104 protein-coding genes, 1 tRNA gene and 1 pseudogene (1 of these 106 running past the window's edge) are annotated in these 115,343 nt (G+C 44.2%); 88 read left to right on the forward strand and 18 right to left on the reverse strand.

Annotated features, from left to right (window positions below):
• Positions 1–164 precede the first annotated feature (164 nt).
• Positions 165–1,187 carry a low specificity L-threonine aldolase gene (locus AB5026_RS01505; RefSeq protein ID WP_022426165.1) on the forward strand — a complete coding sequence of 341 codons (1,023 nt, stop codon included), beginning with the start codon at positions 165–167 and terminating at the stop codon, positions 1,185–1,187.
• A 90-nt stretch (positions 1,188–1,277) separates the two neighbouring features.
• On the opposite strand, the gene proC is transcribed toward AB5026_RS01505, so the two are convergent.
• The 3 genes from proC to AB5026_RS01520 all read right to left on the reverse strand — a co-directional run bounded on the left by proC (position 1,278) and on the right by AB5026_RS01520 (position 2,734).
• Positions 1,278–2,072, reverse strand: a complete 795-nt coding sequence (gene proC, locus AB5026_RS01510; RefSeq protein ID WP_114002234.1) for a pyrroline-5-carboxylate reductase — start codon at positions 2,070–2,072, stop codon at positions 1,278–1,280.
• Between the two features lie 68 nt (positions 2,073–2,140).
• Positions 2,141–2,211: transfer RNA gene (locus tag AB5026_RS01515), tRNA-Gly, on the reverse strand.
• 58 nt (positions 2,212–2,269) lie between these two features.
• Positions 2,270–2,734 (reverse strand): CYTH domain-containing protein, encoded by a 465-nt coding sequence (locus AB5026_RS01520; protein WP_118753033.1) that lies wholly within the window; start codon positions 2,732–2,734, stop codon positions 2,270–2,272.
• A 182-nt stretch (positions 2,735–2,916) separates the two neighbouring features.
• Between AB5026_RS01520 and AB5026_RS01525 the strand changes: the two genes are divergently transcribed.
• The 32 genes from AB5026_RS01525 to galE all read left to right on the forward strand — a co-directional run bounded on the left by AB5026_RS01525 (position 2,917) and on the right by galE (position 38,592).
• On the forward strand, positions 2,917–3,474 hold the full coding sequence (locus AB5026_RS01525) for a DJ-1 family glyoxalase III (protein WP_118753074.1): 558 nt from the start codon (positions 2,917–2,919) through the stop codon (positions 3,472–3,474).
• Positions 3,471–4,751, forward strand: coding sequence for an InlB B-repeat-containing protein (locus tag AB5026_RS01530; protein WP_118753034.1), 1,281 nt, complete (start codon positions 3,471–3,473; stop codon positions 4,749–4,751). Before AB5026_RS01525 ends, AB5026_RS01530 begins: the two co-directional genes overlap by 4 nt.
• A 156-nt stretch (positions 4,752–4,907) precedes the next feature.
• The gene (gene tig / locus AB5026_RS01535) at positions 4,908–6,194 is read left to right on the forward strand and encodes a trigger factor (RefSeq protein WP_015527366.1); all 1,287 of its coding nucleotides are present in this window, start codon (positions 4,908–4,910) and stop codon (positions 6,192–6,194) included.
• 24 nt (positions 6,195–6,218) lie between these two features.
• A complete protein-coding gene (gene clpP, locus AB5026_RS01540; protein ID WP_015527365.1) occupies positions 6,219–6,800 on the forward strand; it encodes an ATP-dependent Clp endopeptidase proteolytic subunit ClpP in 582 nt (193 codons plus the stop codon).
• A gap of 111 nt (positions 6,801–6,911) precedes the next feature.
• A complete protein-coding gene (gene clpX / locus AB5026_RS01545) occupies positions 6,912–8,225 on the forward strand; it encodes an ATP-dependent Clp protease ATP-binding subunit ClpX (protein ID WP_022426169.1) in 1,314 nt (437 codons plus the stop codon).
• Between the two features lie 17 nt (positions 8,226–8,242).
• Positions 8,243–10,555 (forward strand): endopeptidase La, encoded by a 2,313-nt coding sequence (gene lon, locus AB5026_RS01550; RefSeq protein ID WP_022426170.1) that lies wholly within the window; start codon positions 8,243–8,245, stop codon positions 10,553–10,555.
• A gap of 69 nt (positions 10,556–10,624) precedes the next feature.
• Complete coding sequence (gene yihA / locus AB5026_RS01555) at positions 10,625–11,236, forward strand: ribosome biogenesis GTP-binding protein YihA/YsxC (RefSeq protein WP_015527362.1); 612 nt, start codon at positions 10,625–10,627, stop codon at positions 11,234–11,236.
• A 14-nt stretch (positions 11,237–11,250) separates the two neighbouring features.
• Positions 11,251–12,102 (forward strand): energy-coupling factor transporter ATPase, encoded by an 852-nt coding sequence (locus AB5026_RS01560; protein WP_059086107.1) that lies wholly within the window; start codon positions 11,251–11,253, stop codon positions 12,100–12,102.
• Positions 12,087–12,974, forward strand: a complete 888-nt coding sequence (locus AB5026_RS01565; protein WP_015527360.1) for an energy-coupling factor transporter ATPase — start codon at positions 12,087–12,089, stop codon at positions 12,972–12,974. Before AB5026_RS01560 ends, AB5026_RS01565 begins: the two co-directional genes overlap by 16 nt.
• Positions 12,971–13,774 carry an energy-coupling factor transporter transmembrane protein EcfT gene (locus AB5026_RS01570; protein WP_015527359.1) on the forward strand — a complete coding sequence of 268 codons (804 nt, stop codon included), beginning with the start codon at positions 12,971–12,973 and terminating at the stop codon, positions 13,772–13,774. Before AB5026_RS01565 ends, AB5026_RS01570 begins: the two co-directional genes overlap by 4 nt.
• Positions 13,775–13,931: 157 nt before the next feature.
• Positions 13,932–14,669 (forward strand): tRNA pseudouridine(38-40) synthase TruA, encoded by a 738-nt coding sequence (gene truA / locus AB5026_RS01575; RefSeq protein WP_368212620.1) that lies wholly within the window; start codon positions 13,932–13,934, stop codon positions 14,667–14,669.
• Between the two features lie 243 nt (positions 14,670–14,912).
• Positions 14,913–15,341, forward strand: coding sequence for a 50S ribosomal protein L13 (gene rplM / locus AB5026_RS01580; RefSeq protein WP_021650595.1), 429 nt, complete (start codon positions 14,913–14,915; stop codon positions 15,339–15,341).
• A gap of 16 nt (positions 15,342–15,357) precedes the next feature.
• Positions 15,358–15,750 carry a 30S ribosomal protein S9 gene (gene rpsI / locus AB5026_RS01585; protein WP_059086106.1) on the forward strand — a complete coding sequence of 131 codons (393 nt, stop codon included), beginning with the start codon at positions 15,358–15,360 and terminating at the stop codon, positions 15,748–15,750.
• Positions 15,751–16,364: 614 nt separating this feature from the next.
• Positions 16,365–17,381 (forward strand): O-acetyl-ADP-ribose deacetylase, encoded by a 1,017-nt coding sequence (locus AB5026_RS01590; protein WP_015527355.1) that lies wholly within the window; start codon positions 16,365–16,367, stop codon positions 17,379–17,381.
• Positions 17,382–17,437: 56 nt separating this feature from the next.
• Positions 17,438–17,899 carry a hypothetical protein gene (locus AB5026_RS01595; protein WP_021650598.1) on the forward strand — a complete coding sequence of 154 codons (462 nt, stop codon included), beginning with the start codon at positions 17,438–17,440 and terminating at the stop codon, positions 17,897–17,899.
• Positions 17,900–17,984: 85 nt separating this feature from the next.
• Positions 17,985–18,932, forward strand: a complete 948-nt coding sequence (locus tag AB5026_RS01600; RefSeq protein WP_021650599.1) for a DUF4868 domain-containing protein — start codon at positions 17,985–17,987, stop codon at positions 18,930–18,932.
• A 961-nt stretch (positions 18,933–19,893) separates the two neighbouring features.
• On the forward strand, positions 19,894–20,271 hold the full coding sequence (locus tag AB5026_RS01605) for a helix-turn-helix domain-containing protein (RefSeq protein WP_015527351.1): 378 nt from the start codon (positions 19,894–19,896) through the stop codon (positions 20,269–20,271).
• The gene (locus AB5026_RS01610) at positions 20,271–21,089 is read left to right on the forward strand and encodes an ImmA/IrrE family metallo-endopeptidase (protein ID WP_021652250.1); all 819 of its coding nucleotides are present in this window, start codon (positions 20,271–20,273) and stop codon (positions 21,087–21,089) included. The genes AB5026_RS01605 and AB5026_RS01610 overlap by 1 nt, the downstream gene beginning before the upstream one ends.
• A 16-nt stretch (positions 21,090–21,105) precedes the next feature.
• The gene (locus AB5026_RS01615) at positions 21,106–21,909 is read left to right on the forward strand and encodes a hypothetical protein (protein WP_021652251.1); all 804 of its coding nucleotides are present in this window, start codon (positions 21,106–21,108) and stop codon (positions 21,907–21,909) included.
• A gap of 398 nt (positions 21,910–22,307) precedes the next feature.
• Positions 22,308–23,864: a cardiolipin synthase gene (cls, locus tag AB5026_RS01620; RefSeq protein WP_368212621.1), complete on the forward strand. Its 1,557-nt coding sequence runs from the start codon at positions 22,308–22,310 to the stop codon at positions 23,862–23,864.
• Positions 23,865–23,881: 17 nt separating this feature from the next.
• Positions 23,882–24,871: a choloylglycine hydrolase gene (gene bsh / locus AB5026_RS01625; protein ID WP_021652254.1), complete on the forward strand. Its 990-nt coding sequence runs from the start codon at positions 23,882–23,884 to the stop codon at positions 24,869–24,871.
• Positions 24,872–25,094: 223 nt separating this feature from the next.
• Complete coding sequence (locus AB5026_RS01630; protein ID WP_021652255.1) at positions 25,095–26,651, forward strand: ABC-F family ATP-binding cassette domain-containing protein; 1,557 nt, start codon at positions 25,095–25,097, stop codon at positions 26,649–26,651.
• Positions 26,652–26,772: 121 nt separating this feature from the next.
• Entirely contained in the window at positions 26,773–27,642 is an 870-nt protein-coding gene (locus AB5026_RS01635; protein ID WP_349073085.1) for a patatin family protein, read from the forward strand.
• 84 nt (positions 27,643–27,726) lie between these two features.
• Positions 27,727–30,741, forward strand: coding sequence for an NYN domain-containing protein (locus AB5026_RS01640; RefSeq protein ID WP_368212622.1), 3,015 nt, complete (start codon positions 27,727–27,729; stop codon positions 30,739–30,741).
• A gap of 216 nt (positions 30,742–30,957) precedes the next feature.
• Positions 30,958–31,491: a CarD family transcriptional regulator gene (locus AB5026_RS01645; protein ID WP_110102861.1), complete on the forward strand. Its 534-nt coding sequence runs from the start codon at positions 30,958–30,960 to the stop codon at positions 31,489–31,491.
• Positions 31,479–31,631, forward strand: a complete 153-nt coding sequence (locus AB5026_RS01650; protein ID WP_368212623.1) for a hypothetical protein — start codon at positions 31,479–31,481, stop codon at positions 31,629–31,631. Before AB5026_RS01645 ends, AB5026_RS01650 begins: the two co-directional genes overlap by 13 nt.
• Positions 31,628–32,128, forward strand: a complete 501-nt coding sequence (gene greA, locus AB5026_RS01655) for a transcription elongation factor GreA (protein ID WP_015527340.1) — start codon at positions 31,628–31,630, stop codon at positions 32,126–32,128. The genes AB5026_RS01650 and greA overlap by 4 nt, the downstream gene beginning before the upstream one ends.
• A gap of 286 nt (positions 32,129–32,414) precedes the next feature.
• Positions 32,415–34,235, forward strand: coding sequence for a Na/Pi cotransporter family protein (locus tag AB5026_RS01660; protein ID WP_022427064.1), 1,821 nt, complete (start codon positions 32,415–32,417; stop codon positions 34,233–34,235).
• Positions 34,236–34,389: 154 nt separating this feature from the next.
• Positions 34,390–35,064 (forward strand): winged helix-turn-helix domain-containing protein, encoded by a 675-nt coding sequence (locus AB5026_RS01665; RefSeq protein WP_022427063.1) that lies wholly within the window; start codon positions 34,390–34,392, stop codon positions 35,062–35,064.
• Complete coding sequence (locus tag AB5026_RS01670; protein WP_368212624.1) at positions 35,061–36,416, forward strand: ATP-binding protein; 1,356 nt, start codon at positions 35,061–35,063, stop codon at positions 36,414–36,416. The genes AB5026_RS01665 and AB5026_RS01670 overlap by 4 nt, the downstream gene beginning before the upstream one ends.
• 143 nt (positions 36,417–36,559) lie before the next feature.
• Entirely contained in the window at positions 36,560–37,483 is a 924-nt protein-coding gene (locus tag AB5026_RS01675; protein WP_021652265.1) for a sugar phosphate nucleotidyltransferase, read from the forward strand.
• A 92-nt stretch (positions 37,484–37,575) separates the two neighbouring features.
• Complete coding sequence (galE, locus tag AB5026_RS01680; protein ID WP_015527335.1) at positions 37,576–38,592, forward strand: UDP-glucose 4-epimerase GalE; 1,017 nt, start codon at positions 37,576–37,578, stop codon at positions 38,590–38,592.
• A gap of 188 nt (positions 38,593–38,780) precedes the next feature.
• Here the strand turns inward: galE and AB5026_RS01685 are convergent, their stop codons facing one another.
• Positions 38,781–39,890 carry a site-specific integrase gene (locus tag AB5026_RS01685; RefSeq protein ID WP_288245289.1) on the reverse strand — a complete coding sequence of 370 codons (1,110 nt, stop codon included), beginning with the start codon at positions 39,888–39,890 and terminating at the stop codon, positions 38,781–38,783.
• 311 nt (positions 39,891–40,201) lie between these two features.
• On the opposite strand from AB5026_RS01685, the gene AB5026_RS01690 reads away from it, so the two are divergent.
• The 13 genes and pseudogenes from AB5026_RS01690 to AB5026_RS01750 all read left to right on the forward strand — a co-directional run.
• A complete protein-coding gene (locus tag AB5026_RS01690) occupies positions 40,202–41,437 on the forward strand; it encodes a transposase (RefSeq protein ID WP_288245288.1) in 1,236 nt (411 codons plus the stop codon).
• Between the two features lie 580 nt (positions 41,438–42,017).
• Entirely contained in the window at positions 42,018–42,851 is an 834-nt protein-coding gene (locus AB5026_RS01695) for a phosphorylcholine transferase LicD (RefSeq protein WP_288245287.1), read from the forward strand.
• Positions 42,848–43,738, forward strand: a complete 891-nt coding sequence (locus AB5026_RS01700) for a phosphorylcholine transferase LicD (protein WP_288245286.1) — start codon at positions 42,848–42,850, stop codon at positions 43,736–43,738. Before AB5026_RS01695 ends, AB5026_RS01700 begins: the two co-directional genes overlap by 4 nt.
• Positions 43,739–43,741: 3 nt before the next feature.
• Positions 43,742–44,815: an alanine--glyoxylate aminotransferase family protein gene (locus tag AB5026_RS01705; RefSeq protein WP_288245285.1), complete on the forward strand. Its 1,074-nt coding sequence runs from the start codon at positions 43,742–43,744 to the stop codon at positions 44,813–44,815.
• Positions 44,816–44,836: 21 nt separating this feature from the next.
• Positions 44,837–46,165: an adenylyltransferase/cytidyltransferase family protein gene (locus AB5026_RS01710; protein WP_288245284.1), complete on the forward strand. Its 1,329-nt coding sequence runs from the start codon at positions 44,837–44,839 to the stop codon at positions 46,163–46,165.
• Between the two features lie 18 nt (positions 46,166–46,183).
• Positions 46,184–47,221, forward strand: coding sequence for a glycosyltransferase family 2 protein (locus AB5026_RS01715; protein WP_288245283.1), 1,038 nt, complete (start codon positions 46,184–46,186; stop codon positions 47,219–47,221).
• A gap of 199 nt (positions 47,222–47,420) precedes the next feature.
• Positions 47,421–48,767: an O-antigen ligase gene (locus tag AB5026_RS01720; protein WP_288245282.1), complete on the forward strand. Its 1,347-nt coding sequence runs from the start codon at positions 47,421–47,423 to the stop codon at positions 48,765–48,767.
• Positions 48,736–49,821, forward strand: a complete 1,086-nt coding sequence (locus tag AB5026_RS01725) for a polysaccharide pyruvyl transferase family protein (RefSeq protein ID WP_288245281.1) — start codon at positions 48,736–48,738, stop codon at positions 49,819–49,821. Before AB5026_RS01720 ends, AB5026_RS01725 begins: the two co-directional genes overlap by 32 nt.
• Positions 49,822–49,872: 51 nt before the next feature.
• A complete protein-coding gene (locus AB5026_RS01730) occupies positions 49,873–51,315 on the forward strand; it encodes a lipopolysaccharide biosynthesis protein (RefSeq protein ID WP_288245280.1) in 1,443 nt (480 codons plus the stop codon).
• Positions 51,296–52,285 (forward strand): acyltransferase, encoded by a 990-nt coding sequence (locus tag AB5026_RS01735; RefSeq protein ID WP_288245279.1) that lies wholly within the window; start codon positions 51,296–51,298, stop codon positions 52,283–52,285. The genes AB5026_RS01730 and AB5026_RS01735 overlap by 20 nt, the downstream gene beginning before the upstream one ends.
• Before the next feature lie 20 nt (positions 52,286–52,305).
• Complete coding sequence (locus tag AB5026_RS01740) at positions 52,306–53,262, forward strand: Coenzyme F420 hydrogenase/dehydrogenase, beta subunit C-terminal domain (RefSeq protein WP_288245278.1); 957 nt, start codon at positions 52,306–52,308, stop codon at positions 53,260–53,262.
• Between the two features lie 177 nt (positions 53,263–53,439).
• Positions 53,440–53,634, forward strand: coding sequence for a 4Fe-4S binding protein (locus AB5026_RS01745; protein ID WP_288245277.1), 195 nt, complete (start codon positions 53,440–53,442; stop codon positions 53,632–53,634).
• A gap of 31 nt (positions 53,635–53,665) precedes the next feature.
• Positions 53,666–53,785 (forward strand): annotated as a pseudogene (locus AB5026_RS01750) (nucleotidyltransferase); the annotation flags it as partial.
• A gap of 165 nt (positions 53,786–53,950) precedes the next feature.
• On the opposite strand, the gene AB5026_RS01755 reads toward AB5026_RS01750, so the two are convergent.
• Positions 53,951–54,889 (reverse strand): Rpn family recombination-promoting nuclease/putative transposase, encoded by a 939-nt coding sequence (locus AB5026_RS01755; protein ID WP_368212625.1) that lies wholly within the window; start codon positions 54,887–54,889, stop codon positions 53,951–53,953.
• A gap of 196 nt (positions 54,890–55,085) precedes the next feature.
• On the opposite strand from AB5026_RS01755, the gene glf reads away from it, so the two are divergent.
• The 3 genes from glf to AB5026_RS01770 all read left to right on the forward strand — a co-directional run bounded on the left by glf (position 55,086) and on the right by AB5026_RS01770 (position 60,160).
• The gene (gene glf, locus AB5026_RS01760) at positions 55,086–56,201 is read left to right on the forward strand and encodes a UDP-galactopyranose mutase (RefSeq protein WP_059086081.1); all 1,116 of its coding nucleotides are present in this window, start codon (positions 55,086–55,088) and stop codon (positions 56,199–56,201) included.
• 122 nt (positions 56,202–56,323) lie between these two features.
• Positions 56,324–57,196, forward strand: a complete 873-nt coding sequence (locus AB5026_RS01765; RefSeq protein WP_022427204.1) for a hypothetical protein — start codon at positions 56,324–56,326, stop codon at positions 57,194–57,196.
• A gap of 39 nt (positions 57,197–57,235) precedes the next feature.
• Entirely contained in the window at positions 57,236–60,160 is a 2,925-nt protein-coding gene (locus AB5026_RS01770) for a C1 family peptidase (protein WP_368212626.1), read from the forward strand.
• A gap of 117 nt (positions 60,161–60,277) precedes the next feature.
• On the opposite strand, the gene AB5026_RS01775 is transcribed toward AB5026_RS01770, so the two are convergent.
• Complete coding sequence (locus AB5026_RS01775) at positions 60,278–60,724, reverse strand: RbsD/FucU family protein (protein WP_015527311.1); 447 nt, start codon at positions 60,722–60,724, stop codon at positions 60,278–60,280.
• A gap of 347 nt (positions 60,725–61,071) precedes the next feature.
• Here AB5026_RS01775 and AB5026_RS01780 point away from each other — a divergent pair, with 347 nt between their 5' ends.
• The 16 genes from AB5026_RS01780 (at position 61,072) to AB5026_RS01855 (ending at position 79,348) form a co-directional block, all read left to right on the forward strand.
• A complete protein-coding gene (locus AB5026_RS01780; RefSeq protein WP_015527310.1) occupies positions 61,072–61,923 on the forward strand; it encodes a class II fructose-bisphosphate aldolase in 852 nt (283 codons plus the stop codon).
• A gap of 34 nt (positions 61,924–61,957) precedes the next feature.
• The gene (locus tag AB5026_RS01785; RefSeq protein WP_147602915.1) at positions 61,958–62,983 is read left to right on the forward strand and encodes a LacI family DNA-binding transcriptional regulator; all 1,026 of its coding nucleotides are present in this window, start codon (positions 61,958–61,960) and stop codon (positions 62,981–62,983) included.
• Positions 62,983–64,500 carry a xylulokinase gene (gene xylB, locus AB5026_RS01790; RefSeq protein ID WP_265190744.1) on the forward strand — a complete coding sequence of 506 codons (1,518 nt, stop codon included), beginning with the start codon at positions 62,983–62,985 and terminating at the stop codon, positions 64,498–64,500. The genes AB5026_RS01785 and xylB overlap by 1 nt, the downstream gene beginning before the upstream one ends.
• Before the next feature lie 2 nt (positions 64,501–64,502).
• A complete protein-coding gene (locus tag AB5026_RS01795) occupies positions 64,503–65,555 on the forward strand; it encodes a galactitol-1-phosphate 5-dehydrogenase (RefSeq protein ID WP_015527307.1) in 1,053 nt (350 codons plus the stop codon).
• A gap of 1 nt (position 65,556) precedes the next feature.
• The gene (gene pfkB, locus AB5026_RS01800) at positions 65,557–66,486 is read left to right on the forward strand and encodes a 1-phosphofructokinase (RefSeq protein WP_368212627.1); all 930 of its coding nucleotides are present in this window, start codon (positions 65,557–65,559) and stop codon (positions 66,484–66,486) included.
• Positions 66,487–66,532: 46 nt separating this feature from the next.
• Positions 66,533–67,534 (forward strand): aldo/keto reductase, encoded by a 1,002-nt coding sequence (locus AB5026_RS01805; protein WP_147602919.1) that lies wholly within the window; start codon positions 66,533–66,535, stop codon positions 67,532–67,534.
• Positions 67,535–67,782: 248 nt separating this feature from the next.
• Positions 67,783–69,399 carry a response regulator gene (locus AB5026_RS01810; protein ID WP_368212628.1) on the forward strand — a complete coding sequence of 539 codons (1,617 nt, stop codon included), beginning with the start codon at positions 67,783–67,785 and terminating at the stop codon, positions 69,397–69,399.
• Entirely contained in the window at positions 69,396–71,183 is a 1,788-nt protein-coding gene (locus tag AB5026_RS01815) for a sensor histidine kinase (RefSeq protein ID WP_368212629.1), read from the forward strand. The genes AB5026_RS01810 and AB5026_RS01815 overlap by 4 nt, the downstream gene beginning before the upstream one ends.
• A complete protein-coding gene (locus AB5026_RS01820) occupies positions 71,180–72,187 on the forward strand; it encodes a substrate-binding domain-containing protein (RefSeq protein ID WP_195656874.1) in 1,008 nt (335 codons plus the stop codon). Before AB5026_RS01815 ends, AB5026_RS01820 begins: the two co-directional genes overlap by 4 nt.
• 157 nt (positions 72,188–72,344) lie before the next feature.
• Complete coding sequence (locus tag AB5026_RS01825) at positions 72,345–73,319, forward strand: ABC transporter permease (RefSeq protein WP_195656873.1); 975 nt, start codon at positions 72,345–72,347, stop codon at positions 73,317–73,319.
• Between the two features lie 21 nt (positions 73,320–73,340).
• Positions 73,341–74,852 (forward strand): sugar ABC transporter ATP-binding protein, encoded by a 1,512-nt coding sequence (locus AB5026_RS01830; protein ID WP_118608416.1) that lies wholly within the window; start codon positions 73,341–73,343, stop codon positions 74,850–74,852.
• Between the two features lie 11 nt (positions 74,853–74,863).
• Positions 74,864–75,841, forward strand: coding sequence for an ABC transporter permease (locus tag AB5026_RS01835; RefSeq protein WP_118608415.1), 978 nt, complete (start codon positions 74,864–74,866; stop codon positions 75,839–75,841).
• A gap of 145 nt (positions 75,842–75,986) precedes the next feature.
• Entirely contained in the window at positions 75,987–77,156 is a 1,170-nt protein-coding gene (locus AB5026_RS01840; protein WP_022427194.1) for a substrate-binding domain-containing protein, read from the forward strand.
• A gap of 271 nt (positions 77,157–77,427) precedes the next feature.
• Positions 77,428–78,831: a rhamnulokinase gene (gene rhaB, locus AB5026_RS01845; RefSeq protein WP_015527297.1), complete on the forward strand. Its 1,404-nt coding sequence runs from the start codon at positions 77,428–77,430 to the stop codon at positions 78,829–78,831.
• 68 nt (positions 78,832–78,899) lie between these two features.
• Positions 78,900–79,058 (forward strand): hypothetical protein, encoded by a 159-nt coding sequence (locus AB5026_RS01850; protein ID WP_015527296.1) that lies wholly within the window; start codon positions 78,900–78,902, stop codon positions 79,056–79,058.
• 26 nt (positions 79,059–79,084) lie between these two features.
• On the forward strand, positions 79,085–79,348 hold the full coding sequence (locus AB5026_RS01855) for a hypothetical protein (RefSeq protein ID WP_237971862.1): 264 nt from the start codon (positions 79,085–79,087) through the stop codon (positions 79,346–79,348).
• Positions 79,349–79,488: 140 nt separating this feature from the next.
• Here the strand turns inward: AB5026_RS01855 and AB5026_RS01860 are convergent, their stop codons facing one another.
• A complete protein-coding gene (locus AB5026_RS01860; RefSeq protein ID WP_368212630.1) occupies positions 79,489–79,872 on the reverse strand; it encodes a DUF3783 domain-containing protein in 384 nt (127 codons plus the stop codon).
• 47 nt (positions 79,873–79,919) lie between these two features.
• The gene (locus AB5026_RS01865) at positions 79,920–80,270 is read right to left on the reverse strand and encodes a sensor histidine kinase (RefSeq protein ID WP_368212631.1); all 351 of its coding nucleotides are present in this window, start codon (positions 80,268–80,270) and stop codon (positions 79,920–79,922) included.
• Positions 80,271–80,294: 24 nt separating this feature from the next.
• Between AB5026_RS01865 and AB5026_RS01870 the strand changes: the two genes are divergently transcribed.
• Positions 80,295–80,522, forward strand: a complete 228-nt coding sequence (locus AB5026_RS01870; protein ID WP_368212632.1) for a helix-turn-helix domain-containing protein — start codon at positions 80,295–80,297, stop codon at positions 80,520–80,522.
• A gap of 16 nt (positions 80,523–80,538) precedes the next feature.
• Here the strand turns inward: AB5026_RS01870 and AB5026_RS01875 are convergent, their stop codons facing one another.
• Entirely contained in the window at positions 80,539–81,216 is a 678-nt protein-coding gene (locus AB5026_RS01875; protein WP_022427020.1) for a GTP pyrophosphokinase family protein, read from the reverse strand.
• Positions 81,217–81,738: 522 nt separating this feature from the next.
• On the opposite strand from AB5026_RS01875, the gene trpE reads away from it, so the two are divergent.
• The 8 genes from trpE (at position 81,739) to AB5026_RS01915 (ending at position 90,782) form a co-directional block, all read left to right on the forward strand.
• Positions 81,739–83,226 (forward strand): anthranilate synthase component I, encoded by a 1,488-nt coding sequence (trpE, locus tag AB5026_RS01880; RefSeq protein ID WP_368212633.1) that lies wholly within the window; start codon positions 81,739–81,741, stop codon positions 83,224–83,226.
• Positions 83,223–83,801, forward strand: a complete 579-nt coding sequence (locus AB5026_RS01885) for an aminodeoxychorismate/anthranilate synthase component II (RefSeq protein WP_368212634.1) — start codon at positions 83,223–83,225, stop codon at positions 83,799–83,801. Before trpE ends, AB5026_RS01885 begins: the two co-directional genes overlap by 4 nt.
• A 57-nt stretch (positions 83,802–83,858) precedes the next feature.
• The gene (gene trpD, locus AB5026_RS01890) at positions 83,859–84,872 is read left to right on the forward strand and encodes an anthranilate phosphoribosyltransferase (protein WP_237971876.1); all 1,014 of its coding nucleotides are present in this window, start codon (positions 83,859–83,861) and stop codon (positions 84,870–84,872) included.
• A gap of 129 nt (positions 84,873–85,001) precedes the next feature.
• Complete coding sequence (trpC, locus tag AB5026_RS01895) at positions 85,002–85,796, forward strand: indole-3-glycerol phosphate synthase TrpC (protein WP_368212635.1); 795 nt, start codon at positions 85,002–85,004, stop codon at positions 85,794–85,796.
• 107 nt (positions 85,797–85,903) lie between these two features.
• Complete coding sequence (locus AB5026_RS01900; protein WP_368212636.1) at positions 85,904–86,551, forward strand: phosphoribosylanthranilate isomerase; 648 nt, start codon at positions 85,904–85,906, stop codon at positions 86,549–86,551.
• A 1-nt stretch (position 86,552) separates the two neighbouring features.
• Positions 86,553–87,737 (forward strand): tryptophan synthase subunit beta, encoded by a 1,185-nt coding sequence (gene trpB, locus AB5026_RS01905; RefSeq protein ID WP_368212637.1) that lies wholly within the window; start codon positions 86,553–86,555, stop codon positions 87,735–87,737.
• Positions 87,730–88,503, forward strand: coding sequence for a tryptophan synthase subunit alpha (gene trpA / locus AB5026_RS01910; protein WP_059086055.1), 774 nt, complete (start codon positions 87,730–87,732; stop codon positions 88,501–88,503). Before trpB ends, trpA begins: the two co-directional genes overlap by 8 nt.
• A gap of 185 nt (positions 88,504–88,688) precedes the next feature.
• Positions 88,689–90,782, forward strand: coding sequence for a glycoside hydrolase family 3 C-terminal domain-containing protein (locus AB5026_RS01915; RefSeq protein ID WP_368212639.1), 2,094 nt, complete (start codon positions 88,689–88,691; stop codon positions 90,780–90,782).
• A 57-nt stretch (positions 90,783–90,839) separates the two neighbouring features.
• Here AB5026_RS01915 and AB5026_RS01920 read toward each other — a convergent pair whose 3' ends face one another.
• Both AB5026_RS01920 and AB5026_RS01925 read right to left on the reverse strand, forming a co-directional pair.
• Positions 90,840–92,219, reverse strand: coding sequence for an aldehyde dehydrogenase (locus AB5026_RS01920; protein WP_110102901.1), 1,380 nt, complete (start codon positions 92,217–92,219; stop codon positions 90,840–90,842).
• A 70-nt stretch (positions 92,220–92,289) separates the two neighbouring features.
• Positions 92,290–93,504: an iron-containing alcohol dehydrogenase gene (locus AB5026_RS01925; RefSeq protein WP_092068531.1), complete on the reverse strand. Its 1,215-nt coding sequence runs from the start codon at positions 93,502–93,504 to the stop codon at positions 92,290–92,292.
• 284 nt (positions 93,505–93,788) lie between these two features.
• Here AB5026_RS01925 and AB5026_RS01930 point away from each other — a divergent pair, with 284 nt between their 5' ends.
• Positions 93,789–94,706 (forward strand): AraC family transcriptional regulator, encoded by a 918-nt coding sequence (locus AB5026_RS01930; protein ID WP_015527280.1) that lies wholly within the window; start codon positions 93,789–93,791, stop codon positions 94,704–94,706.
• A 214-nt stretch (positions 94,707–94,920) separates the two neighbouring features.
• The gene (locus AB5026_RS01935; protein ID WP_288245271.1) at positions 94,921–97,188 is read left to right on the forward strand and encodes a glycogen/starch/alpha-glucan family phosphorylase; all 2,268 of its coding nucleotides are present in this window, start codon (positions 94,921–94,923) and stop codon (positions 97,186–97,188) included.
• Between the two features lie 204 nt (positions 97,189–97,392).
• On the opposite strand, the gene nudC is transcribed toward AB5026_RS01935, so the two are convergent.
• Complete coding sequence (gene nudC, locus AB5026_RS01940) at positions 97,393–98,229, reverse strand: NAD(+) diphosphatase (protein WP_227588598.1); 837 nt, start codon at positions 98,227–98,229, stop codon at positions 97,393–97,395.
• 227 nt (positions 98,230–98,456) lie between these two features.
• Here nudC and AB5026_RS01945 point away from each other — a divergent pair, with 227 nt between their 5' ends.
• From AB5026_RS01945 to AB5026_RS01960, 4 genes are all read left to right on the forward strand, one after another.
• Complete coding sequence (locus tag AB5026_RS01945; RefSeq protein WP_227588599.1) at positions 98,457–99,182, forward strand: TraX family protein; 726 nt, start codon at positions 98,457–98,459, stop codon at positions 99,180–99,182.
• A 234-nt stretch (positions 99,183–99,416) separates the two neighbouring features.
• Positions 99,417–100,655 (forward strand): ammonium transporter, encoded by a 1,239-nt coding sequence (locus AB5026_RS01950; protein ID WP_092068756.1) that lies wholly within the window; start codon positions 99,417–99,419, stop codon positions 100,653–100,655.
• 54 nt (positions 100,656–100,709) lie between these two features.
• Positions 100,710–101,069 (forward strand): P-II family nitrogen regulator, encoded by a 360-nt coding sequence (locus AB5026_RS01955; protein WP_015527276.1) that lies wholly within the window; start codon positions 100,710–100,712, stop codon positions 101,067–101,069.
• Between the two features lie 185 nt (positions 101,070–101,254).
• Complete coding sequence (locus AB5026_RS01960; RefSeq protein WP_195274263.1) at positions 101,255–101,956, forward strand: GTP pyrophosphokinase family protein; 702 nt, start codon at positions 101,255–101,257, stop codon at positions 101,954–101,956.
• A gap of 288 nt (positions 101,957–102,244) precedes the next feature.
• Here the strand turns inward: AB5026_RS01960 and sdaAA are convergent, their stop codons facing one another.
• Genes sdaAA through AB5026_RS01975 form a run of 3 tightly spaced genes read right to left on the reverse strand, consistent with a single transcriptional unit; the run spans position 102,245 to position 105,029 of the window.
• Positions 102,245–103,114 (reverse strand): L-serine ammonia-lyase, iron-sulfur-dependent, subunit alpha, encoded by an 870-nt coding sequence (sdaAA, locus tag AB5026_RS01965; protein ID WP_118608404.1) that lies wholly within the window; start codon positions 103,112–103,114, stop codon positions 102,245–102,247.
• 20 nt (positions 103,115–103,134) lie between these two features.
• Entirely contained in the window at positions 103,135–103,803 is a 669-nt protein-coding gene (sdaAB, locus tag AB5026_RS01970) for an L-serine ammonia-lyase, iron-sulfur-dependent subunit beta (RefSeq protein WP_015527273.1), read from the reverse strand.
• Positions 103,804–103,808: 5 nt separating this feature from the next.
• On the reverse strand, positions 103,809–105,029 hold the full coding sequence (locus tag AB5026_RS01975; RefSeq protein ID WP_118608403.1) for a dicarboxylate/amino acid:cation symporter: 1,221 nt from the start codon (positions 105,027–105,029) through the stop codon (positions 103,809–103,811).
• A gap of 155 nt (positions 105,030–105,184) precedes the next feature.
• Here AB5026_RS01975 and AB5026_RS01980 point away from each other — a divergent pair, with 155 nt between their 5' ends.
• From AB5026_RS01980 to AB5026_RS01995, 4 genes are all read left to right on the forward strand, one after another.
• A complete protein-coding gene (locus tag AB5026_RS01980) occupies positions 105,185–106,057 on the forward strand; it encodes a LysR family transcriptional regulator (protein ID WP_144092498.1) in 873 nt (290 codons plus the stop codon).
• Positions 106,058–106,123: 66 nt separating this feature from the next.
• Positions 106,124–106,591: a DUF2284 domain-containing protein gene (locus tag AB5026_RS01985; protein ID WP_015527271.1), complete on the forward strand. Its 468-nt coding sequence runs from the start codon at positions 106,124–106,126 to the stop codon at positions 106,589–106,591.
• Between the two features lie 140 nt (positions 106,592–106,731).
• Positions 106,732–107,856 carry a DUF362 domain-containing protein gene (locus AB5026_RS01990; protein ID WP_368212642.1) on the forward strand — a complete coding sequence of 375 codons (1,125 nt, stop codon included), beginning with the start codon at positions 106,732–106,734 and terminating at the stop codon, positions 107,854–107,856.
• Positions 107,857–108,058: 202 nt separating this feature from the next.
• Complete coding sequence (locus tag AB5026_RS01995; RefSeq protein WP_368212644.1) at positions 108,059–109,189, forward strand: MFS transporter; 1,131 nt, start codon at positions 108,059–108,061, stop codon at positions 109,187–109,189.
• Between the two features lie 259 nt (positions 109,190–109,448).
• Here AB5026_RS01995 and AB5026_RS02000 read toward each other — a convergent pair whose 3' ends face one another.
• On the reverse strand, positions 109,449–110,615 hold the full coding sequence (locus AB5026_RS02000; protein WP_368212646.1) for a sensor histidine kinase: 1,167 nt from the start codon (positions 110,613–110,615) through the stop codon (positions 109,449–109,451).
• Entirely contained in the window at positions 110,612–111,289 is a 678-nt protein-coding gene (locus AB5026_RS02005) for a response regulator transcription factor (RefSeq protein ID WP_015527267.1), read from the reverse strand. Before AB5026_RS02005 ends, AB5026_RS02000 begins: the two co-directional genes overlap by 4 nt.
• 225 nt (positions 111,290–111,514) lie before the next feature.
• Between AB5026_RS02005 and AB5026_RS02010 the strand changes: the two genes are divergently transcribed.
• From AB5026_RS02010 to AB5026_RS02020, 3 genes are read left to right on the forward strand one after another with little or no spacing between them, the layout of a single operon-like run.
• Positions 111,515–112,663 (forward strand): TlpA disulfide reductase family protein, encoded by a 1,149-nt coding sequence (locus tag AB5026_RS02010; RefSeq protein ID WP_173740955.1) that lies wholly within the window; start codon positions 111,515–111,517, stop codon positions 112,661–112,663.
• Between the two features lie 27 nt (positions 112,664–112,690).
• Positions 112,691–112,843 (forward strand): CD1871A family CXXC motif-containing protein, encoded by a 153-nt coding sequence (locus AB5026_RS02015; protein ID WP_092068499.1) that lies wholly within the window; start codon positions 112,691–112,693, stop codon positions 112,841–112,843.
• Positions 112,844–112,850: 7 nt separating this feature from the next.
• Positions 112,851–113,699, forward strand: coding sequence for a 4Fe-4S binding protein (locus AB5026_RS02020; RefSeq protein WP_118753032.1), 849 nt, complete (start codon positions 112,851–112,853; stop codon positions 113,697–113,699).
• Between the two features lie 63 nt (positions 113,700–113,762).
• On the opposite strand, the gene AB5026_RS02025 is transcribed toward AB5026_RS02020, so the two are convergent.
• Entirely contained in the window at positions 113,763–114,491 is a 729-nt protein-coding gene (locus AB5026_RS02025; RefSeq protein ID WP_021652982.1) for a helix-turn-helix domain-containing protein, read from the reverse strand.
• Positions 114,492–114,712: 221 nt separating this feature from the next.
• On the opposite strand from AB5026_RS02025, the gene AB5026_RS02030 reads away from it, so the two are divergent.
• On the forward strand, positions 114,713–115,343 hold the 5' end (the start) of the coding sequence (locus AB5026_RS02030; protein WP_021652983.1) for a sodium-dependent transporter. It continues 770 nt past the right edge of the window; 631 of the gene's 1,401 nt are visible here — the first part of the coding sequence; it begins with the start codon at positions 114,713–114,715; the stop codon falls past the right edge of the window.

Raw genomic sequence — 115,343 nt, forward strand, 5'->3', positions numbered from 1 at the left:
GTGTAAGACATTGCAGTACCGTAAGGTGTTTGCCAATGCAGTAGTGGGAGAAGCAAGAATCCCCCTGCTTTAGCTGTTGGGAGTGTCAAATCGTTTTCCACATGTAAGATCATTCCGGGGAAGACGGTCAAATAAAATGAAAATACAGATGAGGAGAAAATAAAATGTTATTTTTTGTAAATGATTACTGCGAGGGAGCGCATCCGGCGATCCTCCAGAAGCTTCTGGAAACCAATATGGAGAAGCTTTCCGGCTATGGCACAGACAAATACTGTGATTCTGCAAAGGAGAAGATCCGTAAAGCCTGTGGCTGTCCGGATGCAGATGTGTTTTTCCTGGTGGGAGGAACTCAGACCAATGCCACGATCATAGGTTCTGTCCTGAACCGTTATGAAGGTGTTCTTGCGGCGCAGACCGGACACGTAAGCTGTCATGAGGCCGGAGCAATCGAGTATACAGGACATAAGGTACTGACACTTCCGGCAGAAAACGGAAAGATCAAAGCAGAAAGTATCACAGATTATGTGGAAACTTTTTATGGGGATGAAAGTCACGACCATATGGTATTTCCGGGAATGGTTTATATTTCCCATCCGACAGAGTACGGAACACTTTATACGAAGAAAGAGCTGGAGGAAATTTCCGAGGTATGCCATAAATACGAGCTTCCTCTGTTTTTGGACGGAGCAAGACTTGGCTACGGTCTGGTAAGTCCGGAAGCAGATGTGACACTTGAGGATATCGCCAGATGTACAGATGTGTTCTACATCGGCGGAACCAAGGTAGGAGCACTCTGCGGTGAGGCAGTGGTCTTTACGAAAAAAGCTCCGAAGCACTTTATGACTATGGTGAAGCAGCAGGGAGCCCTTCTGGCAAAAGGCCGTCTTCTGGGAATCCAGTTTGACACACTGTTTACCGATGATCTGTATACAAGAATCAGCAAAAATGCTATTGAAACAGCTATGAAGCTGAAAAGAGCCCTTCAGGAAAAAGGATATCAGCTTTTTCTGGATTCTCCCACGAACCAGCAGTTTGTAGTTTTGGAAAATAAAAAGAAAGAAGAACTGGGCAAAGAAGTTCAGTTTGATTTCTGGGAAAAATATGATGAAGATCATACAGTGATCCGTTTTGCCACAAGCTGGGGAACAAAAATGGAAGATATTGACGCGCTGATCGAGTTGCTGTAGGGCGGTCGGCAGACGATAAAAGAGATGAGATGGAAAAACTCCGTGAGGTCCGGGTGAATGCAGACCTCACGGAGTTTTTGTTTTCGAAAATTATAACTTCTTACCCTTCTCAGCAGCTGCGGTAAGCGCTTCGAATACGGCACTGCGGAAGCCGCTCTTTTCCAGGGTGCGGACACCTTCAATGGTAGTTCCTGCCGGTGAGCAGACCATGTCTTTCAGGTCTCCCGGGTGTCTGCCGGTTTCCAGAACCATTTTTGCGCTGCCGAGAACAGTCTGGGAAGCAAATTTATAAGCCTGCTTACGAGGCATTCCCTGGCTGACAGCGGCATCTGCCATGGCTTCGATAAACATAAACACATAAGCCGGTGAACAGCCGCCTACAGCGCCTGCGGCGTCCATCAGACGCTCCGGTATCACTTCGGTACAGCCAAAGCTGTCTGTGATCTTAAGGATTTCTGCCAGTTCGTCTTCCGAAACCCGGTCATTGGTACATACAGCAGTCATTCCGGCCCCAACCTGTGCAGGAGTATTAGGCATAAAACGGACAACTTTCAGAGGAAGACCGGCTTTTTCTTCCAGCCATGCAAGAGTCTTGCCGGGAGCGATTCCGATGATGGTGTGCTCTGTCGTGAGACTGTCGTGGACCTCTGTGAGAACTTCCTCATAAAACTGCGGCTTTACTGCAAGAACGACAGTTTTTGCAGATCGGACGATTTCATTGTTATCCAGAGTGGTGACAACACCAAGAGTTTTTTCACTGCGCGCTCTGCCTTCTTCTGTAAGGTTGGAAACAATGATCTCGTCCTTTGAAAAGATCCCCTGACGGAGAATACCGCCGATCATGGCAGAGGCCATATTTCCACATCCGATAAATCCAATCTTCATAAACAAAAATCCTCCTTGAAATTTATAAAAAAGGACACGCCTGACTGCGTGCCCTCTTTGGCAATGAAAGCAGATAACGGGAATCGAACCCGCCTCCTCAGCTTGGGAAGCTGATGTTCTACCGATGAACTATATCTGCCTGCATTACTAATTATAGCACCTGAAATAAGAAATACAAGTGCGATTTACGATACCAGTCAGTGATCGCTCTGCCAGCCCTGGCTCATGGTACTGTTATGATATCTGGTGGAATAAGTTACATCTTCTCCGAACCAGTCCGGCGCAGTGTAGGCATTGGCGGCTTCCTCTGTAGGAAATTCCACCTCAGCCAGAAGAACTCCCTCGTATTCTCCGTGGAACACATCCAGTTCAATAAAAAGTCCGTCTTTTTCCGGGATCACATAGCGGTCCTTGGTAATGAGGATACCGTCTGCTTTAGGCTTCAGATGCTCATAGGCTTCAGCGGTGAGCGGAAGATTATATTCTTCACGGCTCATGAGACCCTTGGATTTGTAAGTAAGAAAATAGTCATCATCCTGCCGGCGGATGCGGACGACAGGGGAAGTGCAAAGATACCCCTGCTCGATTCTGTGGCAAGGATAAGAAACCAGATCCTGCGGAAGGTCATCCTTCCGGATCAGAAATTTACGTTCGATCTCCATATAAAAAACCTCCGGGTTTGTGAAATGAAAAGATATTATGTTCAGTCTACAGGAAAAAAACAGGATTTGCAATGGCATATCTGTTGAAATTTCTTGACATTTTCAGATGGAAAAAGCATTATGGAAGGGAATGGGGAATACAGAAAATATTTATGGATTTTATAAAAGAAAGGATGAACAGGATCATGAGTAAAGTATATATTTTTTTCGCAGATGGTTTTGAAGATATTGAAGGACTGACCGTGGTAGATCTGATGAGAAGAGCCGGGATCGACATCCAGACAGTATCTATCAAAGAGACAAAAGAGATCAGAACCTCTCATGGAATCGATCTTCTTACAGACCGTACCTTTGGAGAATGTGATTTTTCCGATGCGGATATGCTTGTAATTCCGGGAGGAATGCCGGGAACAAAATATCTGGAGGAATATAAACCGCTGACTGAGCTTCTGACAGATTTCTATCAGAATGGCGGCAAGGTAGCAGCTATCTGTGCGGCACCAGGTGTATTCGAGAGACTTGGATTCCTGAAAGGCAGAAATGCTACATCGTACCCATCTGTTATGGAACAGCTTAAAAGTGCCAGAACATCTCTGGAGCCTGTAGTGGTAGATGGAAATGTAACTACCAGCAGAGGCCTTGGAACAGCCATCGATTTCAGCCTTTCCCTGATCGGACAGCTGGAGGGAAGCGCAAAGGCAGAAGAGATCGCTGAATCGGTGGTGTATGTAAGAGCATGAAAAAAGAGATGAAACAGGTCCTGTGGGTAGTGGCGCTTCTTGTTATACTGATGACAGCCACAGGAAATTTGGTGTCAGCTGCCGGCTTTGACTGGTCGGATGATACATTCGGGAATGCTTGCAAAAAAGTGTATTCCGTATCTTTCAGGTCAGGCGGAGGAGCCTCCTCTGCTATATATAAAAAATTGGAAAAGAAACAGAAATATGGTTCCATGATCACGATTCCCAAAGTGCCGCAGGTCCCAGCAGGATATCAGGCAGAAGGATGGTCTCTGAAAAAAGGAGGAGCGGAGGCAAGATATAAGCCGGGAAAAAAATATTTTGTAAAAAGAAATGTAACGTTTTATGCAGTGATAAAAAAGAAGAACAATCCCAAACTGATCCTGCACAGGAATGACGGAGATATCTACAAGATCATCCAGGCTCCAAGCGGAAAACTGAAACTACCGGTGATGGCCAATGAAGAGAATTATACATTCCTTGGATGGTCTACCAGGGCAGGTCAGAAGACCGCACCAAGGTATGAAGCCGGACAGGTGATCACAGTCAGTGGAACCATGCATCTCTATGCGGTGAGATTCTGGCGGTATCAGGAACCGAATTTGGTCAGGAACAGCTTTCATTATCCTGAGAATTACGAAAGGATCATCTTTGTGGGAGATTCCAGGACATATGGTCTTCAGAAGGTATTGTACGAACAGTTTGGAAAGGAGTATGTGGACAGCCATGTCAGCTTTGTATGCCGTTCTAATACGGAACTGGGCTGGCTGAAGTCAACGGGCGCACAGGCTCTTTTGAAAGAAATAGAAAAATATCGTAAAAATGAAAAATACGCAAAGATCGCAGTGGTGTTTAATCATGGTATCAATGATCTCAGAGATATTAACGGAAAACAGGATCTGAATGATAGACTCTCACAGTACGTGTCTTATATGAAAAAGCTGGGAACAAAGCTTTCCATGAAAAACTGCAGTCTGTATTATATGTCTGTGAATCCGATCAATGGAGGGGAAAAGGGAAGTACCAAGAATCGTAAATGTGAGGATGTCCGGACTTTTAACAGCGGTCTTGCCGGTGAGCTTGGAAGTCAGTACCACTATATTGATGTTTACAGTTATCTGATGCGGACCGGATATGGTACTGTATCCAATACGGGAGACGGTACAGACGATGGTGTTCATTATACGCCTAAAACTTATAAAAGGATTTTTACATTTTGTCTTAACAACATAAGAAAGACAGAAAATTACTTTAACATTGAGGACGTGGGCAGCTGAGAAATGCCCTGTGGGGGCATATGGAAAACTGAAAAAAATACTGGCGTTTTTACAGTGGTTATGCTATACTACAGAAATGACTGTAAATATATAATGCGAGTGTTAACTATTTTATATAAGGTATTTACTCGATATGATTAAGGAGGAACAAGAAACATGAGTTTACAGGTGGAGAAAATGGAGAAAAACATGGCGAAACTTACAATCGAGGTTTCCGCCGAGGATCTTGACAAAGCAATGCAGAATGCATATCAGAAAGCAAAAGGCAGAATTTCTATTCCGGGATTCCGTAAAGGAAAAGCTCCAAGAAAAATGATCGAGCAGATGTACGGAAAGGGAGTATTCCTTGAGGACGCTGCAAACGCTCTGATCCCTGAGCATTACAGCAAAGCACTTGCTGAGTGTGATCTTGAGATCGTTTCCCAGCCTAAGATCGATGTAACACAGGTTGAGCCTGGCAAACCATTTATCTTTACAGCAGAAGTAGCTACTAAACCAGAGGTAACTCTTGGTGACTATAAAGGACTTGAGGTTCCGAAGTCTGAGACAGAGGTAACAGACGAGGAAGTTGAGGCTGAGCTTAAGAAAGAGCAGGAGAAAAACTCCAGAACCATCACAGTTGAGGATCGTGCAGCACAGAACGGCGATACAGCAACTATCGATTTCGAGGGCTTCGTAGATGGTGAGGCATTCGAGGGCGGTAAAGGAACAGACTATCCGCTGACACTTGGATCCAACACCTTCATCCCGGGATTCGAGGAGCAGCTTGTTGGTGCTAACACAGGTGATCACGTAGAAGTTAAGGTTACATTCCCGGAGGAGTATCAGGCAAAAGAGCTGGCTGGCAAAGAAGCTGTATTCCAGTGCGACGTTAAGAAGATCGAAGCAAAAGAGCTTCCGGAGCTTGACGATGACTTCGCTAAGGATGTATCTGAGTTTGATACACTTGCTGAGTACAAGGAAGACGTTAAGAAGAACCTGACAGAGAAGAAAGCAGAAGATGCACGTCGTGCAAAAGAAGATGCAGCAGTAGATAAAGTGATCGAGAATGCACAGATGGATATTCCGGAGGCAATGATCGAGACACAGACACGTCAGATGCTTGACGATTTCGCAAGAAGAATGCAGTCCCAGGGTCTTTCCATGGAGCAGTACTTCCAGTTCACAGGCCAGAGCGTTGACAAGATGATGGAAGACATGAAGCCACAGGCTCTTAAGAGAATCCAGACAAGACTTGTTCTTGAGAAGATCGCTGAGGTAGAGAACATCCAGCCAACAGAGGAAGAAGTTAACGAAGAGATCTCCAAGATGGCAGAGATGTACAAGATGGAAGCAGACAAATTAAAAGATCTCATCGGTGAGAACGAGATGGAGCAGATGAAGAAAGATATGGCTGTTCAGAAAGCTGTTACATTAGTTGCCGATGCAGCTGTAGAGGCGTAATAAACCTCGGAAATGGAGGGCAAAATGAGTTTAGTACCTTACGTCATTGAGCAGACCAGCAGAGGAGAAAGAAGTTATGATATCTATTCAAGACTTCTTAAGGACCGAATCATTTTCCTTGGAGAAGAGGTAAACGATGTCAGTGCAAACCTGATCGTTGCGCAGCTTCTCTTCCTGGAAGCAGAAGATCCTTCCAAGGATATCCAGCTTTATATTAACAGCCCGGGTGGTTCTGTAACTGCCGGAATGGCAATTTATGATACAATGCAGTATATCAAGTGCGATGTATCTACGATCTGCCTTGGAATGGCAGCCAGCATGGGAGCTTTCCTCCTGTCCTCCGGTGCCAAAGGCAAGAGATATGCACTGCCGAATTCGACGATCATGATCCATCAGCCATCAGGCGGTGCACAGGGGCAGGCTACAGAGATCCAGATCGTAGCTGACCAGATCGCAAAAACCAAAAAGAAGCTGAACGAGATTCTTTCTGCGAATACCGGACAGCCTCTTGAGATTGTGGAAAAAGATACTGACCGTGACAACTATATGACAGCGGAAGAAGCTAAGGCATACGGCCTGATCGACGGTGTTGTGATCCACAAATAATGCGTAAGAAAAGACTCCTGTAAAGACACAGGAGTCTTATCTTGCTTTAAAAAGGAATTTTAAATGTCTGCGAGAGACGGACATTTACGCTTAGAAAGGAAACAAAAAGATATGGCAGATAAAGTAAAAGAAGGAAAGGTAAGATGCTCCTTTTGCCATAAGACTGAAGATCAGGTACGCAAGCTGATCGCAGGTCCGGATGGAGCATATATTTGTGATGAATGTATCGGGATCTGCTCCGAGATCATGGAAGAAGAATTCAGTATGTATGATCATGAGGCAGATTATGAAACAGGGATCAACCTTCTGAAACCGGAAGAGATCCACAGTATCCTGGATGAGTATGTGATCGGACAGGATGATGCCAAGAAGGCACTTTCCGTAGCTGTTTACAATCATTACAAGAGGATTCTTGCTTCAAGAAACCTGGACGTGGAGCTGCAGAAGAGTAATATCCTGATGCTTGGTCCGACCGGTTCCGGTAAGACACTTCTTGCACAGACACTGGCAAGACTGCTGAATGTTCCTTTTGCCATCGCAGATGCCACTACTCTCACAGAGGCAGGTTATGTTGGCGAGGATGTTGAGAACATTCTTCTGAAGATCATTCAGGCAGCCGATTATGATATTGAGCGTGCCCAGTACGGAATCATCTATATCGATGAGATCGATAAGATCACAAGAAAATCCGAGAATACCTCCATCACCAGAGATGTGTCCGGTGAGGGCGTACAGCAGGCACTTCTGAAAATTCTGGAAGGAACCGTTGCAAGCGTACCTCCTCAGGGAGGAAGAAAGCATCCTCATCAGGAATTTATCCAGATCGATACTACAAACATCCTGTTCATTTGCGGTGGTGCTTTTGACGGACTGGAGAAGATCATCGAGGCAAGACAGGATACCAAATCCATTGGTTTCGGAGCAGAGGTTTCCGAGAAGGAAGACCGCAATGTGGGCGAAGTTCTGAAGGAGGTTATGCCGGAGGACTTTATTAAATTCGGTCTGATCCCGGAGTTTATCGGACGAGTTCCGGTCGTGGTAACCTTGGATTCTCTGGATGAAGAAGCACTGATCCGTATTCTGAAGGAGCCTAAGAATTCCCTCACAAAACAGTACGACAAGCTTTTTGAGCTGGATGGCGTGCAGCTTGAGTTCCAGGATGAAGCACTTGAGACAGTTGCCCGGAAATCTCTTGAGAGAAAAACAGGTGCCAGAGGACTTCGTGCCATCATGGAGCATACCCTGATGGATCTGATGTACAAGACACCATCGGACGACACCATCCGTAAGTGTATCGTCACAAAAGAGGCAGTGGAGGGAACCGGAGAGCCGGAGATCATCCACGGGGAGGCCAAGGCTCCTGCAAAAAAAGCAGGACGCAAAACATCCCGTTCGAGAAAGAAAGGCAAGCCGGAAACAGCTTGATGAAGGGAATGACATAAATGACAAATCAGGTCAATATATTGCCAATGATCGCTCTCCGTGGGACTACAGTCCTTCCGGATATGATCGTACACTTTGATGTGAGCAGGGAGAAATCTATCCGTGCCGTGGAAGCAGCCATGCTCCATGACCAGAAGATCTTTCTGCTGACACAGAAGGATCCTGAGGTGGAAATACCGGAACTTACGGATCTGTATCAGGTAGGAACCGTCGCTTATATCAAGCAGGTGGTGAAGCTTCCGCAGGATCTTTACCGGGTTCTGGTAGAGGGACTGGACAGGGCAGAGGTTCTGGGCCTGGAGCAGGAGGAACCATATCTGAAGGCGGAATGCGAGATCGTTACGGCACAGGAAGAGGATTACCCGGAACCGGTAAAGGACGCCATGCTTCGCAGCATCCGGGAGCTTTTTCAGAGATATTGCAGAGAAAGCGGAAAAGTAAGCAAGGATCTGGTAACCCAGATCATGAACATCGAAGATGTGCAGGAAACCATCGACCAGATCGCAGTAAATCTTCCGATGGCGTATCAGAACAAGCAGAAGCTTCTGGAAGCAGTGTCTTTGAATGACCGTTATGAGATCCTTGGAGCGCTTCTTGGCAGCGAGATCGAGGTGATCCATATCACCAAAGATCTTCAGCGCAAGGTGAAATCCCATATCGACAAGAATCAGAGAGAGTATATCCTCCGGGAACAGCTGAAAACCATCCGTGAGGAGCTGGGCGAGGAGAATACTGCTGATGATATCGATGAATTTAAAAAACAGCTGAAGGAGCTGGATGCATCTGATGAAGTAAAAGAGAAGATTTCCAAGGAGATAAGCCGTTTTAAAGGAATGGCAGCCAGTGCTGCAGAGGCAACGGTGCAGAGAGGCTATCTGGAAACCGTTCTTGCACTTCCGTGGAATAAGAAATCCGAGGATTCCGAGGATCTTGAGAACGCATGGAAGGTTTTGGAAGAGGGTCATTACGGACTGAAAGAGGTCAAAGAGCGTATCATGGAATTTCTTGCTGTACGTAAGCTGACCCACAAGGGAAAGAGTCCGATCCTCTGTCTGGTGGGACCTCCGGGAACCGGAAAAACTTCCATTGCACGTTCTGTGGCAGAGGCCATGAACAAGAAATACGTCCGCATCTGTCTTGGAGGTGTCCGTGATGAGGCTGAGATCCGTGGCCACAGAAAAACTTACGTCGGTGCCATGCCAGGAAGGATCACAGTCGCACTGAAGGAAGCCGGAGTCAGCAACCCGCTGATGCTTCTTGATGAGATCGACAAGACCAGCAGCGATTATAAAGGAGATACCTCCGCAGCACTTCTGGAGGTTCTGGATCCGGAGCAGAACAGTAAGTTCAATGATCACTATGTGGAGATTCCCCAGGATCTTTCCGAGGTACTGTTTATTGCCACTGCAAATGATGTTCAGGGAATCCCGAGACCTCTTCTTGACCGTATGGAGCTGATGGAAATCCCGGGATATACGGAAAATGAGAAGGAACATATCGCAAGGGAACATCTGATCCCGAAGCAGATGGAGATCAACGGTATTCCGGAAGGCAAGCTGGTGATCCAGCCGGCAGCTCTTGGCAAGCTGATCAATAATTATACCAAGGAAGCAGGAGTCCGTTCTCTGGAGAGAAGTATCGGACGTATCTGCAGAAAAACTGCACGTGCTATCATGGAAGAGGGTAAGGATAAGGTAGTTGTCACATCCAGAAATATTTCCAGATTCCTTGGCAAAGAACGATATAACTATCTGATGGCAAATGAGAAGGATGAGATCGGGATCGCCCGCGGTCTTGCATGGACACAGGTAGGCGGTGATACCCTGCAGATCGAAGTCAATATCATGCCCGGAAAAGGCGAGCTGCTTCTTACCGGACAGCTTGGAGATGTGATGAAGGAATCTGCACAGGCAGGTATCAGCTATATCCGTTCAGTTTCTGACCAATATGAGATCGATCCGGAATTTTTCCAGAAGCATGATATGCATGTACATATCCCGGAGGGTGCCGTTCCGAAGGATGGCCCGTCTGCCGGTATTACAATGGCAACTGCCATGCTGTCTGCAATTATCGAAAAACCGGTACGTGCGGATCTTGCCATGACCGGTGAGATCACCTTAAGAGGCCGTGTGCTTCCGATCGGCGGACTGAAAGAGAAGCTGCTTGCAGCTAAATATGCCAGGATCAAAGAAGTCCTTGTTCCGGAGAAAAATCGTCCGGATATCGAGGAGATGGACAGAGAGATCATCCAGGGACTGAATATCCGGTTTGTGGATAGCATGAAAGAAGTTCTCGGTGAAGCTCTTGCATAAACAAAAAACAGAAAAACCCTGCCCTGACCTTCAGGACAGGGCTTTTAAAAGAAAAGGGAGGAATAACGAATGGTAATCAAAAACGTATCGCTGGATATCGTCTGCGGCATCACAAGCAAGATCCCGGACACAGGAAGGCCGGAGGTAGCTTTTGCGGGAAAATCAAATGTAGGGAAATCCTCCCTGATCAATGGTCTGATGAACCGCAAGGCCCTGGCAAGAACCAGCGCACAGCCGGGAAAAACACAGACGATCAATTTTTATAATATTAATGAAGCAATGTATCTCGTAGACCTGCCGGGCTACGGCTACGCCAAGGTCTCTGCGGCAGAGAAGGAAAAATGGGGAAAAATGATCGAGGGCTATCTTCATAATTCCAAAGAGCTCCGTGCGGTTTTTCTCCTGGTGGATATCCGCCACAAGCCTTCCGCCAATGACAAGCAGATGTATGACTGGATCTGTCACAACGGATATGAGCCGGTGATCATCGCGACCAAGCTTGACAAGCTGAAACGCAGCCAGGTGGCAAAAAGCCTGAAGGAGATCCGCATCGGACTGGGCCTTCCGAAAGAGGGAAAGATCCTTCCATTTTCTGCGGAGACGAAGCAGGGAAGAGACGAGATATGGGCACTGATCGATGAGTTGACCGGCCTTGGTGAACCGGCAGCTACAGAGGATTAAGGAGAGCAGAAAAGATGGGAATTATCAAGGCGCTTAAGCTGGGATTTGACTATCAGAGATACGATGATGACGGCAATGTGGTAGACATGCAGCGTGCAGTCAATGATGTGGACCTGGACATTAAAGCAGGAGAATTTGTGGCAGTTCTGGGACATAACGGATCCGGAAAATCCACACTGGCGAAGCATATGAATGCGCTTCTGATCCCAACAGAGGGAACGATGCTGGTGGACGGGATCGATACCGCCAGAGAGACCAAACTCTGGAAGGTACGCCAGAAGGCAGGAATGGTATTTCAGAATCCGGATAACCAGATCATAGGAACCGTTGTGGAAGAGGATGTAGGCTTTGGTCCGGAAAATATGGGAGTTCCTACAGATGATATCTGGAAACGGGTGAATGACAGCCTGGAAAAAGTCGGTATGACAGCCTATCGTTATCAGTCCCCAAACAAACTTTCCGGAGGGCAGAAGCAGAGAGTGGCTATTGCAGGCGTGATGGCCATGCGCCCGCGGTGCATCATTCTGGATGAGCCTACCGCCATGCTGGATCCTAACGGAAGAAAGGAAGTCCTGGAGGCAGTGCGGGAGCTGAACCGTAAGGAAAAGGTAACAGTCATTCTGATCACCCATTACATGGAGGAAGTGATCCATGCTGACCGTGTTTATGTCATGGACAGCGGAAATGTTGTGATGCAGGGAAATCCCAAAGAGATCTTTTCCCAGGTGGATACCCTTAAGGCGTATGGACTGGATGTACCACAGGTAACACTTCTTGCATATGAACTGAAGAAATCCGGCGTGGATGTTCCGGATGGAATACTGACTACAGAGGAGCTGGTGAGCGCATTATGTCAATCGAATTAAAAAATGTAACCTATACCTACAGCCCCGGGACAGCCTATGAGAGCCATGCGCTGAAGGATGTCAGCCTTGTGATCCCGGACGGCCAGTTTATCGGGATCATCGGACACACAGGAAGCGGAAAATCCACGCTGATCCAGCATCTGAATGCGCTGGTACAGCCAACATCCGGACAGGTTCTGTATAACGGAGAAGATGTGTGGGCTGAGAAATATGACCGGAAACAGCTCCGCAGCGAGGTTGGTCTGGTGTTCCAGTACCCGGAGCATCAGCTGTTTGAAAATGATGTGATCTCGGATGTATGCTTCGGACCTATGAATCAGGGACTTTCCAGGGAAGAAGCAGAGAAAGAAGCGAAGCAGGCGCTGACTCAGGTTGGAGTAAAAGAGTCCAATTTCAAGAAATCACCCTTTGAGCTTTCCGGAGGCCAGAAAAAAAGGGTAGCTATTGCAGGGGTTCTTGCCATGAACCCGAAGATTCTGATCCTGGACGAGCCCACAGCAGGGCTTGACCCGAAGGGCAGGGATGATATCCTGGATCAGATCGCAGAGCTTCATAAGGTGCGAGGGATAACCATTGTTCTGGTTTCCCACAGCATGGAGGATATTGCGAAATACGTGGAGCGCCTCATTGTTATGAATCACGGAGAAGCTGTATTTGATGATGAGCCGAAGAAGGTTTTTTCCCATTATAAGGAACTGGAAACCATGGGACTTGCCGCACCGCAGATCACTTATATCATGCATGCGCTGAAGGAACATGGGTTGCATGTGGATGCAGATGCCACAACGGTGGAGGAAGCCAGAGACAGTATCCTTGCCGCACTTGCGCAGGCGAACTCTCCATTACTGAACAAAGGAGGGGCGGAAAAATGATCAGAGATATTACCATTGGCCAGTATTATCCGGCCAAATCCGTTCTTCACAGACTGGACCCACGGACCAAATTTCTGGGAACTCTGGGATTTCTGATCTCTGTGTTCCTGTTCCATACATTTCTCGGATATGCGGTGGCAACAGCATTTCTGGTAGCTATGATCGCAATATCCAAGGTTCCGGTGAAATTCATGTTCAAGGGTCTGAAGGCTATCGTTATGATCCTTCTGATCACGGTTGTGTTCAATATCATCCTGACGCCTGGCGAAGTGCTGTGGCGTTTCGGGATCATCAAGGTCACAAGGGAAGGCCTTGTTCTTGCAGGAAGAATGGCGATCCGTCTTGTTTACCTTGTGATCGGATCTTCCATCATGACATTGACTACCACGCCGAATCAGCTGACAGATGGTCTGGAGAGACTGCTCCGTCCGCTGAACAAGATCCGGGTGCCGGTACATGAGATCGCCATGATGATGTCCATTGCCCTTCGCTTTATCCCGATCCTTCTGGAGGAGACGGATAAGATCATGAAAGCACAGATCGCCAGAGGTGCAGATTTCGAAAACGGAAACCTGATCCAGAAGGCGAAAAATATGGTACCCCTTCTTGTGCCGCTGTTTATTTCGGCGTTCCGCCGCGCCAATGATCTGGCAATGGCCATGGAAGCAAGGTGTTACCATGGTGGAGAGCACAGAACTCAAATGAAGCCGCTGCATTATGAAAAAAGAGATTATGCGGCCTATGGAATCCTTGTGGCATATCTTGCGGTGGGCGTGGCATTCCGTGTGGCGGGACTGTAGCCAAATCCTGCCGGTACTCAGACATGGAACGGTCCGAAGCGCTGCATTTTGCACAGCGGAACTGTAATCGGATCAGGCAGGCATTTTGCAGGACGGTATGTCTGTTTTGGGATAGAAAGTACTGCAGGGATGTCTGTATCAGGAGGGAATATATTTTATGAAACGAGTAGGACTTGTTGTAGCTTATGATGGAACCAAGTACTCAGGCTGGCAGACACAGCCAAATGGAATCACCATTCAGGGCGCTTTAAACGATACCTTAAGTGAGCTGCTTGGGGAAAAAATCGAGACCATCGGTGCCAGCCGTACAGATGCAGGAGTGCACGCTCTTGGAAATGTGGCGGTGTTTGATACCGAATCCAGGATCCCCGGGGAAAAATTTTCCTATGCACTGAACCAGAGACTTCCGGAGGATATCCGTATCCAGCTTTCTGAGGAGGTGGAGCCGGATTTTCATCCCCGTTACTGTGACAGTGAAAAAACATATGAATATCGTATCCTGAACCGGCGGTTTCCGGTGCCAACGGAGCGTTTGTACTCTTATTTTTACCATTATAAACTGGATGTGGATAAGATGAAGGAAGCAACATCTTATCTGATCGGACGCCATGATTTTGCCAGCTTCTGCGGCTCCGGCGCACAGGTAAAGACCACCATCCGTACCGTGACCTCCATGGACGTGTGGAGAGATGGTGACATGGTGACCATCCGCATTTCAGGAACAGGTTTCCTTTACAATATGGTGCGTATCATTTCCGGAACCCTGATCGAGATCGGAAACGGTCAGTATCCGCCGGAACGCATGGATAAGATCCTGAAAGCCTGTGACCGCGGGGCAGCAGGCCCCACAGCTCCGGCTCAGGGGTTGACGCTGATGGGAATCGAGTTTTTCTGAAAACAGGAATTTTGTTGAAAATTACAAGAAAAAACAGTTGACAGGCAAGGTGCCTTATAATATAATAACTCAATGTGACGTAGTGCGAAGATGCTTGAGCCAATAGCCCCGGCGACGGCATTTTATCAGCGGTTTCGGACATTTCCGCGATTTATTTTGCACCCGCGTTTCCATTTACTTTTTTTCGCGGAAGTACCGCGGTTTGAGAAACATTATCGTTGATAAATAACAGGAGGTAGGACCATGCAGACTTATATGGCTAATCCGGATAAAATCGAAAGAAAATGGTATGTAGTTGACGCAGAGGGTTGCACTCTGGGACGTCTGGCATCCGGTGTTGCAAGTGTTTTAAGAGGAAAGAACAAACCTCAGTTTACACCGCACGTTGACACAGGAGATTATGTAATCGTTGTAAACGCTGATAAAATCAAAGTTACAGGCAAGAAGCTTGAGCAGAAGATTTATTATAACCACTCCGACTATGTTGGTGGAATGAAAGAAACCACATTAAAAGAAATGTTAGCAAAGAAACCTGAGAAGGTTATCGAGCTCGCAGTTAAGGGAATGCTTCCGAAAGGACCTCTTGGAAGAGCTATGAACAAGAAACTTTTCGTATACGCAGGACCAGAGCACAAACATGAGGCTCAGAAGCCTGAAGTTTTAACATTTTAATAGGAGGTAGAAAACATTGGCTAGCGCAAAATTCTACGGAACAGGAAGAAGAAAGAAATCAATCGCAAGAGTTTACCTGGTACCTGGAACAGGTAAAATCACTATCAATAAAAGAGACATCGATGAGTACTTCGGACTTGAGACTCTGAAGGTTATCGTTCGTCAGCCACTGGCTTTAACAGAGACAGAGGGTAAATTCGACGTGATCGTTAATGTTCACGGCGGTGGATACACAGGACAGGCTGGAGCAATCCGTCATGGTCTTTCCAGAGCACTCCTTGAGGCAGACAAAGACTACAGACCAGCTCTTAAAGCTGCTGGATTCCTTACACGTGATCCACGTATGAAAGAGCGTAAGAAATACGGTCTCAAAGCAGCTCGTCGCGCTCCGCAGTTCAGCAAGCGATAATTCCAATCGAATACGGAAATTTATCAAAACCTCGGAAATCTTTGATTTTCCGGGGTTTTTTTATGTCTGAAAGTTCTTGGATTTTCTAAAAAAGTGGGCGATTTTGAGGTGTAGAACACACGTAGCGCACAAAACACCTTAAAAAATATATTGAGTATATTGCAAAGAAAAATTGCGTATGATATAATGCCAGTAGGCAAAAGGTATTAAAGTGTTTATAACAAAAAGAGTGAAAGCCCTTGAAGTTGCAGCTTCTTGGGCTTTCTTCTTATTTTATTATAGTGGATAAGAAACCACTAGGCTATTTGTTGTCCCTATCATGTCTGTCTAACCATTTGCAGATGAGATGGCAAGTAACACCTGCCGCAACAGTGATGATAAAGGTAATTAAAGTGTCTATAACGTTCACCTCCTCCCGTTGCCGGGTTTCGGTTGGACAACAATAGTATTATAGCATAGAACAATACGGACGGGAAGCAAATATATTTGCCCTTTATGGCAGTGTATTTGCAGGAACGGTGTAGCGCCGAAAAAATTGAAAGCAATGTATGAGACACTTTAATAGATATTTGATCAGACAAGGACTCTGATCGGACGAATGGGAGGTATGCTTCATGCCGTTACAGATTATCAGAAACGATATTACAAAAATGCGCGTTGACGCAATCGTCAATGCTGCCAACACTTCTCTTTTGGGCGGCGGTGGTGTGGACGGCTGCATTCATCGTGCCGCCGGACCGGAACTGCTTGCAGAATGCAGTACGCTGCATGGCTGCGAGACTGGCAGCGCAAAAATCACAAAGGGATATCGCCTGCCCTGCAAATATGTGATTCATGCAGTCGGCCCGCGCTGGCGAGATGGCAAGCATCAGGAACAACAGCTTCTGGAATCCTGTTATCGGACATCTTTGAACCTGGCAAAAGAAAATGGCTGTCAGTCGGTGGCCTTTCCGCTGATTTCCTCCGGCATCTACGGCTATCCAAAAGACCAGGCTCTGAAGGTTGCAGTCGATACCATCAGTGCATTCTTGCTGGAAAATGAGATGATGGTCTACATCGTTATCTTTGATAAGAAGGCATATCAGATTAGCGGAAAACTGTTTGTTGATATCGCGGCGTACATAGATGACCGATATGTGGAGGAACATACCGACAGTCGAGTAGAACAGAGACGGCGGCTTGAAGCGTTGTCAGAGGAATCCTGCTTTGAAGTTGCATCTGCCCCGCTGCCGTCCGAAGCAATCTGTAAATCTTGCAGCAGTCAATCTCTGGAGGAGGCACTGGGGCAGATTGATGAGAGTTTTTCAGAAATGCTGCTGCGGAAGATTGACGAAAGCGGCATGACGGATGTCCAGTGTTACAAGAAGGCAAACATTGACCGGAAGCTCTTTTCCAAAATTCGCTCTGATAAATTCTATAGGCCATCCAAACCAACAGTGCTGGCATTTGCTCTTGCTTTGGAACTGCCGCTTGCCCAGATGCAGGAGATGCTCGGTAAGGCAGGGTTTACCCTTTCCCATTCGAGCAAATTCGATATCATTGTAGAATATTTTGTCGAACGGGGAAACTACAATGTGTATGAAATCAACGAGGCATTGTTTGCTTTTGACCAGAGCCTGATCGGGGCATAAGGACAAAGAAATGTCGTTTTCTATGCGACCACTTCACAAAAGAAAATCGCTATATTATGGCTGTAAGGTACGAAACCGAGCAGCCAGTGCTAACACCGGCTGTATCGCAGATGTCGATGCTTCCAACAATAGATCGTGAAGGAATTACAAAGTTCATCAATGAACAGGGATATCTGACTTATATCGTCCGTGCGGTAAAAATCAATAGTTATTTGAAGTCTTTGATGAGCTTGGCAGGGCTGTTATCGCAGTTCAATATCTGTATTACAGAAAGTAGAGAGGCGAAGGGGCAAGCGTTGGAAAAGACCAAGGCTGATATCGATAAATATCTACGTGATGTTGAATATTGGAACCAGTTTGAAGAACCAGAAGTGGATCACAAATTACATTACTGGAAAATCGACAACTGGGGTGAAAAGATATTTGGTTCACATGGCGTTTTGTTCCTTGGAGCATTCATGGACAATACAAAACTCCTCTTCCCAGTTTTACTAATAATGAAATTTGTTTGGCTGTAGTTAAAGGCAGGTTTTTAAAAAATCCTAGTACAGTAGAATATAAAGTGATTAATGATACAGTCCTCTACATGAAGGAGATGAACAAATGACCAAGGAAGAAATTCAGGCATCGATTAAGTCGATAATGTTTTCTGGTTCAGTTTGCGGTATTGAAATATATGCCTGCCTACGCGATGAAAGTGGATATCAAACCAAAAAAATCAGAGCAACAGATAAGTTGCTTTCTAGCACAAAAGATAAGGTGGCAGGTTTTATCAATTGTACCTATCTTGCAGATGATGCCGAATTTGATACATCAGAAAATATTGCAGACAATAAGAAAGAATTTTATGAGATTAGTCTGATAGAGAACTATAGACCCTTTACTTTTCTTGATGATGCTGAAAAGCGTACGGAGTACTACTCGGAAAGCGATAGAAATAAACTGTCTGGATTTCTTTTTAGAATCAATTTGAATGACAAGTACTTTTGGGTTTATCAACATATATACTCTGTATCAAGAATTGATCGAAGTAAAAATGTTATAGCCCTATTTGTTGGTGATACATACGATGAAATTGATAGCGATATTGTGCAGATAGATTCACGAGCAGATGTAATTATCTTTTCTTCAAGTGTTGTTACGGCAAAAATGGATCTTATGCAGAGATTTTTTGGATTTGAGCAATACATACGAGCGGGGGCACAGAAGACGATTGAGATTATTCGCGATCTGGATATTGTAGATAGCCTTGAAAAGTTTGTTGCGTTTGAAAATAAAAGTAAGTTGACAAATGCAAAGAAGTTATTAAAGGCAAAAAATTCGCCTGTTTTGCAGATGAAAAAGAACGATTTGTTAGAGAATCTGAAAAAGCATTCTCGCTACAAAACTATGTTCAAGTTTGAAGAAGATCATATTGTGATTTCTTCACAAAAAGAGGCAGCGGCATTTATTAAAATGTTGAATGATGATATTGTTCGGTCTGAACTCACTGGAAAAGAATATGACAGCTCCAGCAAAATGCTTTTGGGCCCAGTGGGAGCAAGTCACTGACTGACCAATGATAGGAAAATATAGATGAGTGATAGAAGAAAAAAAGGATTCTATGTCACAGGTACTGTCAGATATAAAGCCCCATATGACGAAAAAGTTCATGACGGCTCATTGTATTAATGAGCAAGATATTCAGTCTATCAGTCCAATCTTCCTGCCCAGATATAAGAATGTGTAGCTCATGCAGGGATTGACCAACAACAAGCTGGATTTCAGAATTCAGGTAAAAGGTGTGTTCGGGACAGAAAGAAACTAACGAAGGCTAAGTGGAAAGAAACACAGCTCTGGATTTTTTCTTCACCGTCATGAGGCTCTTTTTCGGAGCTGTCTACGATTGCGAAGAAAATCTAAAAGGCATGGATTCCAGTTCCAGACCGGATACAAGACCTCCAAGGGAGACAAATTCGATTCTATCCTCATAGACATTGACCAGATTGCTTCCGCTGAAAGAGTAATCACGGTGAACAATGCTGTTCAGTAAAGATTCTCTGATTGCATCCTCTGGATAATCTCTTCTGTCAGTTCGATCCAGATTTGAAAAGGTTGCCTTTCCTTTCTTTTTCTTTCTTTCTCATTATAAACAAGAAAGAAAGGTCAAGGGGTGTAGAAACAAGCATTTTGTCGACCTGCAACAATTACAAGCCTCGTTGGAAAAGCAATGGGGTGTTTTTTAACCGGTTTTTTGGTGGATTCGTTTTGAGAGCAACTTTGAAATCAAATTTTGTTGCTTCGGCAATGAGCTGTTCTATCATAGAAATCTCTCTGTTGAGGTTGTAGAAGGTCTTTTGAATGAGGAAAATACAGGTTTATAGCGTTAGTGTAAACCACTCTTCTGAAGGTTAGCGATGACTTGTAACTAAAATAGCGACAAAATAAATTAAAAACTAAGATCAGTCTCTAAATAATTGATATTCTATGTGAAAGAGCGTATAATATAAGTACAAGAACAGGAGGCGATTATATGCTGGATGTAAATATGATAATTGCAAACAACATTCAGGCTGAACTGAAAAAAGAAAACAAAAAGCAGGTTGATCTGGCAGAAGGAATTGGAGTCTCCAAACAGACAATGAGCAAAATTATGAATGGTGCAAGAGCAATCAATGCGATTGAACTTCATAAGATTTCTGAATATCTGCATGTGTCGATGGATTCTCTGATGAAGATGCCAGAAAAGCCGATGGATACGAATGTGATTCATGCGTTTATGGGGCGTGTTAAAACAGAAGAAGCAAGAAAGGGAATCCGGCTTGCGGATGAACTGTCCGACATGATTCTGTTCCACACTAGGGCATGCGAGAATGGCAAAAAGATGGAGCAGCTCTGGGAGGATAAGTGATGAACAATGTTCTGAAAGATAGCCTTTTTGTAAGCCAAAACAGGAAATTTGATGAAATTCAATCTGTTGTCAGGCAGTTTTCGGCAGAGTATGTCGGTAATTCTATTATCAAAGATAATATTTTTGCTGTTATACAGAACTATGCAAGAAAGAAAGAAATTGCACTGGAACTGCTTCGTTTTCCAATTCATGATGATGAATTATGGGCATTGACTTTTTTGAAGCAGGATACGATTTTTGTGTGCGTAAATACGGCACTTCCACTATGTAAGCAGTTTTTCGCTGCGTCGCATGAATTGTATCATATCTACTGTTATGTAGAAAATGCAGACCAGAGCTATATAAAAAATGGTTCTATGCTGGATTCGGCAACAGGTGATGAAACAGGAAGAACACAGGAGGACTTGGAAGCTAATGCCTTCGCAGGTCTGCTTTTGATGCCGGATCAACTTCTCCATGAGCAAATTCTACTGTATGGAATTGATAAAGATTTGGTTTCGGTAGATTCCGTTTTGATACTTATGGATATGTTTGCTATGCCCTACAAGGCAGTTGTACTGCGCTTGTTTGAAAGTGGAAACATATCCCACCAGCAGGCTGAAAAGCTGCTGGAGATAAGTTCTGCGAATGTAATGAAAAGGGCATCACTGATAGGTAAGGCAAAGCGCTGGCAGCTTGATGGCAGGGGAACAGAATCTTTTGGCACACTCCTTGAGAAAGTTGAGTATAACAGACAGCATGAGTATCTGACAGAATCCAGAGAAAATGACGATGTGGCTTACATTACTCAACTGAAAAAAGAGTACGGTTTGGATTGAGGGGTGTCAAAGCGAAGTGAAAAAATATGCACTGCTAGATACCGATTTCATTTCCAAAACGCACTCTGTTCAAGATGGCGGCGATAATCATTTGATTGACCGGGTCATGGAATTGCCGGAATATGTGTTCTTTTGTCATGCGCAAATCGTAACAGAACTTAATCGGTATAATGCTGATGCGCCAATCTGGTTGAGCGAAAAGATTGGCGCGCAAAAGATAAAAAGCTACACGGATCAAGAAATTCTTGAAAGCCTGTCACATGTACGAGGGCCGCTGGCGTGTGCGACTTATACACAGATGTTAAAATTGGCCTGTGATGTTTTTTCTAAAGATTACTTTTCGGAACATTATCGAGCATTGGAAGATGCTGATTACACGGCGATATCGAGAGAGGATTATTTGAAAGAGCTTGAACGACTCGATATCGAAGTGGGCAAGAAAAATAATCTTGGAGAAATCAAGTCTTTTGTGCTGTTGCAGGTCTTGTCGGTGATGCTTGGGGAGCAGATTTATGTGTTCTGCTCCGATGACCGAAATGCTCGGAATGGCGCTACAAATTTTGAAGATGTTCGATGTATTAGTCTGGTATCGGTATTCTCGCGTTTGAAGGAGGAAGCAAACTGGACGTTTGAAGATGCTGAGCCGTATATTGAATCGCTCATTGCATTTTATCAAGATCATCACCAAACTACTTTCCGAGTAATGGAAGCGTCTGAGGTTAGAAGATTGCAACGGATACCATGCAGACAGGTGTTGCAGGAAATCTTTAACGGAAAATTTATTGAATTGAAAAATGGTATGTTGCGGTACAAGCGGTAAGTGAAAACAGGTTAAAGAATACCAACAATCACATGTCTAGTTGGGAAACCAGCGGAGAAAGTTATTGCAATGATAGAAGCAAAGAGTTCAGTAAAAACAGAAACATCTTAAAAAGTATACAGAGTATATTGCGAAGAAAAATCGCATATGATATAATGCTCGCAGGCAAAAAAAGAATTAAAGTATTTATAACGAAAAAAGCAAAAGCCCTCGAAGTTGCAGCTTCCAGGGCTTTCTTCTTATTTCATTTTTTATTACAGTGGACAAGGAATCATCAGGTCAGCGCTGCGCTGTTTGCAGTATAGAAGATAATTGTTGATTTTATTACGCAACAGGAATATTCAGTTAGGCTTACGCACAACAGAAAATTCTCATTCAATGCAGAAAGGGGCGGTTTTATGAAGCAGGATACACTGGAGGGTAGAGCAAAAACGAAAAACGGTGTCATTCGATTATGCTTTTCGGTGCTTTGTATTTTGTTGGAAGCAGCTTTTATCATTATCGTGATCACAAGGCTGAATGAATATGCGGAGATCGTTAATCTGCTGACTAGAGTCTTTGCAGGAATTCTGGTTCTGGCACTATATGCATCCGATCAGACCTCTTCCATGAAAATGCCGTGGATCATTCTGATACTTGTGTTTCCGATCATGGGTGTAGCACTGTATCTGCTGATCGGATTAAATGGCGGAACCCGTAAAATGCGAGAACGATATGCGGATATCGACAGAAAGCTTCTGCCGCTTCTGCCGGACAATCGGGAAAAACTGGAAAATATCAAAAACAAAATCCCAAAAGCAGGAAATATCAGTGAGTATATTTGGAAAAATGCAGGTTATCCCGTATACCAGAATACGGATATTGTTTATTATGATGAGGCGGTAAAGGGATTAGAAGCACAGTTATCAGCACTGTCAAAGGCTGAAAAGTTTATTTTTATGGAATACCATGCGATAGAAGATGCAGAGGCCTGGAAAAAGATCCAGAAAGTGCTGGAGGAGCGTGTGCAGGCAGGCGTGGAGGTGCGAGTATTTTATGATGATATGGGCTCTATTGGCTTTATTAATACGGATTTCGTAAAAAAGATGGAGCAGATCGGAATCCACTGCCGGGTATTTAATCTTTTTATGCCGGGTCTGAATGTATTTCTGAACAACCGTGATCATCGAAAAATAACCGTGATCGATGGAAAAGTAGCTTTCACAGGCGGCTATAATCTGGCAAATGAATATTTCAATTATACCCATCCCTACGGACAATGGAAGGATACCGGGATCCGTCTTGAAGGCGATGCAGTTCAGTCGCTGACAGCAACATTCCTTGAAATGTGGAATGCAGCCAATGACAGGAATAATAATGAGGATTTCAGCAAATATTTTATAAGATCAGAATATAAGGCAGCTCAGACCGGATTTGCACAGCCTTATGCAGATAGTCCAATGGATGATGAACAGGTAGGAGAGGAAGTTTATATCAGCATGGTCAACAAAGCTGAAAAATACTGCTGGTTTATAACGCCATATCTGATCATTACGGATGAAATGACACATGCGCTGTGTCTTGCTGCAAAGCGGGGGATTGATGTCAGGATCATTACACCGGGAATCCCGGATAAAAAAATGATTTACAGTGTTACACGTTCCTTTTATCATGGACTGGTTAAAAATGGAGTGAGGATCTACGAGTGGACACCTGGCTTCTGTCACGCCAAGATGAGCGTGGCAGATGACTGTATGGCAACCTGCGGAACTATAAATCTGGATTACAGAAGTCTTTATCATCATTTTGAAAACGGATGCTTTATGGCAGACAGTCCGGCTGTATTATCCATAAGAAATGACCTGGAAGAAACAATGAAGGAATGTCGGGAAGTAACAGAACAATACCGTACAGGACGCAGTGCATATCTTCGTCTGGGACAGCTTTTCATGAGATTGTTTGCAGGATTATTGTAAGGAAGAGGTGTAGATTTATGTGTACAGCAGCAACGTATCAGACAAAGGATTTTTATATGGGAAGAACTCTTGACTATGAGTTTTCCTATGGGGAAGAGGTGACCATAACCCCAAGAAATTATGAGTTCGATTTCCGATATGCAGGAAAAGCAAAAACACATTATGCTCTCATAGGAATGGCGTTTGTAGCAGGAGATTATCCGCTTTATTATGATGCGGCTAATGAAAAGGGACTGGGTATGGCAGGACTTAACTTTGTGGGGAATGCGGCATATGCAGATGAAGCGACAGAGGCAGATAAGGATCTTGTCCAGGTGGCGCAATATGAATTTATTCCATGGATCCTTACCCAGTGTGCTTCGGTGGCTGAAGCAAGGAGGATGCTTTCCAATATGAAGCTTATGGGAACACCCTTCAGTGAACAGCTTCCAACGGCACAGCTTCACTGGATGATCGCAGACAAGGAGGAATGCATCGTTGTAGAATCCATGAAAGACGGAATGCACATCTATGACGATCCTGTTGGCGTACTTACAAATAATCCTCCATTCCCCGGTCAGATGTTTGCACTTAACAATTATGCAGGTGTATCCAGAAAGCAGCCGGAAAGTACATTTGCAGGAGTGCTGGAGCTGGATCCATACAGCAGAGGAATGGGCGGAATGGGAATTCCGGGAGATCTTTCAAGCCAGTCAAGATTTGTAAAGGTTGCATTTACAAAATTAAACGCAATATCCGGAGATGGGGAAAACGAAAGTGTCAGCCAGTTTTTCCATATTTTAGGCTCTGTTGATCAGCAGCGGGGATGCTGTGAGGTATCAGAGGGCGCATATGAGATCACGATCTATACTTCATGCTGCAACACGACAAAGGGAATCTATTATTATACCACATATGATAATCACCAGATAACCGCAGTAGATATGTATGCGGAAAACCTTGATTCAGACAAGCTGATCCGTTATCCGATCATATTAAACGGTGAGATCCGATGGCATAATAAATAAGAACAGGATTTTTACAGAAGATAATGAGGTAGGAAGATGGAAAATTATTCAATAGTATTCAGCAGCTTAACCGGTAATACGAAAAAGCTGCCAGTCAGCCGATCGTAGTGTATACAGAGATTTGACTTTACAGCAGAGAAAAATATCAAGTATAATACTATAGCATTATTAAAAATCCCTTCCGGGAAAACAGAAAAACCACAATGATAAAGGAATATAACAAATGAGTATTTTAAATGTAGAACACCTGACCCACGGGTTTGGAGACAGAGCGATTTTCGAAGATGTATCTTTCCGGCTTCTTAAGGGAGAACACATCGGACTTGTAGGCGCTAATGGCGAAGGAAAGTCCACATTTATGAGTATCGTGACCGGAAAACTGATGCCGGATGAGGGTAAGGTAGAGTGGGCAAAAAATGTCCACGCAGGCTATCTGGATCAGCATGCAGTTTTGGAAAAGGGGATGACCATCGGCCAGGTGCTGAAATCCGCTTTTGATCCTCTTCTTAAAAAAGAAGAACGGATGAACGAGATCTGCGACAAGCTGGGAACTGCAGATCCTGACGAGATGGATGGTCTGATGGAAGAGCTTGGAACGATCCAGGACGAACTGACACTTCACGATTTTTATGCGATCGATGCCAAAGTGGAGGAGGTTGCCAGAGCTCTGGGCCTTCTGGATCTGGGGCTTGACCGTGATGTTACGGATCTAAGCGGCGGACAGAGAACCAAGGTACTTCTTGCGAAGCTTCTTCTTGAGAAGCCAGATATCCTGCTTCTGGATGAGCCTACCAACTATCTGGATGAGGAGCATATTGCATGGCTGAAAAGATATCTTCTGGATTATGAGAATGCCTTTATCCTTATTTCCCACGATATTCCCTTCCTGAATTCTGTAGTTAACATTATCTATCACATGGAAAATCAGGAACTGAACCGTTATGTAGGAGATTACGATCATTTCCAGGAGGTCTATGCGGTCAAGAAGGCACAGCTGGAGGCTGCTTACCGCAAACAGCAGCAGGAGATCAGTGAGCTGAAGGATTTCGTAGCAAGGAATAAGGCCCGTGTTTCCACAAGAAACATGGCTATGTCCCGCCAGAAAAAGCTGGACAAGATGGATGTGATCGAGCTGGCAGCAGAGAAGCCGAAGCCGGAGTTCAAATTCCGTTATGGCCGAACACCAGGAAAGATGCTTTTTGAGACACATGATCTTGTGATCGGTTATGATGAGCCGCTTTCCAAGCCATTGAATTTTACTATGGAGCGAGGACAGAAGATCGCACTGGTGGGAACCAATGGAATAGGAAAAACAACACTTCTTCGAAGCCTTCTTGGACTGATCAAGCCTCTTTCCGGAAGCGTGGAGCAGGGCGAGAACCTTGAGATCGGATATTTTGAGCAGGAAGTTAAAGGTGAGAATCGAACTACCTGTATCGAAGAACTCTGGCAGGAATTCCCGTCATTTTCCCAGTATGAAGTGCGTTCCGCACTGGCAAAATGCGGCCTGACGACCAAGCATATTGAGAGCCAGGTACGAGTTTTAAGCGGTGGTGAGCAGGCAAAAGTGCGTCTTTGCAAGCTGGTGAACCGTGACACCAATATTCTTCTTCTGGACGAGCCTACCAATCATCTGGATGTGGATGCAAAAGACGAGCTGAAAAAAGCTCTCCGGGAATACCGCGGAAGTATCCTTCTCATCTGCCATGAACCGGAATTTTACCAGGATGTGGTAAATGAAGTCTGGGATATGAGCAAGTGGACAACCAAGATATTCTGATAATGGATATAGATATATGGCAGAAAAGACAGATATAATTCAAAAAGTAGAATAAATGGGACATAAAGATGACAGTATAAGGGCAGCAGAGTCTGCCAGACAGAATACAGAGGACAAATAAATGAAAGAAACACAATTGAAAAAATTCAGTATCGTTATGGAGGGCGGCGGTATGCGAGGCTTGTATACAGCCGGTGTGATCGATGTTCTGATGGAAAATGAGATTTACGCGGACAGTGCGGTGGGCGTATCGGCTGGAGCTGTTTTTGGATGCAATTATAAGTCCAGGCAGATCGGAAGAGTTCTTCGCTATAACAAAAAGTACTGCAAGGATAAAAGACTTGCAAGCATCCGGAACTGGATCACCACAGGAGATGTATACAGCCGGGAATTCGGATATTATGAACTGCCCTGGAAACTGGATATTTTTGACCGTCAGACCTACGCAGAAAATCCCATGAAATTTACAGTGGTGTGTACGGACCTGGATACAGGAAAACCGGTGTATCATGAATGTCCCAACGGAGATGTGGAGGATATTGAATGGATGCGCGCATCTGCATCGATCCCGATAGCCTCCCGACCGGTGAAGCTTGGGGGAAAGAGACTTCTGGATGGTGGTGTGTCTGATCCGATCCCGGTTAAATGGATGCTTTCCAGGGGATACGAAAAAAACGTAGTGGTGCTTACCAGAGATGTGAAGTACCGAAAAAAAGCAAACCCGAAGATGCAGCTTTTTCTGAAAGCAGTATTACATAAATATCCGGCTTTTCTGAAGGATCTGGAGGAACGGCATATCCATTATAATGAAACACTGGAGGAACTGTCTGCTCTGGAAAAAGAGGGGCGCATTCATATCATCCGTCCGAGCAGTCCCATCCAGGCGGCGATGATCGAGCGTGATGAGAGCAATCTGGAGCGGATCTACCAGACAGGAAGAGCAGATATGAAAAAGGATCTGGAGAAGCTGAAAGCCTACCTGGATTCCTGAATCACAGACCGAAACAAAATTCGACTTATACCCCTTTCTATGTTATGATATTGGATATCATTACAACAGAAAGGGGTATTTTCAATGGGAGAAAAACCTCAGAATATAAAACACAGACATATAAGCTTGGGCGTGCTTGCCCATGTGGATGCAGGAAAGACGACATTATCGGAAGGCCTGCTTTTTAAATGCGGAAGGATCCGGAAAATCGGAAGAGTCGATCACAAGGATGCGTATCTGGATACCTATGAGCTTGAGAGGGAGAGAGGAATCACCATTTTTTCAAAGCAGGCAGTTTTTTCCATGGGGGATATGGAAGTGACACTTCTGGATACACCGGGGCATGTGGATTTTTCTGCTGAGATGGAGCGTACCCTGCAGGTGCTGGATTATGCGATCCTGGTGATCAACGGAGCAGATGGTGTGCAAGGGCATACACAGACATTGTGGAGACTGCTGACACAGTATAAGATCCCAACATTTCTTTTTGTAAATAAAATGGATCAGGAAGGAACAGACAGGGAAAGACTTCTTGAGGAGCTGAAGAAGAAATTAAGCGGATGCTGTGTGGATTTTAGTGGAGAACTGGAATGCTCCGGTGCAGAAGCAGCAGGGAAAAAGGAGAATCCTGTGGATAACTCCGGGAAATATCCGTCAGCTGAAGGAATGCAGCTGAAAGACAACGCCAGTGAAGCAGAAAAAGAGAATATATCCGGAACGCAGGGCACTTCTGATAAAATAAATGGAACGGATGATTTTCTGGAAAATATCGCCATGTGTGAGGAGAACCTTCTGGAAAGCTTCCTGGAAACAGGAACGATCGCAAAAAAGGACGTGGCAGAGCTGATCCTGGAGCGAAAGCTTTTTCCATGCTTCTTTGGATCTGCCCTGAAGATGGAAGGCGTAGATGCTTTTATCCATGGAATGGAGACCTACATGGCAGTACCGTCCTATCCCGCAGAATTCGGAGCCAGGATCTTTAAGATCGCCAGAGATGAGCAGGGAAACCGTCTCACTTATATGAAGATCACCGGCGGCAGCCTGAAGGTTAAGGAGACGCTGACCAATGCAGGAAGAAATGGTATTCCGGCAGAGGAGATCTGGGAGGAAAAGGCAGATCAGATCCGTATCTATTCCGGTGCAAAATTTGAAATGCTCAAAGAGGCAGAGGCAGGAACCGTCTGTGCAGTTACAGGTCTTACCGAAACATATCCGGGAGAGGGACTTGGCATTGAGGCGGATTCTGCCATGCCGGTGCTGGAACCGGTACTGAATTATCAGATCATCCTTCCGGAGGGCTGTGACGCCCACAGGATGCTGAAAAGCCTGAAGGAGCTGGAGGAGGAAGAACCGCAGCTTCATATCATGTGGGATGAGCAGCTGGGAGAGATCCACGCCATGCTGATGGGCGAGGTACAGATCGAGATCCTGAAGCATCTGATCTGGGAGCGCTTTCATGTGGCAGTAGAATTTGGGACCGGTAATATCGTATACAAAGAAACCATTGTCGCACCGGTGGAAGGCGTGGGACATTTTGAACCGCTTCGTCATTATGCAGAGGTGCATCTTCTTCTGGAACCGGGAGAGAGAGGAAGCGGACTGCAGTTTTTTACTGCGGCAAATGAAGATCAGCTGGATCGGAACTGGCAGCGGTTGATCCTGACACATCTGGAGGAAAAAGAGCATCTGGGAGTCCTTACCGGATCACCCATCACCGATATGCAGATCACACTTCTCACCGGGCGGGCACATCAGAAGCATACGGAAGGTGGAGATTTCCGGCAGGCGACCTACCGTGCTGTGCGCCAGGGCCTTAAGAAAGCGGAGACAGTTCTTCTGGAACCCTATTACAGCTTCCGACTTGAGGTTCCGGCAGAAAATGTAGGACGTGCCATGACGGATATCCAGAGGATGCAGGGAACCTTTCAGGGGCCGGAAACCCAGGGAGAGCTGTCGGTGATCACAGGAAGTGCGCCGGTGGCAAAAATGAGGGATTATCAGAGCCAGGTAGTTTCCTACACAAGAGGCAGAGGTCATCTGACCTGTACTCTGAATGGCTATGAACCCTGTCAGGATCAGGAGCAGATCGCAGAGGAGATCGGATATGATTCCGAGAGAGATCTTGAGAATCCTACAGGCTCTGTATTCTGTGCCCATGGAGCAGGCTTCGTGGTTCCCTGGTATGAGGTAGAAGAATATATGCATCTGGAAGGAGCTCAGCTTCCGGACAGTAATGATGCCTATGAGGATTCCGACAACAGCTTTGCAGGAGTGCGTTCAGTTCAGGGAACAGCCAAAAACAGTCCGGATCGCAGAACAGCCAATGCCGGCCGTGGAAAATATACCTCCATGTATGGAAGCTACGAAGAGGAAAAAGAACTGAAGGCAATCTTTGAGAAAACCTTTGGTCCGGTGAGCTCAAAGAAATACAGCAGTAACAGCCGAAGCTTCGGAAATCCGGAAAGCGGAAGTAGCTTTTCCGGGAAGGAAGGCAAAGGTGCAGCAGATTCCGGCCTTTCGGCAAAAACCGGTCACGGCGCCTGGAGAAACAGCAGTCCGGCCATCCACAGAGAGGACTATTTGCTGGTGGACGGCTGCAATATCATATTTGCCTGGGAGGATTTAAGAGATCTGGCACAGGCAGACTTTCATGCGGCACAGTCCAGGTTAATGGATATATTAAGCGATTATCAGGGAATCAAGGGCTGCATCCTGATCCTGGTATTTGATGCCTACCGTGTGGAGGGCCATCCGGAGGAAACCTTCCAGTATCATAACATTCATGTTGTCTATACAAAAGAAGCGGAAACTGCAGACCAGTATATTGAACGCACTGTCCATAAAATCGGACGGAAGCATAACGTGACAGTTGCCACATCAGACGGACTGGAGCAGATCATCATTATGGGACAGGGAGCCGCCAGGATCTCAGCGCGCGGATTCAAAGATGAGATCGCTTCCGCAAAACAGCAGATGAGAGAAGAATGGCAGGAGCGCAGGGACAACAGCAAAACCTATCTCTTTGACAGTATGACACCGGAACTGAAATCTCATATGGAAGACATCCGTCTGGGAAGAAAGAAAAAAGAAGAATTATAACAAAAAATACATGCCCTCATTGTGGGCATATTTCACAAAAATAAAAAAACTTTTTGAATTCTTTTGCAAATAAATGGGAAAAGTAGTAAAATAAGGATAGAATCCTCAGTGAGAAGCTCCTTGTCTGGATATATAACCTGGCAGGGAGCTTTCATTAGAGCACAATAAGCGCCAGGATAACAAAAGAAAAGTAAAAAAATGAAAGGAAGTGGAAAAATGTTTGAAACAGGCGAATATGTTGTGTATGGTCGTACCGGCATCTGCCAGGTAACAGGAGTTACCACAATGAGGGTGGATGGTTCCTCCGGCGAGAAGCTTTATTATGTACTGAGGCCCGGAGGAGAAACAGATGGGAAGATATTTACACCGGTGGAAGGTGGAAAGCAGGTGCTTCGCGGAATCATTACGAGGGAAGAAGCGGAGAGGCTTATCGATGAGATCCCATCCATTGAGACACTGAGTATTGAGAATGAGAAATTCCGGGAGGATAGCTACAAGAAATGCATCCGTACCTGTGAATGCAGAGATCTTCTTCGGATCATCAAGACGATCTACGTCAGAAAACAGGCCAGATTATCTCATGGCAAAAAAACAACCGCTACAGACGAGCGGTATCTGAAGCTTGCAGAGGATCATCTCTATTCTGAATTTTCCATGTTACTGGATATCCCCAAAGAACATATGGCAGATTATATTGAACAGCGAGTACACCAGCAGGAGGAAGCCGAAGAACAGGTATGCGCTGTTTGACAAAGCAGAGCGTATCTGCTATGGTATTTCTGGTAACCTTCCAGAAATCCTGTATCTGTGACAGAAGCTTCACAGGAAGTGGAGAACAGATCCAGGATCAGTCTGAATGTTATAAAGAAAAGGAGATGCCAGAGAAATGAGAGAACAGCTTACCCGCAAGGATGTTGAAAAAATAGAGCAGGAGATCGAACACCGTAAACTGGTAGTACGTAAGGAAGCCATTGAGGCGGTCAAGGAGGCACGTGCCCAGGGAGACTTAAGTGAGAACTTTGAGTATTATGCAGCCAAGAAGCATAAGAATCAGAACGAGAGCCGCATCCGTTATCTGGAGAGGATGCTGAAGACGGCATCCATTGTATCCGATGCTTCCAGATCTGACGAAGTAGGAATGGACGATATCGTGGAAGTTCTTTTTGAAGAAGATAATGAGGTGGAGAAGTACAAGCTGGTTACTTCCATCCGCGGAAATTCCATGGAAAACCGTATCAGTATTGAATCGCCTATCGGCAAGGCACTGCGCGGTCATCGTGTAGGAGACCGGGTGGAAGTAAAGGTCAATGATGATTACAGCTATTACCTTGTAATAAAATCCATCGACAAGACCGGATCTGAGGATGAGGAGATCCGCGGATTCTGATCACAGATCGCAGGGCAGCTCTGCTCATGAGCATGCAGCTCAGCGGAATGAGAATATCCGCAGCACAAAACACATCATAAGGATAAAAACCACTGTACGATATATAGGACAGAGAGATCCTGACGGGAAATCGGTTTCCCGTAACAGGATCCTCTGTTTTATTTTTTTTACACAGATTTTACATTCCAGTGGGGAAAATTTTACAATAGGCCGCTATTATGAAAATCGTTGAAATGAGAAAAAAGGAAATCAAACATATCAAAAAGAGAAAGTGAAGGAGAGTATTATGGACTTTTTCAGCGTACTGGCATTGCTTGGCGGCCTTGCTATTTTCCTTTATGGAATGAACTTAATGGGAGACGGGCTTGCGAAGGTTGCAGGCGGAAAGCTTGAGCGGATCCTGGAGACACTTACCTCCAATCCCATCAGAGCCGTTCTTCTTGGAATGGGTGTGACTGCAGTGATCCAGTCATCCTCGGCAACTACCGTTATGGTCGTTGGTTTTGTAAACTCGGGAATCATGAAGCTGTCCCAGGTTGTGGGAATCATCATGGGTGCCAATATCGGTACTACCGTAACCTCATGGATCTTAAGTCTTACAGGTATCCAGAGTGATAACTTTATTATCCGGCTTTTTAAGCCGACGTCATTTTCACCGATACTGGCACTGATCGGCGTGGTTCTGATCATGTTTACAAAAAGCCAGAAGAAAAAGGACGTGGGAGCGATCTTTGTAGGCTTTGCGATCCTGATGTATGGAATGAATGCCATGAGCGGAGCTGTGGAACCTCTTGCAGAGGTACCGGAGTTTACCGGAATGCTGGTGAAATTCTCCAATCCGATCCTTGGAGTTGTGGCCGGAGCAGTGCTGACAGCGATCATTCAGTCGTCCTCCGCATCGGTTGGTATCCTCCAGGCACTGTGCCTTACCGGAATGGTACCGTTCAGTGCAGCACTTCCTATTATCATGGGACAGAATATCGGTACCTGTATCACTGCGATCCTTTCAGCCATCGGAGCCAGCAAAAACGCAAAACGTGCGGCTATGGTCCATCTGTATTTCAATCTGATCGGAACCATGCTGTTCATGGCAGTATTTTATGCGATAAATGCAGCAGTACATTTTTCATTTATGGCACAGGCAGCGACTCCGGCCGGGATCGCGATCCTGCACAGTGCCTTCAATATCACGGCAACTCTTGTTCTTCTTCCGTTTGGAAAGGCTCTGGAGAAGCTTGCCTGTCTTACTATCCGCGACAGGAAGGAAGAGGAGGAGAAGGTGGCAGCAGATCCGGATTTCATGATCCTGGAAAGCCGTTTTCTGGAGAAACCTGCATTTGCAGTTGAGCAGAGCAGGAATGCAGCGAAAAAAATGGCAGAGGATTCTCACAGAACTCTGTTTACAGCCCTGGACCTTCTGAAGAATTTCAGCGCAGAAGGAAAGGCTCTGGTGGAAGAAGCAGAGAAAAAGGTAGACCGTTATGAGGATGAACTTGGAACCTATCTTGTAAAACTGAACCAGAAGGATCTTTCCGTTCATGACAGTCACAGTGTTTCCATCATGCTCCACTGTATCGGTGATTTCGAGAGGATTTCCGATCACGGTGTGAACATCATGGAATCCGCACAGGAGCTTTATGAAAAAGGCCTGAAGTTTTCGGATAAGGCGCTGGAAGAGTTACGTGTCATGGAGCATGCGGTGGAAGACATTGTAGATATTGCTTACAAGGTTTACGAAAATCAGGATGTGCAGCTTGCGAGAGAGATCGAGCCACTGGAGGAAGTAATCGATGAACTCAGCAAGGAACTGAAGTACCGGCATATCCAGAGACTTCGCGCCGGAGAATGTACCATTGAAATGGGATTCATCCTGTCCGATGTGACTACCAGCCTGGAGCGTGTGGCAGATCACTGTTCCAATATCGGTGTTTGTGTGACACAGGTTCATGAAGATGCTTTTGATACACATCAGCACCTGAAGCAGATCAAACATGGGCCGGACGAAACCTTCTACCGTGCGCTGGAGGTGATCCGGAATCAGTATCAGCTTCCGGAAATAAAGGATGAGCAGGCGGCAGCCCAGATGGCAGCGGCAGGCAGCCAATAAAAAGATATCGAAATGCTATGCCCTGGTTATCTGTATCAGCAGACGGCCAGGGCTTGTGCAGTAAAAAGAAAGCAGTTATACTGAAGGCATGGAACAAAAAAGACCAGACGATTATGAAGTGCCAACGGCAAAAAACGAACAGAGAGGATATAGAATGATCTACTGTGTGGAAGATGAGAGAAATATCAGAGAGCTTCTTGTCTATACCCTGGAGACAACAGGCTTTGAGGCAGAAGGTTTTGAAACCGGGGCAGAACTTGACACAGCCATGAAAAAAAATATGCCGGAACTGATCCTGCTGGATATCATGCTCCCGGGTGAAGATGGGTATAATATTTTGAAACGACTGAAAAGTGACACCAGGACCCGGGATATCCCGGTGATCATGGTCACAGCCAAAGAAGCGGAGTTTGACAAGGTAAAAGGTCTGGAGGGCGGCGCAGATGATTACATCACCAAGCCCTTCGGGATGATGGAATTTGTAGCCAGGGTCAAAGCGGTCCTTCGGCGCTGCGCAAGGCAGAGCGAAGAGAGAGAGCTGTACTGTAAGGATCTTCGTGTCAATGTGTCCCGTCACGAAGTCAGCTATCAGGGTGAGGTGAAGGAGCTGACCAGAAAGGAATTCGAGCTTCTGGAATATCTTATGGAGAACAAAGGACTGGTCATGTCCAGAAACCAGATCCTGTGCCATGTGTGGGGCTATGATTTTGACGGAGAAACAAGGACTGTAGATGTTCATGTACGGACTCTCCGACAAAAGCTGGGGGAGGCCGGAAATCTGATTGAGACAGTGCGTGGCGTGGGATACCGGATCGGAGATCATGTATGAAAAAGAAAATTCTGCATCATACAAGCATTATGATCATTTTTGCTGTTCTTGTCACGTTTCTGGCAGCAAGTGTGGTCACCTACAATAAATTAAACACATACATGCAGCGGGGAGTCCGTGAGGAAGCGCAGTATATCTGCCTTGCCATGGATGAGTACGGAGATTCCTTTCTCACAAAAAAGCTTCGGACAGTATCATCAAGTCGTGTGACTCTCATCCGTAAAGACGGAACCGTTCTCTACGATTCTGAGGCCTCTCCGAAAAAACTGGCAAATCACAGTGATCGTCCGGAATTTATACAGGCAGAAAAAAATGGAAAAAGCGAAAGTATCCGTTATTCAGAAACCTTTGCAAAAAAGACCTTTTATTATGCGGCGAAGCTGGATGACGGAAACGTGCTCCGTGTAGGAAAAACCGTAGACTCCATATATTCCACCTGGATCTCAAGTCTTGCTGTGCTGGGACTTCTGATGCTCCTGGTACTGATCCTGGAGTTTGTTTTTGCACAGAGACAGACCAGAGAGCTGATCCGTCCGGTCAACGATCTGGATCTGGAGCATCCGCTGAACAATGTGTGCTATGAGGAGCTGCGTCCCCTTCTTGTGCGGGTGGATGAACAGAACCGGCAGATCCGGCAGCAGGTAAAAGAACTGAAGGAGGCAGAGGAGATCCGGAAGGAATTTTCTGCAAATGTTTCCCATGAGCTGAAGACCCCGCTGATGTCCATTTCCGGTTATGCGGAGCTTATGATGAACGGCATGGTTCCGGCAGATCATATACAGGAATTTTCCGGAAGGATCTACCATGAATCAATAAGACTTTCCAATCTGGTAGCGGATATCATCCAGCTTTCCAGACTGGATGAAAGCAACAGTGAGGTTCCTTTTGAAGAGGTGGATCTTTATGAGCTTGCGGAAGACGTAAGAAATAATCTCAGACATCCTGCCGGAAAGAAAAATATTTTCCTTGAGCTTGCCGGAAGTGCAGAGAAGATCAAGGGTGTCCGCCATGTACTCTATGAGATGCTTTTTAATATTGCAGACAATGCAGTTCGCTATACAGAACAGAATGGTCATGTGCGGATCATGGTAGGCAACCGGAAAGGGCATCCGTTCTACTGTGTGGCAGATGACGGGATCGGAATCCCGAAAAGTGAACAGGGAAGGATCTTTGAGCGCTTTTACCGGGTAGACAAAAGCCATTCCAGACAGACCGGCGGAACAGGTCTGGGGCTTTCCATTGTGAAGCATGGAGCAACGCTTCATCATGCACAGATCAACGTGGAAAGTGAACAGGGAGTTGGAACCAGGATGGAGATCGTTTTCCCGGAGAATACTTCTGACCGAAAATAAACTGAAAATAATCAGTAGGATTTCACGGTGAAGTGTAGTATAATAAAAAAAGGTTCAAAGGCCGGTCGGATGAGAATCTGACCGGCTTAAACTATGTATGGGAAAAAATCCCTGTATTTCTAAAAATCAGGAGGAACAAGATTATGAAAGAGCCGGTTCTGGTAGTAATGGCAGCAGGAATGGGAAGCCGCTACGGCGGACTGAAACAGATCGATCCTGTAGATCAGGAAGGTCATATCATCATGGATTTTTCCATTTATGATGCCGTACGTGCAGGCTTTAAGAAAGTGATATTCATCATAAAAAAAGAGAATGAACAGGATTTCCGCGATGCCATCGGCGACCGCTTAAGTGACAAGGTGGAGATCGTTTATGTGCATCAGGATCTTAACAACATCCCGGAAGGCTTCCAGGTTCCGGAAGGACGTGTGAAGCCATGGGGAACCGGACATGCGGTATTAAGCTGTGCCGGAGAGATCGATGGACCGTTTGTGGTGATCAATGCAGATGATTATTATGGAACCCATGCCTTTAAGATGGCGTATGATTTCCTGATCCAGGCCCAGGAGGACACCGTACCTGCCCAGTATATGATGGTAGGCTACCGTCTTGAGAATACCCTGACAGACAACGGCTACGTTTCCAGAGGTGTCTGTGAGACAGATGAAAATGGATATCTTGCAGATATCAATGAGCGAACACACATTGAGAAACGTGACGGCGGAGCAGCCTACACAGAGGACGATGGAAAAACCTGGACAAGTCTCCCGGGAGAGACTCCGGTATCCATGAACATGTGGGGATTCACCGGCGGATTTATGAAAGAGCTGGTAAAACGCTTCCCGGTATTCCTTGAAAAGAGCATCCCGGAAAATCCTCTGAAATGCGAATATTTTCTTCCGTTTGTAGTTGACGAGCTCCTTCAGGAAAAAAAGGCAGCAGTCAGGGTCCTTACCACACAGGATAAATGGTACGGAGTGACCTATAAAGAGGACAAACCGGTAGTGGTAGCCGCGATCCAGAATCTGAAGGATCAGGGACTTTATCCGCAGGGACTCTGGGATTAAGTAGTAAACCTGGTTTTCTGCTATTGTGGAAACAAAGGAACAGTGCTAAAATAAACAGGAACAGTTAGATCCAATAGAGGAGGAGAAAAACTATGGCAATTTTAGTAACAGGTGGAGCAGGATACATTGGAAGTCATACCGTTGTCGAGCTGCAGAGCGCAGGATATGATGTTGTAGTAGTTGACAATTTATGCAATTCCAGTGAGAAGGCTCTGGACAGAGTATCCAAGATCACAGGCAAACCGGTGAAATTCTATAAAGCAGATATCCTGGACCGCGAAGCATTAAATGAAGTTTTTGACAAAGAAGAGATCGACTCCTGTATTCATTTTGCAGGACTGAAAGCAGTTGGTGAATCTGTTGCCAAGCCGTGGGAGTATTATGAGAACAATATCGCAGGAACCCTTACTCTTGTAGACGTGATGAGAAAACATAATGTTAAAAATATTATTTTCTCTTCCTCAGCAACCGTGTACGGAGATCCGGCAATGATCCCGATCACCGAGGAGTGCCCGAAGGGACAGTGTACCAACCCATATGGCTGGACCAAATCCATGCTGGAGCAGATCCTTACAGACATCCAGAAGGCAGACCCGGAGTGGAACGTAGTTCTTCTTCGTTACTTCAACCCGATCGGTGCTCATAAGAGCGGAACCATCGGTGAGAATCCAAATGGTATCCCGAACAACCTGATGCCATATATCACACAGGTAGCAGTAGGCAAGCTGAAAGAGCTTGGCGTATTCGGAAACGATTACGATACACCGGATGGAACAGGTGTCCGTGACTACATCCACGTAGTAGACCTTGCCAAGGGCCATGTAAAAGCTCTTAAGAAGCTGGAAGACAATTCCGGATTAAGCATCTACAACCTTGGAACCGGAAAAGGCTACAGTGTTCTTGATATCGTTAAGAACTTTGAGGCAGCTACCGGCGTCAAGATCCCATATGTGATCAAACCACGCCGCCCAGGCGACATCGCAACCTGCTACTCCGATGCAACCAAAGCTGAGAAAGAGCTTGGCTGGAAGGCAGAGAACGGAATCCGCGAGATGTGTGCAGACTCCTGGAGATGGCAGAGCCAGAACCCTAATGGATATGAGGCTTAAGGAACAGAAAGCTTAATTACATAAAAACATAAAAGCGATATAAAACACGGCAGACAGCCCCGGAGGGATGTCTGCCGTGTTGTTTTTTTGAGGGTAAAAAAGTCGCTTATCATTTCCATAAGCGACAAACAGGCCGGAAACCCGTATAAATGAGGACTTCCGGCCTGCTTTGACCATAATTCTGACTGCTAATAGTTCAGCTTTTCCATGCACTTCTGCTTTTGTTTTATGCTACTGTGCACATAAATATCCATGGTGATCTTGACGGACGAATGTCCCAGAATTTCAGAAAGTGTCTTGCTGTCAAATCCCATTTCCGTACAACGGGTGGCAAAAGCATGCCGGAGAGAATGAATGTTGATACTGGGGATTTCACATTGCTGAAGGAGCTTCTGGAATTTACGCTGTATATTTCTGGGCTCCATACATTTACGATTCGTACCCGTCAGCAGGTATGAATCAGGTTCAGCAGCAATCCGCTCCATTTTTTTCAATAAAAAATCAGGGATTGGAATATCCCTGATGGATGAGACTGATTTAGGAGGACCTATCATTAAAACAGTTTTGGGTTCTTCATCAGATTCACCAGAATAATCAAGATTTTTTATCCGTGAGATCGTTCGCCTTATATGTAGCAGCTTTTTATCAAAATCAATATCTTCCCACCGGATACCGCTGAGCTCGCCAACGCGGATCCCTGTATAAATACATAGCAGGATACCGATGGAAAATTCTGAGTCCTCAGCAGAGAGAACTGTGATCAGCTTTATGAGATGTTCATGAGAAATAAGCTGAAACGGACTGGTATTTATTTTGGGATACCGAAATTCCAGCTGTGAAAGATTCAGATACCCCTGTTTTTCACCATAGCGTAAAATACTGTGGAACAGGATCAGAAGATTTTTGATGGTACGTGGCGAAAGCCCCTGCTGTTTCAGCTTTTCAGAGAAGGAATATACAGAAGCAGAAGAGATGTATTTCAACGGCATATCACCAAATTCCGGAAGGATATGTGTATCAAGAAGTGTTTCGTAGCAGGCATAGGTGCTGAGCTTTACAGCATAACGCATGGATAACATCCATTCTTCACTGAGGTTTCGAAATACATAACACTTTCCCGGAGAGTTTTGAAGATTATTCTGACATAAAACAGCCAGCTTTTTCTTTTTTACAGCCTCGTATGTACGACCATACAGATATCCGTACTGGATCCGTCCATTCTGGTCACGACATTTTTCATAGCGTGCTTCCCATCTTCCGTCTTTCCTTTTTCTGATATTTTCCCCTTTTCTAGGCATAATCGTAGTCTCCTTTTCGCACTATTATAGCAAAAGTCTGACCATTTTTGTGACCACTAATAAGCGAAAAAAAGGAAAATTTGTCGTATATAAAAAAATTTAACCGAAAAAACCTGCATTTTTGGTCGAAAGTGGTGCATTTTTCGTATCTTGACAGTGACAGGGTGCAATGCTATCATTGATTAAGATTCAAAAACTATGCAATTTGAGAGAAAATCACCTGTCGCTTATGGAAATGATAAGTGACAAAAATAATAATTTAGATAAGTTATATTATAATGATTTCTCTTTGCAAAAAACGGAGAACCAAAATGAAAGAACCGGAAACCGGCAAAAAAGAAAACACCGGAAAAAGCGGCTACAGCATCACAACCTGGCGACTGCATCTCTGGTGCAGACATCCGGAATGGCTGCGGACCACACAGGAATTTTATAACCGGATCGCTGAATTTTATTACAACCTGCTTCTGGATCATACGGATCTCTGGGAACTGGGAAGCCAGCAGACTTTACGCGAGCTGGAGATCATGAGCATTCCGGGACGAGGCGGACGCATACCATCAGATCCCCTCCCCTGGCAAAAGGTTCCACTGTATTTTCGAAGAGCAGCAGCCAATGAAGGAATTGCTTCAGCCAAAAGCTATATCAGCCGTTTTGCCCAGGATGAGAAGATCGGCAGAGCCGAGAAACTAAATGCAGCAGTTACCTATTACAAAGGAATGTATCAGGATTTTTCCGCTAAAGAGATCACGTTGCGTGTCTGGACAGGAGACACATGGACCTGGATGCATTGCCGGCTGTCAGGCAGAGACTTTCCGGAAAACGCTAGACTCATGTCACCATCCGTAGTTTTTGAATACAAATATGACATGCTGCATGTTCCAGTACGTCAGAACAATGAAAATACAGCAACCGTACGTCAGAGGATGCAGGCAGGATGCAGGATACTCTGTATTCAGTTTACAAACAGTGATGCCTTTGCAGCAGGCGTTGTTCTGGACGGAACCGGTCAGGAGATTGCAGTGAAGTTCTGGAAAGGCGGAAAGGAATACAGTCACCATTGCAGAAAGCTTCTGGAAAAGATCCAGAAGTCCCAGGAAGCAACCGGAGGCAGACAGACAGGCAGAGTTGATCAGAAATACTGGATGCATCTGAAACATCTTTCTGAACACTATGGACACCAGGTCACAAGCCAGATCTTACGTTTTGCCGTAGAGCAGGACGTCTCCGTGATCGTACTTCCACGTTATAACCAGGAATATTCCAGAAACGTCATGAAAGGCTCAGGAAACTGGGGCTCGCTCCACTTAAGCACCAGGATTCGCCAGTACCTGGACTACAAAGCCTGGAAAAACGGAATCATTGTTATCGAAGTTCACGCCACCGGCATCAGCAAAATTTGTGCAAAGTGCGGTGCAGAAATCATTCGGACTGACACCAGAACAGAACTATGCTGCTGTGCCAACGGACACCAGACGAACCGATATCTGAATGCTGTGAGAAATCTCGGGAAAAAGTGCCTGACACAGTTTGGACGTGGGGCATGAAGGGAAGAACAAAGGAAACAGAACAGAATATCAGTATGAAAAGCGAGCAGGTGGATTGACCTTATGGCATGTCAGAAAACAGATGTCATAAGGTCAGTGCATCGGCTTTGCCGTGCTGACAAAAAGAAAGCGAAAGCAAAACACGGTGTATATCAGTGATAAACACCGTCGGGTTGAATACCGCCTGTCGTGTGTGCGCCTGAAGAAGGTGTGGGCACGGCGAAGAATGTGCCGGCTTTTGAGTTGGGGAGTGTATTCGAAGTTATTTTAATAATTGATTGTAGTATGTTTTAAGAATTTTATTATTCGAAAAAATTTTCAAATGATAAAAAAGATGACTTTAATACTTAATACATAACAACATGTTTTACAGGATTGATTGGTTTAAATTTATTTGCAAAATTTATTATTTACAATATTGATAAATGACTGAATTTTATATTGTTATATTTCATGGTGTTAGACAAATATTTATATATTTGCAATTTGAAAATAGCAGCATTTGAAAATTGGCCAATGATAATCAAAAGATAATTTATATGGAGATTATTTATAAAGTGAGGAGATAAGTAATTAAAAAATGGAAAAAAAATTAAATGATACACAGGAATATATTTTATCTGTGTTAAATTCGGTTATCAAGGCAACTAATGAAATGAATGTGAAATGTTATATGCAAGGTGGGACAATGCTTGGGGCAATTCGCCATGGAGGATTTATCCCATGGGATGATGATGTTGATTTAGGAATAATGAGAAATGAATATGAAATCTTTTTAAAAAATGTCAAAAAATATCTTCCGGGAAATTTAGAATTAAGAACTTATTGGGATGAAAGTGATCATCATTATTATTTCGCAAGAATTGTAGATAAAAGATATTTGATCAAACGTATGGGCAGTGCAGAAATTAGATATGAAAACGTTTGGGTAGATATTTTTCCGTTAGATGGTATGCCGTCAAATATATTTGCTTTAAAAGTTCATCAATTTAGATTGGCATTGGCACGTTTAATGTATCATCTTTCCTGTATAAAAAAAGTAAATATAAAACGTCCTGGAAGATCGGCAATTGAAAAAGCTGTTATTAGTATTGCACTTAAATTTCCAATAGATCGAGCTCTTGATACTAAAAAATGTTTGGATAAAGTGGATGTATTGCTGAAAAAATATCCGGTTGAGGAATCAAAATGGATTATTAATTTTATGGGACAAACATCATTTAAATATACAGAAATGATTGAGAAAAGCATATATGGAAAAGACACATGGTATGCATTTGAAAATATTAAATTACTTGGACCAGAAAAGTATGATCAATATTTGAAATCGCTTTATGGAGATTATATGACACCACCAAAAGATGCTGATAAAAATGCACATGTATCAGAATTGGTTAAACAGGAGGAAAAATGAGACTTGGAGATATTGCAAAAAAATCGTCTTTAAAATTAAAAATGATATCAGAAGAAGAACTTGTTGATCTTCATAAAGTTTTACTTCTGATGTTAGATGATTTGATAGAAATATGTAAAAGAAACAATTTGCATTTTATCTTGATTGGTGGAAGTGCAATAGGAGCTTTACGCGATAAAGGATTTATCCCATGGGATGATGATATTGACATAGCAATGCCGAGAAGAGATTTTGAAAAGTTGTATAAAATAATAAAAAAACAATATAGTTTTAAATATTCTATGTTACATCCTCAGGACAAAGAGAATTATGGACGTATACTTCCTAAAATTCGACTTAAAGGGACGGAATACAAAACTATTTTGGAATATGATCTTAATGAATCCGGTATATTTATTGATATTTATACGATAGAAAATATTCCAGATTCCAAAATAAAAAAATGGGGTCAGGGAATAATATGTATGTTTATGGGGTTTGCATTATCATGCAGAAGAATGGCTAAAGGATATAAAATATTTAAAAACTATCAGAATGGTATTTCATTCAAAGTTAAGGCTTTGATTGGATGTATTTTATCTTTTGGTTCTATTGAAAAATGGGCAATATGGACAGATTATTGGTATTCCTGGTGTAAAGATGAAAATTCAAAATATGTGGGGATACCCGCAGACGATTTTCATTATTTTGGAGAAATATATAAGAGATCTGAGTTTTGCAGTTACAAAGAAATAAAATTTGAAGGGAGAAATTGTCTTATTCCTTCAAACTACGATGCATATTTGAAAAGACGGTATGGAGAATATATGACACCTCCAGATATGGATCATCATGATAGAAATTGTTATCTTGTTTACAATTTAGGAAAATACAAAAAGGAGATTTAAGCTATGTTAAATTTTACAGTTGGACCAGTAATGTCATCAGATGTAGTTCGTAAAATTGGGGGAGAGCAGGTTCCTTATTTCAGAACATCAGAGTTTTCAAATGTAATGTTGGAAAATGAAAAATTCATGTTAGAGTATGCGAAAGCACCAGTAAATTCAAGAGCTGTCTTTATGACTTGTTCCAGCACAGGATCAATGGAGGCAGTTGTTGTGAATTGTTTTACGAAGGAAGATAAAGTAATAGTTATTGATGGTGGCAGTTTTGGACATCGTTTTGTAGAACTGTGTGAAATACACGAAATCCCATATGTTGCAATAAAACTTGAACAAGGGAAAAAACTTACGAAAGAAAAATTATATGAATTTGACGGACAGGATTTCACTGGATTATTAGTTAATGTAGATGAAACATCAACGGCCGTACTCTATGATACAATGATGATTGGTGAATTCTGTAGAAAAAACAATTTGTTTTTTGTGTGTGATTGCGTTTCTTCTTTTTTGGCTGATCCGTTTAATATGGCTGAGTGTGGGGCTGATGTTATGATTACTGGTTCGCAGAAAGTATTAGCTTGCCCTCCTGGAATTTCTATTATAGTTCTTGCACCTAATGGAGTAAAACGTGTTCAAAATTCTAAAACAAAAACTATGTATTTTGATTTAAAAGATGCTTTAAAAAATCAGGAACGTGGACAAACACCATTTACTCCGGCAGTTGGTATTTTACTTCAAATTAACGAGAGATTAAAAGAAATTAAAAGATTGGGTGGCGCAGATGCAGAAGTGAAAAGAGTTGCAGAACAGGCTAGAGATTTTAGAGAGAGAATTAAAGATTTACCATTTGAGTTGGTTTCAGAAAGTCCAGCTAATGGTGTGACATCAGTTCATCCAACAAATGGTAATGCATATGAGATATTTTTAAAACTTAAAGATGAATATGGAATTTGGATTTGTCCAAATGGTGGAAAAATGAAGAATACTATTTTTAGAGTAGGACATATTGGTGCGCTCACTCATGAAGATAATAAAACCCTTGTTGATGCATTGAAAGATCTGCAAAAAAAAGGAATTTTATAAAAATGAAAAAGGAAATTAATTATGATAAAAGTGATAACTTATGGTACATATGATTTGCTTCATTATGGACATATCAGACTTTTAGAAAGGGCAAAAGCGCTAGGAGATTATTTGATAGTTGGAGTTACAGCGGATGATTTTGATAAAAACAGAGGAAAAATCAATGTTCAGCAGAGTTTAAGTGAAAGAATTGCCGCAGTACGTGACACAGGATTAGCAGATGAAATAATTGTAGAAGAATATGAAGGACAAAAAATAGATGATATCAGACGGCTTGATGTTGATATTTTTACGGTTGGCTCTGACTGGGTGGGATATTTTGATTATTTGAAAGAATATTGTAAAGTTGTTTATTTAGAAAGAACCCAAGGAATATCCAGCTCAGAAATTAGAAATGAGAAACGTGCAGTTTCATTAGGATTAGTAGGGGAAGGTTCTTTTATTAATAAAGTAGCAATAGAGTCTTCTTATGTAAATGGTTTAAAACTTTCAGGAGTTTATGCAGTTGATTATACACAGATTGGTGATACATTAAAACGTACTTCAACATATGAATCATATGAAAAATTGGTTGAAATTTCTGATGCTGTTTACATACGTTCTAATCCCATATTACATTATAAACAGGTTAAATATGCACTGGAGAAGGGGAAACATGTATTATGTGAAGCTCCTATAGCATTAAAGACTGAAGAATGCAGAGAATTATTTCAATTAGCAAAAAAGAATAGGTGTACGCTTGTGGAGGGGATTAAGACAGCATATTCTACAGCATATTACAGACTTGTCCTACTTGCTAAGACTGGAAAAATCGGAGAAATAATATCTGTTGATGCTACATGTACTAGTATAAAAAAACATATTCCAAATATTGATATTGCATGGAATAGTATGTCTGAATGGGGACCGACTGCATTATTGCCAGTTTTTCAGATTCTTGGTACAAATTATGATAAAGTAGAGTTTACTGCACGTTTTTTGGATGATGAAAGGTGTTTTGATACTTTTTCAAAAGCTTCTTTTATATATCCGCATGCTGTTGCTTCGATAAAAGTTGGGTGTGGAGTAAAATCCGAAGGGGAATTAGTTATTTCTGGAACAGAAGGTTATATTTATGTACCTGCACCATGGTGGAAAACAGATTATTTTGAAGTTAGATTTGAAAATTCAAGCAATAATAAACGATATTTTTATCAATTAGATGGTGAAGGAATACGTTATGAATTAGCTGATTTTGTAAAAACAATTGAAAAAGGAAAAAGTAGTTTATATATTTCTGAAAAAGTATCTGAAGAGATAAGTAATATTATGGAAGCGTTTCAGGTTGGAAATAATTTAATTTGCATTTAAAACAAAAGAGGATGAAATATGTTTAGTATAATAGTTCCAGTGCATAATGTAGAAGCGTATGTTGATTATTGTATAAAGAGTATTATATCTCAGTCTTTTTCAGAGTTTGAATTGATTTTAGTTGTGAATGCATCTGGTGATGGAAGTTATAAGATATGTAAAAATTGGGAAGAGAAGGATAGTCGTATACATGTAATTTATACAGAAGTTCCAGGTGTATCACATGCTAGAAATTTAGGCTTAAAGGAAAGCAAAGGCGAGTGGATCATTTTTGTTGATGCAGATGATTATTTGTTGCCAGACGCTTTATATTTGTTTAATGAAAAAATAAAGAGCAGTAATGATGATATTGATTTAATTGTTGCAAATTATACACAGGAAAATTTGACATCTCACTTGTCAAATAGGGAAGTGATAATTGAAGCAAAGGACTGTATGTTAGCATTATTGGATTCACCGAAATATTTTAATAAAATGGAAAGTGGATTAACATATAGAGCTGATGTATTAGGTGTGAATTGGGCAAAGGCTTTTAAAAAATCAGAAATCGTAAAAAACAAAGTTAAATTTGATGAATCAATTACGATTTTTGAGGATTTCTTATTTAACTTAGACTATATTATAGGTATAAATAAGATTAAATGTGTAGATATACCAGTTTATTTTTATAGAGTAACAGAAGAGTCATTATCAAGAACAATTTCTGTAAATCGAGTGTTAAAAAGAATTGATTTTATAAATTTAATGTGTAAAAAAGATGTTCCTTCAGTATTAGAAACTGCGTTAGATTTTAATATCGCACAAAATGTTTTGAGAACTATTGTCGCGATGGGAAGAAGTAAAAAAGATTATAAAGAGGTATCTACTTCAGTCCGTACACTTTTGAACAAAAATGATATAAAAAAAATCATATCAGAAGTAAGAAATAATAATTTGTCTAATGGGAAGTTTCAGAATTTTGCATATATAATTATTTTATCATTTTTGAAAAAACATATGTATTTTATAGCATTTAAAATAGGAGTTGTGTATTGTAAAATTAAACATAAGGATTAAAAAGCTACATATTTGAGAAATATACAATTTTTAAGTTGAAGCATAAAAAGTGACTCAGAGTGTTAAAGGTTTTTAAAATGTGTTTTCAGAGTGCGTTTTTTATTAGGTTAATTTATTGGACTATTGTTTGGGTGTTATATGGGAATATGTTTTAAATAATAACAGAATGATAATGTGAAATAGAAAGTGAGTAAGAATAATGATGCTTGAGGAAGACTTGAAAAGCTTTGAGGCAATGGTGGGGTTTGCTTTATTTTGTATAGCAGTAATGTTTGGTGAGTTTTTGGATATTATTCCTGATCCGTATGGATATATAAAGTATGTTATTTGGATATTGTCAATTATAATTACATGGCATGCGGGATGCACAAACAGAGTAATGAGAATTAATAAAAAAGTGTTTATATATTTGATGCCATGGTTCTTATTTATTTTGATATATATACTTGTATATAATCGTAGTATATATAAACATAGTTTTTATACTACTTTTAGATGGTTGTACTATTTTTCTTTTGTCTTATTATTGCCAATGGTTAAAGAATGTGTATATCCTAAGTTGATTAATGTTTTAAAAGCAATATCGGGAATATATGTTTTCGGAGTTTATTTCTTTTTGATTTTTCCATATAAATACAGAATAATGCGTAATATTTGGGGATATTGGCCAACAGGAACAGACGGTGGAACAGTTGGCTATCATGCAGGGTTTGCAAATCATTATTCTGAAAATGCAATGTACATTGTTACGACATTTATCATTATTGTTGCCCAATTTTTGGTAGCGACTGATCGTTTAAAGAAAAGATGGTTGTCAATTCAAATGTTAATTGTTGCTTTTGCACTTGTTGCGACTACAAAAAGAGCACATGTGTTATTTGGAGTAGTTGCATTAATTTGTGCATATTATTTATTTAAACCGGAAAAGAGAATGACAAGGTCATTTAAGATATTACTTGCCTCTGCTGTTGGGCTGATTGTGTTATATCTTTTGTCTTTTTCAGTACCTGAAATTAGTGCAATATTTGAAAGATTTTCACATATAGGATCTGATGAAGAGTCGAATACAAGATTTATGATGTGGGCATTGGCACTAAAAAATTTTAAAGAAAATCCGCTTATTGGTATTGGGTGGAATGGATATAAATATCAGTTTTATCATTTTTTATATAATCCGGCAGTTAGAGCAGAAAGATATGCTTATTTGAATGCACATAATGTATATTTACAGCTGCTATGTGAAACAGGGATTTTGGGATTTTTAATTTTTATGAGTGGAGCTATAGAACTATTTGTAAGGACACTAAAATTACTTAAAAAAAATATAAGAGATAGTTTTTCAATAGGATCTAAGGGGACTATATTTTTTGTGTTAACAATGCAAATTTTCTTCTGGCTGTATTCTTTAACCGGTAACTGTTTATATGATACAATGTTTGGATTTTATTCTGTTTCGATAGGCTTTGTATTAGGCTATTTAGTTCAAAAAAAGAATATAAAAGAGGAAATATATAATGAAAAAGATAGGAATATTAACATTTCATAATGCTTGCAATTATGGGGCTTTTCTTCAGACGAAAGCTTTATCAGAGTTTATAAATGAGCAGTGTGAAAGAGAAGTTTATATAGTTGATTATAAGAATAAAAGTATAATTAATGATTATTCTGTACGTAATGTGTTCAATTTTAATCAAGGGTTAAAGACAATTATTTTAAAGCTAATGAGATTGCCAGATATACTAAAAAGAAATAGTATATTTAATATGTATCAGAAAGATACATTTAAATTGGTAAAAGTGAACGATATATCAGAATACAAAATAAGTAAGGTTGTAGTTGGTTCGGATCAGGTTTGGAACTTGGAACTTACAGGTGGAGATTTAAATTATTTTCTTCCTTTTGTTGAACCAGAATGTAGGATTTCTTATGCAGCCAGTGTAGGGCATGTGGGTGATAATATTGATAAAAAAATATTTGAAGAAAAATTATCATTGTTTGATTCGATATCAGTTCGTGAAAAAGAATTAGCAGATATGATTAACAGCCTTAATATTAATAAAAAAGCTGTTATTTGTATGGACCCAGTTTTTTTGAAAAGTAAATTAGCATGGAAAGAATATATAGCTGATACAGATATAAATATAAATTTTCCGTATATACTTGTCTTTATTATGGGAGTTTCTAAGCAGGCAGATTATATTGTAAGAAGAGCGTTAGAAGTTGGGAAAAAAAATAATTGCCAGGTTATATTAATTGGAGATCAGGAAAGATGGTACAAATATCGACAGGTAAAACATTTTGGTGTAGCAACACCAAGAGAATTTATCAAATTAATTGATAGTGCCAAGTGCGTATTTACCAATTCTTTTCATGCTACGGCTTTTTCTATTATTTTAAATTCATCTTTTTATACTGAAATGAATATTAGCAATAATGGACGTATTGAATCACTTTTAAATTTAGCGGGATTAGAATCCAGAAAAATGTATGATGGGAAATTAAACTCATTATATACAACAAAAATTAATTGGGACATAGTAACTAAAAAATTACAGCCCGAAATAGAAAAATCCAAAAAATTTCTTCAGGTAAATTTATAATGAATTCTTGAAGTTGATATCAGTAATATTAAATGAAAGGAAAAGATTTATATGGGGCGTAGAGCGGAATTGGCGAAAAATACGGCAATACTTACCGTAGGGAAAATATGTACTCAGTGTATTAGTTTTTTCCTTCTTCCATTATATACCGCAATATTATCAACGGAAGAGTATGGTACATTTGATTTATTGGTGACATATTCAACATTATTGCTTCCATTAGTGAATTGGCAGCTTGATCAGGGATTATTTAGATTCATGCTGGATTTACGAGGAAACAAGAAGAAAGAAAAAAGCTTATTTTCAACGTTACTTTGTTCAAGTATTATACAATCTTTTATTTATTGTATAATTTTTGTTTTGTTGATGCCGTATTTAAAAATAAAAAATGCATATTTTTTGTTAAGTTATGTTATATTACAAGTATTTACAGCACTCTTTTTACAATTTGTGAGAGGATTAGGAGAGAGCGTTAAATATACAATTGCTTCTTTTATTTCAGCAACTGCAACAACGGTTTTAAATGTAATTGTTCTTGCAATATTGAAAATGGGATTGCAGGGATTGTTTATTTCTACTTTAATTGCACAGATTGCAACTCTTATATATTTGATTTTAGCATCTAAATGCTGGCAATATATTTCGATAAAAGAAGTAAGGATATCAATTTTCAAAAAAGTAGGAACATATTCTATTCCTCTCATTCCTAATGATTTAGCATGGTGGGTGATAAATGCTTCAGATAGAATGGTTATTTCACAGTTTTTATCAACAGCTGCGAATGGCATTTACTCTGTTGCAAATAAATTTCCAAATGTATTTATAAGTTTTTATAATATACTTAATTTATCATGGACAGAAACCGTTTCACTTCATTATAATGATAAAGATAGAGATGAATTTTTAACGGAAACAATGACTTCTTTGTTTAAACTATTTGCAGCAGCTTGCTTTGGAATTGTAGCATGTATGCCTTTTATTTTCCCAATTATGGTTAATAAAAAATATGCATATGCGTACGATCAAATTTTAATTTTAATGTATGCAATGCTTTTTCGAGTATTGGTTGGTTTATATAGTTGTATATATGTCGCACAGAAAAATGCTAAAAAAATTGCATATACATCAATTTCAGCAGCAATTATAAATCTTGTAGTTGACGTAATTTTAATTAATAAAATTAGGATATTTGCAGCTTCAGTATCTACATTAATAGCTTTTGTTATAATGTTTTTAGTACGTTATATTGATGTTAATAAAACGATACATATGAAAATTAAAAAAACGATTATTATTGGAAGTATTGCAATAGGAACAATGTTGATTGTAACGTATTATTGTAATAATAAGGTGATTCAGTTTATATCACTTTGTATTACTGCAATTTATGCGATAGCTACTAATATTGATATGTTAAAATTGGGAATTGAACTTGTTAAAAAGAAATTATGCAATAAAAATGATAGAGGAATAAATGGAAGAAAAAAGAAATAACAGCATTGATAATTTGAAAGCAATATGTACTTTTCTGATTATATGTATTCATGTTCCTTTTCCAGGAGAAATTGGAGCATATTTTATAACTTTGACTAGGATAGCTGTTCCTATTTTTTTTATGATAACAGGATTTTTTTATTTAGATATAATATTTTACCATAAGGAAGTAAAACAAATTAAAAAAATTTTAAAACTGCTGATTGAAGCAAATGTGATTTTTTTAATTTGGAATATATTATGTAAAGTGTTTTGTGGTAAGAATATAATTCATTATTTGCAATCCACTATAACATTGAAAAATATTATTAAATTTGTAGTATTTAATGAATCACCGTTGGGAGTACATTTGTGGTATTTGGGTGCTGTTTTTTATGTTTTATTGATTGTATTTTTTTTGGACAAATTGAAACTGAGAAAAATACTATATATTTTAGTACCTTTTCTACTTATCATTGATTTAGTATTTGGAAAATATTCACTGATCATTTTTCATCATGAATTTCCATATATATTGGTTAGAAATTTCCTTTGTGTGGGAATACCTTATTTTTGTATTGGAAACATTATTAGAGAAAGAAAGTATGCTGAGAAATGTAATAAAAGAATACTTCAAATAATGATTATTGTGTTTGCGATAAGCAGTTTTTTAGAAAGATTTATTTTGGTGAAAGCTGGTGCGAATGCAACAAGAGATCATTATATTAGCACGACATTTTTAGCAATCAGTTTCTTTGTATATGCACTTAAAAGTAATTGGAATAATGAGATTTTGGCTTTGATTGGAAGAAGGTATTCCACATGGCTTTATATTATGCATCCAATTTTTATTACGCTCTTGTCGATGGTGGCAGGAAAATTCGGAGTGAAATCAATTTATAGATGTGTTGCACCGATTGTGGTTTATTGTGTAACGCTTGTATTTCTTATCGTTCTGCAGAAGGTCAAGATTGTAACGAAGAGCAAATAATACGTGGGGAGGAACAGCTTATGGTGGATTTGATAGATACAATAGTATATGCAGGAAGGTTAAAAGACAAATCTGCCTTGAGGAGCAGTTCTTCTGGTGGCGCATTTACTGCACTTTCTGACTTCTTTCTGGAAAATGGTAACGCTGTGGTGGCAGCAATCTATAATTACGAGAACCACACTGCAGAATTCCAGATGATTCTGAATAAGAACCAGCGTGAAAGAGCAAAAGGGTCAAAATATATGCAGAGCAAGCCAGGTTACATTTACCGGGAAGCCTATAATTGGTTGCTGGAGAACCCAGAAAAAGAGTTGCTCTTTGTTGGCATGGGATGCCAGTCTGATGGATTTCGGAAGTTCAGCGAAATAAAAGGAATCCGAGACCAGGTGTACATAGTAGATATTATCTGTCATGGATCTCCAAGCCCAAAGCTGTGGAGAGAATATGCAGAAGCCATTCAGAAGAAGGACGGAGAAATAACATACCTCACTTTCAAAGATAAGCGCAACGGTTGGAAATCTCCAACAGCTTATGTGAAAGTCAATGGAGCAGAGAAGTCGATTAAAGATTATGTGAAAGTGTTTTATAATCGGTGTGCATTGCGGCCGTCCTGTTATGAATGTCCTTATGCTACCACAGAAAGAACAACAGATATGACCATTGGCGATTTCTGGCATATTGAGGAGACGATTCCAGACTTCTATGACCCTAACGGCAATTCGTTATTCTTGATTCATACAAATCGAGGAGAAGAGATGTTTGAAAAGATTCAGGGAGACTTGGATTGTAGATTGAGTAATACAACACAATGCTGGCAGGCGAACCTTGAAGCACCGACCAAGAAGTCTGAACAAAGAGAAGAATTTTGGAGTGATTACCAAAAGAAAGGAATTGATTTCGTGATGAAGAAATATGGAACAGTTTCAATAAAGAAAAAAATAAGGAATAAGATTTTCAAAATATTGAGAGGGGAATGAACTAAGTGCCTTCAATTATTTTGGTTACTCCGAAAGGCAGGCAGTATAGTGAAGTGGAAGTAAGCTAAATTACGATATACAAGAGAAACTTTCAGATTTGGAGGTATTGAGGTGAAGAGCGAGGTTAAAACATTTTGAGAAAGATTAAGCGAAAAATCAAAAGGTGGGTGGTAAAAATTGGAAAAAGAGATTCCGATACTATATAAAAGAAAAGAAGAATGTTGCGGATGCACAGCCTGTCATGCAATTTGCCCGAAAGATGCCATTTCGATGGTAGAGGACGAAGAAGGATTTGAGTATCCTCAGATTGATGAGAGCAAGTGTATACGCTGTTATCAGTGTATTAAGATATGTCCAATGAAAGTAGAATGAGCATAGTAAAAATAAATTAGATGAAAATAATATTACTTATCAGGGGGGAGGTATCGGTTCCCATTTTTGCGATGGTATCAAGTTGTTGAAGTTGGTTGACGAACAGGGGCATATTATCATGGATTATTCAATTTATGATGCAATCGAAGCATGACCTATAAAGAGGATGTTGCAATTGTAAAAGAGAGTTTTCGTGATATGCTGGAGCGTGGTGTTTATAAAGAAGAGCTGTTCTGTGATATAAAGTAATATTGGCATTGTAAAACTGCAAAATGCTCAGATCCCCCACAAAGGATCTGAGCATTTCCAATATTAACTATTTCTTCTGTAATTTCAGCACGTCCTCAAGAGAAAGGCCTGAAAATTTGGAGATGTCTTCAGGGGAGAATCTTGGATCCTGAAGCATACGCTGTGCTGTCAGCATAGCTTGTTCCTGATGGCCTTCGGCACGCGCATCATCGCACATTTCCTGAACAGCCTGACACATATTAACCCTCCCTTCTGTTTCTGTGAAACGTAAGTTGATACCGGTTATGGAGTCGATGACCCGGGCTGCTTTGAGCTCGAGTGACCGGAAGCCGGGACTCTGTGATGTAAGCTCCTGGAGCTTCCGTTTATCTTTGGAATATTTGATGAAGAGCATGACTTCTTTGAGATTGCTCTGGAGTTTGTCAAGTTCTTCATCCTTTATCTCGGCAGGTGAGAAGAGATTGATCCGGTAATCCGGGACCATGGAAAGAATTTCGGGGTCCTGGACGGAGAGCATTTCGTGGAGGCTCCTGGGAGCGTTCCAGGTGTCGGAACCGAAGTACACGACCGTGGTTATGACCGGGATGAGCCGGTCATCCTTGTAGAAGCCGGTGAGATATTCTCCGGATGTAGAAGGCCATTGCTTTGCTTCTCTGTGTGATCTGGCGGAATTTTCTACCTGCCCTGCGTATTCTAATGCATCGTAGACCATATTCTTAACCGGCATTGCAAAGTTCTGTTCCGATTGATTTTCAATCCCCAGGAGAAGATAGATCCTTGAATCATCGTGCATAACATTAAGAGATTTGAATTCGTCCCGGAATTTCTGGACGGGAACTTCTGAAGTGCCGGATCCGTAGGGGACAGCGAGAGCTGTGGTATCCAGTGGATGAAGCGTGTCAGGGTCTATGACGTTTTTTCCTTTGTACAGCATATGGTTGAATACATCCGCAAAAACGCGGTTGTCAGCCATGTAATCTTTGGTGATGGTATCCTTTGTACCCATAGGTTTCACCACCTTCGATCTGTTTATGTGATCAGAGTAGTTTATTATCTGATCCAGTTACAGGGTATCATACATTTTGGTGTTTGAGAAGCGGATATCTGATATTTTATCGGGATTTTACAGTGGCTTCTTGCCAGCTACCCTTTTCCGGTGTTAAAATAACAGCATCAATGAAAGAACAGGGAGAATGAAATCAATGTACGATTATCTTATCGTAGGTGCCGGTCTTTACGGTGCGGTTTTTGCACAGGAGGCGAAGCGTGCCGGGAAGTCAGTGCTTGTGATCGACAAGCGTCCGCATATTGCGGGAAATGTATATACAGAGAAGGTGGAAGGAATCAACGTGCATAAATACGGTGCACATATTTTCCATACCAATAATAAGAAGGTCTGGGATTATATCACCCGGTTTGCCACCTTCAATCGTTTTACCAACAGTCCGGTTGCCAATTATCACGGGGAGCTGTACAGTCTTCCGTTTAATATGTATACCTTTAACCGGATGTGGGGCGTGGTGACTCCGGAGGAGGCTGCGGCAAAGATCGAGGAGCAGCGGCAGGCTGCAGGGATCACGGAACCTTCAAATCTGGAGGAACAGGCTATCAGTCTTGTAGGTACGGATATTTATGAGAAGCTGATCAAGGGCTATACGGAGAAGCAGTGGGGACGTCCATGTACGGAGCTTCCTGCTTTTATCATCAAGAGGCTTCCGGTGCGTCTGACCTTTGACAATAACTATTTTAATGCGCTGTACCAGGGAATCCCGGTGGGTGGTTATACGAAGATGGTTGCCAATCTGCTGGACGGTATCGAGGTACGGCTGAATGAGGATTATCTGGAGAAAAAAGAGCAGTACGATGCAATGGCGGAGAAGGTGATCTACACAGGTGCCATCGACGCGTATTTTGACTATAAGCTGGGAACTCTGGAGTATCGTTCTGTGCGTTTTGAGAATGAAACACTGGATAAACCTAATTTCCAGGGAAATGCAGCAGTGAATTATACGGATGTGGAGACTCCGTGGACCCGTATCATCGAGCATAAATGGTTTGAGTTCGGAAAGGATGAGGAGGGTAATGATCTTCCGAAAACGGTGATCAGCCGGGAATACAGTTCCGAGTGGAAGCCTGGAGATGAGCCGTATTATCCGGTCAATGATGAGAAGAACGGAGCGCTTTACGGACAGTATAAGGAGCTTGCAGAGAAGGAACCGAAGGTGATCTTCGGCGGCCGTCTTGGCGAATATAAATATTATGACATGGATGCGGTGATCGCTTCTGCGCTGGATATGTGTGAGCGGGAGCTTGCATAAAAAAGATACTGGATATAACTAATGATAAGATCCTCTTATATTTCGGAGCCAAGGCAAAAGAGAAATATAAGGGGATTTTATGCATAGAATGGCAGTGAGATTTTTTGAGGGAGGAAAGAGCAATGAAAAGGTGCAAAGGTGTGCTTCTGGCAGGAATGCTGGTGCTGAGTATGAGTGTTCCGGTGTATGCGGACAAGTCGGTTGTGGTGAAGGTGGAGGCTCCGGCGGATACCACAGATTATTATATGACTGTGGATTCCGGTGGAGTTGGTGTGGATATCTATCCGTCCACCGACGGAAAAGGTGAAAAGCTCAATGATAAGACGGTAAGGGATGGTACTGTCCTGCATATCGAAGGGGAGACAGAGAAGAATGGTGAGACCTGGGGATATACAGAGTATAATGGCAGATACGGTTATGTGCCGCTGGAGGAGCTGCGGCCTTCAAAGGATGCGGAGCTGGCGAAGGCCGGAATCGCAGGGAGCACGGAGAAAGAGACTTCTGCAGTGAATCAGGGAGACGCATCCGATACGCAGAATTCCGCAGCCGGCGAGACTCAGGGGAAAGCAGCAGGAACGGACAATACAGGCAGCTCTCAGGCTCAGAATGGCGAAGGACAGGGAACGTCTGCAGGGACGGACAATACAGGCAACTCTCAGGCTCAGAATGGCGAAGGACAGGGAGCGTCTGCAGGGACGGCCAGCACAGATGAATCTCAGGCTCAGAGAGGTGAGGTTCAGGGGCCACCTGCAGGGACGGCCAGCACAGGTAGTTCTCAGGCTCAGAGCGGCGAGGTCCAGGGACCGCCTGCAGCGGATGGAACAACAGAAGGTGGGAAATCTGCGGATGAAGCTGTCACTAAGCCGGTCAATGGCACAGCTGCGACATCCTTTAAAGAAGAAAATTCCTGGTATAAAAGTCCGTTTATCTGGATCGGGATCGCAACAGTACTTGCAGTAATCGGAATTCTGGGTTATCATTTGAAGAAACGTTAACAGATAAACCAGATCAATATAAGAAAAGTGGAGAATTTTGTGAAGAGACTACAGCTTGTCAGGAAGAAATTACTGCCGCTTCTTCTGTGTGTGGCAGTTGCGGGCAGCCAGGTTCCGGTCATGGCAGCCGATGTGGGAGGCTTCAGTGATTCTGCGGAAGGCTTCAATGAAGAATGGTCAGAAGATACACAGACGCAGCCGGCGGAAGCAGAGGATACGACGGAGACCGCAGAAGAGAATACCACAGAGAACACCGGTATCCCGGATGAACAGACCGAGGATATTGCAGAGGCAGCCGACAGGGATACCGAGGATATAGCCTTGCAGAGTTCAGGGGAGGATACAGAAACTCCCGAAATATCAGAAGGATCGTCTTTTGATTCCCAGGAGGATACCTTTGGTGACGGTGAGGAGAGCTTCGGGGATGCCTCAGACAGTGGTGAGTCCGGCATCGAATATATCAAGGGCCGTCCGCTTACGGAGGAAGAGGAGCAGGAACAGCTGGCACCCTTTGATAATCTGACCTCTTATTCCACCGCCGTGGAGATCGGAAATGATGTGGATGAGGTACCGATGGGAAGAGCTGCGGCCTATCCGTCCTATTATAATGCAGCGGATCAGGGATATGTCACTTCCGTAAAGAATCAGGAGCCCTACGGTATGTGCTGGGCATTTGGAATGGCCTCTCTTCTGGAAACCTCGTTTCTGACCCAGGGCCTTGGGGCTTATGATCTGTCGGAAGAGCATCTGGCGTATTTTTTTGCAAACAGAAAGAATGACCCGCTTGGAAATACCTACGGGGATGTCAATAAGCATATGGGGACAGATGATAAAGGAAACGCAGATTATCATGAGGGCGGAAATGATCTTCTGGCTTCCATGTTTCTGAGCACCTGGTCCGGAATGACAACAGAAGGGGATGTGCCTCTGGCAACAGATTCCACGCATACACAGAAAACCGGTGTGACTCCGGCGGCATCCAAGGCGTACAATGCAGCTGCTTATCTGAAAAATACCTATTTTTCCGATTATTCCGTAAATGCCATGAAGAAGCTTCTGGTTGCAAATAATTCAGTTACTGTGATGTATAATGCACAGAATGCCTATTACAATGCAAGTACAGCGGCCTATTCCTATCCTACCAGCACCAAGAACGTGAATCATGTAGTTACAGTGGTGGGTTGGGATGACAATTATTCTGCGAAGAATTTCCGGGCATCTTCCAAGGTAAAGGGAGACGGAGCCTGGATCGTCAAGAACAGCTGGGGTACAGGCTGGGGAAAATCCGGATATTTTTATATGTCCTATGAGGATAAGTCTGTCAGTGAGCTGGTTGCGGCTACGGCTGTCAATACACCGAAATATAGAAACAATTATTTTTATGACGGAACGTCGGGCCTTGGTTCTATCCGCATGTATGCAGGGGAACAGCTGTCTACGGTTTTTCGTGCCAGTGCAGGAAACGGAAAAGCGGAATCGCTTGGCGAGGTGACTCTTAGCTCCATGTCTGCCAATAATTCCTATACTGTGCAGGTATACACAAATCTGAAGGATGCCAGTGATCCTACCAGTGGAACACCGGCATATTCTACACCGGTTTCCTGCAGTCAGCCGATGGCTGGGGTTATGACTTTTCAGATCCCGGAGGTTCTGCTCAGCCAGAACAGTCTGTATTCTATTGTGGTGACAAATGCAGGAAGCACATATATAAAATACTGTGTGGAGGCAGAGGTCAGTTATGGCTGGTGCAGCTTTTCTCCGTCTATCGTATCCGGTCAGAGCTTTCTGCGATATAACGCGGAGGATACCTGGATGGATGCGGTTGAATTTAATCCATCGGTAACTCCGAGGATCAAGGCGCATACCAGGACTCTGAGCAGTGCGGCCAAGATGCAGCTTTCTTCCTCTGAGATAGATCTGTATTCCGGAGATCAGAAAACACTGAATGCCTCGGCTACCAGATCCGAGATGGCTGCTTCCGGCATTGTCTGGGAAAGCTCAGATACCAGTGTGGCTGCTGTAAATGGAAGCGGCGTTGTTACTGCAAAAAATCCGGGAACAGCAACCATAACCTGTTACGGAAAAAATGCCAGGGGAATCCGAGCTACCTGTAAGGTTACGGTGAAGCTTCGTCAGACCACAGGTGTAAAACTGGTTTCCAAGGCATTTAACAGGATACGGATCTCCTGGAAAGCAGTTCCCGGCTGCAATCGTTATGCTATCTATCGCTGGGATGAAAGCGGAAATTCAAAAAAAATGGCAACCGTGACAGCAGATGTAGTGACCTGGCAGGATACTGCAGTGAAAACAGGAAGCACTTATACGTATCGGATCCGGGCTTCTTATGTACTTTCCGGAAAGAAGACTGTTTATGGAGCCGCATCTTCGCCGTTATCAGCAAAAGCGGAGCTGGGGAAGGCCCGTGCAGTGGCTGAAGCTGTCAGCGGACCATGTAACAGGGTATCCTGGAAGAAGGTTTCCGGAGCCAGTGGCTATCATATCTACCGGAAGCTCCAGGGGAAAAGCTGGGTTCGGATCGGAACCGTGAACAACAAAGTATTGTCCTGGCAGGACACGAAGATTGAGGGAATCACCTCCTACGCTTATGCTGTGAGGCCATATAAGAATGTAGACGGGAAAAAAGTTTTCGGAGGATATCAGGCAAGCAGCTATATCCTGTCCTATCCGGAACTTCAGAAGATATCCAGTGTCAGGAAGACCTCCAGGGGGCTGAAGATCTGCTGGAAAGCGCAGAAGAAAGCAGATTGCTATCAGATCTACCGTAAGACCGGAAAGGGTTCATGGAAAAAGATCAGTACAGTTTCCGGAGGCAGCAGCTCCTCCTTTGAGGATAAGACCGCAAAAAAGGGAACAACGTATTACTATGCGGTGCGTGCAGGGATAAAAACCTCCGGTGGAAAAGTACTCTGCGGAGGATATGCCGCAAAAGCAGCAAAGAGATAAAAGTGTTAAAATATAAAACGCCCGGATCTGGCTTGAAACATTCCAGATCCGGGCGTTTTATGTTTTGGTTGAATATGTGTATTATATATGATTATATCAGGCAGTTCAAAAGAAAGATCAGTCGTTGTTGATCACAACGCCTTTCTGAAGCATGATGTTGGCATAAAGTGCTTTCTCACTTGTGGAGATGATGCAGTATGCAGTTTTTGCTTCGTCATAGAATGCGAAACGCTCGATGTTTCCAACGGCTTTTTCGCCACGCTCGTCATGTTTGGAAACGATTTCTTTATATGTATCCCAGATCGGTGTCTCCACATTATCGCCAGGCATTACTTCCATCAGGTTTACCGGATGTTCTACATAAGTATCCAGCGGGAAGAGCTTCAGGATGGCATCCAGGATCTCCGGAACGCCATGTCCGTCACAACGGATGGTGATGGCATTTTTTCCCATGGATTCTACAGGGAAGTTTCCGTCAGCGATAACAAGACGGTCACTGTGTCCCATCTCACATAAAACCTTCAGTAATTCTGGTGATAAGATTTCTGGAATTCCTTTTAACATAGTTTATATCCTCCTAAGATCATTGTGTACTTACAGCATTTCGGAAATTACAGCATCAGGCTCAGGTGATCAGAACAGGATACATGGATTTCCGAAACTGTTATGACGCCGGTAGTATCAGACAGACCTGCCCGGCCACAGGCTTTAGAACTCTTATTAATTAATCTAACGGTATTTGGTCTTCTTTTCAAGGGAATATTTTCCTGTAAATGATGAAAATTTTATGGTTGACAGAAAACGTATGGAGCGCTATGATGAACTCAAACGGAAACGTTTCGGTTTCTGGACCAAATGAGAAAATAATACAAAACAAACACAATGATTATGATTCCAAGGAGGAGAAGATTATGCCACTGGTTACATCGAAGGAAATGCTGTTAAAGGCACAGAAGGGCGGATATGCAGTAGGAGCATTCAACGCAGAGAATATGGAGATGGTGAAGGCGATCATCCAGGCAGCTGAGGAGCTGAAAGCACCGGTTATGATCCAGACAACACCTTCTACTGTTAAATATGGTACGGTTGAGACTTACGCTGCGATCGTAGCAGCAGAGGCGGCCAAGGCTTCCGTTCCGGTATGCCTTCATCTTGACCACGGCAGCAGCTTTGAGCTTGCGATGCAGGCAATGCATGCAGGCTATACTTCTGTGATGATCGATGGTTCCAAGCTGGATTTTGAGGATAATATCAGAGAGACCAGGAGAGTTGCGGATGTGGCAGCAGCCCTGGATATCCCATGTGAGGCTGAGCTCGGTAAGGTCGGTGGTAAAGAGGATGATCTTGAGGCTGAGGCAGACACTAATACCGACCCGCAGGAGGCGAAGGAATTCGTGGAGCGTACAGGTGTTACTTCCCTGGCAGTTGCCATCGGAACCGCACATGGTTTCTATGTGGGAACACCGGTTCTTGACAAGGAACGCTTAAGCGAGATCCGCGAAGTCGTAGATATCCCCCTTGTTCTTCACGGGGCATCCGGACTCAGTGATGAGGATGTCAGCGACTGTGTAAAACGTGGTATCTGCAAGGTTAACTTTGCAACAGAGCTTCGTGCTGCATATTCCAGGGCAGTGAAGGAGACCTTTGCAGAGAATGAGAACACCATCGACCCGAAGGCCTACGGAAAGAAAGCGATCCAGGCAGTGAAGGAGCTGGTTGAGGCGCGTATGAAGGTTTGCGGCTGTGATGGAAAGGCAGAATGATCTTCTGTAAAAAAACAGAAACGGAGTAATCAGTATGGCAGCAACCATGAAAGATATTGCCAGGCGGACCGGACTTGGGCTCGCAACGATTTCTTCTTATTTTAACGGCGGAAACGTAAGAGAAAAAAACAGAATAAAGATCGAGGAGGCCATTCAGGAGCTGCATTATGAGGTCAATGAGGTGGCCAGAGGGCTTAAGACTAATGCTACCAAGACCATCGGCGTGGTGATCCCGGAGCTTAACAATACCTTTTGCGCGGAGATCATCACAGGAATGGAGGATGTCTTAAGGAGTCACGGATATGCGACTATTGTCTGTGACTGCCGTACCGATAAGAGACTGGAGCGGGATGCAGTGGAGTTTTTAAGCCGGAAGCGTGTGGACGGGATCATCAGCATGCCGGTGGATGCGGAAGGTAATCATCTGAAAAAATTTCAGAAAACCGGAAAGCCCATCGTACTCATTGACCGCAGGATCAGGGAGCTTTCCTGTGACAGTGTTCTTGTAGACAACGAGAAGGCGGCTGAGGACGCAATGAGAGTTTTTTTTCAGGCAGGACACCGTAAGATCGGGATCATTGGCGGACCGGAGGAAATTTCCACCGCTCAGGAACGTCTCCAGGGGTACCGCAATGCATACGAAAAAGAAAATATACCGGTACGGGAATCTCTGATCTATCACGGCGATTATACCATTCAGGGCGGTGTGCAGGGAATTGAGAAGCTTGTTGCGGACAATCCGGATATGACGGCCGTGTTTGTTACCAACTATGAGATGACCATGGGGGCGGTGATCGGGATGAATGAGCTGGGTCTTAAGATCCCGGAACAGCTGTCTATGATCGGTTTTGACAATCTGCAGTTTGCCAGAGCATGCAATCCCAAGCTTACCATTGTGGCACAGCCTACACAGGGGATTGCCGGAGAAGTGGCGGGAATCATGCTGAAACGGCTGGAAGGGGCTGCAAGTGAAGAAACAGAACCGATCACGGAGAAGCTTGGCGCAGAGATCATCATGGGAAAATCCGTCTGTGTGCTGGACGAGAAGGAGAAGCTATAATGAAACCATATTTATTAGGTATTGATATCGGAACCAGTGCCTGTAAGGTTGCGGTTTTTGAAAAATCGGGAACGGTTGTGGCTGCGGCCAACGGCGATTATCCGGTTTACTATCCGAAGGAGGGCTGGGCAGAACAGAATCCGGAAGAATGGTGGAGTGCTGTTTGTCAGGCGGTAAAGAAGGCCATCCAAAAAGTGGGGATAGCACCTGAGGAGATCGCAGGCATAGGTATTGACGGTCAGAGCTGGTCAGCCATTGCCATGGATAAGGACGGAAATGTACTGACAAACACTCCGATCTGGATGGATACCAGAGCACAGTCTATCTGTGACAGATTGAATGAAGAGATCGGGGCAGAGCAGATTTTTGAAATATCCGGTAATTCCCTTCAGCCGTCCTACACAACTGCAAAGATCCTCTGGTATAAAGAAAATCTCCCGGAGGTGTACCAAAGGATCCACAAGATCCTGCAGTCTAACAGCTACATTGCATATAAGCTGACGGGTGTGATGAGCCAGGATGTTTCCCAGGGCTATGGCCTGCATTGCTTTGACATGAGAAAGGCAGCCTGGGATGAGGATATGTGCAGAAAGCTTGGGATTCCCATGGAATTTCTTCCTGAGATCTGTGCCTGTGATCATGTTGTGGGAACAGTTACAGAGAAGGCGGCGGAGGAATCCGGCCTTGCTGTGGGAACACCGGTTGTTGCCGGTGGTCTGGATGCGGCATGCGGAACACTGGGGGCTGGAGTGATCCATCCGGGTGAGACACAGGAGCAAGGCGGACAGGCCGGCGGAATGAGCATCTGCATGGATGAGTACAAGGCAGATCCCAGACTGATCCTTGGCTATCACGTGGTTCCGGGACAGTGGCTCCTTCAGGGAGGAACCACCGGAGGTGGTGGTGTCATGCGCTGGTTTGAACGTGAGTTTGCAGATTATGAGCGCTCTGTAGCAGGAGAAAAAGGCTCTTCTCTGAATCAGCTCAATGAGATCGCGGAAAGGGTCGCACCAGGCAGTGACGGAGTGGTATTTCTTCCATATATGTCCGGTGAGCGTTCCCCGATCTGGAATCCTAATGCGAAGGGCGTATTCTACGGACTGGATTTTGCCAAGACCAAGGGACATATGGTACGTGCCTGTATGGAAGGCGTAGCACTTTCTCTGAAACACAACCTTGAGGTGGCAAAGGAAGCAGGAGCAGATGTGGAAGTTCTCCGCGCAATGGGAGGCTCTGCAAATTCTCTTCTCTGGACACAGATCAAATCCGATATCACAGGAAAACCCATCGTAGTGCCGTCCTCTGATACGGCAACAACACTTGGCGCAGCGATTCTGGCAGGTGTTGGTGTTGGAATGTATCAGGATTATGATGAGGCCATCCGTCTTACGGTAAAGGAAACAAGAAGACATGAACCGAACCCGGAAAACCGGGACGTTTATGAGAAAACCTATAAAACCTATTTAAATCTCTATAAATCTCTTGAACCTATGATGAGAAATGAGGAGGAAAAGTGATCATGAAAGCAGCAGTAGTAGTAGCAAATGAGGATGTTCAGTATCAGGAAGTGGAAGAACCTCAGGTAACACCGGGCCATGTGAAGATCAAGGTAAGATATTCCGGGATCTGCGGATCTGATATCCCGCGTGTATTAAATCACGGCGTACATTTTTATCCCATCGTGCTTGGACATGAATTTTCCGGCGATGTGGTGGAAGTGGGAGAAGGCGTTACCAAGGTGAAGGTCGGCGACCGTGTATCCGGTGCACCGCTTCTTCCCTGTATGAAATGTGACGACTGCCAGAAGGGTAATTTCTCTCTCTGCAAGCATTACAGCTTCATCGGTTCCAGAGAGCAGGGAGCAAACGCAGATTATGTAGTGGTTCCTGAGCAGAATGCAGTACCATTCGCAGACAATGTTCCATATGAGCAGGGAGCCATGTTTGAGCCTGCAACCGTAGCCATCCACGGTGTATTCCAGAACGATTACCACGGTGGTGAGTATGTGGCGATCCTTGGCGGTGGTACAGTTGGTATGTTCACCATGCAGTGGACAAAGATCTTCGGCTCCAAGAAGGTAGTGGTCTTTGATATCAGCGATGAGAGACTTGCTCTTGCAAAGCGTCTCGGCGCAGATGAGATCATCAACACAAAGGAAGAGGGATATATGGAAAAAGCCATGGCCATTACAGGTGGAAAGGGCTACGGCTTCGTATTTGAGACAGCCGGACAGGTTCCCACCATGCATATGGCATTTGAGCTTGCAGCAAACAAGGCACATGTATGCTTCATTGGTACTCCTCATGAAAACCTTACCTTTACACCGAAGGAGTGGGAGAACATGAACCGTAAGGAGTTCAAGCTTACCGGTTCCTGGATGTCCTACAGTGCCCCGTATCCGGGACGTGAGTGGGAGCTGACGGCGCATTATTTTGCAACTGGCCAGCTGAAGTTTGACCCGGGCTTCATCTATAAGAAAATCCCGATGAGCCAGGCACAGGAGGCCTTCCAGCTGTTCAAGACGCCGGGCCTTGTAAAAGGAAAGATCCTTCTTTCCAATGAGGAAGACTGATATGATCCTGACAGTAACCTTAAACGCTGCCATTGACAAGCGTTATGTAGTGGATGATTTTAAAGTGGGCGAAGTGAACCGTGTGCGTGAATGTACCTACGTTCCCGGCGGAAAGGGACTGAATGTTTCCAAGCCGGCGTCCATTTACGGTGCTGAAGTGGTTGCCACCGGCTTTGTAGGCGGCCACGCAGGCAATTATATAGAAGCTGCCCTGAAACCCTTTGGCATTAAGAGTGCTTTTTACCATGTAGAGGCGGAGAGCCGCTCCTGTATCAACATCTGGGATGAGGTGAATCATGTACAGACCGAATTCCTGGAGCCGGGATTTACACTGACAGAGGCAGATTTTGAGGGCTTTGAGAAAAAATTTCGCCAGCTTGTAAAAGACGCTTCTGTTGTGGCGATGTCCGGCAGCGTGCCGAAGGGACTTGACGGAAGTGCCTACCAGCGCCTTGTGAAGATTGTGAAAGACGCCGGAAAACCGGTGATCCTGGATACCAGCGGCAAGCTTCTGGAAGAGGGAATCAAGGCAGCACCGACACTGATCAAGCCTAACATTGATGAGATCCGTATGCTGACAGGCAAGCATTGTGACGATATCAACGATATCATTGAAGCAGCGAAAGCCATCCATGCCGATGGTGTGAAGATCGTGGCGGTCTCGCTTGGAGCAGATGGTTCCCTGGCAGTCGGAGAGGAAGGGATTTTCCGTGCGGTGGTTCCGAAGATCGATGCGGTAAATACCGTAGGCTGCGGAGATTCCATGATCGCAGGCTTTGCCCTTGGATTAAGTGAGGGACTTTCCCTGGAAGAGACTCTGCAAAGAGCCAGTGCGATCTCAGCGGCGGCAGCCATGCGCGAGGAAACGGGCTTCTTTGTGATGGAGGATATGGAGGCTCTTCTTCCGAAGATCGAGATCAGGCGTTTATAAGATAAGCTTATAATAAAAAAATTTTTATAAAAAAGGAGATGTAAAGATGGCAGAAGTTATCAATCCGGCAATTGTGCCGAAAGTGACACTTCCTTCCGGCGAGCAGGTTCCGTGTGTCGGAATGGGAACATTCGGTTCCGACCGTGTATCCGCAGAGGATGTATCTGCAGCTGTTGCAGGCGCGATCCGCAGTGGCTACCGTATGTTTGACTGTGCCGCATGTTACGGAAACGAGCATGAGATCGGCCAGGTATTTAAGGACGCTTTTGACGAAGGTGTTGTAGAGCGTAAGGATCTTTTTATCATGACAAAGGTATGGAACGACATGCACAGAAGAGTAGAGGAAGCCTGCGACAAGAGCATTAAGGATCTTCAGTGCGATTATGTGGATATGTATTTCATCCACTGGCCATTCCCGAACTATCATGCACCGGGATGTGATGTGGATTCCAGAAATCCGGAGTCCAAACCCTTCAGTGTGGAGGAGTTTATGGATACATACCGCCAGTGTGAGGCGTTGGTAGAAAAAGGAAAGATCCGTTACATTGGTATTTCCAATATGACCATTCCGAAGCTTGAGGCAGTTCTTCCGCTTATGAAGATCAAACCTGCAACCTGTGAGCTTGAGCTTCATGTATGCTTCCAGCAGCAGGAGCTTTATGATTATCTGGTAGAGCATAACATCCAGCCGGTAGGCTATATGCCGATTGGTTCTCCACGCAGACCGGAGAGAGATATCTGCCCGGAGGATGTTGCGGATCTGGAGGTTCCGGAGATGCAGGCGATCGCAAAGGCACATGGTGTTCATCCGGCTCTGATCGCTCTGAAATGGGCACATCAGAGAGGAGAGATCTCCATTCCGTTCTCTGTGCACAACTATGCAAGCAACCTGAAATGTGTCACAGAGGATCCCCTTACAGAGAAAGAAATGGCAACCATCGCAACTCTGGAAAAAGGCAACCGTCTTGTAAAAGGACAGGTATTTCTGTGGCATGGTGCCAGGGACTGGCATGACCTCTGGGACGAGGATGGCGTTATCGTAAAATAATAAAAATATGCAGGAAAATCCCGTGTTCCATATGTTGGATGCGGGATTTCTTTGTATTTAATTTGGACTAAGAAACTCCGTTGTAAATTTTAACCAAACATGTTAACATATAAAAAGAATTAACAGTTATTGTTCACAGAAAGGACAGTAATCTTACCAATGAAAATGACAGAGACGGGGGGAAGGATCTGTCAGGGGGATGTGCAATAAAAACAACAGAAACTGATCAGAGGGGGACAACAGAAATTATGTATCGTATTTTACTGGTAGATGATGAGATACTTGTTCGAGATGCGATCCGGGAGAATATTGACTGGAAAGCAATGGACTGTGAGCTGGTAGGAGACTGTGATAACGGGAAAGCAGCAGCGGAATTTGTACAGAACCATCCGGTGGATATCGTGCTTACAGATATCCTTATGCCATATATGGATGGTATGGAACTGAGCCGTTTTCTCCATGAGAATTATCCGGATATCGTGATCGTGATCTTCAGCGGATTCGGAGAATTCGAGTATGCCAAGAAGGCGATCCAGTATGGTGTCAGTGAATATATGCTGAAGCCGGTGACAGCCATGGAACTCAGAAATGTTATCGGAAAAATGAAGGAGAAGGTGGACCAGCAAAGAAAAGAAAAAGAGAAGCTGGAACGTCTGACACAGACTTCCGAGAATTATCAGAAAAACGCCATTGTGATCCGTTCCAGAGCGCTGCAGGGCTTTGTGGATAATATCAAGACACGGCAGGAAAGTCTGGAAGAGCTTGCAGCACTGGGAATCGATCTTGAGGCAGCATGCTATCGTGTGGCTGTTTTTGATCTGGATCTGTATTCGGACGGCAGTCAGCTTACTGCGGAGAAACGCCAGGAGAGTGCACTGATGTCTTTTGTCCTTTTTAATATCAGTGATGAGATCATCAGCAAAGAAAAAGCAGGAGTGGCATATCAGGCCGGAAATAACAAGGTCGGTGCTCTTTTCATGGGAAACCGTACCAGAGAGTTTGAACACAAGATCATGGAGATCTGCAGGACGATCCAGGATAAGCTGAAGGAACTGATGTCGCTGGATATTTCTATCGGTGTGGGAAGCTGGGCCAGAACCCAGCAGGAGCTTCGTGCATCCCATGAACTTGCAGAGAAAGCTATTGAATATCGTTATCTTCTTGGAGGAAGCCTTCTTATTGATATGGAAGAACAGCCGGAGGAAAAAAATCTTTCTATTAAAGCTTATGTAGAGAAGCTGGCAGCTGCTCTGAAAGTGGGTAAAAAGGAAAACGCAGAGCATATTCTGGAACAGATCTCTTCTGAGATCAAGGAAGCGCGGGTGGATAAGAGTCGTGCCTGCGTGTATCTTCAGCAGATCATCCGTGCAGCAGATGAGACCTGTGAGGATATGGTTCCGGACAACAGGCTTTTTTCCAAAAGAGAAGCACTTCTGCAGCAGGTTACGGAGCAGAATTCTTTTGACAGTGCTGTTGAACTGGTCAGGAATCATATCGGAGAGATTTTCCAGACACTTTCCGATGCAAACAGCTCCAGCGGACAGCGTCAGGCCAGACTTGCCCTGGATTATATCCAGAAGAATTATATGGATCCGGATTTAAGCCTGAACAGTATCTGTTCCTATCTGAATATTAGTACAAGCTATTTCAGTACGATCTTTAAGGATCTTACGGGAGAGACTTTTACAGAAGTTCTGATCCGTACCCGCATGGAGAAGGCGAAGGAGCTTCTGGAGAATACAACTATGAAGAATTATGAAATTGCCGAGAAAGTCGGATTTGCAGATCCCCATTATTTTGGGATCTCCTTCAAAAAAATGACCGGCTGCACACCAACAGAATATGCAAGGGAGAAACGTAAATGAGAGATATCCGGTTTGCGGCAAAGATCATAGGAAAATTTAAGAGTATCCAGAGTGCGATCTTTGCGGTAGTGACGGTGCTGCTTTTAAGTGCGGTGCTGGTCATAACAGGTGTTTCCATGAGATATACCCGCAATTCTATTTTTGAAAATTCTGCTGTCTACACCCAGAATATCGTGCAGCAGATGAATCAGAATATTGATTCCTATATTGATTACATGGAAAATATAGCCTATATGATCTCCAGTAACGAGGATGTACAGCAATATCTTTTTGGTGAAAATGTGGACAATGGAACAAGAGAGCGTCTGATCAATCAGTTCAAGACTATTCTGGATGGACGAAGTGATATCCGAAATCTTGGGATCATTGGAAGTAATGGACGGAAGCTGATCAACGACGGCAAACAGTCTGTGAATCCGGATCTGAAGCTTTCCACCCAGGAGTGGTATCTGGAAGCTTTACAGAAGCCGGAAGGCCCGCTTCTTACATCTTCTCATGTACAGCACATCATCAGCGGAGAGCGTCCGTGGGTGATCACTTTAAGCAGGGGAATCCGTAATTTTTCCAACAGCGGTGAGAAAGAGGGAGTCTTTTTTATTGATCTGAATTACAGTGCCATCAGTGAACTTTGTGATCAGAATACGATCGGGAAAAGGGGATACGCATTCATTCTGGATGAAAGCGGAAATATTGTATACCATCCACAACAGCAGCAGCTTTACAATGAATTGCAGACTGAGAATATCGACCTGATCGTGAAATCAAAAGAAGATACGGTGCGTACCGAAAAGGGAAACAGAGGAAAGCTATATTCCATTTCCAGATCAAATAAAACCGGATGGACCGTTGTGGGCTGTATGAGCGTCAGCGAGCTTCTGCGCAAAAGCAATCAGGCACAGAGTATTTATGTGCTTATTTCCGCACTTCTGATGATCGTGGCACTGCTTTTTTCCAGATTTCTGGCAAAGAGTCTTACATATCCTCTTCAGCGTCTCAGAGATTCCATGTCCAGAGTACAGGAAGGGCATTTTGACGGAGCAGATGTGGAGATCGATTCAGAGAATGAGATCGGAAGCCTGACGAAATCTTTCAATGTGATGACACATAGGATACAGGATCTTATGGAGCAGAACGTGAAGGAACAGGAAGCAAAGAGAAAAAGTGAGCTTAAGGCCCTTCAGTCCCAGATCAATCCTCATTTTCTCTACAATACCCTGGATTCGATCATCTGGATGGCAGAGGGCAGAAAGTACGAAGAGGTTGTTCTGATGACAGCATCCCTGGCGCGTCTTCTTCGTCAGAGCATCAGTAATGAGGATGAAGTGGTTCCTCTTGCAAGGGAAGTGGAGTATGCCAAGGGTTATCTTACGATCCAGAAGATGCGTTACAAGGACAAGCTGGAATTCGAGATCGATGTAGAACCTTCTATATTAAATATCCCTCTGATCAAGCTGGTTCTCCAGCCGATCATTGAAAATGCCATCTATCATGGACTGAAATATAAAGAGAGTAAGGGACTTTTGCAGGTAAAAGGCTTTATGAAGGACGGAAATGCAGTTCTTCAGGTGATCGACAACGGTGTAGGTATGGATGAGGAAACATTGTCACATATTTATGATAAGCATAAGGTGAATTATCATTCCAATGGTGTGGGTGTTTACAATGTACAGAAACGTCTGAAGCTTTATTATGGAGAAAATTACGGGATCATCTATGAAAGTGAAAAAGGTGTCGGAACCACTGCCACGATCACCATTCCGGGAATACAGGAGGAATCAATATGAAAAAACATAGAAAACTCCTGACTTTAGGAGTGGTCATCTGCCTTGTGGCGGGGCTTGTAGCCGGAATAGTCTATTATAAACAGGTAGAAGAAGAGAGAAAACTATCGCTGATCTATATTCCGAAGGTTGTGGACGGTACCAACGATTTCTGGACATCACTGATCCAGGGGGCGGAGATGGCTGCAAAGGAATATAATGCAGATATCCGCGTATGGGCACCTGAGGAAGAGAATGATGTGGATGGGCAGAACAAGCTGATCGAAAGGGCAACAGAAGAAAAACCGGACGCGATCCTGATCTCGCCGTCCAGCTTCACTGAATCCGACCAGCTTTTGAAGAAGGCAAAGGAACAGGGAATACATATCGCATTTATTGATTCCTACACACAGGAAGAGGTCCAGGATCTTACCGTTGCGACCGATAATCTGGAAGCGGGGCAGATCCTTGGCAGGTTTGCGAAGGATCTTGTGGGAACGGATGATCAGATTGCGATCGTTTCACATGTAAAGGGTGTATCTACGGCAGTTGAAAGAGAAAAAGGTTTCCGGACAGGACTTGGCAGTCTGAAGGATAATATCGTAGATGTGGTATACTGTGATTCTCAGTATGACAAGTCCTATGAGCTTACAAAAGAGCTGATGAAAAAATATCCGGATCTCAAGATGATCGCGGGAATGAATGAATATTCCTCTGTAGGTGCTGCAAGAGCAGTAAAGGCAGCAAAAGCAGAGAATCGGATCAGGGTGGTGGGAGTAGACAGCTCACAGGAGGCCGTCCAGCTGATGGAACACGGAATCTTCCAGGGAATCGTTGTACAGAAGGCATTTAAAATGGGGTATGTGGGTGTTCGGGAAACTGTTAAGATGCTGCGTGGAGAAGACTATAAGAAGAATATTAATTCCGGGTGCCAGCTTGTGACTCCTGACAATATGTATACCAGTGAGATCGAAAAACTGCTTTTTCCGTTTAATACGTTAAAAACATATGGTGATCTTACATCGTAAATAGTCATAAATGCACAAAGAAAAGGGTTAAATATTTACCATACAGTAAATATTTAACCTTTTTTTGAAAGATATTCTATTACAATTATTGATTTTTGACGGTATTATAATAACCAAGAAAACACAAGATACGTGCAAAACGTGAGGAGGGTAAAAATTGGAAAACTTAAAACAAAATCCAATCGTTAAGAAGCTCGGATTGAACAGAATACTTCTTGTCTGTGTTCTGATTCTTATGTTCCTGGTTTTTAAAGTAGTTCTTGGAAACAAGTTTCCGGCTGTTGATAGTATCAAGTCTACTTTGAACTATGTGTACTTCCTGGGCTTCTTGTCACTTGGCGTTACATTCGTAATCGCTACAGGAGGAATTGATTTCTCCATCGGACCTGTAATGTTCTGCTGTGCACTGGTATCCGGTTACTGCATGACATCTTACAAGGTTCCATGTGCAGTTGCCATGATCCTTTGCATTCTGATCGGTCTCTGCTTTGGTATTTTTAATGGCTGGATGGTTTCTTACATGTCAGTGCCACCATTCATTATTTCCATGGCATCCATGAACATTGCAAAAGGTATTGCTTCTGTATTCACAAAAACACAGTCCGTAAGCTGGCCGGCAGCTGGCGATGCAAACGGCTGGTTCCGTAATATCGTTTCCGTAAACGGCTTCCCTGTAGGAATCATTATCTTCCTGGGAATGGCAGTTATCTGCGGTATCGTTCTTTACAACACAAAACCGGGACGTTACATCCTCTGCCTTGGTTCCAACAAAGAGGCTGTCCGCCTTTCCGGTGTTAACACAAAGAAATGGGAAATGCTTGCTTATGTGATCTGCGGATTCCTGGTAGGTATTGGAGCACTCTTCTTTGTAGCTACATACACAACTGTTCAGCCTGGCTATGGCGATCAGTACAACAACGAGGCTATTGCAGGCTGCGTTATGGGTGGTACATCCATGGTTGGTGGACTTGCTTCCATCGGCGGTACTGTAATCGGCGTATTCATCATCTCTCTTCTTCAGCAGGGCATCATGGCATTTGGTCTTGGTAAAGGACAGCAGATGATCATCACAGGTATCATCGTTATCGTTGCAGTTTATATCGACGTTTCTGCAAGACGCAGAAAGAACTGATCTTAGAGGGAGGATGCGACAATGGGTGAAGTTATTTTAACTATGAAGGACATTGATAAGTCCTTTCCTGGAGTTCATGCTCTGGATCACGTTAATTTCGAAGTAAAACGCGGCGAAGTACATGCACTTATGGGAGAAAACGGTGCCGGTAAATCAACACTGATGAAGGTTCTTACCGGTATTTATCAGAAGGATTCAGGTTCCATCGTTTACAAAGGACAGGAAACAGAATTCCACAATACACGTGAGGCACAGGATGCCGGCGTTGTAATCGTACATCAGGAGCTGAACATGGTAGGTGATCTTACCGTTGCTCAGAACATCTTCATCGGACGTGAACCGAAAAAAGGTTTCCGCATTGATGACAAAAAGATGATCGAGGATTCAAAGAAGCTTTTCCAGGATCTGAACATTGAGATCAATCCGAAGGAAAAGATGAAAAACCTGACAGTCGGAAAACAGCAGATGTGTGAGATCGCAAAAGCAATCTCTCATAAAGCTGAGGTCATCATCTTCGATGAGCCTTCCGCAGCACTTACCGAGAAAGAGATCGCGGATCTGTTCGAGATCATCCGTGACCTTCGTAAGAAAAATCTTGGTATCGTGTATATCTCACACCGTATGGATGAGATCAAAACCATCACAGACCGTGTAACAGTCATGCGAGATGGTGGTTACGTAGGAACTCTCATCACAAAAGACAGTACAAAAGAAGATATCATCAACATGATGGTTGGTCGTGTTATTTATGAGGATCCGAAGCAGGAGAGTGCAGTTCCGGCAGATGCACCGGTAGTTCTTAAGGTTGAACATCTGAACGCAGGAAAGATGGTTCAAGATGTAAGCTTTGAACTGAAGAAAGGTGAGATCCTTGGTTTCTCAGGACTGATGGGTGCAGGACGTACCGAGACAGCCAGAGCACTGTTCGGAGCAGACCCGAAACAGAGTGGTAAGATCTCTGTTATGGGTAAAGATGGACAGCTTCACGAAGTTACCATCAACAGCCCGCAGGATGCTGTTAAATACGGTATCGGTTATCTGTCAGAGGACAGAAGAAGATACGGCTGTGTTGTACAGAAATCTGTAACAGAGAATACAACACTGGCAACAATGGAAGAGTTTACCAATGGTATCTTTATCAACAAAGCAAAAGAGAAAAAAGTTGCTGAGAAATATGTAAACGAACTTGCAACTAAGACACCTACTACAGACCAGCTGGTAGTTAACCTTTCCGGTGGTAACCAGCAGAAGGTAGTTATCGCAAAATGGCTGACACGAGACAGTGACATCCTTATTTTCGATGAGCCTACCAGAGGTATCGATGTTGGTGCTAAGAACGAAATCTACAAATTAATGAACAGACTGGCAGCAGAAGGAAAATCCATTATCATGATTTCTTCTGAGATGACGGAAGTTCTCCGAATGAGTGACCGTATCATCATCATGTGTGAGGGTAAAGTTACCGGATGTATTGATATCTCCGAGGCAACCCAGGAAAACATCATGGACAAGGCCACACGGAATATCGATTAAGGAGGAAAGTCATGACTAAGAAGAAAAAAAGTATTTTAAGTGATCAGAGATTTATTGTTTTGCTCGTTATCATTGTCCTGTGTGCAATATTCTCAGGCTTGAGTAAAGAATTCAGACAGTACACCACGATCCTGAGTATGCTGGATTTCTCATATTACGATCTTCTTATGGCGATCGGAGTTACATTCCCGCTTATCACTGGTGGTGTTGACCTGTCAATCGGAACTGGTATGGTAGCATACGCACTGATCGCCGGAACATTGATCAGAAACAACAATTGCCCGGTAGCTCTGGCAATGCTGATCTGTGTTGTTCTTGGTATCGCAGTCGGTGCACTGAACGGTGTACTGATCGGTGTTATGAACCTGCCGCCATTTTTGGCAACACTTTGTACCTGTATGATCACCCGTGGTGCCGGATCTCTCTGCAGTGCGACACCTTGGCCGGGACTTACACAGGATGGTGGATGGTTCCACACAATCTTTAAAGTAACTGTTGGTACAGGAAGAAGTGCTTCCCGTTATCCGCTTGGATTCCTGTGGATGGTCATTCTGGTTCTTCTTATGGAGTACATCCTGAACCACACCAAATTCGGTCGTTATACAATTGCAATCGGTTCCAACAAAGAGGCAGCAGCCCTTTCCGGAATCAATACAAAGTTCTATCACGTAATGGTATACGTTGTCTGCGGTCTGTTTACAGGTCTTGCAGCGATCGCATACGCAGCAGTAACACCTACTGTACAGCCTGGTACTGGTGCCGGACTTGAGATGGATGCTATCGGTGGTGTATTCGTTGGTGGTGTAGCAGCTACCGGTGGATATGGTTCCGTGATCGGTACATTCGTTGGTATCTTCGTCATCATGCTTCTGAAAACAGGTCTTCCATATATTGGCCTGCAGGCAAACTGGCAGCAGATCATCACCGGTATCGTTCTGATCGTAGCCGTTCTGATTGATATCCTGAAAGAGAAAAAAGCAGCTCACTGATAAGCAGTGAGATATAATGTGAAAAAGGGTGCTGTTCACAGAGAAATGTGACAGTACCCATTATCAAAGATGTGAAACGCCAAGGGGTAGCAATGGCGTATGAACATAAAAAAACTATATAATATATTTAAGGAGGAAATATTATATGAAAGCAAAAAAGGTTATGGCATTAATGCTCTGTGCAGCAATGGTAACAAGCATGAGTGCAACTGCAGCTTTTGCAGCTGAGGAGAAAGAAGATGCAGCAACAGAGAAATCTGCAGATTCCACAGCAGCTGAGGATCCTACTGCACAGTTCGACGGACTGAAAGCAAACGAAGCTTATGTGTTCCCGATGATGGTTAAATCTTTCCAGTCCACATACTGGGATGCAGCTCAGGAAGGTATGAAGAAAGCATCTAAGGAGCTGGGCGTTGATTATAAACCACAGGGACCGAACAGTGAGTCCGATATCGCTGACCAGGTTAACATGATCAACACAGCTATCGCTTCCAATCCTGTTGGATTAGGACTTGCAGCTTGTGATACATCTTCCGTTACAGATGCACTTAAGACATGTGCAGAAAAAGGAATCCCGGTTGTAACATTCGATACAGGTATCGCTGATGCTCCAGAGGGATCTGTAGTATGCGAGGTTTGTACAGACAACGCACAGGCTGGTGCAGTAGCAGCTGAGAATATGTACAACAGCATTAAAGACGTTGTTAAAGATGCTGACGGACAGGTTGTAATCGGTGAGGTTAACCAGGATGCAACAGCTCAGAATATCCAGCAGCGTGGTACAGGATTCATCAACAAGATGATCGAGCTTCTTCAGGCTGATGGAAAGACAGTTGCAGTAAGCGGCAACGAGTTCTATGTAAACGCAGCAGAGGGTGCTGACGCAGACGCTAAAGACGCTGACGTTGTTATCCAGGTAGCTGTTCCGGCACAGACAACTGTAGAGCTCTGCTCCACAGAGGCACAGGCAATCCTTTCCCAGGAGAACTGTATTGCAATCTTCGGTTCCAACCAGGTTTCCGCAGAGGGTGTTCTTGCAGCAAATGCTAACCTTAACGTTCTTGGTTCTGACCCGGCAAACGGTGATGTAGTTGGTGTTGGTTTCGATGCTGGTTCTATCATCAAAGCAGCTGTTAAAGATGGCACACTCGTTGGTGCTGTTACACAGTCTCCTCTTATGATGGGATACTATGCAATCTACGCTCTGACAGCAGCAGCAAACGGCCAGAAGCTTGAGGATGTTCCTACAGAGGGTTACTGGTATGATGCAACAAATATGGAAGACGAGAATATCGCTCCTAACCTTTATGACTAATCAAATCATATAATTGATAAGATCGTGAAGTTATAATGAACGCGGATTGCGTTCACGGACGTATGAAATAAGAGATCCGCTGGCTGATTCAGTCAGCGGATTTTTTAAACAAATAATGTAGTAGTTCATAAATAATCGCTGTATTATTGGCAAATAAAGACACTTTTTTTGACAAAAGAGGTTCTTATCACCGGAAGGATCCTGATGTATGATAAATACAACATCAGATATGAAAGTGATCAGAAGCTTACATATTGAGGAGGATTTAAAAATGGCAACATATTATTTAGCAGTAGATATCGGAGCATCCAGTGGACGTCACATTCTGGGACATATGGAAAACGGAAAAATGATCCTGGAAGAAATCTATCGTTTTGAGAACGGCATGGTTAAGAAGGATGGAGAGCTCTGCTGGGAGTTTGACCGCCTTTTCAACGAGATCGTAAATGGTCTTAAGAAATGTAAAGAGATCGGCAAGATCCCGGTAAGCATGGGTGTTGATACCTGGGGTGTTGACTTTGTGCTTCTAGACAAGGATGACAAGGTTCTTGGCAACACGGTAGGCTACCGTGATCATCGTACAGAGGGAATGGACGAGGAAGTTTATAAGACAATTTCCCTGAAAGATCTGTATGCAAGAACCGGTATCCAGAAAGCAATCTACAATACAGTATATCAGCTGATGGCAGTGAAGAAGAAACATCCTGAGTATCTGGAGCAGGCTGAGACACTTCTTCATGTACCGGACTACTTCCATTTTCTTCTTACAGGCGAAAAAACTTGCGAGTACACAGAGGCAACCACAGGACAGCTTGTATGCCCGACAACCAAGGACTGGGATTATGAGCTGATCGATATGCTGGGATATCCAAGAAAGATATTCCAGAAGCTGATCATGCCTAGCACAAGCATCGGACATTTAACAGACGCAGTGAAGGAAGCAGTTGGCTTTGATCTTGAGGTTGTAGCACCGGCTACACATGATACAGGGTCTGCAGTTCTGGCTGTGCCTGCAAATGATGACGATTTCATTTATATCAGTTCCGGAACATGGTCTCTGATGGGAATCGAGAGAAAAGAAGCAGACTGCTCTGAGAAGAGCTGTGAGATGAACTTCACAAACGAGGGTGGATATGCAGGACGTTTCCGTTATCTGAAGAACATCATGGGTCTCTGGATGATCCAGTCTGTACGTCATGAGTTTGATGATGCGTACAGCTTTGCACAGATCTGCGAGATGGCTGAGGAGGCAAAAGACTTCCCGTCAAGAGTAAACGCAAACGATGAGTGCTTCCTTTCTCCTGAGAACATGACAAAAGAGGTTCAGGACTACTGCCGCAGAACAGGACAGCAGGTTCCGGAAACTCTTGGCGAGATTGCAACCGTTATCTATACAAGCCTTGCAGATTGCTACGCTAAGATCGCAAAAGAAATCGAGGAGATGACAGGAAGAACCTACAGCCGTATCCATATCGTAGGCGGTGGTTCCAATGCAGGATACTTAAATGAGCTGACTGCAAAAGCTACAAAGAAAGAAATCCATGCAGGCCCTGGTGAGGCTACTGCAATCGGTAATATCACAGCACAGATGCTGAAGGCCGAGGAGTTTAAAACGATCGAGGAGGCTCGTACAACCATCCATGAGTCCTTCGGTATTAAAGTATACAAAGCATAAATAATTTGAGGTCTTATTATGTTAGTTAACACAATTTTGAGAAATGGGTAAAAGACGAGCATCTTGGAATGATCGCTTCTCATTACGACGGATTTGCACAGGGTAAAGCAGGTGTCCTTGACAGTATGCTGATCCCGGCATTCTCCATGCTGATCAAACAGGGTACTGCATGTGCGGTAGAGGGTGACATGAAGGTTGCCATGGCAAAACAGGCGGCGGATATCTGACACAGTTCTATCCGTACACAGGTCCGGTGACCTACCTTGCGATCACTCAGGATAAAGACGGAAACTTCAAATTCGTTGTAGCTGAGGGCGTAAACGAGGAGGGACCGATCCTTTCCTTCGGTGATACAAACATGAGAACACGCTTCACATGCGGAGCAAGAGAGTTTGTTAACCGCTGGAGCGAGGCTGGCCCGACACATCATATGGCAGCTGCTACAGGAAGACACATCGATACGATCCTGAAGGTTGCAAAAATCTTTAACGTACAGGTAGATATCGTGACAAGATAAATTCTTTCTTATGTATTCAACCTAAAACATATTCAAAAAAGGAGACTGCGCGGAGCGGTCTCCTTTTTCAGTGGGAAAAATAAGAAAAAAAGATCTGCCGGAAATGCAGCAGGCAGATTCGGCAGATTTTGGTTTTACAGTTATTTTTTATGCATAAGTGTGTGCTCCCTGGAAAGCTCATCGTGCAGCTGGATGGAAGACCAGTGCTGAGTTACCGGTGTGAGCATGGCCTTCAGTGCAACAGGCGGGATCTGGTTTTCACGGAAAAAAGCAAGAAAATCATCCATCTGTGCACTGGAAAAATCCTTCAGCACGATCATCTCATCACTGAAATTGCTTCCCAGATTAAACTGGGATGAGGGATGAAATCCCGGAATCTCAAAAAGATATCCTAGCGGATGAAGAAATTCCGGCGCAGTGACGATCCGTGTCTTAGCTTTCTGACGGTTCAGATAGCGGCGGATTTGGCGAAGCCGTTCCGGGTCGTTAAAATTATATAAAAGAGCTTCTGGCTGTGTATTCATATAGTGTCATACCTCATTTCTGAATAAAGATTTTTTTGGAACATAAGTTACTTTTCGCGATGTGCAGGGAAGCGGATCTCAACCTCTGTCCCCTCTCCAGGCTTGCTGGAATAAGTAAGTCCGTAATTCTTTCCATAAAGAATCTGAAGACGCCGGTGGGTGTTATAAACTGCGATATTTGTGCCGCCGGACTGGCTTTTTCCCTTTCCGGAAAGGATAGTTGACAGGATTTCCGGCGAAATCCCAACACCGTCATCAGAAATCAGAAGAACAATATCCTCAATGTGGAGATGCGTCTGCCCAATCAGTACGAAAATATGATCTCTATGACAACACTGGATTATATTGAACAGAAATATCGGACTGCTACGCTGACGGAGCTTTGTGGTCGTCTGCATCTTCCCATGCATGTCCTCAGTAAGATGATCAAGAAAAGCACAGGGTTTAATTTCAAGGAACTTCTTCAGAGAAAACGTCTGAACAAGGCTGTAGAGCTGATGTGTGAAACTGATCTGCCTGTCAGTGACATCATTGCGGCTGTAGGCTATGAAAATAACAGTTATTTTCATCGGGTATTCAAGGAACATTATCACATGACACCGCGGGCGTTCCGGGTGAAAAACAGTGAGAAAGAACATGTGAGGCTGTAACAGCCTCACCTGTTTTTTAAATATCATGGAATTGTCCGATCTTGTTTTTGATCCGCTGCATTTCGTTATCCATATCGATCACAGCGCGGGCGCAGTTCAGCAGTTCATTGCTGACATCCTCATAACCGTCCATTTCTTCAATATTCTGCTTGTAACGCAGCTGATGCTCCAGAGTTGCCCAGAAATCCATACCGTTGGTACGGATCTGGATCTCTGCACGCATGGGAGTTTTTCCCTTGGAGAAGAATACGGGGATTTCCACGATCATGTGATAACTGCGGTAGCCGTTTGGCTTTGGATTTTTGATATAGTCCTTTACCTGAATGACGGTAATGTCATCCTGCCTGGTGATCAGGTCTGCAATGGTGTAGATATCATCGATAAAGGCACAGACAACACGGATGCCTGCCACGTCATTCAGCTGATTCTGAATATTCTCCGCAGTAAACTCATAGCCGAGCTTTTTGAGCTTTTTGTAAATGCTTTCCGGCTTTTTGATCCTTGTTTTGATGAAGGAGATCGGGTTACGTTTATATTCCAATGAAAATTCATCGTTGAGGACTTCCAGCTTGGTGCGTACCTCACGGACCGTACATCGATACATCATCATCAGATCATTAAATTTTGCGGAATTTTTGATAAAAACCTGTGGATCGGGGGTATCCAGCCAGGTGTTTGTATTTCTTTCAGCCATAGTGTTTTTCTGGTGAAACTCCTTTCTTATGTGATATTTATAACAATTACTTTTATACAATTATAGAACAAAATGATATTTTTTTCAACATTTGTATTGACATATCAGAAAAGCTGTGCTATTTTATAGAAAAAGTTTAATTGAGTAAACCACTAAACCGTTGAAGCGGAGATAAAGATATTCATGCGCGCACAGAGAGTCCGGGAGGGTGAGAGCCGGGTCGAGAGGCAGTTTATCAAATGGACCGCAGAGGGCACAGGGAAAGATATTTTCGGGTATCAAGTATTCTGTGACGTGAGGGCATACGTCAGTTGCCGGGAATATGAAGGTATTCCGCCAAGTGCACGGGTCAGACCGTGAATCAGGGTGGCACCGCGGGTGATTTTGAATTTAGAGCTCGTCCCTGACAGAACCAGATTCTGTCGGAGACGGGCTTTTCTTGATTTTATGAGCAAGCAGCGAATGCAGATCACGAATGTCCCGTCCTCCGGTAAGGAATGAAAAACTCAGGAGGGCCTGTATATGTATCCAACATTAGAAAAAATCAAAGAACTCGCACAGTCAGGCGAATACCGGCGAATCCCTGTATGCAGAGAGCTGTATTCCGACCGCTATACACCCGTAGAAGTCATGAGGACCTTACGCACAGCCAGCAGACATTGCTATCTTCTGGAAAGTGCCAGCCAGACAGAGGTATGGGGACGCTATTCCTTCCTGGGATATGAGCCATCCATGGAGATCACCTGTACAGACGGAAAGCTTCAGATCCGCAGGATCCATGAGGACGGAACTGAAGAAAAAACCGTACAGCAGGTGAAGCATCCGGGAGATGCTATTCGGGAGATCCTGAAAGAATACAAAAGCCCGGTGATGGAAAATATGCCGACCTTTACCGGAGGTCTGGTAGGATATTTTTCCTACGATTACATCAAGTACAGCGAGCCGAAGCTGGAGCTTACCGACGAGACAGTACAGGATTTCCGGGACATGGATCTGATGCTTTTTGACCAGGTGATCGCCTTTGACCATTACAGCCAGAAGGTGCTTCTGATCACCGGTGTGATGACGGATGATCCGGAAAATTCCTATCAGAAGGCGGAAGCAAAATTAAAAGAGATGGCAGATCTGATCCGAAACGGAAAACAGAAGGAATTTCCGTCTTTGAAACTGAAATCTTCCATTGAGCCGCAGTTCCCGAAAGCAAAATACTGTGAGATGGTTGAGAAAGCGAAGCATTACATCCACGAAGGAGATATTTTCCAGGTGGTGCTCTCCAATCCGATGCGAGCGAAAGCAGAGGGAAGTCTGTTTGATACATACCGTGTTCTCAGGGCTACCAATCCTTCGCCGTATATGTTTTATTTTTCCAGTGATGATATTGAGATTGCAGGAGCCTCCCCGGAAACACTTGCCAGGCTTGCAGGAACAGAATTAAGTACCTTCCCGCTTGCAGGAACAAGACCAAGAGGCAAGACAAAAGAAGAAGACCTGGCGCTGGAAAAAGGACTCCTGGCTGATGAGAAGGAACGTGCCGAGCATAACATGCTTGTGGATCTTGGGCGAAATGATATCGGAAAGATCAGTAAGATCGGTACTGTGAACGTAGAAAAATATATGTGCATCGAGCGTTTTTCTCATGTGATGCATATTGGTTCCACAGTTACCGGCCAGATCCGGGATGACAGGGATGCGGTGGATGCAATGGATGCCATCCTTCCGGCAGGAACACTTTCCGGAGCACCGAAATTCCGTGCCTGCCAGATCATCCAGGAACTGGAACAGAGCAAGCGAGGCATTTACGGCGGTGCTATCGGATATCTGGATTTTGCCGGAAACCTGGATACCTGTATTGCCATTCGCCTGGTTTATAAGAAAAGCGGTGAGATCTGTATCCGGTCAGGAGCAGGGATCGTAGCAGACAGTATTCCGGAAAGTGAATTTCAGGAGTGCTGCAACAAGGCAAGAGCCGTTGTACAGGCAATCGAAACTGCACAGGAGGGACTGGAATGATAGTACTGATCGATAATTATGATAGCTTTTCCTACAATGTTTACCAGCTGATCGGTTCTGTGGAGCCGGATATCAAAGTGGTAAGAAATGATGAAGTGACCATCAAAGAGCTGGAGGCCATGAAGCCGGAGGCATTGATCCTTTCCCCTGGTCCGGGAAAACCGGAGGATGCGGGAATCTGTATTGAATCCATAAAATATTTCAAAGACAAGCTGCCGATCCTGGGTATCTGCCTTGGACATCAGTCCATCTGTGAAGCCTTCGGAGGGACAGTATCCTACGCAAAAGAGCTGATGCACGGAAAGCAGAAAGAGATACATAAAGTTGGAAAGAGCCGGATGTTTGAAGGACTTCCGGAAACTTTTCCGGCAGCCAGATATCACTCACTGGTAGCTATCCGGGATACTTTACCGGAGGAACTGGTTGTTACCGCTGAGTCTGAGGACGGAGAGGTGATGGCACTGGAGCATAAAGAATATCCGATATTCGGATTCCAGTTCCATCCGGAATCTGTTATGACACCGGATGGAAAAACAATGATCGAGAACTTTATGAAGGTTATCAGAGACAGATAAGACAGAGAACAGCAATCCATAAAAGATAGAATCGTTACAGAACAGGAGGAAACAACAATGATCAAAGAAGCAATCATCAAGCTTTCAAAAAAAGAAGATCTTACATATGACGAAGCAGAAGCCGTAATGAATGAGATCATGGACGGAGCGGCAACACCGGTACAGATGGCATCCTACCTTACTGCACTTTCCCTGAAAGGAGAGACTATTGATGAGATCACTGCGTCAGCAGCCGGAATGCGTGCACACTGCATCAAGCTTCTACACGATATGAATGTTCTGGAGATCGTAGGAACCGGTGGTGACGGAGCAAATTCCTTTAACATTTCCACGACATCTTCTCTTGTGATCGCAGCAGGTGGCGTTCCGGTAGCAAAACACGGAAATCGTGCAGCATCTTCCAAGAGCGGTGCAGCAGATGTTCTGGAAGCACTTGGCGTAAAGATCAACATTCCGCCGGAAAAAAGTGCAGAGATCCTGAAAAAGATCAACATCTGTTTCCTGTTCGCCCAGAATTATCATATTGCCATGAAATATGTGGCACCGATTCGTAAAGAGCTGGGAATCCGCACGGTATTTAATATCCTCGGACCATTAAGCAACCCGGCAGGCGCAAACATGGAGCTGATGGGAGTCTTTGACCAGTCTCTGGTAGAGCCGTTGGCACAGGTTATGATGAAGCTTGGCGTGAACCGCGGAATGGTAGTTTTCGGGCAGGATAAGCTGGATGAGATCTCCATGAGCGCACCGACTTCTGTGTGCGAGATCAAGGACGGATGGTTCCAGTCCTATGAGATCACACCGGAGCAGTTCGGCTATACACGCTGCAGCAAAGAAGATCTGGCAGGCGGCACACCGGCAGAGAACGCAGAGATCACAAAAGCCATTGTAAACGGAACCGAAAAAGGCCCGAAGCGTCAGGCGGTCTGCATGAACGCAGGTGCAGCACTTTATATCGCAGGAAAGGCAGAGAGCCTGGAAGTCGGCGTAAGAATGGCTGAAAATCTGATCGACAGTGGTGCAGCTGCTGCCAAGCTTGAGGAATTCATCAAATTAAGTAACGAGATTTGAAAATAATAGCGGCAGAAGAGAAATCGGCAATCCCTATCGGAAGAGATACGAACGGAAACATTAATCTGTCAGACTTCTTGAAAGTGCCGAATGAGAGTTGAACTGAAATATCAAGGAGACAAACAAAGAATGAGCGAAAAAAACATTCTGGAAGAAATCGCAGAAAAAACAAGAGAACGTATCCGGAAGGAAAAACTTCAGTTTCCTCTGGATCAGCTGAAAGCCCTGGCAGAAAAAGCACCACAGCAGCCGTCCTTTCTGGAAGCGTTGAAAAAGCCGGGTATGTCCTACATCTGTGAAGTAAAAAAAGCTTCCCCCTCCAAGGGGCTGATCGCACCGGAATTTCCGTATCTGGAAATTGCGAAAGAATACGAGGCAGCAGGTGCATCTGCGATCTCCTGCCTCACAGAGCCATTTTATTTCATGGGAAGTGACACTTATCTCCGTGAGATCACAGAAACAGTGGATATTCCGGTCCTTCGGAAGGACTTCACGGTGGATAAGTACATGATCTATCAGGCAAAAGCATTCGGTGCATCGGCAGTGCTTCTGATCTGTGCTATCTTAAATGACCAGGAACTCCTGGAATACCGAGAGCTTGCAGAAACTCTGGGAATGGATGCACTGGTGGAAGCTCATGACGAGAATGAAGTGGCAAGAGCATTAAAGACAGGTGCAAAGATCGTCGGTGTAAATAACCGTGACCTGAAAACCTTTAAGGTTGATATGAATAACAGCATCCGTCTTCGAAACCTGGCACCGGACAATGTGGTATTTGTGTCTGAGAGCGGAATCAAAAATGTAGGTGATATCGCTATCCTGGAAAGAAACCGGGTAGGTGCAGTCCTGATCGGTGAGACTCTGATGCGAAGCCCGGATAAGAAAGCTGCATTGGAAAATCTGAATGGTGGAGCGCTTGTATAAAGGCCAAACGAAAGAATAGAGCAAATAAGTAACAGAGCTGACCAGCAGCAAATAGTAACGAAACAGGAAGGGGCAGGGTCAGACAGAAAGGGCAGGATTGGCTGAATATGAGAGAACAACCGTTGAAACATGGGAGCAGAACCAGAATCAAGATCTGCGGCCTGACCCGCCCGGAAGATATCCAGGCAGTGAACCAGGCTAAACCGGACTTTGCAGGATTCATTGTAGAATTCCCAAAAAGCAGAAGAAACGTCACCGTGGAGCAATTGAAGGCTCTCCGGGAAGAACTGGATGATAGCATTTTGCCGGTAGGCGTATTCGTCAATGCACCGGTGGAGCTTCCTGCACAGCTTTTAAACGAAGGAACCATCGCACTGGCACAGCTTCACGGACAGGAGGACGAGAATTATATCAGACAGCTTAAGACCATGACAGACCAGCTTCTGATAAAGGCTTTTTCCATAAAAACAGAAGCAGATATAAAGAAAGCGATCCGTTCGGAAGCAGACTATATTCTGCTGGATCAGGGCGCAGGAGGAACAGGAGAAACTTTCGACTGGAGTTTGGTACCGGTGATCAAACGTCCCTGGTTTCTGGCAGGAGGTCTGGGCTGTGAAAATCTGGAATCGGCCATACATCTGCTTCACCCCTGGGCAGTAGATTTAAGCAGCAGTGTAGAAACCGACGGTCACAAAGACCCGGATAAAATATTAGAAGCAGTATACGCAGTAAGGAACATAAAGGAGGAAATATAACATGTCAAAAGGAAGATTCGGCATCCATGGCGGACAGTACATCCCGGAAACACTGATGAACGCCGTTCTGGAGCTTGAGGAAGCATACAACCATTACAAAAACGATCCGGAATTCAACCGCGAGCTCACAGAGCTTCTCAATGAATACGCAGGAAGACCATCCCGTCTTTACTATGCGGCACATATGACCGAGGACCTTGGCGGAGCCAAGATCTATCTGAAAAGAGAAGACTTAAACCACACAGGAGCCCACAAGATCAACAACGTACTTGGTCAGGTGCTCCTGGCAAAAAAAATGGGCAAGACCCGTGTCATCGCTGAGACCGGCGCCGGCCAGCACGGTGTTGCAACTGCAACCGCAGCAGCACTGATGGGAATGGAATGTGAGGTATTCATGGGAAAAGAGGACACCGAGCGTCAGGCTCTGAACGTATATAAAATGCGTCTCCTCGGAGCAAAAGTCCATGCAGTCACAAGCGGAACCGCAACCTTAAAGGATGCCGTTTCCGAGACCATGCGTGAGTGGACAAACCGTATTGCAGATACCCATTATGTACTGGGATCTGTTATGGGACCGCACCCGTTCCCAACTATCGTACGTGATTTCCAGGCCGTGATCTCCAAGGAGATCAAAGAACAGATGCTGGAAAAAGAGGGAAGACTTCCGGATATTGTCCTGGCCTGTGTGGGCGGCGGCTCCAATGCTATCGGAACCTTCTACAATTTCATTGAGGACAAAGACGTTCGTCTCATCGGCTGTGAGGCAGCAGGACGTGGCGTGAATACTGCGGAGACTGCGGCAACCATCGCAACCGGTCGTCTCGGAATCTTCCATGGTATGAAATCTTACTTCTGCCAGGATGAATACGGACAGATCGCACCGGTATACTCCATCTCCGCAGGTCTTGATTATCCGGGTGTAGGTCCGGAGCATGCACACCTTTATGATATCGGAAGAGCAGAGTACGTTCCTGTTACAGATGACGAAGCAGTAGATGCTTTTGAATATCTTTCCAGAACAGAAGGAATCATTCCTGCGATCGAAAGTGCCCACGCAGTGGCCTATGCGAAAAAAATCGCACCGACACTTGGAAAGGACAAGATCATGGTAGTTACCATTTCAGGACGTGGAGATAAGGACTGTGCGGCAATTGCCCGCTACAGAGGGGAGGATATTCATGAATAAGAGAATTACAGAAGCATTTGCAAACGGAAAAGCATTTATTCCTTTTTTAACCTGCGGAGATCCGTCTCTGGAGGTAACAGAGCAGCTGGTTTATGCAATGGAAGAAGCAGGAGCAGATCTGATCGAGCTTGGGATCCCGTTCTCAGATCCTACCGCAGAGGGACCTGTGATCCAGGAAGCTAATGTCCGGGCACTTGCAGGCGGCGTGACTACAGATAAAGTTTTTGCAATGGTAGAAAAAATCCGTAAAAATACAAAAATCCCAATGGTATTCATGACCTACGCAAACGTAGTATTTTCTTACGGAACAGAGCGTTTTATCAAGAAAGCAGCGGAAGTTGGAATGGATGGACTGATTCTTCCGGATGTTCCGTTTGAGGAAAAAGAAGAGTTTGATGTTGTGTGCAAACAGTACGGCCTTGACCTGATCTCCCTGATCGCACCGACCTCCCATGAGCGGATCGCCATGATCGCAAAAGAGGCGGAAGGCTTTGTTTACTGCGTATCTTCCCTTGGTGTAACAGGAATGCGTACCAGCATTACCACAGATATCGGAGCTATGGTGAAATTAGTAAAAGCTCAGAAAGACATTCCATGTGCAGTAGGATTCGGAATCTCCACACCGGAGCAGGCAAAAAAAATGGCAGATCAGTCAGACGGTGCCATTGTAGGATCTGCAATCGTGAAGCTCTGTGGTGCCTACGGCAAAGACTGCGTGCCGAAGGTGAAGGCTTATGTGAAAGAGATGAAGGATGCGATCAGATAAGTTCCCGGCTGAAATCGCAACACAGATCACAAAGTGTAATAAAAATCTGCTTTATCCCAAAGAAAGGGTAAAGCAGATTTTTTTCCTGCTCTGAACAGAGGCCGGAAAAATTGCAGGAAATATCTACTTGACAGTCAGAGACCAAATGATAGATGATATAAAAAAAGGTGAGGAGGAAATTGGGGATGAATCGGGAAGAAGCAAAGAAGAAAGCAGAAGCGCTGGTTGCCAGGATGACTCTGGAGGAAAAAGCCAGTCAGTTAAGGTACGATGCACCTGCAATAAAAAGATTGGGAATTCCGGCATATAACTGGTGGAATGAGGGACTTCACGGTGTTGCCAGAGCAGGGCAGGCAACGGTTTTCCCACAGGCGATCGGAATGGCGGCAACTTTTGACCGGAAAAGTGTGGCAGAGATGGCCGGTATCGTGGCAACAGAGGGCAGAGCAAAGTATAATGCATATTCCGTAAACGGTGACAGAGATATTTATAAGGGATTGACGTTCTGGTCTCCTAATGTCAATATTTTCCGTGATCCACGATGGGGTAGAGGCCATGAAACTTATGGGGAAGATCCGTATCTTACAAAAGAACTTGGAGTTTCCTTTGTAAAAGCACTTCAGGGAAATGGGGATACAATGAAGGCAGCAGCCTGTGCCAAACATTTTGCAGTACATTCCGGGCCGGAGGCACTCCGGCATGAATTTGATGCGGAAGCATCCGCAAAAGATATGGAAGAAACATATCTGCCGGCATTCGAAGGTCTGGTAAAAGAAGCGAAAGTAGAAGCGGTTATGGGAGCTTATAACCGGACAAACGGGGAACCCTGCTGCGGAAGTCCCACATTACAGAAAAAACTCAGAGGCGAATGGAAATTTCAGGGGCATTTTGTATCAGACTGCTGGGCGATCCGTGATTTTCACGAACACCATATGGTAACGGATACAGCCGTTGAATCTGCAGCACTGGCGATTAATAATGGCTGCGACCTGAATTGTGGAAATACCTATCTTCACATTATGAAGGCATACGAAAAGGGGCTTGTCACAGAAGAAACCATAACCCGGGCAGCAGTGCGGCTTTTTACCACAAGGTATCTGCTGGGGTTGTTTGATGGAAGCGAATATGACCATATCTCCTATCTTGAGGTAGAATCTCCCAGGCATCTGGATGCAGCGGAGAAAGCAGCGGAAAAAAGCTTTGTTCTGCTGAAAAATAACGGGATTCTTCCGCTTGATAAAGAAAAACTGAAAACAATAGGGATCATCGGACCAAATGCGGACAGCAGACAGGCGCTGATCGGCAATTATCATGGGACAGCTTCCAGGTATGTTACCATACAGGAAGGCATCCAGGATTATGTGGGAGACGATGTAAGGATCCTTACTTCCAGAGGCTGTGATCTGTTCCGAGACCGGACGGAGCACCTTGCGTTTACCAGAGATCGTATTGCGGAAGCGAAGGTGGTTGCGGAAAACAGCGATGTGGTGATCTTATGTATGGGACTGGATGAGACACTGGAAGGGGAAGAGGGAGACACCGGAAACAGCTATGTATCGGGAGATAAAGAAGATATTGAACTTCCCGGAGTACAGCGAGAACTGATGGAAGCGATCGCAGATACCGGAAAACCGGTAGTATTCTGTCTGCTGGCAGGAAGTGACCTTAATCTGAAATATGCGGCAGAGAAATTTGATGCAGTCATGATGCTGTGGTACCCTGGATGCCAGGGCGGGAAGGCAGCGGCAAGGGTATTGTTTGGAGAAATCTCGCCATCAGGAAAACTTCCGGTGACATTTTATGAAAGCCTGGAAGAACTTCCGGATTTTACCGATTATTCCATGAAAGGCAGAACATATCGCTATATGGAACGAAAAGCACAGTTTCCTTTTGGATATGGTCTGACGTACAGTAAGGTGGCAGTAGATAAAGCAGAGGTCAAAACATGTGGACAGAAGATAAACGTGGAGGTAGAAGTGCAGAATAACGGCGCATATGATACAGAGGATGTTGTTCAGATTTATGTAAAAAATATCGACAGCAAAAATGCCATTCCAAATCCGATGCTGGCCGGTTTTCATCGGATATTCCTGAAGGCGGGAGAATGCCGAAAAATAGAAATCCCAATATGGGAAAAAGCATTCACCGTAGTAGATGAAACAGGAAAACGGATGGAAGAAGGAAAGAAATTTGAAATTTATGCAGGCTGCAGCCAGCCGGATGAAAAAAGCAAAGAACTGACCGGGATCATGCCGGTAAAGATCATCTGGGAAAAATAATAAGAAAATCTAAAGTAACAGGAGGGCGATGCATCAGGTAGCGCCCTCCCTTTATATCTAACGCATAAACAACCGTACCATTTTCTCATAAATCTTCCGATATTTCTGATACCGCATAGGAAGATCGATCCAGGTCTTTTTATCTACAATACTCTTATAATGAGAGAATGTCCGGAAGCCGTCGATGCCATGATAGGATCCCATGCCGCTTTCACCAAAGCCGCCGAAGCCCATATTGCTGGTTGCCAGATGTATGAGGACATCGTTGATACAGCCACCGCCGAAACCACATCGGGAAGTAACTTCCCGGGCATTTTTTTCATCTTCGGTGAAGATATAAAGAGCCAGCGGATGTGCCATGGAATTGATCTTTGTTACGGCACCTCCGAGAGAGTCATAGGTGAGGACCGGAAGTACCGGACCGAAGATTTCCTGCTGCATGACCGGATCTTCGAAGGTTACGTTATCAAGAACCGTCGGCTCGATCTGAAGTGTTTCACGGTTGGAACCACCGCCGCAGACAGTTTTGGAAGGATCGATCAGACTGTTGATACGGTCGAAATGCTTTTCGTTGATGATCTTTCCATAATTCCGGTTCTTCAGTGCTTCTTTTCCATACTGGCGTGTGATCTGTCTGCGAAGCTCTGCGACCAGGGCTTCTTTGATCTCCGGATCACAGTAGATGTAGTCCGGAGCCACGCAGGTCTGGCCACAGTTCAGGAACTTGCCGAATACGATACGTTTTGCCGCAAGGCGGAGATTGGCTGTTTTGTCCACGATGCAGGGGCTTTTTCCACCCAGCTCCAGAGTGACTGGTGTGAGGTGTTCGGAAGCCTTTCTCATGACCTCTTTTCCCACAGACTGGCTTCCCGTGAAGAAGATGTAATCAAAGTGCAGACTGAGAAGATGTGTGTTTTCCGCACGTCCGCCTGTGACAGTTGCAACGTATTTTTCATCGAAACATTCATGGATGAGAAGACGGATCACTTCACTTGTTGCCGGTGAGTAGGCGCTTGGTTTCAGGATGACTGTGTTTCCGGCTGCAATGGCGTCTACCAGTGGTTCTATAGTGAGAAGAAACGGATAGTTCCACGGACTCATAATGAGAACAACACCGTAGGGGGATGGTTTGCGGAAACTGTGGGAATGGAACTGTGCCAGTGGAGTTGGAACGGTCTGTTCTTTTGCGTAGGAGCGGATATTTTTCAGCATATGTGTGATCTCGGAGAGCACCAGTCCGGTCTCACACATATAGCTTTCGAAATTACTTTTTCCAAGATCCTTTTTCAGCGCGGCGTGGATCTGATCTTCGTGTTTCCGGATGGAAGCGCGGAGACGTTTCAGGGCGCTGATGCGAAAATCAAGGTCAAGAGTTGCGCCGGAGTAGAAGTACTGGCGCTGTTTATCTAAAAGCTGGTTGATCTGTTCTTTTTCCATGGAATTGTAGTCCTTTCTGAAAAAACTGTATTCGAAATATCGAAAAAATCTTTCTATGCCAATGGCTGTTTTAGCAATTGCCTGCCGGAGGCATCAGTCTGTAATACAGTGTCTCAAGTTCGCCGGCATCCATCAGCACAGGAACCGGGTACAGAGGATTGGCTTCTTTATCTGCGTAATGGGCAAGCTCCGGGATGTCTGTTTCCTGGATTTCCGGGATATAGTCTCCGATGCCATAGCGTTTTTTCATATCTTTTATTGCATCAATAAACATCCGGGCAGCAGTTTTATCGTCCTCATGTTTATCGCAGAGACCGGCAGTTACGGCAAGGTTGCGGAGTTTGTGAGTGATGGAATCTCCGTATGTTTCCAGTACCATAGGAAGGATCACTGCATTGGCAAGCCCATGTGGAACATTATATTTTCCGCCGAGGGAATGTGCAATTGCGTGGACATATCCAACGTAGGATTTGGTGAAGGCACAGCCTGCGAAATAGGAGGCGCGGAGCATATTTCGTCTTGCTTCAATATTATTGCCGTCTGTGTAGGCGGTATCCAGATTTTCAAAGATCAGTCTGACAGCATCCAGGGCATTTTTTCTTGTGCCAGGTGTAGTGGAATTTCCAATGTAGGCTTCCACTGCGTGAGTCAGGGCATCCATGCCGGTGGTAGCTGTGATAAACGGCGGAAGGCTTAAAGTCACTTTCGGGTCAAGGACTGCGTAGCGTGGGATCAGCGGAAAATCGTTGATGGCATATTTGTGCCGTGTTTCTGCATCGGTAATGACAGCAGCAAGTGTTGTTTCACTTCCTGTTCCTGCAGTCGTGGGGATGGCGATGAGAAGAGGAAGCTTTTTGTGGATCTTCAGGATTCCCTTCATCTGAGCAAGAGACTGGTGTGGCTTGGCAATGCGGGCTGCTGTGGCTTTTGCACAGTCCATACTGGAACCTCCGCCGAAGCCGATGATCGCCTGGCAGTCATTGTCCAGATACATGTGAAGGGCTTCGTCCACATTGACGGTTGTTGGATTGGCAACGGTTTTGTCGTAGATGTGGTAAGAGATGCAGCTTCGCTTCAGTGTCTGCTCCAGTCTTTCTGTAAGGCCAAGGCTTCGGATCCCTGCATCTGTGATGATGAGTACATTGTTATAGTTTCTTTTTTCCAGAACTTCCGGAATACCTTTGACGCTTCCGATGATCTTCGGATTGCGGTAAGGAAGCAGTGGAAGGGCGAATTTAAAGACATTCTGGAAAACCCGGCAGTAAGCTTTTTTTAATGGATTCATGGTAGTTTTCTTTCCTTTTAAAGTCAAATTATTTTATTCTAAATATTATATATAGCAGTTGGAAGGGGAAAAGTCAAGATTGCCGTTTATGGAAGTGTATCGCGAAGCGTGTTGCTGAGAACAGAGTAACCGTAACGTCATAAAAAAGAAAACAGGAAATATAATATTGTCATGGTTGTAAATATCCTTTACACTAAGGGAGTCAAACAGAATCATTATGTAAGGATTGGATATCCAGCGGAAGGCAAATGTCCGCAGGATAGATATTGATCACGGAGGAAATCATGCCAGAAACAGACACATCCGCAAAAAATCCTCTTCACGTATCCGAAGTGGATGATAATTTAAAAGAATTAAGCCCTCACGGTTCCTTTGAGCTGCCGGTGGAAACCTATATGGCGAACTGTGAAATCTTTCATGCACTGTATGACCACTGGCACAGTGAGATGGAGATCATGTATATTGAAAAAGGCAGTGGCTTTGCCAGACTGAACCGGGAGAGCATCCGCCTGAAAAAGGGGGATATCCTGATCGTGAACTGCGGAGTTCTCCATAGTATGCGCACGGATCTTAAGAAGCCTCTTTATTATAAGAGTGTGGTTTTCAGCCTGGGCTTCCTTGCAGGTCAGCCGGGAGATATCTGCCAGGAATGTGTGGTATCACCATTAATAGAAAACAAGGCAGAATTCTGCCATCATATAGAAGAGGGAGATTCCGGATATGAGAAGCTACGGGAAATTTTTCTGGAGATCCATGACTGTCATACGGAGAAGAAGCCATATTTCTATGTGAAGCTGAAAATGCTGTTTTTTGATTTCTTTTATGAGATGCTGACGAAGCATTATATTATCCCGGTAAGCACAGAGCAGAACAAGAGCCTTGCAGCAGTAAAGGAAGTGCTGGATCATATCAGCCTTCACTACCAGGAGAATCTTACCGTTTCAGAGCTTTCCGGACTTTCCAATTACAGTGAGTATTATTTTATGAAGCTTTTCCGCCAGTATACGGGAAAAACCCTGGTGGAATACATCAATGACTTCCGTATGGAGAAGGCGAAGTATCTTCTTACGCATTCCGATGCACCTGTGACGGAGATCGCCATGCAGGTGGGATTTAACAGTACAAGTTATTTTATAAAGAAATTTCAGCAGTCCAATAAGGTTTCACCGCATAAATACAGGAAGAGTATGAGACAGATCTGAGAAAGCTCCCGAAGCAACCGCATATGTATCGGTTATGTTTTTATGCAGAGCTACCGTAAAAAGTGAAAAACAGTCTGACAAATATCTTGCATATCATGACAGGATTGTTATATTTTTGAAAAGAAATGCGTGATATCCTAATATCATCAAAACAAAGCAAACAACCTTGTAAAAACATATTTCATCCCATCAAGATCCATGAAAGGAGATCAAAATGGAAACATTAAGCAAAGTATTTGAAGACAAATATAACAAAAATGTAAAAGATTGTACAAACGAGGAAATCTATCACGGACTTCTCTCCTGGACAAAGGAGCAGCTGAAGGGCCGCGGCTACCAGGAAGGAAAAAAGAAAATTTATTATATTTCCGCAGAGTTTCTTATCGGTAAGCTTCTTTCCAACAACCTGATCAATCTGGGCGTTTATGATGAAGTTGCGAAATATCTTAAAGAAAACGGAAAAGAGCTTTCCATGATCGAGGAGATCGAGCCGGAGCCATCTCTCGGAAACGGCGGACTTGGCCGTCTGGCAGCATGCTTCCTGGATTCCATTGCAACTCTGGGACTTCCGGGAGAAGGAATCGGACTTAATTATCACCTCGGACTTTTCAAACAGGAGTTTAAGGATCATCTTCAGTTTGAGACACCGAATCCTTGGATCCAGCCGGAGAGCTGGCTTACAGATGCAGGCGTTTCCTATTATGTCCCATTTAAGGGCTTTATGCTGAAATCCACACTGTATGATATTGATGTTGCAGGCTATGAGAACAAAGCGATCAAGCTTCGCCTTTTTGATATTGATATTGCAGATGAGAGCATTGTGGGCGAGGGAATCTCCTTTGATAAGAGGGATCTGCTCCACAACCTGACACTGTTCCTGTATCCGGATGATAGCGATGATGCAGGAAGAAAGCTTCGTATATATCAGCAGTACTTCATGGTAAGCAATGCGGCACAGCTGATCCTGGATGAGGCAACAGCAAAAGGCTGCAATCTTCATGACCTTGCCGATTACGCAGTGATCCAGATCAACGATACACATCCGAGTATGGTAATTCCGGAGCTTATCCGTCTCCTCACAGAGCGTGGAATCGAGTTCGAGGAGGCATGCGAGATCGTATCTCATGTATGCGCTTATACCAACCATACCATTCTTGCAGAGGCACTTGAGAAATGGCCGATCTCCTATCTTGAGGAGGTTGTTCCGCATCTGATGCCGATCATCCGCAAGCTGGACGAGCGTATCAAAGCAAAATATCCGCAGGAAAATCTTGCTATCATCGACAAGAATGACCTGGTACACATGGCACATATGGACATCCACTACGGATTTTCCATCAACGGTGTTGCATCCCTTCATACCGATATCCTGAAGGAGACAGAGCTTCATCAGTTCTATGAGATCTATCCGGAGAAATTCAATAACAAGACAAACGGAATTACCTTCCGCAGATGGCTCCTTCACTGCAACCATCCGCTGACAGAGTACATCACATCCATGATCGGTGACGGCTTCCGCAAGGATTCCTTTGAGCTTGACAAGATGCTTGGCTTCAAGGGAAATCAGGACGTTCTTGCAAATATCCTTAAGATCAAGCAGGATGCAAAGAAGAGATGTGCGGAGTTTATCAAAGCCAACACAGGTGAAGAGATCAACACACACAGTGTTTATGATATCCAGATCAAACGTCTTCATGAGTACAAACGTCAGCAGCTGAACGCACTTTACATCATTGACCGTTATCTGAAGATCAAAGCAGGCGAGAAGCCGCAGCGCCCGGTAACCTTTATCTTCGGTGCAAAGGCAGCTCCTGCATACGTTATCGCAAAGGATATTATCCACCTGCTTCTCTGCTTACAGGAGCTTATCAACAATGATCCGGAGGTTTCCCCGTACATGAAAGTTGTTATGGTGGAAAACTACAACGTAAGTGCAGCAGAGAAGCTGATCCCTGCCTGCGATATCTCCGAGCAGATCTCTCTTGCTTCCAAGGAGGCCAGCGGAACAGGAAACATGAAGTTCATGCTCAACGGTGCTGTAACACTGGGAACCATGGATGGTGCAAATGTGGAGATCAGCCAGCTGGTAGGCAAGGATAATATCTATATCTTCGGAGAGTCCAGTGAGCAGGTTATCGAACACTATGAAAAGGCTGACTACTGCTCCAGAGATTTTTATGAGAAAGACGAGCGCATCCGTCGTGCAGTAGACTTTATCGTAGGAAACGAGCTTCTTTCTATTGGAAGTGAGGAGCATTTAAGAAGACTGCATCATGAGATCGTAAGCAAAGACTGGTTCATGACTCTTCTTGACTTCGAGGATTATGCGAAGGTGAAAGATCAGGCACTGTCCGATTATGAGGACAGAACCGCATGGGCAGAGAAAATGCTTGTAAATATCGGAAAAGCAGGATACTTCTCTTCAGACAGAACCATCGAAGAGTACAACAGAGATATTTGGCATCTGACACCGGAGAAATAAAACGGTTTTAGGCAGATTGCTCCGACTCGGAAGAAAAATAGAAAAATAGAAAATAAAACACCGGCATTCATCGGAATATGTACTGGGGCTGAGATGTCAGAGATGATCTGGCAGCCTGGACAGGACATGTTACAGATGAATGGCCGGTGTTTTTTTGTGAAATTGGTTACGAAAAATTGTTTACGGAATCAGGCAAGCGATACTTCAGGCTTTTCCATGCTTAAATGCCATCATCATTTCCTTGGTAAGGCTGATATTATCTCCTTCATCCGGAATGTCTTCCCGGTCGAACCAGGAGGCCATGGAAAGCTCATCGTGGTCTACAGTCAGAGTGTCGTCGCCATCCAGATCACAGTAGAAGCCAAACAGAAGGGTTCCGGAGAAGGACCATGGCTGGCTCTTGTAGTAGCGGAGATTTTTGACCTTTACGCCGATCTCTTCCATAACTTCACGGTGGACAGTCTCCTCGATGGTCTCGCCAATCTCGGCAAAACCTGCGATCATGGCGTAGCGGGTGTGATTTCGGCCCTCATATTTGGAGAGGATCAGCTTGTCACCGTTGGTAACGCCTACGATCACAGCCGGAGAAAGCACCGGATATTCACCGTTTCCACAGGCAGGGCAGATCATCTTGCGCTCATGTTTATCATGTACCATCGGTTTGCCGCAGCAGCCGCAGAAACGGCGCTTGCTGTACCACTGAAAGAGCTGATATCCGGTGATTCCTGCGAAAGCCAGATACTGTGGCTCCGCTGTGCGGAGAACTCTTGTGATCTCAAACTGATAACCAGGAAGGAGACTGGTGTCAAGATCCGGGATCAGATAAAAATGCTCTTCGTCAATGGAGAAGAGATAGATATAATTCTCATAGAGATTTTCAACTTTTCCTTCCAGCTCTCCAAAGCTTGGAAGAGTCATAGTCTCGCCATCTTTTTTCATAAGGATCTTTCCTTCTTCATAGGCAAGGATGTGGCTTTCTTTATCCGGGGCCACAGGTTTGTACTCATTGTGATAGGTATGTGGTGCGATATCCTGGATCATGATCGATAATTCCTTTCCGAATTTATTGTTTTACAGTGTTTGCTGAGAAGTTTTGCCATATAAAATACAGCACGCTTTCTACAGTATAAGCTTACCTTGAGAAAAAGGCAACTCCAGCAATAACAAAAAAAGTTGTATGAGTCAGAAAATCAGTGTAAGATAAATGTATTATATTGTGCAGAAGATGTGAAAGGTCTGAAAATTTTTCTGCACAGAAGGAGAAGATCATGCCAATAACAGAAAAGCCGGGACTGACCCGGGATGCCATTAAATATCTGGCAATTTTTACCATGTTTCTGAATCATATCGCCAACGTGCTTCTGCCGGAAAACACGATTCTGTGGGAAGTGTTTATAGACATTGGTTACTTCACAGCCATTACCATGTGCTATTTTCTTGTGGAAGGTTTTTACTATACACATTCCAGGAGAAAATATGGCGAAAGACTTCTGATCTTTGCCGGAATCTCCCAGGTTCCCTATATGATGGCTTTTGGAAATTCACAGCTGAATATGATCTTTACTCTGTTTATCTGTTTTATGATCCTGGTTGTTCAGGAAAGGATGATGGCAAGTAAATGGAGAATTCCACTTCTGATCCTGCTCCTTTTACTATCCGTTTATTCGGACTGGGCAATCCTGGCACCGGTTTTTACCATCTGGTTCCATGAGAGCTGGGGGAACAGGAAGAGGATGATAACAGCGTACGGAGTCGGTGCTGCCCTTTTTGTGCTGTTTAACTACAGCTCCTACGTGGAAAAAATGGCAGCGGGACCGGCAATGCTCCATGCTCTGTTTTCGGCAGCAGGGATCGTGGCATCAGGAATCATCATCCTGTGCTTCTATAATGGCAAAAAATCCGAAAAAGCACCGAAGTTTTCCAAGTGGTTTTTCTATATTTTCTATCCGGCACATCTGCTGATCCTGAGCATAGTCCGTGTTATAGTACAGTAATAGATAAAATAAAATCTCTCCAATATTTATAACCGGATAGATTGCCGAAAATAAATTTCATATCCACATAAAACATAGTAATTCTGTAAGAAAACAGAAAAATAGCGAAAAAACTCTTGAAAACCCACAAATTATCTGCTATGCTAACTGACATGACAAAGGCGTCTGGAAATTGAGTTTCCAGGCGCTTTTTGCGTTGCAGAATAATTGAGGGAATTGAGGAGGAAATGAATGATGAATGCAGGAGATACCGGCTTTATGCTGATCTGTACAGCCTTTGTGTTCTTTATGACACCTGGGCTTGCGTTTTTCTACGGAGGACTGGTCCGCAGGAAAAATGTGGTAAATACCATGATGGCCTGTGGGGCGATCATGGGACTGTCCGTAGTTATGTGGACATTGTTTGGATATTCACTGGCATTTGGAGGAAATCATGGCGGGATCATCGGAGATTTTCGCTGGTTTGCGCTGAATGGCGTAGGCTGGGAGCCGGGACCTTATGCGGATACGATCCCGCATCTGGTATTTGTGGCGTTCCAGATGATGTTTGCCATGATCACACCGGCACTGATCACCGGTGCCGTGGTTGGAAGAATGCGTTTTAAGGCGCTGTTTTTCTTTATTGCGATCTGGTCTTTGATCGTGTATTATCCAATGGCACATATGGTCTGGGGAGACGGTGGATTTCTGGCAGCCATTGGCTCTGTGGACTTTGCAGGAGGAAATGTGGTACATATCAGTTCCGGTGTCAGTGCACTGGTTCTTGCCATTTATCTTGGACAGAGACGAGGCTATGCAAAAGCAACCTATCGCACACACAATATCCCATTTGTATTTCTCGGAGCAGCTATGCTGTGGTTCGGATGGTTCGGTTTTAATGCAGGAAGTGCGCTGAAGGCAGACGGCCTTGCGGCACATGCCTTTATGACTAGCAGTATTTCTTCTGCCTGCGCACTGCTGACCTGGATGCTGATCGAGGTGATCCGCGAGGGAAAACCGACACTGGTTGGTGCATCCACAGGTCTTGTTATCGGACTGGTAGCCATTACACCGGGAGCTGGTTTCGTACCGGTATGGGCATCCTTTATCATTGGGATCCTGGTAAGCCCGATCTGTTACTTTACTGTGATCCTTCTGAAACAGAAGCTGAAGATCGACGATGCCCTGGATGCTTTTGGCTGCCATGGTATCGGTGGTATCTGGGGAGGAATCGCAACAGGTCTCTTCGGAAAAACTTCCATTAACTCGGTTGCAAAATGGGATGGCCTTGTGTTTGGAGATCACCGTCTGTTCCTGGCGCAGGTATTGAGTATTGTGATCACCATTGCGGTTGCTATTGTGGGAACGCTGATCTGTATCGGGATCGTGCGGATCTTTACACCGCTTCGTGTAGATCCGAAGGAAGAGATGGTTGGTCTGGATGCGTCCCAGCATGGAGAGAATGCATATCCGTCATTTAATGGATTTGACTGATAAGAGTCCATTTCCTGTTAATGTGAATGATGGTGTTAAAGAGGAGATTATAGTATGTTGATTAAAATAGAAGCAATCGTAAGAGAAGAAAAAATGGAAGATGTCAAAGCAGCGTTAAATGAGATCCAGGTTAACGGTTTTACAGTAACCCAGATCATGGGCTGCGGAACACAGCGCGGCTATACAGAATATGTCCGTGGTTCCAAGATCGATGTATTTCTGAAACCGAAGATCAAGTTTGAAATCGTGGTATCATCGGAAGATTGGGAGATCAAAGTTATTGATGCTGTGCAGAAAGCAGCGTTTACCGGTGATCCAGGCGATGGAAAGATATTTAGCTATGAGATCCGTAACGCTGTTCGTATCCGTACAGGTGAGACCGGATACGATGCGCTGCAGTCGGAGTTCCTGTAAAATAATAAAGATATAAAAAAGATCCTTCTGGAAAAACTGAGATATTCAGATTTTCAGAAGGATTTTTTGCAGATAATTAACAATAGTCTTACTTTGATTTGATGCAAACTTCTGCAGTTACATATAAGATAGAAAGGTACACAATAGATCAGTTAGAAAGTAAAATTAAAACATACGGAAAAACTATGTCAAAAAAGAAATCAACGAAGATCAGAAAAGAGCAGGCTCAGGAGTTGAGTTCAGCAGAACCGGAACATCTTAAACTGGCGGCAGAAAAAACAGCAGCCATTGCAAGTTACATCAAGGATCCGGACTATCGTCTCCGCTGCAAGGCGGCTATAGATATTCTCATGGCGAAGCTTAAAATGATCAACGCAGAACTTTCCGGACAGAAAAAGCGTACTGTGATCAGTCAGATCACCAACCGGATAAAAAGTGCTGAAAGTATTTACGCTAAACTTCTGAAAAAAGGACTGGAACCGGATTTTGAGACTGCCAGAAAAAATCTGAAAGATCTCATCGGCATCCGTGTAGTCTGTCCGTTTGAGGATGAGCTTTACCAGGTTGCAGAATCCCTGGAAATGCAGAAGGATATCGAGATCGTCCGGATAAAGGATTACATTAAAAATCCAAAGAAAAACGGCTACAAAAGTCTTCATCTGATCGTGAAAGTACCTATCTACTCTGCGGAAGGTGAACAGAAAGAACTGGTGGAAATACAGCTTCGGACCATTGCGATGGATTACTGGTCTGTGTTAGAATATGAATTGTATTATAAAAAAAGAGACAATGCGGAAATTGAAACAGAATTAAAAAAATATGCAGAAGAAATTGCTAATCTGGATCACAGAATGCTGGGATTACGAAATAAAATCGAAAAAATCTGAGCAATCAGCGAATGCGAGATCAGAATGCCTGTTTTATGACAAACCTGTAAAATTACTGTATCAGAAAAGGAGAATATCCCGGTGTTGGAGAAATAAAAGATATTTACACATGAAATTATAAATTAGGATTTATAAAAAATAAAACGGAGAATTCCCGAAAGAAAAATTTAAGGAATTCTCCGTTTTATTATCTGACTGAGCAAACTATGAAGTTATTATTCAATATAGAGCTGTGCAACAAATGGGGCATAAGATATCCAACTGCTTTTTCTCTGCCATAGTTGCATTTCAACTGCAAAGATGACACTTTTCACAGGCGGACGGTGTGGCTGCACAACCGCCGAGAGCAGTTTCACGAAGCTCTGCAGGAAGCTTTTTGCCCACAGTATACATGGCATCGATCATCTCATCCAGCGGGATGAACTGGGGGATACCGGCCAGTGACATTTCGGCTGCGATTAGGGCATTGGAAACACCGGCTGCGTTACGGTTCTGGCAGGGATATTCTACCAGGCCGCCTACCGGGTCGCACACAAGTCCAAGCATGTTCATAAGAACCGTGGAAGCAGCATAAGTACACTGAAGAGGTGTACCGCCAAGAAGCTCCACAGCAGCGGAAGCAGCCATTGCAGAAGCGATTCCGACCTCAGCCTGACATCCGCCAACAGCACCGGCAACTGTTGCATTACGCATGGCAAGATAGCCGATCGCGCCTGCATTAAATAGTGCCTGGCGGATTTTTTTATCGGAAAAGCCGTAGACCTCCTGAAGTGCAAGCATCATTCCGGGAACGATCCCGGCACTGCCGGCAGTAGGAGAGGCAACGATAAGTCCCATGGAAGCGTTGGTCTCAAGGGTTGCCATAGCGTAGGTGATACCCTTTCCGAGAACATTTCCGCACAGGCTTTTTCCCAGGTCATGAAATTCGCAGAGCTTTCGGGCTTCACCGCCGATCAGTCCGCCCATAGATATCACCGGATCTTTGATGGGGGAAAAAGCAGCATCCTTCATGATCTCCAGAACACGGTCCATGCGCTGGTCCACGATTTCAGCAGTGGTTTCACCGAGAAGGATCTCACGCTGGCGCATTACTTCGGAAATCGGAAGCTTTTTTTTCTGGCAGAGAGCAAGAAGTTCCTTGGCATTTTTGAAATCCATAAAACACATCCTCCTTTTCCCTACATCTGAACAACCATGACATCATGGATGTTGGTGTTCCGGTGAATGCTTTCTACGATATCTTCCGGGAGATGACCGTCGGATTCCACGATCGTATAGGCTGTGGTTCCTTTGGATTCACGGAAGAGGCGCATGAAGGCAATGTTAATGTTACGTTCACTTAAGCATCTGGTGATGTAGGCCACAACACCGGGAGTATCCTGATGAATCACGATGATGGCACTGTATTCGCCGGTGAAATCCACTTTCACGTGGTTGATCTCCACAATACGGACCTTGCCGCCGCCCAGCGATTCCCCCCGGACTGTCATTTCCTGTCCCTGTTCATTGACCATATGGATATCTACAGTGTTGGGATGGACATCGGTTTCCGCTTCATTTGGAGTAAAGGAAAAGTCGATCCCCTGTTCCCTGGCAATATCAAAAGAATTCCGTATACGCATGTCATCTGTGGAAAAGCCCATGATCCCGCCAAGGAGGGCACGGTCTGTACCGTGTCCCTTGTATGTTCTGGCGAAGGAACCATAAAGGATGAATTCCACTTTTTTCAGGGGCGGCGTGATCATCTTCTGGGCAAGGAAAGCAATGCGTGCAGCCCCTGCGGTATGAGAACTGGAAGGACCGATCATGTTGGGACCCATAACGTCAAATACACTGATAAAAGACATTTTGCTTAATTCTCCTGTGGTGTTTTTACAATAAATTTCTTATAAATAGTGTCAACGATCACGCCGATAGCATTGTCACCGGATACATTGCAGGCTGTTCCAAAGGAATCCTGTGTGATATAAAGGGCAACCATGATCGCACAGATTGCACCGTCCGGATCACCGGCTTCAGCTCCGAATACCATGTAAAGGAATGGAAGGGCAGTCATGATGGAACCACCGGGAGCACCGGGAGATGCAACCATGGCAACACCGAGAGTCATGATGAACGGAACGATGATCCCAAGACTGATGGGCAGCTGGTTCATAAGGCAGACTGCAGTAGCACAGGCTGTGATGGTGATCATGGAACCGGCCATGTGGATGTTTGCACAGAGCGGTACTACGAAGTTGCGGATCTGCTCGCACACGCCGTCTTTTTTGGCACATTCCAGATTGACCGGGATGGTAGCTGCGGAAGACTGGGTTCCCAGAGCAGTTGTGTATCCCGGAATCTGATTTTTGATCAGAGTGAAAGGATTCTTTTTGCTGACAGTACCTGCGATCACAAACTGGATCGTAATGCAGATCAGGTGCATGATGATAACAACAAGGAATACCTTCCAGAGGATGCTTAAGATGGCAAAGGTTTTTCCGGAAATAGTCATATCTGTGAAGGTTCCGCAGATGTAAAGCGGAAGCAGCGGGATGATAATGGTATGAAGGACCTTGTCAATGATCTTGGAAAAGTCACTCATTCCGTTATAAAGGCTGTTTCCCATTTCTTTTCCACGCATGGAAGAGAGGCACAGTCCCATGACAAAGGCAAGAGCAACAGCAGAAAGAGTATCCATGACCGGCTCCAGTGTGATGGAGAAAAACGGTGTCAGGGATGCGTCTGCGGTAGCTGCGATCTGATCCAGTGCACCTTCACTCATAAAGTGCGGGAACAGGCTGGATGATACCAGATAGGATGCGGAACCTGCGATCAGAGTGGAGCCATAAGCCAGAGCCACTGTGATCAGGAGAAGCTTCCCTGCACCCTGTGAAAGATCCGCAATACCCATGGTCACATAGGCAAGGATCATCAGCGGGATGACGAATTTCAGAAAGGTACTGAAAAATCCGGAAAGGGTTACAACAAAGCGACAGAAGCCTTCCGGAAGGAACTGGCCGAACAGGATACCTACGATGATGGCAATGATCAGCTTCGGCACAAGTCCGATCTTGATTTTTTTCTTTTCCATTTGGATTCTTTCCTCCTAAGTATGAATTTATTCATTTTGCACAAAAATACGATTGACGTCCTCGTGATTGTATTGTAACATTGACATAAAAATAAGGCAAATTCACAGATTTCATCATCACGATGAAAAAATTTCATAGTAAAAGGGAGAAAATCATGGAAATCCGTCAGTTGGAGACGTTTGTACATGTAGCACAGCTTCAGAGCTTTTCCAGGGCAGCAGAGGTTCTGGGATACACCCAGTCAGCGATCACTGTCCAGATCCGTCTTCTGGAAAATGAGCTGGAAACAAGACTTTTTGACAGAACCGGAAAGCGTGTGGTGCTTACTCCGTCCGGAAAAGAGTTTATGGAGCATGCAAGCCGGATCTTATATGATGTAAATAAAGCAAAAAAGTCAATGAATGACGATGCGGAACTGAAAAATCCATTGCATATCGGGACTATTGAATCTCTCTGCACAGCAAAGCTTCCGGCTGTTCTCAGCAAATTTCGTGAGTTTCACCCGAAAGTAAATATGCAGGTGACTATTGATACACCGGAGCAGCTGATACGGATGATGGAGCATAACGGGCTGGATCTTATTTATATACTGGATACCCCAAGGTGGGACCAGAACTGGGTGAAGGTCATGGAGAAGGCGGAGCCGGTAGTATTTGTGGCCTCTGCAGATTCGGAGTTTGCGGGAAAGACGCTGAAGATGGAGGATATTCTGGAAGAGCCTTTTTTTCTCACGGAAAAGAATGCCAATTATCGGCAGGCCTTGGAGCAGCAGCTGGCGCTTAAGAAGCAGGCCCTGTCACCGGTACTGGAGATCAGCGATACCGCTTTCATCATCCGCATGCTGGAAAAGAACCACGGACTTTCCTTTCTTCCCTATCTGGCTGTGGAGCGGGATATCCGGAAAGGAAGAATTGCCCTTTTACATGTGGAAGATGTGGAGATATCCATGTACCGGCAGATCTTTTACCATAAGAACAAGTTTAAGACAAGAGAGATGGAGGAGTTTATCCGTCTGGCGGCGGAGTGAAAGTCAGAGCTTGTAAAAACAAATAAAATGTGGCACTATAAAAGAAAAAAACACAGGAGAGAAAAAATGAATCTTATTGAAGAAGCAAAAGCTCTTGGTTTTTCCGACGCAGCGGTCATAAGTACCGATCAGCTTGTATTTGTGCCGGAATACCGGGTTTTCTGCGAGGACAATCTTTGCGGGAATTATGATAAAAACCCGGCATGTCCACCACAGAGCGGCACTGTAGAGGAGATGAAAGAGCATGCGCTGAAATACGAAAAAACGCTGATACTCCAGACAATGCAGGATGGCCTTATGGACTACAAAAAGGCAAAACTTGCTCATAACAAACTGACAGAACAGCTGGCAGAGAAGATGAAAGAAGAGGGAATAACTGATCTTCTGATCATGAGTGCGGGACCTTATAAACATAATTCCTGCATGTCCGCTTACTGTGTGGATGCACAGAAAATGGCAGACGCTGCAGGAATGCTATGCTGGACCAGCGACGGAATGATCCGTTATTTTTCCCAGGTTCTTTTCCATGGGTAAGATGAAGGATTTTGTAAAGGAATATGGGAGAAATAGATGGAATTTTACGAATGCGAGTATCCGTTGACAGAAACAGAAAAAACGTGTAGAGTTTAAATAAATGTAATTACATAAAAAGAATCAGCAGGAGAAAAACCAGAATGGAAAAATCAACAGTTTATTTCACTGATTTTCGTTGTCCGGTGGGAACCAGCCAGCTGGACAAACTGAAAAAACTCTGTGTTGCCGCAGGAATCAAAGATATTGATATGGATGGAAAATTCGTAGCCATCAAGATGCATTTCGGAGAGCTTGGAAATATGGCATTCCTTCGTCCGAACTATGCAAGGGTAGTCGCAGATCTTTGTAAGGAGCAGGGCGGAATGCCGTTCCTGACAGATTGTAATACTCTTTATCCGGGAAGCAGAAAGAATGCACTGGAGCATCTGGACTGTGCAAATCTTAACGGATTTAACACGATCACAACCGGATGTCAGATCATCATCGGTGACGGAGTTCGAGGAACCGATGAAGTAGAAGTTCCGGTAGTAAACGGAGAATACTGCAAAACTGCCCTGATCGGACATGCTATCATGGACGCAGATATTTTTATCAGTCTCAGCCATTTCAAGGGACATGAGACAACCGGCTTTGGCGGTGCTCTGAAGAATATCGGTATGGGATGCGGAAGTCGTGCCGGAAAAATGCAGCAGCATGCCAGCGGAAAGCCGGCCATCCATGAAGATGTCTGTCGTGGTTGCCGCCGTTGTGCGAAAGAGTGCGGAAGTGATGCGATTACATATGTAAACAAGAAAGCAGTTATCGATTACGATAAATGCAAAGGCTGTGGCCGCTGTATCGGGGCCTGCAGTTATGATGCCGTATACAATCCGAATAGCAGTGCAAACGAGCTTCTTGATCGCAAGATGGCAGAGTATGCACAGGCTGTCTGTCACGGACGTCCCCATTTCCATATTGCACTGGTACAGGATATCAGCCCTAACTGTGACTGCCATGGTGAAAATGATGCGCCGATCCTTCCGGATATCGGAATGTTCGCAAGCTTTGACCCGGTTGCACTGGATCAGGCCTGTGCAGATGCCTGCCTGAATGCAACACCGATCGCCAACAGCCAGCTTGGAGAGCATCTGGCAGAGCCGGGATGGCACTGTCACCATGACCACTTTAAGGATTCCAATCCGAATATTGAGTGGAAGGCAACTCTGGATCAGGCAGAAAAGATCGGCCTGGGAATCAGGGAATATGAGCTGAAGATAATCAAATAAGCAACAGAAATCATAGAAAATCACGAAAGCACGCCTGTTACATGGCGTGCTTTTTGCGTAAATAAAGAAATATAAAATGAAAAAACGTAATAAGCGGAGCTAATGTGCAGGAAAACGTGCAGATCGTGTGTACAGAAACAGGCTGCATTCTGTGAGCAGAGAATATAGAGCAGGCCTGAAATCTTTTTCAGAGGAGGAAATTATGACAGGAATACAGAAAAAACAGCGTCTGCTGACTATGATATTCGGAGCTTTCGCAATCTTTTTTACCGGATATCCCCATGTATGGTCTATTTACCAGCCCTATGTGATGGAGCAGGCAGGCTGGAGCCAAGGACAGGCATCTATGTGCTTTTATCTGGCACTGAGCACCTTTGTATTCGGAAATATCGTAGGCGGAAGGATGCAGAACCGCTTTAAGGAAAAGACGATTGTATGGATCGGAGGCGGGACCTTTGCGGCAGGAATCCTGGCATCCACATTTCTGATCGTTCCTACACCGCTTCCTATGTATCTGTCCTATGGCGTGATGCAGGGATTTGGACAGGGAATGATCTACACGGTGATCCTGGCAACTGTGCAGAGATGGTTCCCGGACCGTACCGGATTTGCTTCCGGCGTTGTGGTAACTGCCAACGGACTTTGCGGATTTTTCCTGGCGCCGCTGAGTCGAAAGCTGCTGGAGGCAGAGGGCGTGCAGAAAACCTTTCTGATCATTGGGGCAGCCATCGCAGTTTCCTGGATCCTGTGCGGCATCTTTTTTCAGGCACCCGATAAGAGTCTGGTGAACGCAGGTGGCTCTGCGGCAAAGTCCGGAACATCGGAGATGAAGCAGTATACATCCGGAGAGATGATGCGTACAAGAAATTTTTATCTTCTTCTTGCGACCATGTTCTTTGGACTGATTTCTTATTTTATGGTTTCACCGGTATCCCAGACCTACCAGATCGACCTTGGGATCCCGTCTGCAGTGGCAGTCAGCGCCGTTATGCTTGGATCCATTGTCAATGCGGGAGCCAGACTGGTGCTTCCGACACTGGCAGATAAAGTGGGAAGGATCGTCTGCATCAAAGGAGTGCTGATCGTGGCAGTGATCGCTATGGGAGTTCTCGCTGTATCAAGATCCCTGGCAGTAACAGTTGCTGTTGTGCTGATGTACGGCTGCTACGGCGGCATCATGGGAAGCTTTCCGTCCCTGACAAGCTCTATTTTCGGAATGAAGCACACCGGGGAGAATTACGGATTTGTCATGTTCGGCATTGTATTTGCAACCTTTGGCGCACCGGCGATCTCCGGTCTGGTGAGCAGTAATGGCTATGAGCTGAACGCCTAGGTTGGAATCCCTGCGAAATTATCGGACACCGGGGTTACGGATGAGTATTTTGCGCAGATGACAGAGGATGCCATGAAAAGCGGAAACATTGCGGTAAATCCTCAGAAAACCGTTCAGGAGGATATCCTGGCACTGTACAGGGAAGCATTATGAGAGAGAAAGCGAAACAGAAGTGAATATTCACATTATTTAATTTTGAACGCAGATCGCAAAGCGATTGCGTTCATGAGCATATAAAGTAAATGTAATACAAACATGTTCAGACTGGTAGCATAATTGCGATCATGCTGCCTTTTTTGCTGCTTTCCAGTACTTTTACCTGTCCGTTATGCTGTCTGACAATTTCACTGACAAGTGCAAGCCCCAGGCCGGCACCTCCCATAGCGCGGCTTCTTGATTTGTCCACACGGAAAAACGGGGTGAAGATTTTTTCCTGATATTCAGGAGGAATGCCGATTCCGGTATCAGAGACTTCAAGAAAGGCGTAATTGACAGAGGTGGATGTATCTGTTATTTCTTCGGAAGGATGGATATTTACGGTTACTTTTCCACCGGAGTGATTGTATTTGATCGCATTTTCCACAAGATTGTACACAGCGCGATACAGCAGCAGATAGCTTCCGGTAATGATGCAGTCACCTTCCTGCTGGATCAGTTCAACTTCTTTCTGTTCCGCTATGGAAGCCAGGTCGCAGAAAACCTCATCCGTCAGTGCTGCCAGAGAGATCCTCTCGGAACGTTCAACAGTCTGTACACCGGTCATATCCAGGAGGATTTCAGCCAGATGGGAAAGTCGCCCGGTCTGCTCCTGGAGCATGGCAAAAATCTCCTGATAATCTTTTAAAGCAGGTGTTTCCCTGCGGGCAAAGACCTCCAGATTTGTCTGGATAACGGCAAGAGGAGTCCTAAGCTCATGGGCTGCATTGGCAGAAAACTGCTTCTGGGCAGTAAATGCCTCATCTAGGCGTGCGAGCATTTTGTTAAATGAAATGGTCAGGCGGGAAATCTCGTCATTGGTAGCAGGAACTTCAAGAGCCTCTGAAAGGTTCTGGACCTCTATTTTGTTTACCTCCTGGCTGAGTCTGCGCAGGGGAAGTAATGCCTGACGGCTGATAAAATAAGTGCAGATGCTGCTGAGAAGGATGATGATCCCTGTTACCATGAGTCCTTTGGTGAGAAAAAGTTTTTTGGTTAACTGCAGCTGATCGGAAAGCTCCGGAAATAAGACGGAGGGATTCATATTAAAGGTGATGGGAGCAGAATCTGGGTTATCGATCCGTATCATGTAATCTCCCAGATTCTCCATTCCGGCAACTGCAGACTGACTGATAAAAAAATACATCAGAATGCAGGTGACTGTCATAAGCAGCGCAGTGATCAGTGTCAGACGCCATTGAAGAGATAGCTTTCCGGTTATTTTTTTCATTGTATATCCTCCGTTAAAATGTAACCCTGGCCGATCTTATTCTGTATCGGATCAAAGCCGAGAGCAGTGCGCAGCTTTTTTCGAAGAGAAGAAATGTGGACACGAATGGAATTGCTGAGACTGTTGACGCTTCCGTCCCAGATATGCTCGATCATTTCTTCTGGGCTTATGATACGGTTCTGATGAAGAAGGAAATATTCCAGAAGAGAACTTTCCTTTCGGGTCAGAGAAAGAGGAAGTCCATCGATACTGGCCTTTCTTGTACGGGTATCAAAGCTGATACGTCCGCATTGCAGACATACATCCTGCTGGATAAATTTCCTTCGTGTCAGACTTCGGATCCGTGCCTCCAGCTCTTCAAAATGAAAAGGCTTTGTGAGATAGTCATTGGCACCGAGATCAAGCCCTTCAACCTTGTCCTGGATCTGTCCTCTGGCAGAGAGGATCAAAACGGGAGTGGAAGTATCGGATTCCCGAAACTGGCGCAGGATTTCCAGACCATCAACGCCTGGAAGGTTCAGATCAAGAAGGATGAGATCATAATTTTCCACCAGACATAATTCCAGTCCTTCATCCCCGTCAAAACATGTGTCCGCTTCATAGCCATCCATGCGAAGTCCCTCCGCAATAGACTGGCAGAGCTGCTTTTCATCTTCGATTATCAATATATGCATAATAAATTCTCCTAAAAAACAGTTGATTTTGCTTTGTTATCTATCATATCATGTATAGCATAAAATTCCTGTAAATTTTTTTATTTCTTAACAGAGATTTTATACAGGGGATGATATAGTAAGGCTACAGAGAACAAGATTTACATATAAAATATACGTCGGTTCCGGATATTATACGTCGGTTCCGGATATGGGCCGGTGATATCAGAAGGGAGAATATAAACAATGAAATTAAGAACACAGAAAATAACAGCACTTATGGCAGCAGCGGTATTAGGAATATCTGCATTTGGAAGCGTACCGGTAACGGCGGCAGAAAGCACGGAAACAGCAGATATCGGAGAGGCAATGGCGGTGGATGGAGAGGCAGTTTCATCAGATCTGGTAGCAGGTACATTTAAGCCTTCCGACGTAACCTGCAAGGCACAGGATTCTTATGAATATCCGTTTCTGGGACTGAAGCTTTCACTTTCGAAGGAGCTGTTAAAGCAGATCAAGGACCAGAGCATTGCAATGCTTACCACGGAAGATTTTGAGAATCAGACCAATGCAGTGACATATGCCTACGTAAGCTGGAGCAAAATGACAGAGGAACAGAAAAATGCCGAAATACAGAAGATGGGAACCGGATATGACGACTGGGTGGCAGGTCTGGACAGAATTGGTACAATTGGCGTTTATGACGAAGCTTCACAGAAAAAGCTGGATGAGATCACAGGCTGTACAGAGCATAAAGAGCTTGGAAGCAGCAGTGACGGGAAATACAAATATTATCTGAGCACCAACAAAGATGCAGATGAAAAGCTGACAAAGGAGCTGGAAAAGATCAAAACCGACATTACGGAAATGACACCGTATCAGAATATTTCCGTGTTTGACCAGCCACAGGATACCAGCGTCAACCCGGAGGATGTAAAATCTGTAGGAAAATTTGAAACAACAGGAATAGATGGAAAAACATATACAGAAAAAGTATTCAGTGACTATGACCTGACGCTGGTAAATGTTTTTACAACCTGGTGTTCACCATGTGTAAAAGAAATTCCGGAACTTCAGGAGCTTTATAAAGAAATGAAAGAGAAAGGTGTCGGAGTAGCAGGCGTGGTGCTTGATACTACAGATGAAAAGGGAAATCAGGACGAGGAGGCTGTAAAAAAAGCAGGCATTCTTCAGGAAAAAACAAAAGCAAAATATCCGTTCCTGATACCGGATACTACTATGATGAACGGCCGTCTGCAGGGGATTTCCGCATTTCCTGAAACATTTTTTGTTGACAAAGATGGAAACATTGTAGGCGATACCTATACAGGAAGCCATACACTGGACGAATGGAAGGAAATCGTGGAAAAAGAGTTTAAAAACGTTTCAAAGTAAAAGATGATCATTATGGAGAGTAGAAAAATGATTCGGAAAATAACAGAATCCAGGTGGATCGGACCTGCTCTGGCGGTTTTGGGAATTTTACTGATGATACTGGGAATCTGCAGGGGCGAGGTGTCTGTAGTTTTTACAAAAGCGATCAACATCTGTATGGAGTGTATTGGCATTGGATAATAAGAAGATGAAAATAAATGAATGGCCGCGGCATGGGATCCAGGCATTGTGGGCGGCCCTTACAAACAGTCACATATCAGGCTTTGTGACTGGAAAGATCTATACCGGAAAACTGAAAAATGTCTGTGTTCCGGGGCTGAACTGTTATTCCTGCCCCGGGGCAAGAGGGGCCTGTCCCATTGGTTCCCTTCAGGCTGTGATCGGAAGCTGGAACTTCAAGATGGCATATTATGTAGCTGGATTTCTGATCTTTGTAGGAGCGTTGCTTGGAAGACTGGTGTGCGGATTTCTCTGCCCCTTTGGACTGATCCAGGATCTGTTGAACAAGATTCCTTTTCCAAAGAAGATCCGGACATTTCGGGGAGATAAGCTTCTGCGAAAACTGAAATATGTGATCTTTCTTGTATTTGTGATCATACTTCCCATGTTTGTAGTAGATATCATGGGCCAGGGAGCACCATATTTCTGCAAGCTGATCTGCCCGGCAGGAACACTGGAAGGAGGTATCCCTCTGGTGCTGCTGAACAAATCCATGCGAAGTGCAGTAGGCTGGCTGTACATGTGGAAAAATACAATCCTGGTGATCACTATTATCTTATCAATTATGATATACCGGCCATTCTGTAAGTATATCTGTCCGCTGGGAGCTTTTTATTCGGTATTTAATAAAGTTTCCGTTTTTCGTTACAGAGTAGATAAAGAAAAATGTGTTCACTGCGGAAAATGCAGAAATATCTGCCAGATGGAGGTCGATCCGACGGAAAATCCCAACAGTGCAGAGTGCATCCGATGTGGAAGATGTAAAAAGATATGTCCGACACAGGCAATCCGGTGTGGGTTTGCAGGCAAACCCTGATACAGAAAAATACGAAAACGGTACAGCTTATAAAATATAAGGTGTACCGTTTTTTGCAGAAAACTACTTTTCCATATTATCTATCAGTAACATATTCAGCTGTTCCCAGCGCTTCAGATCTTTTTTTGTAAAAAGCAGCTGGTGGCGGAACGCTTCGGTAAGCTCCTGTGGTTTTAAAGTGATCACACATTTGAATGCGCAGGGCATCAGATCCGCACTGGAAATCCCACACAAAAGTCCTGTTGTAAAATCTCGAAGCTCCAGAGGATTAAAAATGTACAGGAGATCTTCTTCCAGTGGGTTATACTGATTTACAAAGGAAAAACGGATCAGCATATCACTGTAAAGAACTTTTCCGGTGTAAAAAATCTCACTGCTTCTTCCGTTGGCAGAAACAGAACAGATCGTTAAGGTTGCTTCGTATTTTCCGGATTCGCCTTTTTTTTCATAAATATCGATGACGCCATCCTTCGTACGCTGATAGCGTCCATCGTAAAAGTAAAAATATAGCCTCTGTGCCTGAAAAAATGGGCTTTTTTGTCCTTTTCCCGGTGCATTGGACGGTTTACTGGCTGTTTCAGGAAGACCAGTGGTAAGCTGGGACATAGATACCTGGAGAATCTGGCTGATCTCATATAAAGTTTCGATATCAACGGAGATATCTCCATTTTCATATTTGCATACGGTAGCTCGACTTTTATGGATGGCATCTGCCAGATCCTGCAGAGTCATCTTTCCGGCTTTTCGGTATTTTCTTATTTGTTCACCTACATAACAGGTAAAATTACTCATTTTGTTTCCTCATACTATCTATTTTTCTTATTAATTTATATTGTATACGATTATATCGGAAAAACCGGTATTTTGTAAAGTAGTAAGAAACTTTTTTAGAATAAAATTTCGTAAAAAGAAACTTCTGCCATTTGCACTTATCTTTATTTAAGGTAAGATATGGCTGTTAGGCTGAAGGTTTCAGCCTATATCAAATATATACTTGAAGAGGGGAAATTGAAATGAAAGAAAAAGGAAGTAGCTTTTCCGGCTCAATAGGCTTTGTCCTGGCGGCAGCCGGAAGTGCAGTAGGAGTTGGAAATATCTGGAGATTTCCATATCTCTGTGCCAAAGATGGCGGAGGACTTTTCCTGCTGGTTTATCTGGTACTGGTACTGACTTTTGGATTTGTACTGTTGACAACGGATGTAGCACTTGGGAGAAAGACAAAGAAAAATGCATTGAGGGCTTTTGAATCTCTTGATCCAAAGTGGAAATTTTTAGGACATTTAACGTTTATGGTTCCGGCATTGATCATGACCTATTATTCTGTTATCGGTGGATGGATTGTAAAATATTTTTTTACTTATATTATTTCTGATGGGAAAGATGCGGCTTCAGATGTATACTTTACATCATTTATTACATCAGATATTGCACCTGTTGTATTTATGCTGATCTTTCTGGCACTGACTGCCTGGATCGTATTTCGTGGTGTGGAAAAGGGAATCGAAAAGTTTTCCAGGATCATTATGCCGGGGCTGATTCTTCTGATTGTGATCATTGCGATTTTTTCACTGACACTGTCCCATACTGATACGGATGGAACTGTCCGCACCGGTATGCAGGGGCTGGCTGTTTATCTCAAACCGG

Source organism: Blautia sp. RTP21359st1_E11_RTP21359_211015, assembly GCF_040910705.1.
GTDB classification, from domain to species: Bacteria; Bacillota; Clostridia; order Lachnospirales; family Lachnospiraceae; genus Blautia_A; species Blautia_A fusiformis.

Coding starts and splice junctions, on each gene's coding strand:
- AB5026_RS01505 (WP_022426165.1), top strand. CDS start 165: ATGTTATTTTTTGTAAATGATTACTGCGAGGGAGCGCATCCGGCGATC.
- proC (WP_114002234.1), bottom strand. CDS start 2,072: ATGAAGATTGGATTTATCGGATGTGGAAATATGGCCTCTGCCATGATC.
- AB5026_RS01520 (WP_118753033.1), bottom strand. CDS start 2,734: ATGGAGATCGAACGTAAATTTCTGATCCGGAAGGATGACCTTCCGCAG.
- AB5026_RS01530 (WP_118753034.1), top strand. CDS start 3,471: ATGAAAAAAGAGATGAAACAGGTCCTGTGGGTAGTGGCGCTTCTTGTT.
- tig (WP_015527366.1), top strand. CDS start 4,908: ATGAGTTTACAGGTGGAGAAAATGGAGAAAAACATGGCGAAACTTACA.
- clpP (WP_015527365.1), top strand. CDS start 6,219: ATGAGTTTAGTACCTTACGTCATTGAGCAGACCAGCAGAGGAGAAAGA.
- clpX (WP_022426169.1), top strand. CDS start 6,912: ATGGCAGATAAAGTAAAAGAAGGAAAGGTAAGATGCTCCTTTTGCCAT.
- lon (WP_022426170.1), top strand. CDS start 8,243: ATGACAAATCAGGTCAATATATTGCCAATGATCGCTCTCCGTGGGACT.
- yihA (WP_015527362.1), top strand. CDS start 10,625: ATGGTAATCAAAAACGTATCGCTGGATATCGTCTGCGGCATCACAAGC.
- AB5026_RS01560 (WP_059086107.1), top strand. CDS start 11,251: ATGGGAATTATCAAGGCGCTTAAGCTGGGATTTGACTATCAGAGATAC.
- AB5026_RS01565 (WP_015527360.1), top strand. CDS start 12,087: ATGTCAATCGAATTAAAAAATGTAACCTATACCTACAGCCCCGGGACA.
- AB5026_RS01570 (WP_015527359.1), top strand. CDS start 12,971: ATGATCAGAGATATTACCATTGGCCAGTATTATCCGGCCAAATCCGTT.
- truA (WP_368212620.1), top strand. CDS start 13,932: ATGAAACGAGTAGGACTTGTTGTAGCTTATGATGGAACCAAGTACTCA.
- rplM (WP_021650595.1), top strand. CDS start 14,913: ATGCAGACTTATATGGCTAATCCGGATAAAATCGAAAGAAAATGGTAT.
- AB5026_RS01590 (WP_015527355.1), top strand. CDS start 16,365: ATGCCGTTACAGATTATCAGAAACGATATTACAAAAATGCGCGTTGAC.
- AB5026_RS01595 (WP_021650598.1), top strand. CDS start 17,438: ATGGCTGTAAGGTACGAAACCGAGCAGCCAGTGCTAACACCGGCTGTA.
- AB5026_RS01600 (WP_021650599.1), top strand. CDS start 17,985: ATGACCAAGGAAGAAATTCAGGCATCGATTAAGTCGATAATGTTTTCT.
- AB5026_RS01605 (WP_015527351.1), top strand. CDS start 19,894: ATGCTGGATGTAAATATGATAATTGCAAACAACATTCAGGCTGAACTG.
- AB5026_RS01610 (WP_021652250.1), top strand. CDS start 20,271: ATGAACAATGTTCTGAAAGATAGCCTTTTTGTAAGCCAAAACAGGAAA.
- cls (WP_368212621.1), top strand. CDS start 22,308: ATGAAGCAGGATACACTGGAGGGTAGAGCAAAAACGAAAAACGGTGTC.
- bsh (WP_021652254.1), top strand. CDS start 23,882: ATGTGTACAGCAGCAACGTATCAGACAAAGGATTTTTATATGGGAAGA.
- AB5026_RS01630 (WP_021652255.1), top strand. CDS start 25,095: ATGAGTATTTTAAATGTAGAACACCTGACCCACGGGTTTGGAGACAGA.
- AB5026_RS01635 (WP_349073085.1), top strand. CDS start 26,773: ATGAAAGAAACACAATTGAAAAAATTCAGTATCGTTATGGAGGGCGGC.
- AB5026_RS01640 (WP_368212622.1), top strand. CDS start 27,727: ATGGGAGAAAAACCTCAGAATATAAAACACAGACATATAAGCTTGGGC.
- AB5026_RS01645 (WP_110102861.1), top strand. CDS start 30,958: ATGTTTGAAACAGGCGAATATGTTGTGTATGGTCGTACCGGCATCTGC.
- AB5026_RS01650 (WP_368212623.1), top strand. CDS start 31,479: ATGCGCTGTTTGACAAAGCAGAGCGTATCTGCTATGGTATTTCTGGTA.
- greA (WP_015527340.1), top strand. CDS start 31,628: ATGAGAGAACAGCTTACCCGCAAGGATGTTGAAAAAATAGAGCAGGAG.
- AB5026_RS01660 (WP_022427064.1), top strand. CDS start 32,415: ATGGACTTTTTCAGCGTACTGGCATTGCTTGGCGGCCTTGCTATTTTC.
- AB5026_RS01665 (WP_022427063.1), top strand. CDS start 34,390: ATGATCTACTGTGTGGAAGATGAGAGAAATATCAGAGAGCTTCTTGTC.
- AB5026_RS01670 (WP_368212624.1), top strand. CDS start 35,061: ATGAAAAAGAAAATTCTGCATCATACAAGCATTATGATCATTTTTGCT.
- AB5026_RS01675 (WP_021652265.1), top strand. CDS start 36,560: ATGAAAGAGCCGGTTCTGGTAGTAATGGCAGCAGGAATGGGAAGCCGC.
- galE (WP_015527335.1), top strand. CDS start 37,576: ATGGCAATTTTAGTAACAGGTGGAGCAGGATACATTGGAAGTCATACC.
- AB5026_RS01685 (WP_288245289.1), bottom strand. CDS start 39,890: ATGCCTAGAAAAGGGGAAAATATCAGAAAAAGGAAAGACGGAAGATGG.
- AB5026_RS01690 (WP_288245288.1), top strand. CDS start 40,202: ATGAAAGAACCGGAAACCGGCAAAAAAGAAAACACCGGAAAAAGCGGC.
- AB5026_RS01695 (WP_288245287.1), top strand. CDS start 42,018: ATGGAAAAAAAATTAAATGATACACAGGAATATATTTTATCTGTGTTA.
- AB5026_RS01700 (WP_288245286.1), top strand. CDS start 42,848: ATGAGACTTGGAGATATTGCAAAAAAATCGTCTTTAAAATTAAAAATG.
- AB5026_RS01705 (WP_288245285.1), top strand. CDS start 43,742: ATGTTAAATTTTACAGTTGGACCAGTAATGTCATCAGATGTAGTTCGT.
- AB5026_RS01710 (WP_288245284.1), top strand. CDS start 44,837: ATGATAAAAGTGATAACTTATGGTACATATGATTTGCTTCATTATGGA.
- AB5026_RS01715 (WP_288245283.1), top strand. CDS start 46,184: ATGTTTAGTATAATAGTTCCAGTGCATAATGTAGAAGCGTATGTTGAT.
- AB5026_RS01720 (WP_288245282.1), top strand. CDS start 47,421: ATGATGCTTGAGGAAGACTTGAAAAGCTTTGAGGCAATGGTGGGGTTT.
- AB5026_RS01725 (WP_288245281.1), top strand. CDS start 48,736: ATGAAAAAGATAGGAATATTAACATTTCATAATGCTTGCAATTATGGG.
- AB5026_RS01730 (WP_288245280.1), top strand. CDS start 49,873: ATGGGGCGTAGAGCGGAATTGGCGAAAAATACGGCAATACTTACCGTA.
- AB5026_RS01735 (WP_288245279.1), top strand. CDS start 51,296: ATGGAAGAAAAAAGAAATAACAGCATTGATAATTTGAAAGCAATATGT.
- AB5026_RS01740 (WP_288245278.1), top strand. CDS start 52,306: ATGGTGGATTTGATAGATACAATAGTATATGCAGGAAGGTTAAAAGAC.
- AB5026_RS01755 (WP_368212625.1), bottom strand. CDS start 54,889: ATGGGTACAAAGGATACCATCACCAAAGATTACATGGCTGACAACCGC.
- glf (WP_059086081.1), top strand. CDS start 55,086: ATGTACGATTATCTTATCGTAGGTGCCGGTCTTTACGGTGCGGTTTTT.
- AB5026_RS01765 (WP_022427204.1), top strand. CDS start 56,324: ATGAAAAGGTGCAAAGGTGTGCTTCTGGCAGGAATGCTGGTGCTGAGT.
- AB5026_RS01775 (WP_015527311.1), bottom strand. CDS start 60,724: ATGTTAAAAGGAATTCCAGAAATCTTATCACCAGAATTACTGAAGGTT.
- AB5026_RS01780 (WP_015527310.1), top strand. CDS start 61,072: ATGCCACTGGTTACATCGAAGGAAATGCTGTTAAAGGCACAGAAGGGC.
- AB5026_RS01785 (WP_147602915.1), top strand. CDS start 61,958: ATGGCAGCAACCATGAAAGATATTGCCAGGCGGACCGGACTTGGGCTC.
- xylB (WP_265190744.1), top strand. CDS start 62,983: ATGAAACCATATTTATTAGGTATTGATATCGGAACCAGTGCCTGTAAG.
- AB5026_RS01795 (WP_015527307.1), top strand. CDS start 64,503: ATGAAAGCAGCAGTAGTAGTAGCAAATGAGGATGTTCAGTATCAGGAA.
- pfkB (WP_368212627.1), top strand. CDS start 65,557: ATGATCCTGACAGTAACCTTAAACGCTGCCATTGACAAGCGTTATGTA.
- AB5026_RS01805 (WP_147602919.1), top strand. CDS start 66,533: ATGGCAGAAGTTATCAATCCGGCAATTGTGCCGAAAGTGACACTTCCT.
- AB5026_RS01810 (WP_368212628.1), top strand. CDS start 67,783: ATGTATCGTATTTTACTGGTAGATGATGAGATACTTGTTCGAGATGCG.
- AB5026_RS01815 (WP_368212629.1), top strand. CDS start 69,396: ATGAGAGATATCCGGTTTGCGGCAAAGATCATAGGAAAATTTAAGAGT.
- AB5026_RS01820 (WP_195656874.1), top strand. CDS start 71,180: ATGAAAAAACATAGAAAACTCCTGACTTTAGGAGTGGTCATCTGCCTT.
- AB5026_RS01830 (WP_118608416.1), top strand. CDS start 73,341: ATGGGTGAAGTTATTTTAACTATGAAGGACATTGATAAGTCCTTTCCT.
- AB5026_RS01835 (WP_118608415.1), top strand. CDS start 74,864: ATGACTAAGAAGAAAAAAAGTATTTTAAGTGATCAGAGATTTATTGTT.
- AB5026_RS01840 (WP_022427194.1), top strand. CDS start 75,987: ATGAAAGCAAAAAAGGTTATGGCATTAATGCTCTGTGCAGCAATGGTA.
- rhaB (WP_015527297.1), top strand. CDS start 77,428: ATGGCAACATATTATTTAGCAGTAGATATCGGAGCATCCAGTGGACGT.
- AB5026_RS01850 (WP_015527296.1), top strand. CDS start 78,900: ATGATCGCTTCTCATTACGACGGATTTGCACAGGGTAAAGCAGGTGTC.
- AB5026_RS01860 (WP_368212630.1), bottom strand. CDS start 79,872: ATGAATACACAGCCAGAAGCTCTTTTATATAATTTTAACGACCCGGAA.
- AB5026_RS01865 (WP_368212631.1), bottom strand. CDS start 80,270: ATGCAGACGACCACAAAGCTCCGTCAGCGTAGCAGTCCGATATTTCTG.
- AB5026_RS01870 (WP_368212632.1), top strand. CDS start 80,295: ATGATCAAGAAAAGCACAGGGTTTAATTTCAAGGAACTTCTTCAGAGA.
- AB5026_RS01875 (WP_022427020.1), bottom strand. CDS start 81,216: ATGGCTGAAAGAAATACAAACACCTGGCTGGATACCCCCGATCCACAG.
- trpE (WP_368212633.1), top strand. CDS start 81,739: ATGTATCCAACATTAGAAAAAATCAAAGAACTCGCACAGTCAGGCGAA.
- AB5026_RS01885 (WP_368212634.1), top strand. CDS start 83,223: ATGATAGTACTGATCGATAATTATGATAGCTTTTCCTACAATGTTTAC.
- trpD (WP_237971876.1), top strand. CDS start 83,859: ATGATCAAAGAAGCAATCATCAAGCTTTCAAAAAAAGAAGATCTTACA.
- trpC (WP_368212635.1), top strand. CDS start 85,002: ATGAGCGAAAAAAACATTCTGGAAGAAATCGCAGAAAAAACAAGAGAA.
- AB5026_RS01900 (WP_368212636.1), top strand. CDS start 85,904: ATGAGAGAACAACCGTTGAAACATGGGAGCAGAACCAGAATCAAGATC.
- trpB (WP_368212637.1), top strand. CDS start 86,553: ATGTCAAAAGGAAGATTCGGCATCCATGGCGGACAGTACATCCCGGAA.
- trpA (WP_059086055.1), top strand. CDS start 87,730: ATGAATAAGAGAATTACAGAAGCATTTGCAAACGGAAAAGCATTTATT.
- AB5026_RS01915 (WP_368212639.1), top strand. CDS start 88,689: ATGAATCGGGAAGAAGCAAAGAAGAAAGCAGAAGCGCTGGTTGCCAGG.
- AB5026_RS01920 (WP_110102901.1), bottom strand. CDS start 92,219: ATGGAAAAAGAACAGATCAACCAGCTTTTAGATAAACAGCGCCAGTAC.
- AB5026_RS01925 (WP_092068531.1), bottom strand. CDS start 93,504: ATGAATCCATTAAAAAAAGCTTACTGCCGGGTTTTCCAGAATGTCTTT.
- AB5026_RS01930 (WP_015527280.1), top strand. CDS start 93,789: ATGCCAGAAACAGACACATCCGCAAAAAATCCTCTTCACGTATCCGAA.
- AB5026_RS01935 (WP_288245271.1), top strand. CDS start 94,921: ATGGAAACATTAAGCAAAGTATTTGAAGACAAATATAACAAAAATGTA.
- nudC (WP_227588598.1), bottom strand. CDS start 98,229: ATGATCCAGGATATCGCACCACATACCTATCACAATGAGTACAAACCT.
- AB5026_RS01945 (WP_227588599.1), top strand. CDS start 98,457: ATGCCAATAACAGAAAAGCCGGGACTGACCCGGGATGCCATTAAATAT.
- AB5026_RS01950 (WP_092068756.1), top strand. CDS start 99,417: ATGAATGCAGGAGATACCGGCTTTATGCTGATCTGTACAGCCTTTGTG.
- AB5026_RS01955 (WP_015527276.1), top strand. CDS start 100,710: ATGTTGATTAAAATAGAAGCAATCGTAAGAGAAGAAAAAATGGAAGAT.
- AB5026_RS01960 (WP_195274263.1), top strand. CDS start 101,255: ATGTCAAAAAAGAAATCAACGAAGATCAGAAAAGAGCAGGCTCAGGAG.
- sdaAA (WP_118608404.1), bottom strand. CDS start 103,114: ATGGATTTCAAAAATGCCAAGGAACTTCTTGCTCTCTGCCAGAAAAAA.
- sdaAB (WP_015527273.1), bottom strand. CDS start 103,803: ATGTCTTTTATCAGTGTATTTGACGTTATGGGTCCCAACATGATCGGT.
- AB5026_RS01975 (WP_118608403.1), bottom strand. CDS start 105,029: ATGGAAAAGAAAAAAATCAAGATCGGACTTGTGCCGAAGCTGATCATT.
- AB5026_RS01980 (WP_144092498.1), top strand. CDS start 105,185: ATGGAAATCCGTCAGTTGGAGACGTTTGTACATGTAGCACAGCTTCAG.
- AB5026_RS01985 (WP_015527271.1), top strand. CDS start 106,124: ATGAATCTTATTGAAGAAGCAAAAGCTCTTGGTTTTTCCGACGCAGCG.
- AB5026_RS01990 (WP_368212642.1), top strand. CDS start 106,732: ATGGAAAAATCAACAGTTTATTTCACTGATTTTCGTTGTCCGGTGGGA.
- AB5026_RS01995 (WP_368212644.1), top strand. CDS start 108,059: ATGACAGGAATACAGAAAAAACAGCGTCTGCTGACTATGATATTCGGA.
- AB5026_RS02000 (WP_368212646.1), bottom strand. CDS start 110,615: ATGAAAAAAATAACCGGAAAGCTATCTCTTCAATGGCGTCTGACACTG.
- AB5026_RS02005 (WP_015527267.1), bottom strand. CDS start 111,289: ATGCATATATTGATAATCGAAGATGAAAAGCAGCTCTGCCAGTCTATT.
- AB5026_RS02010 (WP_173740955.1), top strand. CDS start 111,515: ATGAAATTAAGAACACAGAAAATAACAGCACTTATGGCAGCAGCGGTA.
- AB5026_RS02015 (WP_092068499.1), top strand. CDS start 112,691: ATGATTCGGAAAATAACAGAATCCAGGTGGATCGGACCTGCTCTGGCG.
- AB5026_RS02020 (WP_118753032.1), top strand. CDS start 112,851: ATGAAAATAAATGAATGGCCGCGGCATGGGATCCAGGCATTGTGGGCG.
- AB5026_RS02025 (WP_021652982.1), bottom strand. CDS start 114,491: ATGAGTAATTTTACCTGTTATGTAGGTGAACAAATAAGAAAATACCGA.